The following is a 115,343-nucleotide window of genomic DNA, read 5'->3' as shown; positions in this document are numbered from 1 at the left end:
ATGTTGCCGAAGAAAAAACCGAGCAGCACCAGCAACAGCACCCAGACGAGCGCGCCCAGAATATTGAACAACTGAAAGCGCGCGTGACTCATCGACGATACCCCCGCGACGAACGGCGCGAAGGTCCGTACCACCGGCACGAAACGCGCGATCACGATCGTCTTGCCGCCGTGCCTCTCATAGAAGTTATGCGTCTTCTGCAACGCGGCCCGGTCGAGAAAGCGCTCCAGCACGGGAATGTTCGTGTCGAAGACTTTCGGTCCGATGGCGCGGCCGATCCAGTAATTCACCGTGTTGCCGGTCACCGCCGCGATGAGCAGCAACGCGATCAGCGCGAGGAGATCCATCTCGTGCGACGCGGCGAAGGCTCCGCCGATGAACAGCAGCGAATCGCCCGGCAAGAACGGGAACACGACGAGTCCGGTTTCGCAGAACACGATCAGGAACAGCACCGCGTAGACCCAGGCGCCGTAATTCTGGATGAAGACACCGAGCGACTTGTCGATGTGAAGAATGAGTCCCAGGAATTGCAGCAACGTGTCCAAAAATCTTTCCTCGAAAAGTTGCGCCGGCGCCGGAAAAGCGGCGCATCGGCATCGAAAGCGGGAGTCGCGCCATGATACCGAAGTGGTACATCGAGCCGGTTAAAAAAACCGTATCCAGGCGTCATTGTGCGGCGCGTTGGCGGGCATGGACGGATGCGCCCGGTCGAGCCAGAGGCGAAACGGGCGAAACGTTGCGAATCGTTATAATTTCGGCATGTCCGACCTCAACGAACCCTCCGCTGGCGATTTGACCGCCGACAGCGTGCGCCGTTCGCGCGCGATCGCCCCGCTGCCCGACCAGCTCATCAGCCAGATCGCCGCGGGCGAGGTGGTGGAACGGCCGGCGTCGGTCGTCAAGGAACTGCTGGAAAACGCGCTCGACGCGGGCGCGACGACCTTGCGCATCACGCTCGACGAAGGCGGCGTGAAACGCATCGTGGTCGCCGACGACGGCTGCGGCATTCCGCCGAACGAACTTCCCCTCGCGCTGATGCGCCACGCCACGAGCAAGATCCGCTCGCTCGCCGAGCTCGAAGCCGTCGCAACACTGGGGTTCCGCGGAGAGGCGATCGCGTCGATCGCATCAGTGGCCGAGCTGTTCATCACGAGCCGCACGGAAAGCTGCCCGCACGCCACGCGCATCGACGCGCAGACCGGCGCGATCTCGCCGGCGGCCGGCACCGTCGGCACGACGATGGAAGTGCGCGAGCTGTACTTCAACACGCCCGCGCGCCGCAAGTTCCTGAAGAGCGAGCAGACCGAGCTCGGACATTGCCTCGACGTGATCCGCCGCACCGCGCTCGCGCGGCCCGACGTCGCGATTTCGGTGATGCATAACGGCAAGGCCGTGGAGCACTGGAACGCGAGCGATCCGCAAACGCGCGTCGCGAAGATTCTCGGCGAGGTGTTCGAAACCGCGCATCTGCCGCTCGACGAACGCGCCGGGCCGCTCGCCGTCTACGGCTGCGCGGGCCTGCCCACCGCGAGCCGCGGCCGCGCCGACCAGCAGTATTTCTTCGTGAACGGCCGCTTCGTGCGCGACAAGCTGCTCACGCACGCGGTGCGCGCCGCGTATGAAGACGTGTTGCACGGCAATCGCTATCCGGCGTACGTGCTGTTTCTCGATCTGCCGCCCGAATCCGTCGATGTGAACGTGCATCCGTCGAAGATCGAGGTACGCTTTCGCGATTCGCGCTCGATCCACCAATATGTCTTCCATGCCGTGCAGCGCGCGCTCGCCCGGCATGCGGGCGCTTCGCCGGAGACGACATCGGGCGGCCACGCGGCGCAGTTGCAGCCGACCGGCCCGGCGTCGTTCAGTGCGAAGCCATTTGCCGGTGCGCCGGACACACTGCATCTCAAAAGCGAGAACGGCACGAACTGGATGCGCCAGTCGCGCATGACGCAGGGCACGCTGCCGGTGGCGCAGCCGCTCGCGCTGTATGACGCGCTGTTCGGGCGCAAGGACACCGGCGCGGGCACGCCGAACGCGACGACTTCCATCGACACGCCTTACCCGAGCGCGGACGAGCGGCCCGCGGCGCCGGTCATGGCAAACGACAGCGCACTCGATCACGCCGGCGAACAGCCGCTCGGATTCGCCGTCGGCCAGATTCACGGCATCTACGTGCTGGCGCAAAACGCGCGCGGCCTCGTGATCGTCGACATGCACGCCGCGCACGAGCGCATTCTCTATGAGCAGTTCAAGCACGCGCTCGCCGACCGGGCGATCGCGGTGCAGCCGCTTTTGATTCCCGTGTCGATGACGGCCGAGCCGGTCGAGATCGGCATCGTCGAGGAAGAGCGCGACACGCTCGATGCGCTCGGTTTCGATCTCGCGGTGCTGTCGCCGACATCGATCGCGATCCGCGCCGTGCCCGCGCTGCTGAAGGACGCCGATCTGCAATCGCTCGCACGCGCCGTCCTTGCCGACCTGCACGCCTACGGCGGATCGCGCGTGCTCACCGAGCGTCAACACGAATTGCTGGGCACGCTCGCGTGTCACAACGCGGTGCGCGCGAATCGCCGGCTCACGCTCGACGAGATGAACGCGCTCCTGCGCCAGATGGAAGCGACCGAGCGCGCCGATCAATGCAATCACGGCCGGCCGACGTGGTATCAGCTCACGCTCGCCGATCTCGACCGCCTTTTCATGCGCGGACAATGAGCGATACCGCTTTGCGTGTGGCGTGTCTGCTCGGGCCGACGGCCTCGGGGAAAACGGCGGCGGCGCTCGCGTTCGCGGCGCGGCATCCGGTCGAGATCGTCAGTGTGGATTCGGCGCTCGTCTATCGCGAGATGGACATCGGCACGGCCAAGCCGAGCGCTGAGGAGCGCGCGGCGGCGCCGCATCATCTGATCGACATCATCGATCCTGCCGAGAGCTATTCCGCCGCGCAGTTTCGCGCGGATGCGCTGCGGCTGGTCGGCGAGATCATCGCGCGGGGCAATGTGCCGTTGCTGGTCGGCGGCACGATGCTGTACTACAAGGCGCTGACGCAAGGCCTGAACGATCTCCCCACCGCCGACGCCGACGTACGCGCGACGCTCGACGCCGACGCCGCACGCGACGGCTGGCCCGCACTGCACGCGCGGCTCGCGGCGGTCGATCCGAAAACGGCCGCGCGGCTCGCACCGAACGACTCGCAGCGTATCCAGCGCGCGCTCGAAATCTTCATGCTGACGGGACAACCGATGTCCACGCTCCTCGCCGCACCGCGTACCCAGCACGTGGATGCGCCGTATCGCTTCGTGCCGGTCGCGCTGGAGCCGTCGGATCGCGCGGTGCTGCATGCACGCATCGCCGCGCGCTTCGATGCGATGCTCGCGCACGGTTTCATCGACGAAGTGAAGCGGCTGCGCGAGCGCGGCGATCTCGATCTGTCGATGCCGTCGATGCGCTGCGTCGGTTATCGGCAAGCGTGGGAATACCTCGACGGCGCAACGCGCTACGACGAGATGCGCGACAAGGGCATCTTTGCGACGCGGCAGTTATGCAAGCGGCAGTTGACGTGGTTGAGAGCGATGCCGGAGCGCGTCGTGGTGGATTGCTGCGCGGGGGATGCGACCGAGCGGGCAATGGAGGCACTCGTTCGCGTTCCGAAAGTCTGAAAAAGCAGACTGAAATATTGCGTGTAATCGTTTCAAAAGGCTAGCATTTTCCAATCCGCCTGATAGTGCAAAAAATGCACTATCAGGCGGAAACGCTACACGGCTCAAACCGAAGTCCTTCGCGTCGATCTTTCGAAAGTTCTATTCGACGGAACCATGCAAGACTTAAGAAAAAAGAGCGCCGGCCGTCCCATATATGACGTCAAAACGCTCGGCGGGTACCAAATCTCGAGACCAGCAGGCGGGGGCGCTGACAGCGGCCGATTCCTGACTGCCGATGACATGTATGTCGAGTATCAAGGTAAAGTTTATCCAGGCGACCTGATCTCTTCCGGAACGCGTTTGACCGCACCCGTTTCCGAATCCTCGACAACATTCCACTATCATCTGACGGCTCCGCGCCCGGCCTTCAACAAAATCGCCGCCGCGTTCCTCACAAGACAACTTGGATCTACTCCCGAGCAGACCATGACGTTATGTACATTCCTGGTAGTTGTTATCAGACGATGTATTTAGATGGGGATTCGGCATACCAAAGTCGCTGCGGCTATTGAACCAATTGATAGGCCAAGGCAACCGTAACCGCCCCGCCCAAAAAACAAAAACCCTCGCGCAAAGCGAGGGTTTTTGCCTTCAAATCAGCCCAATCGCGCGGCGCTCATACCACCACCGTCTGCGCCTCCCCTTCCTTGCTCTCGCGCACGACGCCGATCTTCCACACCTGCTCGCCCGCAGCCGACAGCAAACCGGTAGCCGCATCGGCATCTTCCGCCGCGACGATCACCGCCATCCCGATGCCGCAATTGAACACGCGATGCATCTCCGCATCCGCGACGCCGCCGTGCTTCCGCAGCCAAGCGAAGAGCGGCGGCAGCGGCCACGCGCGATGATCCAGCTCGGCCGTGAGCCCTTCGCGCAGCACGCGCGGAATGTTTTCGACGAGACCGCCGCCCGTGATATGCGCCATGCCCTTCACGGTCACGCTTTGCATCGTCGAAAGCAGCGGCTTCACGTAGATGCGCGTCGGCGCCATCAGCGCGTCGGCAAGCGAGCGGCCGTCGAAGTCGGCGTTCAGATCGGGATTCGCGCGCTCGATGATCTTGCGCACCAGCGAATAACCGTTCGAATGAATCCCGCTCGAAGCCAGCCCGAGCACCACGTCGCCCGGCTTGATCGTGCTGCCGTCGATGATCTTGCTCTTTTCCACCGCGCCGACCGCGAAGCCCGCGAGGTCGTATTCGCCATCGGGATACATGCCCGGCATTTCCGCCGTCTCGCCGCCGATCAGCGCGCAGCCCGCCAGTTCGCAACCCGTCGCGATGCCCTTCACGACGTCGGCGGCGGTGTCCACGTCGAGCTTGCCGCACGCGAAGTAATCGAGGAAGAAGAGCGGCTCGGCGCCCTGCACGAGGATGTCGTTCACGCTCATCGCGACGAGATCCTGGCCGACGGTGTCATGACGGTTCAGCGTGAACGCGAGGCGCAGCTTCGTGCCTACGCCGTCCGTGCCCGACACGAGCACCGGCTCCTTGTACTTCTTCGGCACTTCGAAGAGCGCGCCGAATCCGCCGATGCCGCCCAGCACGCCGTCGCGCAAGGTTTTCTTGGCAAACGGCTTGATCCGGTCGACGAGCGCGTCGCCCGCGTCGATGTCCACGCCCGCGTCGCGATACGACAAACCTTGGGCGTCTGGAGCGGATTTCGGTTGATTCATGGGGAGGGAAGCAAGAAGGTCGGTAAAATGCGATTTTACCCGATGATGACCCGACGACGGTCGGCAGGCCGGATTTTCCCGCGTTCGCCGGAAATCGCGAAGGCGCTCTTTTCGAGATCGAAGCCGGTCTGAAAAGCGCCCGAGCCACGGCCGCACAGGGCGCTCCGCTGCGGCTTTGCGCGTATACCCGTGGCTCATCCGGCAGTTTTCAAGATATGCCCGACTCAAGGCCCGACGACACCGATCTCCCGTGCAACGCCAACTGACGCTCGATCTGGGCACGCCGCCGCCCGCCACCTTCGACAATTTTTTCGCCGCCGGCAATCACGAACTGATCGCGCGGTTGCGCGAGCTCGAAGGCGCACTCGCGGCCGGGCCGGTCGCCGACCGCACGTTCTACGTGTGGGGCGAGCCGGGCAGCGGCCGCAGCCATCTGCTGCAGGCGCTCACGCACGAGGCGAACGGCCATGCGCGCTACCTGAGCCCGCAAAGCGCGCTCAACGCGTTCGGCTTCGATCCGCGCGTGACGCTTTACGCCGTCGACGATTGCGACCGCCTGTCCGCCGCGCAGCAGATCGCCCTCTTCAATCTCTTCAACGAAGTGCGCGCGTATCCGTCGAGCGCGCTCGTCGCCACCGGCAACGACGCGCCGCTCGCGCTCACCGTGCGCGAAGATCTGCGCACACGGCTCGGCTGGGGCCTCGTGTTCCATCTGCAGCCGCTTTCCGACGAAGCGAAGGCGTCGGTGCTGAAGCACGCTGCGCGCGAACGCGGCATCGTGCTCGCCGAGGACGTGCCCGGCTATCTGCTCACGCACTTCAGGCGCGACATGCCGAGCCTCATGGCCCTGCTCGACGAGCTCGACCGCTTCTCGCTGGAGCAAAAGCGCGCGGTGACGCGCCCGCTCCTGCGCACGATGCTCCAGCAAACGGGCCGCGCCGCGCCGCTCGTTCCCGTGTCGGCGCAAGAACGGCCGTCCGGCGCGCCGTCCGATCTCCCCGGCGATCCGCTCGACCCCGATCCCCGCGCGGCCGCGCCGGACAACGCCCCGACCCGCTTCAAGTAAAATGCGCACCCATGAACCTCGCCCTCTTTGATCTCGACCACACGCTCATTCCCACCGACAGCGACCATGAATGGGGCCGCTTCATGGTGAAGCTCGGCATCGTCGACGGGGAATCCTTCGCGCGTCAGAACGACGCCTTCTACGCCGATTACAAGGCGGGCGTGCTCGACATCAACGCGTATCTGCACGCGATGCTCGCGCCGCTCGCGAAATACTCGCGCGAGCAGCTCACCGACTGGCACGCGCAGTTCATGCGCGAGGTGATCAATCCGCGCATCGTGCCGGCCGCCGTCACGCTGGTGCGCGAGCATCAGGACAACGGCGACCTTTGCTGTCTCGTCACGGCGACCAACGCGTTCATCACCGCGCCGATCGCGGAAGCCTTCGGCATCGAAACGTTGATCGCATGCGAAGTGGAAACCGTGGACGACCATCCGCACGGCGCGCTCACCGGCCGGCCGACCGGCACGCCGAGCTATCGCGAAGGCAAGATCGTGCGGGTCGAGCAATGGCTCGCATCGATCGGCAAGACGCTGTCCGACTTCAGGCACAGCTATTTCTACAGCGACTCGCACAATGACATCCCGCTGCTGGAGCGCGTCACCGATCCAGTCGCGACCAACCCCGACGACACCCTGCGCGCGCATGCGCAAGCCAAAGGCTGGCGCATCCTGAACCTGTTCGACACACGTGATTAAAAAACTCATCCGCAAGCTGTTCGGGCAAGAAAGCGCCGACTCCAACGAAAGCGCAGCGAACGACACGACGGCGGCTTCGCCCGACGCCAAGCCCGCTCGCAAGAGCACGCGCAAGAAAGCCGCCGCGCCCGTGAAGCGCGACCCGAATGTGCCGGTGATCCTGTCGTCGGACATTCACGGCATCGATCCGTCGCTGATCTCGAAGAACGCGGTCCGCGTGACCGACGGCTTGCAGCACGCGGGGCACCGCGCGTTCATCGTCGGCGGCGCGGTGCGCGATCTGCTGCTCGGCGTCGCGCCGAAAGACTTCGACGTCGCGACCGACGCCACACCCGATCAGGTGCAGAAGCTCTTTCGCCGCGCGCGCATCATCGGGCGGCGCTTTCAGATCGTGCACGTGCAGTTCGGGCAGGAGATCATCGAGACTTCGACGTTTCGCGCGTTGATGGACGCCCCGCCCGAGCCGGTGTCGGAGCCGCCGCGCCGCCTTAAACGCGGCGAGCTCGATGGCCGCACGCATGCCGTCGATGCGAGCGGCCGCGTGTTGCGCGACAACGTCTGGGGCGAGCAGCACGAAGACGCCACGCGCCGCGACTTCACTATCAACGCGATGTACTACGATCCGGCCACGCAAACCGTGCTGGACTATCACGACGGCATGGCCGATATCCGCGCGCGCCTGTTGCGCATGATCGGCGATCCGGCCACGCGTTATCGCGAAGATCCGGTGCGCATGCTGCGCGTCGTGCGCTTCGCGGCGAAGCTCGGCTTCGAAATCGACGAGGCCACGCGCGCGCCGATCAAGGATCTCGCCGACCTGATGAACAACGTGCCCGCCGCGCGTCTCTTCGATGAAATGCTGAAGCTGCTGCTCTCGGGTCATGCGCTCGCGTGTCTCACACGGCTGCGTCAGGAAGGCTTGCATCATGGCGTGCTGCCGCTGCTCGACGTCGTGCTCGAACAGCCGCACGGCGAGAAGTTCGTCACGCTCGCGCTCACGAGCACCGACGAGCGCGTGCGCGCCGGCAAGCCGGTTTCGCCGGGCTTTCTCTTCGCCACGCTCTTGTGGCACGACGTGCAGACGCGCTGGCAGCAATACACCGCGAACGGCGAGTATCCGGTGCCTGCCTTGCATCGCGCGATGGACGATGTCCTCGACATGCAGACCGAGAAGCTCGCGATCCACAAGCGCTACTCGTCGGATATGCGCGAGATCTGGAGTCTTCAGCATCGGCTGGAAAAGCGCGGCCGCAGCGCGCTGAAGCTGCTGGAACACCAAAGATTCAGAGCGGGGTATGATTTCCTGCTACTGCGTTGCGAATCGGGCGAACTCGATGCGGCCATCGGCCAGTGGTGGAGCGACTTCATCGACGGCGATCATGCCGAGCGCGAAGCACTGTTGTCGCAAGGCGGCAAGGAGCGCAACGGCCCGAAGAAGCGCAGGCGCCGCAGCAACGCGAAACGCCGCTCGGGCGAGCCGGGTGCGCCGGTCGAGCAGGCTGAACAAGGAAACGATGGCGACACGATCTCGAGTGCGGCGAACAAGCGCGAAGACGCCGACAACGAGTAACGCCGGTTTTGGTTACAGTAGCGAAGAGCGACGTTGCTTTCCTCGCTTTTCGCTGTGACCCACGCGTAGGACTTCTGCCATGACGATTGCTTATCTGGGCCTGGGGGCGAATCTCGGCGATGCGCGCCAGACCCTGAAAGACGCAGTCGTGTGTCTCGCTCAGCAACACACGATCACCGTGCTCGCGAAATCGAGCCTCTATCGCACCGCCCCGATCGATGCATCGGGCGACGACTATTTCAATTGCGTCGTCAAGCTCGAAACGAGCCTGCCGGCGCGATCGCTTCTGCGCCTGTGTCATCACATCGAAGAGCAGTTCGGGCGCGAGCGGCCGTATCGCAATGCGCCGCGCACGCTCGATCTCGACATCCTGCTGTACGGTGCATCGAGCATCGACGAAGCGGATCTCGTCGTGCCGCACCCGCGCATGACCGAGCGCGCCTTCGTGCTCGTGCCGCTCATCGAACTCGAGCCGGATCTCATTCTTCCCCAACGCGGCCGCGCGGATGCGTTCATCGCGGGCGTCGCCGATCAGCGCATCGAAAAAGTCGCGACATGCCAGTGCATGGTCGGAACGAACCCGCGCGACGCCGACGCAACCGCCGTCTCATCCAACCACAAGACAGACTGCCGATGAGCGCTCCACCACTCACCGTGACCGCGCCGCAACTGCGGCCGCCGCATCGTTACATCGCGATCGAAGGGCCGATCGGCGTCGGCAAGACGACGCTCGCGACGCTGCTCGCCGAACGCTGGTCGATGCGCACGCTCTTCGAGCGTCCGCAGGACAATCCGTTTCTCGAACGCTTCTATCGCGACACCACGCGACACGCGCTCGCCACGCAATTGAGTTTCGCGTTACAGCGCGCATCGCAGACGCAGGAAGCCGCCGATATCGTGACGAGCGGCGCCGCGTTGATGACCGACTTCCTCACGCAGAAGAGCGATCTCTTCGCGCGCCTCACGCTCCCCGACGACGAGTTCCAGCTCTACAAGGAGGTCGCCTCGCGCATACGCTCGAGCGGCCCCGCGCCCGATCTCGTCGTCTATCTGCAGGCGAGCCCTGAAGTGCTCTTCTCGCGCATCCAGAAACGCGCGCTGCCGATGGAGCTGCAAATCTCCGATTCGTATCTGCGCGCGCTCTGCGATGCTTATAACGACTTCTTCTATCACTATGACGCGACGCCGTTGCTCACCGTGAATGCGGAGCACCTGAACCCGCTCGAATCGGACGACGATCTCGCGCTCCTGATCGAACGCATCGAATCAATGCGCGGACGCAAGGAATTCTTTGTCAAAGGCGTATCGGTTTGAGCGCGTCGCGCGGCCCCGCCCTCTTTAGCGACTCTTTAGTGAAACGATCATGACGTATCTGCAGGAAACGAATCGCTCGACGATCACCGTACCCAAGCTTCAATCCATGCGCGAGGCCGGCGAGCGCATCGCGATGCTCACGTGCTACGACGCGAGCTTCGGCGCGCTGCTCGACCGCGCGGGCGTCGATGTCATGTTGATCGGCGATTCGCTCGGCAATGTGCTGCAAGGGCACAGCACGACGCTGCCCGTCACGCTCGCCGACATTGCCTATCACACGGCATCCGTCGCGCGCGGCAACCGGAGCGCGCTCATCGTCGCGGACATGCCGTTCGGCACGATCGGCTCGAAGGAAGATGCCTATGCGAACGCCGTGCAACTGATGCGCGCGGGCGCCCAGATGGTGAAGATCGAAGGCGGCGAATGGCTCGCGGACACCGTGCGCTTCCTCGTCGAGCGGTCGATTCCGGTATGCGGGCACGTCGGGCTCACGCCGCAATCGGTGCACGCGTTCGGCGGCTTCAAGGTGCAGGGCAAGTCCGAAGCGGCGGCCGAACAGATGAAGCGCGACGCCATCGCGCTGCAGGAGGCGGGCGCCCAGCTGCTCGTGATCGAAGCGGTGCCGACGCTGCTCGCGCGCGATGTCACGCAGGCGCTTGCGATTCCGACTATCGGCATCGGCGCGGGCATCGACTGCTCGGGACAAGTGCTCGTGCTGCACGACATGCTCGGCATCTTTCACGGCAAGCGGCCTCGCTTCGTCAAGGACTTCATGCAAGGCCAGCCGAGCATTTTCGCGGCCGTCGAAGCGTATGTGCGCGCCGTGAAGGACGGCAGCTTCCCGGGTCCCGAGCACACGTTCTGAGCGATGCCGTGAACGCGGGCCACGCCTTTCGATGTCTGCGCCCACGAACTGAGTTTTTTCGTACATACTGCCGAGCTTCCTGCGCGTACCCTTGCCCATAGTCACTAAAAAGAGCGAGAACGATCATGTGGCACGTCCTTCCCGATGAATATGTCCGAGCCCAACTGGCCGTGGGCTCGCTCGTCGCGCTGGGCGTGGCGCGTGTGGTGGCGGCGGGAATCGGTGCGCAGCATCACTGGCGCATTGCGGCGGTGACGCGCTGGTTCATCGGCGCGGCGTTCGTATTCTGCCTGCCGCAGTTGCTCGAAGTGCTGTTCATCGTGGATTCACATACCGCGTTCGTCGAACTGCAGGGCAAGATCATCGGCTGCGCAGTGGCGCTCTTTTGCGCGCCGATCGTCTCTCACAAACTCGGCTACGAATAAGCGCGCGCTCAGCCCGCCAGCGCCGATCCCGGCACGCTGTGCGACAGCACGGCCGCTGCCACGAACACGCCGGCCATCATCACTGCTTCCATGCGCAGGACGTTGATGACCGTGTGAGCGTCCATCGTCGATGCAGAGCGTTGCAGACGCGGCAACGCCGACCATCGATTCAGCGCGCCGAACGCGAGCGCCGCCGCGACCAGCGCGATCTTCACGATCAACGCGTGGCCCCAGGTGCTCGCAGTGAGCGTCGCGAGAGAGCCGGCGGCGCCGCGCCACGCATTGAACACGCCCGTCAGGACGACGAGCACGACCGCCAGCGACGCCGCTCGCGACATGCGCGCAACCGTGCGGATCAAAGCCGCGCGCGCCACCGAGGTATCGAGCGCCGGCAACACGAACGCGCCCGCGATGACGATGCCGCCCCACGCCGCGGTCGCGAGCAGATGCAGCGTTTGCACACCTTCGGCGAAGGAGAACGCGCCCGCGTCGGCTGCGTGGCCGATCGCCGACTTTCCCGCAGCGACGATCAGCGCGGCGAGCACCGTCGATACAATCCGCGAAATCGATAGCGGCGCGCCGCTCGCCGCGAGCAACAAAAGCACGCTGCCCGCGAGCGCGACCGACCAGCCGATGCCCACGTGCGTGCCCGTCGCGACGAGCCACAACGACGCGCCCGCTTGCAGGATGGGCACGCCGCTCATCGCCGCCGACTGCAGCCACAAAGAAACGAAGTTGAACGAAACCAGCGCGATTGCAGCGATCAGCCCCCCGCGCGCGGCACGCCGACATCCCTGCGGCGCGGGCAAAACGGGCGAAGGTGGCGCGAACGCCTGTTCGCGCGACAGCCAGCCGGCCAAGAGCAACGCGCCGAGCGTGCAGGCAAAGGCGAGATCGGCGAGCGCCGCGAATGCCGTCTGCGCAAGCCAGAGAGGATCGTCGTTCATCATGCGGGACCGGTCGCGGCGCGAACGTGCATGGCAGAAGGGAAGCTCATCGAAGGAAATCTGCGGAGTCTAAACGAACGTCCAGGTTGCAGCACAGCATCGAACGTCGACGAAACGCCTTGAATTTTTGTCGGCCGCTTCCGAAACTGCATGAAGCGCATCGATCGGGCGTCTTTGCGTCGAGTCGATTATTTGTCGAAAGGCAATGGACGACTCGTGCCTATTAAGTTCGTCGCGGGTGGTCAATAGCCACGCGGCAAATTGTCGCGAATGCGCTGCAGCGGGACTTAGAGCGAGATTGTGTCAAATAGTCATCATCATGCATCGATGATAGAATGCCGCGTCGCATCAGAGGCTCGTCGAGCCGCTGTGGCCGTGGTCCGCCACCCACCGCCCCCTGCGTGGCCGTGGTTCGCCACCTTCGCACCGAGCCGCACGAAGCTCGGCAGGTCCCCGAATTTCATGGAGTGTCGCGTGTTTTCAAGACGCATTTTTCGTCCGCTGCTCGCTATGGCTTTTGCCTCGGCTCTGGTAGGCAGCGCGGGCGTTTTCAGCTCCGCCGCGCAGGCGCAAAACCAGCCGATCGCACCGGACACGATGGCCGCGCGCGTGCAAGGCTGTACGGCGTGCCACGGCGTTCATGGTGAAGGCACGGACAACGACTACTTCCCGCGTCTTGCCGGCAAGCCGGCCGACTATCTGTACAACCAGCTCCAGAATTTCCGCGAAGGCCGGCGCAAGTACCCGCCGATGAACTACCTCGTCACGTATCTCTCGGACGATTATCTTCATCAAATCGCGACGTACTTCTCGAATCAGCGGCCGCCGTATCCGCCGCCTGCCAAGTCGAACGTCTCCGCAACGACGCTCGCGCGCGGCCAGCAGATCGTCCTGAACGGCGATGCATCGAAGAACATTCCCGCGTGCGCGGCCTGCCACGGCAAGGGTCTGACCGGCATGCAACCGGCCATTCCGGGCCTCGTCGGTCTGCATTCCGACTACATCAGCGCGCAAGTCGGCGCATGGAAGTCGGGCACGCGTCACGCGAAGGCGCCCGATTGCATGCAGCAGATCGCCTCGCGCCTGACGGATGACGACGTGACCGCCGTCGCCGCCTGGCTGTCCACGCAACAAGCACCCGCCAACCCGGTGCCCGCGCCCGCTGGCTCGTTGAAGATGCCGCTCAAGTGCGGCAGCGAACCGCAATAAGGCGTCTGGAGCGACAACAAAATGAAACGCAAGTCCCTGTTCGCACTTTCCTCGGCTGTCGTGGTGGCAGCCGTCGCAGCCGGCGCCGTTCTCTGGTCGGGCGGCGACAACCTGCATTCGGGCGGCGCCATCGCGGCGACGCCGGCCGACAAGGCCGCGCTCATCAAGCAAGGTGAATATCTCGCGCGCGCCGGCGACTGTATCGCGTGCCACACGGTGCGCGGCGGCAAGCAATTCGCGGGCGGCCTGCCGATGGCCACGCCTTTCGGCACGATGTTCACGCCGAATATCACGCCTGACGATCAATACGGCATCGGCAAGTGGACCTCCGACGACTTCTATCGCGCCATGCACACGGGCCGTTCGAAGGACGGCAGCCTGCTCTACCCCGGCTTCCCGTTCACGAGCTACACGAAGGTCACGCGCGCCGACTCCGACGCGATCTACGCGTACCTGCGTTCCGTGCCGCCCGTTTCCGAGCCCAGCCGTCCGCATGAACTGCGCTTCCCGTTCAACAACCGCAACCTGCTGATCGGCTGGCGCACCCTCTTCTTCAGCGAAGGCGAATACAAGCCGGATCCGACCAAATCGGTCGAGTGGAATCGCGGCGCGTATCTGGTCGAAGGCCTCGGCCATTGCGCCATGTGCCACACGTCGATCAACGCGATGGGCGGCCCTGTCAGCTCTGCAGCCTTCGCCGGCGGCCTGATTCCGTTGCAGAACTGGTACGCGCCGTCGCTCACGTCGAACAAGGAAGCGGGCCTCGGTGACTGGGACCTGAAGGACATCAACGATCTGTTGAAGACCGGTGTGTCGCAGCGCGGCGCGGTGTTCGGCCCGATGGCCGAAGTGGTTCACAACAGCCTGCAGTACATGACCGACGCGGACGTCAACGCGATTTCGACGTATCTCAAGTCGATCCCGCAGAAGAAGGAAGCGCCGGAAGTCATGCAGCTCGAGACGTCCGAGAAATTCGGCGGCGAACTGCTCACGCTCGGCAAGAAGGTCTACACCGAGAACTGCGCGAAGTGCCACCAGGAAAACGGTCTTGGCAAGCCGCCGGCTTATCCGCCGCTCGCCAACAACCAGTCGATCCAGATGCCGTCGGCCGTCAACCCGATCCGCATGACCTTGAACGGCGGCTATCCGCCGAGCACGGAAGGTAATCCGATGCCGCACGGCATGCCGCCTTTCGCGCAGTCGCTGTCGGACACGGAAGTTGCTGCAGTCGTGACATACATCCGTATGTCGTGGGGCAACCACGGCACGCCGGTGTCGCCGCAACAGGTGAGTAATCTGCGTTCGGCGCCGCTCGACTGAGGTCCGCGGCGGCCTTCCGCCAATAGAGCGTACAATACGCATTTGGGGCGCAGCCTTCGTAGTTGGGGCCGCGCCCCTTGTTTTTTGGCGGATCGATCATGCACACAGGCGAGCGTTTCAACAGCATCAGCCATCTGATCGGCGCGCTGCTGTCGGTGGCAGGCCTGGCCGCGCTCGTCACGATGGGCGCGCTCGACGGAGACGCGTACAAGGTCGTCAGTTTCGCGGTGTATGGCGCGATGCTGTGCGCGCTCTACATCATCTCGACGCTGTATCACTGCGTGCGCACGCCGCGCATCAAGGCGATACTGCAGAAGTGCGATCACTCGGCCATCTACTTGTTGATAGCCGGCAGCTATACGCCGTATACACTGGTGACCTTGCGTGGTCCCTGGGGCTGGTCCCTCTTCGGCGTGAGTTGGGGGCTTGCGGTGCTCGGCATTACGCAGGAACTGACGCTCGGGCGCCGAACCCGCAGCGTATCGATGGTGCTGTACGTGTTGATGGGATGGCTCGCGCTCGTAGCCATTCATCCGCTCGTGACGGCGCTACCACCCGCGGGAACCGCGTGGCTGGTGGCGGGCGGCGTCGTGTACACCGCGGGCATCTGGTTTTTCATCAACGACGAGCGTATTCGGCACGGACACGGAATCTGGCATCTGTTCGTGCTCGCAGGCAGCCTGTGTCAGTTTGTGAGCGTCGCGCGCTACGTCGCGTGAGCGTCGGCTGAAACGGGCGCCGCCGCGTCGAAGTGTCCTTCGATGCAACTTGGCGCCAGATGACGTGTCTTGATAGCACGTCGACCCTCGCGGCAACGTCCGGCAATCGCTGATCGCCGAATGACCCGCCGCCCGATTTTTCTTCGAGCGATGCACATGCGCTCTGCCGGCCGAACCATGATTCGCCGCAGCCTGATTCGCATGCGCGCCGTTCGACACAACGAACAAGTATCCAATCTATGTCTTTTGATTCACTCGGTCTGTCGGAACCTCTGCTTCGCGCCGTCAACGAACTCGGCTATTCCAGTCCCACTCCCATCCAGCTTCAGGCGATTCCCGCCGTTCTGAAAGGCGGCGACCTGCTCGCGGGCGCGCAGACCGGCACGGGCAAGACCGCCGGCTTCACGCTGCCGATCCTGCAACGCCTGTCGCAACTGGCACCCGCCACGGGCGGCGCGAAACGCCCGGTGCGCGCACTGATCCTCACGCCGACGCGCGAACTCGCCGCGCAGGTCGAGGAAAGCGTCCGCGCGTACGGCAAGTACCTCAAGCTCAAGTCGACGGTGATGTTCGGCGGCGTTGGCATCAATCCGCAGATCGACGCGCTGCGCCGTGGCGTCGATATCGTCGTCGCGACGCCGGGACGTCTGCTCGACCACATGCAGCAAAAGACGATCGACGTTTCGCAGCTCGAAATTCTCGTGCTCGACGAAGCCGATCGCATGCTCGACATGGGCTTCATCCACGATATCAAGCGCGTGCTCGCGCGCCTGCCGGCGAAGCGCCAGAATCTGCTGTTCTCGGCCACGTTCTCCGACGAGATCAAGGCGCTCGCCGACAACCTGCTCGATTCGCCCGCGCTGATCGAAGTCGCGCGTCGCAATACGACGGCCGAGAAGGTCGAGCAGAAGATTTACCCCGTCGATCGCGATCGCAAGCGCGAACTGCTCACGCATCTCATCCGCGGCAACAACTGGTTCCAGGTACTCGTCTTTACGCGCACGAAGCACGGCGCGAATCGTCTCGCCGAGCAATTGACGCGCGACGGCATCAGCGCGCTCGCGATTCACGGCAACAAAAGCCAGTCGGCGCGCACGCGCGCGCTCGCCGAATTCAAGGATCAGACGCTGCAAGTGCTGGTCGCGACGGATATCGCGGCGCGCGGCATCGACATCGATCAACTGCCGCATGTCGTGAACTTCGACTTGCCGAACGTGCCGGAAGATTACGTCCATCGCATCGGCCGCACGGGGCGCGCGGGCGCGGAAGGCGAAGCGGTATCGCTGGTATGCGTGGACGAGCATCAACTGCTGAAGGACATCGAGCGCCTCATCAAGCGGCCGATTCCGTGCGAGGTGATTCCGGGCTTCGAACCGGATCCGAATGCCAAGCCGGAGCCGATCCAGCGCCGCAGTCAAGGGCGCGGCCAGGGACAAGGTCAGGGGCGCCAGAATCCGCGCAACGGCGAAGGACGTCCGAATGGCGAATCGCGTCCGAAGGGCGATGCACGCCCGAGCGGTGAAGCGCGCCGCAACGGCGAGCCGCGCCGCGAAGGCAGCCGTCCGAGCGGTGAGGCCCGCGGCGCGCGGCCGGCGAAAGCAAACAATGGCGGCGCTCAGCCTTCGCGTGAAACTCGCAATCACAGCAAGCCGAACGTCAACACGACTTCGGCGCCGCGACGTCAGGAGCCGGCGCAGACGGGTCACGCCGCGAACGCGCGCAAACCGGGACCGGGGGGCAACCCTGGCGCGCTGCTTAGTGGCCGGCGTGATGCGTTGCGATCGGGCGATCGCAGTCGCTAATACGTTCGATGCAAGCTGGCGCGACGCTCGAATGCGTCGCGTCGAGGTTTCAGGCGGCGGCGCTCGCCGCCCGCTTCAGCCATTCGAGTTGCTCGCGCCAGCGTGCGAGCGCCGGTTGCGCGTCAGTCAATTCGAAGACGATTCCATTCGTGAGTCGCGCATATCCCACCCGCTGTATTTCACCGCTCTCAATAGTCCCGACGAAGCACGCCAGCGGCACATCGTCGAGCGGCACGCGGCGCGCGTCCAGATGCACCTGATAGAACGCGTCGTCGAATACGAAGGCGAGAGTCGCGCGTCCGGTCGCGGTGACCGCCTGCGCAGTCCGTGACGACGGCCATAGTGCGAAGGCGAGTGTGCGCGCATCGGGCGCAAGCAGTTCGCCGGCGCCGAGCAGCGCCGTTCGCACGCGATGGGCGCGATCGGCAGCGCATAGCGATGCGGTAAAACCAGCATCGGCGTCGGCGAGCGTGCCGTCGAAAAGCGCGCGCAACTCGGGCGGCCACTCGTCGAAAACGGTGTGCGATGACAGCGATGGCTGCGGCGTGTCGTGATCGGACATAGAAAAATGCCGGCTTTGAACCGGCATCGTCGAGAAAGATTAACGGAAGAACAACTGCGTCATCTTCGAGAGCGGATAGTGCACGCCCGGCTGAATGCGCGCGGGCAAGTCGAGCGGCTTGAGCAGCATCTTGATGGCCTGATCCGCGGACAGATTGCGCCGCACGAGCGCATTCACGCGCGCGGACAGTTCGCGGTTGTACTCGGCATCCTGCGCACGCTCCGGGTAACGAATGGCGAACACGTGCCGCAACGCGATTTCCGAATCTTCGCTCTTCAATTCGATCACGCGCCGCACAAGAGCGCCGAGCACGGCGATGCGGCCATTGCCTTCGATCTTGTTCCACTTCTTGAAGAAGTGAAAGAAGTGCTTATAGTGCCGCACTTCGTCCGTACGGATATTGTCGGTGATCTCCTTCAGCACCGGTTCATCCGAACAATCGTTGATCGCGCGGTAGAGCGTGGCCGTCCCCGTCTCGACGACACAGCGCGCCACCATTTCGAGCGCGCGCTTCTTCTCGAACTCCTCGTAAGAGCACGTCAGCGAATATTCATCGAAGAAATTCCTGAACGCGGTGTCCCAGTCGAACTCGGGCCACACATGATTGATGTATCTCTTGAGCGCCCGGCCGTGCTGCATCTCTTCGGGCTCCCACTCGTTATTCAGCCACGCCGATATCTCGGGGTCGTCATGAAAATACTTGCTGAGGTTGCTCGTATAAAGATCGGTGCCGCTCTCGATGAACGAGCAGGCACACAACAACAAAAGAAGATGCTCGTTGGATGCCGCCTTCTGGCGATCGATCCGCGTGAGATCGATATCTTCGATGCGCCAAGGCATCACGTGTGTACTGTCTGTATGCATATATCGCGCTCCCAGGCTGGACCGAACGCGCCATCGGCCAACGAGAGACGGCCGACGTTCAGGCGACGCCGTGAACGGTTCGATCCTGGCGTCCTTAAATTCAAGTGTTAGCGGCTGCTTTTTCATCTTAGCCGCCCTGCAACGAGTTTGCAGACATGGGGACAGACTCACGTGCGGCGCGCCGGTTCCGTGCGTGCCGATCTCTTACAACGTCAGGCGAGCGGCAGCCGGTGCGCGAGCATGAAACGCGCCGATATTTGAGTGCTGTGTGCTGGAAATGAAAAAAGGCGGCCGAGGCCGCCGATTCTTACGCGTTCGAGGTATTAGTGTGCGGTTCTTACGCAGCAAGACGTGCCACACGCATGCGCCAGGCGACGATAGCCAGCGAAACCCCGGACAGCGCGGCGGCCAGCAACACGTAGTAACTCGGCGCGAGTTTGTCGCCGGTGACGTGAATGAACGCTTCGACGATCGTCGGCGCGAAACCGCCGAACAGCGTGACACCGAGCGCATAGCCGATCGACAGGCCTGTTGAGCGCACCCGCGTCGGAAAGATCTCGGACATAAGCGCCGGCATCGGACCGGAGTATGCCGCCTTCAGAATGCCCGCCGCCGATTGCAGCACGACGAGCGACGCGACCGTCGGATGCGCCTGAAGCCACGCAAACATCGGATAAATCGTTACGCCCATGAAGATCGAGGTGCCGAGCATGATGCGGATGCGCCCGAGCCGATCGGAGAGCGCGCCCATCAACGGGGAAAAAATGAACTGAAGTCCGCCATTGAGCACCACGACGGCGAACGATGCCGTCGCCGGAAGATGCAACTGCTTGACCGCGTACATCGGCATATAGAGTTGCAAGACATAGACGCCGACAGTCGATTGCGCCACGATGCCCACGGCAAGCAGCAGGTTCAGCCATTGATTCGCGAACGAGATGCCGGGGTCGCTTGCCTTCGCGCTGGCACGCGTCGCGAGAAACTCCGGCGTTTCGTCCAGGTGCGAACGGATGTAATAGCCGACCGGCCCGACAAGTAGACCGAAGACGAACGGGATGCGCCAGCCCCAGCTTTCGAGTTGCGCTGGCGGCAGCCAGGCGCTCAGAACCGAGCCGAACGCCGCAGCCATGATCGCGGCGAGCCCTTGGCTCGCGAACTGCCAGCTCGCGTAATAGCCACGCCGCGCTTCGCTGTGCTCGACCATGAACGCGGTCGCGCTGCCGAACTCGCCGCCGACCGCGAAACCTTGAACAAGGCGCGCGAGCAGGATCAGCAGCGGCGCCGCGATGCCGATGTGCTGATACGAAGGCATCACGGCCATGGTGAGCGTGCCGATCATCATCAGCAGAATGGCGAGCGTGAGCGCGGCTTTGCGCCCTTTGCGGTCGCCGTAGATACCGAGCACGATCGCGCCCAGTGGCCGCATCAGGAACGAAATGCCGAACGTGCCGATGGCCAGCATCGTCGAGAGCCATTCGTCGTTCGACGGAAAGAACGCCTTCGCGATGACCGTTGCGAAATAGCCGTAGACGAGAAAGTCGAACCACTCGAGTGCGTTGCCGATCGACGACGAGAACACGATGCGGCGGATCATCGCCTTCGATGGCGCTGCTTTCGGGGCCAGCGTTTCGGCGTTCGTGGCCGCCGCACTCGGAGCATCGGGCGCTCCATATATTCGTTCGTTCATGAATTCTCCTCCCCTTCCCTGATCCTGGTTTCGTGCCGGATGCGGCTGGAACAAGCGTGCACATCCCGCTCGCTACCGAAACTCAGCGATCGTTGCGCATTTTTTGGAAACGGAGACCGCCGCGTGGCCGGTCTCCGAAAGTGGCTTTAGAAGCCTGCTGCGAGCCCGTCGCGCCGGCTGTCACTCGCCGCGACATATCCACGCTCGGGATCGTTGGGGTCGAGCTTCCAGATGTATTGGCCCGAGCCGAAGTCCATATACGGATCGTCGACGGACTTGATCGTATGGCCGAGGCCTTCGAGCGCACGCGCGGTTTCGAGATCGAGCGTGGCTTCGATATCGATGGTGAAATCGCGATTCACCTTCCAGCGGGGCGCGTCGCACGCCGCTTGCGGCTGCTGGCCGTAGTCGAGCATCCGCACGATCGATTGCAGATGACCTTGTGGCTGCATGTCACCGCCCATCACGCCGAAGCTCATGACGGCTTGGCGGTTGCCATCGATTTCCTGCGTGAGGAACGCCGGAATGATCGTGTGGAACGGGCGTTTGCCGCCTTCGACCACGTTTGCGGACTTCGGATCCATCGAGAAGCCACAGCCACGATTCTGCAGCGCGATGCCCGTGTCAGGCACGACCACGCCCGAGCCGAAGCCCATGTAGTTCGACTGGATGAAGCTCACCATCATGCCGCGCTCGTCGGCGACCGACATGTAGATGGTCCCGCCCGCCTTCGGCATGCCGAAGTCGAACTGCGTCGCCTTCGACGGATCGATGAGCTTCGCGCGTTCCGCCAGGTACGCGTCGTCGAGCATCTGCTCGGGCGTCACCTCCATCGAGCGAGGATCGGCGACGTAGCGATAAACGTCGGCGAAGGCGAGCTTCATCGCCTCGATTTGCAGATGTTGCGACTCGATGCGATCGACGCTCAGGGCGCTCACATCGAATTTGTCCAGAATACCGAGCGCAATCAGCGCCGCAATGCCTTGACCGTTCGGCGGGATCTCGTGCACCGTGTAGCCGCGATAGTCCTTGCTGATCGGCTCGACCCAGTCGGCGCGATAGCCGCGCAAGTCGTTCATGGTCAGCGCTGCGCCGCCCTCGCGCGCGAACGCGGCAATGCGCTCGGCGATCTCGCCTTCGTAAAACGCGCGCGGACCATGCTGCGCGAGCATGCGCAGCGTTTTAGCGTGGCCGGGAAAGCGCACGAGCTCGCTCACATCAGGCGCGCGGCCGTGCGGCATGAACACATTCGCGAAGCCCGGCTGATCCTTGAGCTCGGGCACCGCCGCCGCCCACTTGTAAGCGACGATGCTCGCCACCGCATGACCGCGTTCGGCGATCTCGATGGCGGGTTCCATCAGGTCCGCGAAGGGCAGCGAGCCGAACTTCGTATGCAGCGCCTCCCATCCGGCAATGACGCCCGGCACGGTGACCGCGTCCCAGCCGCGCTTGGGCTGCCGTGCGAGTCCGTTCTCCTCGCCGTACTTGCGGCGGAAATAGTCGACGTTCCAAGCCGCCGGCGACACGCCCGACGCGTTGAGGCCGTGCAACTTCTCGCCGTCCCATACGAGTGCGAAAGCGTCGCCGCCCAGGCCGCACGACACCGGTTCGACCACGGTGATGGCGGCCGCCGCTGCGATCGCTGCGTCGACGGCATTGCCGCCCTTCCACAGCATGCGCAGGCCAGCTTGCGCGGCCAACGGATGGGACGTCGAAACGATGTTACGGGCGAACACCGGCAGGCGCGGCGTGGGATAGGGGTTTTGCCAGTTGAAGCGAGTCATTGAATGAAGTCCGAAATACGAGGAGGCAGCATGCCGGGCAATTCTGTAGGCCAGCGGGAAAAGGGGGATATTGCATTGTCCACTTAATCCAAAACAAATTCATTTATCGTATAAATTAATGATTAATCTGCATGAATACGTCGTGCACGTCCGCCCGTTTGCGCGTACTTGGGCGCCCTCGTGTTTGTGTGCGCCGCCGCACGCACTTCAAGTCGAATCTCCGAATTCCCGTAAGCGATGGACCGCTTCCTCGAGTAAAAAAAGTCAAAGCCAAAATTTTCAACGCGAATTTGGCACTTGTCAGACGCTTGCCTACAATCCCAATTCCCGGCATCCGCAATACAAAACTCCACGCGTTTGCCCGGCGGTTTTTCAGTTTCCCCGTACAACGTTTCGAAGCAAAAAGATCCGGCTTACAAAGCCGGCTGCTTATGCCGTTCGGTCGTCATGGAGAACACACAATGCTGAGTCCGCACGAATTTGCCACGCTGCTACTGGTACAGGAAGCGCCCAATCAGGTCGACATGGAACGCCAGGAACTCGACGCTCTGCTCGAACGTCAGTTGGTCCAACTCGAAAATCTCGCATCAGGACGCCAGCAATGGCGCCTCACCGCCACCGGCGATTCCACCGTCAAAGCTTTCAAGCGTTACTCGTAGCACGCGTAGCAGGACTCGGGGCGCGGCCCGCGGCCGCGTCCCTCTCCGCCTCTCCCTCGTATCAAATCATTCAGCCGGCACGCAGTGTCGGGTCGACTGCGGCGCGCCAGCTCAGTGCCTGTGCTCGCTGATCCAGGAAGAAGCTCGCCCATGCGCTCTGCGCCTCAGGGCTGGGATTCGACCGGTACATGCGATAACGCTCCGCGATCGCCGTCTGGAAAGCGCAAAAACGCTCCCTCGTCAGCCCGCCTCGCCGCTCGGCCACATAGGCGTCGTAGAAGGCCGAATAAACCGATTGCGCGTCCGCCCCGTAATCGACCGGAGACGACGTCCCGCACATGCCCTGCAGCGCATTGAACGAGGGCGCGCCCATCGTTCCGTCCAGATTGGGTGTTCCCACGCAGCCCGCCAGCAACGCCGCACTCAAAACGCCTGAAACACACAGCACTCGCATCGCGCTCACCTTCGATCGATTTCGTGACGCCAGTATCGGACGAACGGAACTGCCGCGCCACTCGGCCGAATGGCATAGGCCGATCGACGTTCGAGCGCGACATGTCACGCGGCTTATGCCGTTTGGCCAGGTTGTCCGCGGCGCCTCGCTCCGATAGATTGCGCAGAAGGACATCGCGTCACGGCTCGACGCGTCGATGTCAGCTCTAATCGGAGAAGACCATGCAGGATCAGTACATTCTCGCGCTCGACCAGGGCACGACCAGTTCGCGCGCCATGCTGTTCGACAGAAACGGCAACGTCGTGTCCGTGGCGCAGAAGGAATTCCAGCAGATTTATCCGGAAGCGGGCTGGGTGGAGCACGATCCGCAGGAGATCTGGTCGACGCAGGCCAGCGTCGCCGCAGAAGCCGTCACGCGCGCCGGCGCAAGCGCCTCATCGATTGCGGCGGTCGGCATTACGAATCAGCGCGAGACCACGATCGTCTGGGACCGCGAGACGGGCAAGCCGATCTACAACGCAATCGTCTGGCAAGACCGTCGCACGGCCGGCTTCTGCGACGAGCTCAAGGCGCGCGGCCTCGAAGCCATGGTGCGCAGTAAGACCGGCCTGCCCATCGACGCGTATTTCTCCGCGACGAAAATCCGGTGGATTCTCGACAATGTCGAGGGCGCCCGCGACAAGGCGAAACAAGGACGGCTCGCCTTCGGCACGGTCGATAGCTGGCTCGTCTGGAATTTCACGCGGCACGGCCTGCATGTCACGGACATCACGAACGCATCGCGCACCATGCTCTTCGACATCCACGAGCGACGCTGGGACGACGAGTTGCTCGACGCGCTCGGCATACCGCGCAACATGCTGCCCGAAGTGCGCACATCGTCCGAGGTGTATGCCACCACGCAAGGCACGGTGTTCGCCGCGGACGTCCCGCTCGCCTCGCTTGCCGGCGACCAGCACGCCGCGCTCTTCGGACAGATGTGCACGGATCCCGGCATGGTGAAGAATACGTACGGCACCGGCTGCTTTCTCGTCATGAACACAGGCGACAAGCCGATCGAGTCGCGCAATAACCTCGTCACGACAATCGCCTGGCAGATCGGCGATCAGGTCAATTACGCGCTTGAAGGCAGCATCTTCATCGCGGGCGCGGTGGTGCAATGGCTGCGCGACGGGCTCGGCCTCATTCGCCAGGCAAGCGAAGTCGAGACGCTCGCGCGCGGCGTGCCGCATAGCGATGGCGTCTATCTCGTCCCCGCGTTCGCCGGGCTCGGCGCGCCGCACTGGGACGCGCGCGCACGCGGCACGCTCTTCGGCGTCACACGCGGCACGACATCGAGTCATATCGCGCGCGCGGCGCTCGATTCGATCGCGTATCAATCCCTCGACGTGCTCAAAGCAATGGAAGCGGACTCGGGCATGCGCATCGGCGAATTGCGCGTCGATGGCGGCGCCTGCGCGAACAATCTGCTGATGCAGTTTCAGGCCGACATCCTCGGCGTCGATGTCGCGCGGCCGCGCATCGCTGAAACCACGGCGCTCGGCGCGGCTTATCTCGCGGGGCTCGCGGTCGGCTATTGGAAGGATGTCGATGAACTCAAGGCGCAATGGCAACTGGAGCGCCGGTTCAGTCCGTCGATGCCGCAACCGGAGATCGCGTCCTGTCTCGCCGGATGGCAACGCGCGGTCAATGCGGCGAAGGCATGGGCCGACAGCTAGCTGTACCGATCCGCCGATGTCATTTTCCGGAACGCGGCGCCATGCGGCGGTGCAAAAACCGGCGGCGTGCTGTATCCTAAAAAACCTGTCGAGCTTTTGGCTCGGCGGTATTCAGTACGTCTTCAGGGCGGGGTGCAATTCCCCACCGGCGGTAAGTGGCGAGGCCTCGTGGCCAGACCACGAGCCCGCGAGCGCCCGCGCCGGCAACGTGCGCGGGGTCAGCAGATCTGGTGAAACGCCAGAGCCGACGGTCACAGTCCGGATGAGAGAAGATGTGCAGATGGTCATGTCCGTTCCCCTTGGCGATCCTTGCGTCGCGCCGAATCGGACGACGCCGCGCCTTCGGGCGTGTCGCCGCGGGGTGTCGTTCTGTCTGTTTGCAATGCCCTGAAACGTTTTTCGCTTAATTTTCTCGCGAGAGCGTTTCACATGTCCCAGACCCAAGCTACCAGCCTTTCGTTCGCCGCACCCGCCGTCATCGCCGACGACGCCTTTGCCGACCTTCCCCAACTCGCTTCCTTCGACGTTCCGCCGCGCATTGCCGCTGCGCTCGACGCCATGCGCGAAGGCCGCCCGGTCGTCCTGCAGGACGATGACGATCGCGAGAACGAGGCCGATCTGATCGTCGCCGCCGAGAAACTCACCGACGCCACCATGGCCCTTCTGATCCGTGAGTGCAGCGGCATCGTGTGCCTTTGCCTGCCCGACGATAAAGTGCGCGCGCTCGAGCTTGCGCCGATGGCCCCAGCCAATGGCAGCCGCTACGGCACCGCGTTCACGGTGTCGATCGAAGCGCGCGAAGGCGTGACCACGGGCGTATCGGCGGCGGATCGCGTGACGACGATCCGCGCGGCCATCGCCGATCATGCGAAGCCGGGCGATATCGTCCGGCCGGGCCACGTCTTCCCGCTGCGCGCGATGCCGGGCGGTGTGCTCGCGCGGCGCGGCCACACGGAGGGCACCGTCGATCTGGCGATTCTCGCGGGACTCAAGCCCGCAGGCGTGCTGTGTGAACTGATGAACCCGGACGGCACGATGACGCGCGGCGAACAAGTGGCGCGCTTCGCACAGGAACACCGTCTGCCGATGCTGACCATCGCGGAACTCGTCGAATTCCGCACGGCGCTCGCAGCGGCGCGTGAGACCGTCGAAGAAACGGCCTGAGTCGCAAGACGCTCAGGACAGCACGTCGCCGAAATCCCCTCGCACGCCCGCGGCAACCAGCGCGGGGAGTTCGTCCATGTGCTCCATGATCCGTGTGATGCCGGTTTCGCGCAGCACCTGCGCGTAGCCCGACGGAATATGGCTCGCGCCGACGAACGCGATGGTCTTCATGCCCGCCGCGCGCGCCGCCGTGAGTCCGGCGACGCTGTCTTCCACGACGAGGCAGCGCTCGGGCGCGACATCGAGCGTGCGCGCCGCGAGCAGGTAGACATCGGGATAAGGCTTCGGCCGCTCGACCTGCTGCGCACTGAATACGCGCGCGCCCACGACTTCGTCCAGACCCGCGCGTCGCACCGAGGCACGCACGCGCTCGAGACGGCTGTTCGACACAACCGCGACCGGCAAGCCGCAACCTTCCAGCGCGGCGCGCACGCCGGCAATCGGTCCGACCGAGCGCGCGAGTTCCACCGCGACGCGCGCCTCGATCGTGTTGACGAAATCCGGCGGCATCACGATGCCGAAGTTCGTCTCCAGATGCGTCAGGAAGCGCGAGGTCTGCTGCCCGAAAGCCGTCTTGACGGCCGGTTTGAAGTCGATGCCGGGAAACGTCTCGGTCAGGACGTCCAGCATCACGCGATCCGCGATGACTTCGCTATCGACGAGCACGCCGTCGCAATCGCAGATGAGATGATCGATCATGTTGGCTCGAATTACGTTGAGCCAACATCATAAGCGTTCAGCAAGCGTCGGCTGCTTTTACTTCGGATGTAACGCGCGGCGCGTCCAGCCGCGCCGCGAACCATGTCACCGCGAGGGCTGCGAGCGCGACCGCCGCGGCGGCCCACGGCAGCGCATCGGGTCCGTGACCGTGCGTCAGCACCGCGCCGCCGAGCCACGCGCCGCCCGCATTGCCGACGTTGAACGCGCCGATATTGAGCGTCGATGCAAGATTCGGCGCATCCTTCGCCTTCTCGACAACGCGCGCCTGCAGCGGCGGCACCGTCGCGAACGCCGCGATACCCCACACGAAAATCGTGACGATCGCGCCGATCTGACTGTGGCTCGTCTTTGCAAACACGGCCATGACGATCGCGAGCGCGAACAGAATGCCCATCAGCGAGGGCATCAGCGCGCGGTCGGCGAGCTTGCCGCCGATCGTATTGCCGATGGTGAGACCGAGGCCTAACAACACCAGGATCAGTGTGACGGCGCGCGGCGAGAAACCGCCGACCTGTTCGAGAATCGGCGCGATATAGGTGAACACGACGAACACGCCGCCGAAACCGAGCACGGTCATCGTGAGCGCGAGCCAGACCTGGCCGTCGCGCAGCACGCGCACTTCGCGTGCGAGTCCGCTCGGCGCGGCATCGTGGCGATTCGGCACGAGCGCGGTCACGCCGAGTGCGGAGAGCACGCCAAGCCCCGCGACGATCCAGAACGTCGCGCGCCAGCCCAGTTCCTGGCCGATGAACGTCCCAAACGGCACGCCCAGCACGTTCGCGAGCGTGAGGCCAGTGAACATCAGCGCGATGGCGCTCGCGCGCTTGTCCGCCGGCACGAGCGACGCGGCCACGACCGCGCCGATGCCGAAGAACGAGCCGTGTGCGAACGACGTGACGACGCGCGCGGCCATCAAGAGTCCATAGCCCGGCGCGACCGCGCACAGCACGTTGCCGACGATAAACACGAGCATCAGCCCTTGCAGCGCAAGCTTGCGCGGCAGCTTGCTCGTCAGCACGGCGAGCAGTGGCGCACCGACCGCGACGCCGAGCGCGTAGCCGGTGACGAGCAGGCCCGCTGATGGAATCGACACGGAAAGATCGTGCGCGACGTTGGGCAGCAGGCCCATGATGACGAACTCCGTCGTGCCGATGGCGAAAGCGCTGATCGCCAGCGCGAGAAGCGGGAGAGGCATGGTGGCTCCGAATCAGAATTGAGCGGTCACGAATTCGACGACGACACCTGGCGCCAGCCGCACGAAGAGCTGAAGCTCGCGGGCGAGCGGCACTTCGGCGAGCTGGTGGGCATAGCCGTGGCAATCGAGACGTTCGAGCAAAGCACGCCACTCGGCCTTGTCGTCGATGCGCAGCGCCAGATGGTCGATGCGCGTCGCGCCTGGCCGCTCGGCGGGACGCGAATCCGCGGCACCCGAGGCAATCAGATGCACCGCCGGCCGCGCGCCGAGATAGAGCCAGTAACCGCCGACGCCGAACGGCGGCCGCGGCCCGACGCGCATACCGGCGATATCGACGAAAAAGCGCATGAACGCATCGCAGTCGGGTGCGACGAGGGTGACGTGGTCGAGTTGCATGACGTGGATGCTCCTCAAGGGTTAACGCTAGCCGGCATTGTGCGAGGTATGCATTGCTTTGAGAATGGGTCTACGCTTTGAATCATTATCAAACCGGATTTGAAAATGACGATGGATCGACTCGGGGACATGCGCCTTTTCGTTGAAGCGGCGGCGGCCGGCAGCCTGTCGGCGGCGGGGCGCAAGATCGGACTATCACCGGCCGCAGCGAGCGCGCGGCTCATCAAGCTGGAAAAAGCGCTGCACACGCGGCTTTTCGAGCGCACGACGCGCCAGCTGCGTGTCACCGACGAAGGCCGCATGTATCTGCAGCACTGCCGGATCGCGCTGCACGCAATCGACGACGCCGAAGCCGCGCTGCAAGCCGGCCAGAACGTCGTGCGCGGCAAGGTGCGCATTTCAGCGACGTCGAATTTCGGCCGCTCGATGCTGCGGGGCTGGATCGACGAATTCAGCGCGCTGCATCCGGACGTGAGATTCGCGCTGACGCTGTCGGACTCCGTGTCGAATCTGCTGCAGGAGGAGATCGATCTCGCGATTCGCTTCGGCGCGCCGCCGGACAGCGGACTGGCCGCCCGCGCGCTCGCGCCGAATCGACGCGTGCTGTGCGCATCGCCCGACTATCTCGCGCGCAAGGGCGAGCCCACAACGCCCGCGGAGTTGGTGGGTCACGATTTCGTCGTCGTGGTCACGGCAGGCGGGCCGCTCAACGAACTCGCTTTCGTGCGCGGCGACGAGCGCTACGCGTACACGATTCCGCTCGCGGACGCGTGGGAAACCAACGACGGCGCGATGACCCGCGCGTGGGCGCTCGCGGGCCACGGCATCGCGCATAAATCGATCTGGGATATCGCCGCCGACGTGCGCGCCGGCACGCTGAAGATGGTGTTGCCCGACTGGTGCACGCACGAGGCGGCCGTTCACGCCCTCTTCCACGCGAACCGCTACATGGCGCCGCGCGTGCGCGTGCTGCTGGATTTTCTGGTCGAGCGTTTCGAGAAAACGACGCACGAACTGCTCGGCGATCTGGCGTATCCGCCCAACAGGCGCCCGTCGCGTCAGGAATGGTCGTCGGCGCTATAATATCGGGCTAAATTACAGCAGAAAGCGGGCAGATCGCTGTAGAAGTCCGCGAAAACTCCCTCAATCCTCTTACCTGCGCCCCCAGATCAACCACTGCGACCGGCGACGATTCATGACCAAGAAAGTTTATGTAAAGACCTTCGGCTGCCAGATGAACGAGTACGACTCCGACAAGATGGTGGACGTGCTCGGCGCGGCGGAAGGACTCGTCAAGACGGACACGCCCGAAGACGCGGACGTCATCCTGTTCAACACGTGCTCGGTGCGCGAAAAGGCCCAGGAGAAAGTGTTCTCCGATCTCGGCCGCGTGCGCGAGCTGAAGGAGGCGAATCCGAATCTGCTGATCGGCGTCGGCGGTTGCGTCGCGAGCCAGGAAGGCGCGTCGATCGTCGCGCGGGCGCCGTATGTCGATCTCGTGTTCGGCCCGCAGACGCTGCATCGCCTGCCCGCGATGATCGATCAGCGCCGCGCCACCGGCCGCGCGCAGGTCGACATCACGTTCCCCGAAATCGAGAAGTTCGATCATCTGCCGCCCGCACGCGTCGACGGCCCGAGCGCGTTCGTGTCGATCATGGAAGGTTGCAGCAAGTACTGCAGCTACTGCGTCGTGCCCTACACGCGCGGCGAGGAAGTCTCCCGCCCACTCGACGACGTGCTCACCGAAATCGCCGGCCTCGCCGATCAGGGCGTGCGCGAAGTCACGCTGCTCGGCCAGAACGTGAACGCCTATCGCGGCGCGCTCACGCTCGGCTCGCACGACATCGCGGATTTCGCGACGCTCATCGAGTACGTCGCGGATGTGCCCGGCATCGAACGCATTCGCTATACCACATCGCATCCGAAGGAATTCACGCAGCGCCTCATCGACACTTACGCGAAAGTGCCGAAGCTCGTCTCGCATCTGCATTTGCCGGTGCAGCACGGCTCGGATCGCATTCTGATGGCGATGAAGCGCGGCTACTCCGTGCTCGAGTACAAGTCGGTCATCCGCAAACTCCGCGCGATTCGCCCGGATCTGTCGCTATCGACGGACTTCATCGTGGGTTTCCCCGGAGAGACCGAGGACGATTTCAACAAGATGATGGCCCTCGTCGACGAGATGAGCTATGACACGAGCTTTTCGTTCATCTACAGTCCGCGCCCCGGCACGCCGGCCGCGAACCTGCATGACGACACGCCGCGCGAAGTGAAGCTAAAGCGTCTGCAACATCTGCAGGCGACCATCGAGGAAAACGTGCAGTGCATCAGCGCGTCGATGGTCGGCAAGGTCGAGCGTATTCTGGTCGAGCGGCCCGCGCGCAAGGACCCGAACGAGCTCGCCGGGCGCACGCAGAACAACCGCGTCGTCAATTTCCCCGCGCCGGCCGAGTCGCACGCGCGTTTGATCGGCCAGATGATCGACGTGAAGATCGTGCATGCGTATCCGCATTCGCTGCGCGGCGAACTGGTCATGGCGCCCGAGTTGACGCACTAAGGAAAGGAACCCAGGTTCATCTTGAAGAACGCTCCTACGCAGCATCTGGAATTCACCGCGCCGCGCGACGACAACGCGCGGCTCGCCAACCTCTGCGGCCCGCTCGACGAAAACCTGCGGCAGATCGAGCAGGCGCTCGATGTGACGCTTTCGCGTCGCGGCCACAAGATCGCGATTCGCGGCCGTGGCGCGAAAGTCGCGCTCGCGGCGCTCGAGAACTTCTACAACCGCGCGCGCGATCCGATTTCCGTCGACGACATTCAACTCGCGCTCGTCGAGGCGAGCCATGCGACGCGCCGCGCGAAGGATGCGCGCGAAGCCAACGGTGAAGAAGGCGAGATCGATCCGCGTTTTCGTGGCGATCCGGATCATCCGTTCGATGAACCGAGCGCGACGATCGACCTCGGCGAAGACGAAGACCACGGTCCGAAGCTCTACACGCGCCGGGCCGATCTGCGCGGCCGCACGCCGGCGCAGCGCGAGTATCTGAAGCAGATCATCGCGCACGACGTGACGTTCGGCATCGGGCCGGCGGGCACGGGCAAGACTTATCTCGCGGTCGCGTGCGCGGTCGATGCACTCGAACGCGATCAGGTGAAGCGCATCGTGCTGACGCGTCCGGCCGTCGAGGCGGGCGAGCGGCTCGGCTTCCTGCCGGGTGATCTCGCGCAGAAGGTCGATCCGTATCTGCGTCCGCTCTATGACGCGCTTTACGATCTGCTCGGCTTCGACAAGACGGCGAAGATGTTCGAACGTCAGATGATCGAGATCGCGCCGCTCGCGTACATGCGCGGGCGCACGCTGAATCACGCGTTCATCATTCTCGACGAGGCGCAGAACACTACGCCCGAGCAGATGAAGATGTTCCTCACGCGTATCGGCTTCGGCTCGAAGGCGGTCGTCACCGGCGATACCACGCAGGTCGACCTGCCGCGCGGCCACAAGAGCGGGCTGATCGAGGCGCAGCACGTGCTCTCGGAAGTGCGCGGCATCGCGATCACGCACTTCACGTCGGCGGATGTGGTGCGGCATCCGCTCGTCGCGCGCATCGTCGAGGCTTACGACGCGCAATCGCAGAAAGATGCGGCGCTCGCCGAGGCCGCGCGCGTCGCTCAGCAGTCGCAGCAAAAGCCCGAATGAAGCCGCGCCTCGCATTGACGATGCAGTTCCCCGCCGCAAAAGCGTACCCGTCGCACAAGGCGATCTTGCCGCGCGCGACGGTCGCGCGCTGGATCAGGGCCTCGCTTTTCGCCGACGCCGAGCTGACCGTGCGCTTCGTCGACGAGGAAGAAGGCCGGATGCTCAATCGCACGTATCGCCAGAAGGATTACGCGACGAACGTGCTCACGTTCGCCTATGCGGAATCCGAGGACGATCCCGTCGCGGGCGATCTGATTCTGTGCTGCCCCGTCGTCGAGCGCGAAGCCGACGAACAGGGCAAGCCGCTCGCCGCGCACTACGCGCATCTGATCGTCCACGGCACGCTCCATGCGCAGGGCTACGACCATGAAGTCGAAAGCGAAGCGCAAGAGATGGAATCCATTGAGACGGATATCATGCAGTCTCTGGGATTTTCCGATCCTTACGTGCCTTTGACCTGAAGCCGGTCCGATGTCCTCGATGTGTTGAAAGCGCCGTGAACGACAAGACGCCCGAACCCGCGCAAGCCGCACCTTCCGAAGCCGATCCGCCGCCCGCGCCCTGCCCGGACTATCCGCCCGCGCTCGGCGAATCCGCGCTGCTGACGGACGAGGAACTGGCCGCGTCGCGCGACGCGGCGCTCGCTCACTGGGACCGGAAGTCGGATTTGTGGCTGTTCGGGTACGGCTCGCTGATCTGGAACCCCGGCTTGCCGACGCTCGAAGCCGTGCGCGGCAAGGTGCATGGCTACCATCGCGGGCTTTATTTGTGGTCGCGCGTGAATCGCGGCACGCCGGAACAGCCTGGCCTCGTGCTGGCGCTGGATCGCGGCGGCTCGTGCACCGGCATGGCGTTCAGGCTCGCGGGCGCCGATGCGATCGAGCATCTCCAGGTATTGTGGCGGCGCGAAATGGCGATGGCGTCGTATAGGCCCGCGTGGCTGCCCTGCACGCTCGCGGACGGACGGCGCGTGGAGGCGCTGGCATTCGTGATGCGCCGGGATGCGACTTCCTATACCGGCAAACTCTCCGATCCGATCGTGCGCACCGTGCTCGGCTGTGCGAGCGGCCGCTATGGCACGACGCTGGATTACGTAAGCCGGACCGTCGAGGCGCTGCGCGAGAGCGGCATGCCGGATCGCGCCCTCGAAGCGCTCCTGAAACGCTGTCAGGAACAAGGAAATAAATGACGCGCGTGCTTTTCGCATCCGTACGATTTTTTACCGCGCGTCGTCCGTTCGGACAACGCTCATCGCCGGACATACTCCTCGCATATTTATCGGCTAGCATGGCTCATGACATGCGCACTGCGCCACGCAGTCCCCGTTTTTCCTTGGTGTATGCTTGAACTTCCGCTAACCCGCGCCCGGGAACTCCCGGGCGCTCCGCTATGAACGAACCTTATCCCAGTCGACGCCACACCGACAAACCGCCGGAAAAGCGCTCTTTGCTCGAACGGCTGACCGATTTCATCTCGCACGAGCCCGAATCGCGCGACGAACTTCTCGAAGTGCTCCAGGATGCGCACGAGCGCAACCTGCTCGATGCCGATTCGCTCTCGATGATCGAAGGCGTCTTTCAGGTGTCCGATCTCTGCGCGCGCGACATCATGGTTCCGCGCGCCCAGATGGACGCCATCAACATCGCGGAAACGCCCGCCGAATTCATCCCGTTCGTGCTCGACAAGGCGCATTCGCGCTATCCCGTGTACGAGGGCAATCGGGACAACATCATCGGCGTGCTGCTCGCGAAAGACTTGCTGCGCTACTACGCGGAAGAGGAATTCGACGTGCGCGGCATGCTGCGCCCCGCCGTCTTCATCCCCGAATCGAAGCGCCTGAACGTGCTGCTGCACGACTTTCGCGTGAACCGCAATCACATCGCGATCGTCGTCGACGAATACGGCGGCGTGGCGGGTCTCATCACGATCGAAGACGTGCTCGAGCAGATCGTCGGCGACATCGAGGACGAATACGACTTCGACGAAGAAGCCGGCAATATCATCGCGACGCCTGACGGCAAGTATCGCGTGCGCGCGCTGACCGGCATCGAACAGTTCAACGAGGAGTTCGGCACCGATTACTCCGACGACGAGGTCGATACCATCGGCGGTCTCGTCACGCATCGCTTCGGGCGCGTGCCGCATCGCGGCGAGAAAGTGCGCATCGACGATTTCGCGTTCGAGATCCTGCGCGGCGACGCCCGGCAGATTCACGTTCTTCTCGTGCGGCGCGTGCCGAATCTCGCGCAGCAACATCACCACGCAGGCGACGACGAAGACGAATTGCGCGACTAAGCGCGCCGCGGGCGCCGGAGCGAATCCGGCGCCCGCCATCACCCCTTCGCCCGCCTACGTTTCATCTCGACCGTCATTAATGGCCGATTCATCGTTTCGTTTCCTCTCCCGTCAACGCGACGCATCCCTCATCTCCGAGTCGCCGCGCGCATTGCCCTTCTGGCATTACCTCGTGGCCGCCGTGCTCGGCGCCATCAATACGCTCTCCTTCGCCCCGACGCCGCACGGCGGCTGGATCGAGCTCGTCATCTTCGCGCTCTTTTTCGCGTGGCTCACGCGCACCGGCAACTGGCGCAGCGCCGCCGCGACCGGCTGGGCGTTCGGCTTCGGCAACTTCGTCACGGGCGTGTGGTGGCTCTACGTGAGCATGCATGTCTACGGCGGGATGGCCGCGCCGCTCGCCGCAGCGGCCGTCGCGCTGTTTTCGCTTTACCTCGCGATTTATCCGGCGCTGGCGAGCGCGGTCTGGTCGTTCGTCGCGGGCCGCGCGCGCTTCGGCGATGAAGACACGGCCACCGCACGCGACATCGACGCCTCGCCGCGCTTTGCGCCGACATGGCACGGCGCGTTTGCGTTCGCGAGCGCGTGGGCGCTCGGCGAATGGCTGCGTGGACTCGTGTTCACGGGCTTTCCGTGGCTCGCGAGCGGTTATGCGCAAGTCGACGGACCGCTCAAGGGCTTCGGCGCGCTCGTCGGCGTGTACGGTGTCGGCTGGGTGCTCGCGCTCGTCGCGGCGCTGATCGTGCAGACGCTGTATCACTGGCGACATGCGGGCCGTGGCGCGCGTGCGCTGATCCCCGCGGCTGTTGCCATTGCGCTGATCGTCGGGGGCATGCTGCTATCGTTCGTCGAATGGACGACGCCCGCCAACGCCCCTCTCGATGTGCGTCTCCTGCAAGGCAATGTGAAACAGGAAATGAAGTTCGAACAAGCCGGTGTCGATGAATCGCTCGCGCTCTACCAGCGGCTCATCACCGAGAAGCCCGCCGATCTGATCGTCACGCCGGAAACTGCGCTGCCCGTCTTGTCCGTGCAGATTCCTCGAGACTTCGCCGTCACGATCCGGAACTTCGCGGACGACACGAACTCGTCGATTCTCTTCGGCGCGATCGGCGTCACGATTCTCCCCGATGGCCGCGCGACCGATTACACCAACAGCCTCTTCGGCGTCACGCCGCACGTGAACGGCGTGTACCGCTACGACAAGCATCATCTCGTGCCCTTCGGAGAATTCGTGCCGCTCGGCTTTCACTGGTTCGTGCGCATGATGGGCATTCCGCTCGGCGATCTTGCGCGCGGGCCGATCGCGCAGAAGGCGTTCATCGTGCACAACCAGCCGGTCGCCGTGGATATCTGCTACGAGGACATCTTCGGCGAAGAGATCGCGCGCACGATCCGCGAGCAGGAAACGCCTGCGGGCATTCTGGTCAACTCGACAAACCTCGCGTGGTTCGGCAATACGATTGCGCTCGATCAGCATCTTCAGATCGCGCGCATGCGATCGATCGAAACCGGCCGGCCGATGCTGCGCGCTACCAACACCGGCATGACGGCGGTGATCGCGGCGAACGGCGATGTCGTCTCGAAGCTGCCGACCTTCACGACCGGCGTGCTCGAAGCGCGCGTGCAAGGGACGTCGGGCAGCACGCCGTATGTGACGAGCGGGAATATGACGGTGATCGCGATGTCGCTCTTGTTGCTCGCGTTCGGGTTTGCGTTTGCACCTGACCGGAAACGTTCGGACGCGCGCTGAACATCGACTGAAACGATGCCGCGTTGCGCCATGCGACGCGGCCCGCGCGTCTGTTTCCGCAGGCGCGTCGATTCCCAAAAAGCCGCAGCCGCCCTGCCGTTCGGCTAAAATTCCCGGTTTCAGCACTTTGGCCGAGCCTCCGAGTCGCGTCGTCCCGACGATGGCCGCGCCGCGTCCGCCCCGCAAAAGGCAATCATGCTCACATTCCAGCAAATCATTCTGACGCTGCAGTCCTACTGGAACGAGAAGGGCTGCGCGCTCCTCCAGCCGATCGACATGGAAGTCGGCGCGGGCACCTCGCACGTCCACACGTTCCTGCGCGCGATCGGCCCCGAGCCGTGGCGCGCGGCCTACGTTCAACCGTCGCGCCGCCCGAAGGACGGCCGCTATGGCGAGAATCCGAACCGCCTGCAGCACTACTATCAGTATCAGGTTGTGCTGAAACCCGCGCCTGAAAACATTCTCGATCTGTACCTCGGCTCGCTCGAAGCGCTCGGCTTCGATCTGAAGCAGAACGACGTGCGCTTCGTCGAGGATGACTGGGAGAACCCCACGCTCGGCGCGTGGGGCCTCGGCTGGGAAGTGTGGCTCAACGGCATGGAAGTGACGCAGTTCACGTATTTCCAGCAGGCGGGCGGCATCGATTGCAAGCCGGTGCTCGGCGAAATCACCTACGGCCTCGAACGTCTCGCGATGTATCTGCAAAAGGTCGAGAACGTGTACGACCTCGTCTGGACCGAATGGGAAGAAGACGGTCCGAACGGCCGCGTGCTGCGCCGGCTGACCTACGGTGACGTGTATCACCAGAACGAAGTCGAACAGTCCACCTATAACTTCGAGCATGCGAACGTCGACCTGCTCTTCACCTTCTTCAAGAGCTACGAAGAAGAAGCGAAGAAGATGATCGACGCAAAGCTCGCGCTGCCCGCATATGAACTCGTGCTGAAGGCGGGCCACACGTTCAATCTGCTCGATGCGCGCGGCGCCATTTCCGTCACGGAGCGCGCGGCGTACATCGGCCGCATCCGTGCGCTGTCGCGTCTCGTCGCGCAGGCTTACTACGATTCGCGCGAAGCGCTCGGCTTCCCGATGCTCGGCAACCCGGTGCGAGGCGATCGCGACCTCGTCACCGACGAGCAGGAAGCGCAGCGCCCCGCGTGGGCGCCGCCGCTCAAGCCGGAAAGCACGCCGCCGGGCGAACGCAGCAACAACGAACAGGTTTGACGAGGCTCGACAGAACAATGACGCAATCCAAACACGCTTCTCTGCTCGTCGAGCTGCTCACCGAGGAACTGCCGCCGAAGGCGCTCGCGCGTCTCGGCACCGCTTTCGCCGACGGCATCGTCGAACGTCTCGCCGCACGCGATCTGATCGACGGCGCGCCCTCGTTCGAAAAGTACGCGACGCCGCGCCGCCTCGCCGTGCTCATCCGGAACGTGCGCGATGTCGCGCCGCAAAGGCAGGTGCGCGAGAAAGTGCTGCCGGTGACGGTCGCGCTCGACAAGGAAGGCAACCCTACAGCGCCGCTCGCGAAGAAGCTCGCGGCGCTCGGCTTCCCCGACTTCCCGCTCGCCGAACTCGAACGCGCACAGGACGGCAAGGCGGAAGCGTTCTTCCTGCGCTATGCCGCGCCCGGCGCGACGCTCGCCGACGGGCTGCAAGCCGCGCTCGATGAAACACTCGGCAAGTTGCCGATTCCGAAGGTCATGACTTACCAGCGTCCGGACGGCACCAGCGTGCAGTTCGTGCGTCCGGTGCAGCGCCTGACCGCCATGCACGGGCGCAATATCGTGCCGGTCAGCGCGCTTGGCGTCGATTCGGGCGATACGACCATCGGCCATCGATTCATGTCGGAAGGCTTCGTCGCGATTCCGCACGCAGACGATTACGCCGACACGCTGCGCAGCAAGGGGCATGTGGTCGCCAACTTCGAGGATCGCCGCGAGTCGATTCGCACGCAACTTCTCGCGTTCGCAGGAGTTGACCGCGTCGTGATGCCCGAAGCGCTGCTCGACGAAGTGAACGCGCTCGTCGAATGGCCGGTCGTCTACGAATGCCGCTTCGACGAGGAGTTCCTGCAGGTGCCGCAGGAATGTCTGATCCTCACGATGCAGACCAACCAGAAGTACTTCGCGCTCACCGACCAGCACGGCAAGCTGCGCTCGCGCTTCCTGATCGTGTCGAACATCGATACGAAGACGCCCGGCGAGATCGTCGAAGGCAACGAGCGCGTCGTGCGCCCGCGCCTGGCCGATGCGAAGTTCTTCTTCACGCAGGACAAGAAGAAGCGTCTCGAAGATCGCGTGCCGCTGCTCGCGAACGTCGTCTATCACAACAAGCTCGGTTCGACGTTGCAACGCGTCGAGCGTCTCGAGGCGCTGGCAGGTGAAATCGCGCCGATGGTCGGCGTCGATGCCGCGCTCACCCGCCGCGCCGCGCGCCTCGCGAAGGCCGACTTGCTGACCGACATGGTCGGCGAGTTCCCGGAGCTGCAAGGGACGATGGGCACGTATTACGCACGTCACGACGGCGAGCCGGAAGAAGTCGCGCTCGCGTGCTCGGAGCACTATCAGCCGCGCTTTTCGGGCGATGAAACGCCATCGACCGGCGTCGGCGCCGCGGTCGCGCTCGCGGACAAGCTGGAAACGATCGTCGGTATCTGGGGTATCGGTCTCGCGCCGACCGGCGAGAAAGATCCGTTTGCGCTACGCCGTCACGCGCTCGGCGTGCTGCGCATCCTGCTGGAAAAGAAGCTGCCGATCGATCTGCGCGATCTCGTCGGCGTGGCGCAACGCCAGTTCGCAGGCATGCCGCAAGTCGCCGATTCGACCGACGCCATCTACGCGTTCTTCCTCGATCGCCTGCGCGGTCTGTTGCGCGAACGCGGCTTCGAAGCGAACGATATCGAAGCGGTGCTGAGCCTGAACCCGACGCGTCTCGACGACATCGTCGCGCGCCTCGATGCCGTGCGCGAGTTCGCCGCGCTGCCCGAAGCGGCGGCGCTCGCGGCGGCCAACAAGCGCATCTCGAACATCCTGAAGAAGTCGGAGCAAGGCGCGCCTTCGTCGGTGAACAAGGCGTTGCTCGTCGAAGCGGCGGAAAAGAATCTCTACGCGCAGATCGAGCAGGTGACGCCGCGCGTGCAGAGCCAACTCGCCGCGCGCAACTATACGGAAGCGTTGAGCGCGCTCGCCGCATTGCGCGAGAGCGTCGACACGTTCTTCAACGATGTGATGGTGAACGCGGAAGATCCCGCGCTGCGCAACAATCGGCTCGCATTGCTCAACGCATTGCATCAGCAGATGAACTGCGTCGCCGATATTTCGAAGCTCGCTGCCTGAAGCGCCGCCATGGTCATGAACCGAAAACTGGTCATCCTCGATCGAGACGGCGTCATCAACGTCGATTCCGATGCGTTCATCAAGTCGCCGGACGAATGGGTCGCCATTCCCGGCAGCCTCGAAGCCATTGCGCGCCTGAATCAGTCGGGCTATCGCGTCGCGATCGCATCGAATCAGTCGGGCATCGGGCGCGGTCTCTTCGACATGGCCGCGCTGAACGCGATGCATCAAAAGATGAATCGCGCGGTCGCGGCCGTCGGCGGGCGCATCGACGCGGTGTTCTTCTGCCCGCACACGGCGGAAGATCAATGCGATTGCAGGAAGCCGAGGCCCGGCATGTTGCAGCAGATCATCGACCGCTTCGAGATCGATCCTGAAATTACGCCCGTCGTCGGCGATTCGCTGCGCGATCTGCAGGCGGGCGCGGCGCTCGGCTTCCCCGTGCATCTCGTGCTCACCGGCAAGGGCGAAAAGACGCTCAAGGAAGGTCAGTTGCCCGAAGGCACCGTCGTTCACAAGGACTTGCGCGCGTTCGCGCTCGACTTCCTCGCACGGCATCAGGACCGCTCCGCGGCCCAGTAACACCGAGACGCCATGCGCTTCATCCGTTCTTTGCTGTTGATGCTCTACTTCATCGCGTACACGACGCCGTACGCGATCGCCTGCTTCATTGCGTTTCCGTTCATGCGCGCCGACAAGCGCTACTGGATGGCGGCCGGCTGGTGCAAATCGACCATCGTAGTGTTGCGACATCTGATCGGGATACGCTACACGATCGAAGGCATGGAGAACCTGCCGAATGGGCCGGCCGTGCTGCTGTCCAAGCACCAGTCCGCGTGGGAGACGCTCGCGTTTCCCGCGCTGATGCCGCGGCCGCTCTGCTACGTGTTCAAGCGCGAGCTGCTCTACGTACCGTTCTTCGGCTGGGCGCTCGGGCTGCTCAAGATGGTGCACATCGATCGCAAGCAGGGCCGCGACGCGTTCGCATCGGTCACGCGCCAGGGCCGCGCACGCATGGAAGAAGGCGCGTGGGTCATCATGTTTCCCGAAGGTACGCGCACGCGAGTCGGCAGCCAGGGCAAGTACAAGACCGGCGGCGCGCGCTTCGCCGTCGTGACCGGCGCACCGGTCGTGCCCATCGCGCACAACGCGGGGCACGTCTGGCCACGCAATTCCTTTATCAAATATCCGGGTATAGTCACGGTGTCGATCGGCAAGCCGATCGATACAGCCGGCCTCACGCCCGAGGAAGTGAACACGCGCGTCGAAAGCTGGATCGAGGCGGAAATGCGCCGCATCGATCCGCATGCTTATGCCGCGCCGAACGCGCAGCCGGGTGAAGCCGGCGCCGCGGGCGCGGGCCGCTGAAGCGGCGGCGTTCGGATCGAGCCGCGGCGTGCCTTACTCATTCTTCTCGTCATTCCTGCGCCGTGAGCGCAAAGCCGAGCCGATGCAGAAAGCCCCATCGCGACAGCGTCCCGCCGTCGCGCTCGATACCCTGCAGCTCGATCTGCCGTTCGAGCATGCGCCGGCATACTCCGGCGCGCCGCCCGCGAGCGCACCCGCTCCGCTGCGTGGCGACGTCCCTGCCGCCGATCCCCTCCCCGTCCTGACACCAGCAACTCCGGCGGCGCCGCTGCCCGATGGCGTGCGCCTGCGCCGCATCGCGCTCAAGGCGGGCGCGCTCGAGTATCGGCTGAGGCGTTCGTCGCGGCGCACGATCGGCTTTTGCATCGACGGCACCGGGCTCGCGATCACCGCGCCGCGCTGGGTGACGATCGCGGACATCGAAAGCGCGATCCTCGACAAGCAGAACTGGATCGTCAAGAAGCTCACCGAATGGCAGACGCGCGTCGAGCAGCGCGCACTGCCGCGCATCGACTGGAAGGACGGCGCTCAGTTTCCGTATCTCGGCAAGACGATCAGCGTGTCGCTCGGATCGGCGGCGAGCGCGCTGTCCTTCGACGACGCCACCAACGTGCTCTCGCTCGCCATGCCCGCCTTCGCCGACGCGCAGCAGATCAAGGATCGCGTGCAAGGCTGGCTGCAATCGGAAGCAAAGCGCATCTTCGGCGAGCGGCTCGCGGTGTATGCGGCGAAGCTCGGCGTCGAGTATCGCGCGTACGCGTTGTCATCGGCGGCGACGCGCTGGGGCAGTTGTTCCAGCGACGGCAAGATCCGCCTGAACTGGCGGCTCATTCATTTCCCGATGTCGATCATCGATTACGTCGTCGCGCACGAGCTCGCGCATCTGCGCGAGATGAACCACAGCCCGCGCTTCTGGCAGACGGTCGAATCGATCTTCCCGGAGTTCCGCGAGGCGCGGCATACATTGAAGCATCATCCGCCGGATCTGCTTCCGGCGCTCTGACGCATCGTCAGCGGGCGTCCGGCGCCGACGGTACAATTTCTTTCCTGTCCCCCGCAAACCACACACAACAGGAACCCCACCATGCGACTCCTCCATACGATGCTGCGCGTCGGCGACCTGCAGCGTTCCATCGATTTCTATACGCGCATTCTCGGCATGAAAGTGCTGCGTCAAAGCGAAAACACGGAGTACAAGTACACGCTCGCTTTCGTCGGCTACGGCCCGGAAAGCGAGAACAGCGTGCTCGAACTCACCTACAACTGGGGCACCGACAAGTACGACCTCGGCACGGCATATGGCCATATCGCGCTCGAAGTCGACGACGCCGCCGACGCATGCGAGCGCATTCGCCAGGCGGGCGGCAAGGTCACCCGCGAAGCCGGTCCCGTGAAGGGCGGCACGACCGTGATTGCGTTCGTCGAAGATCCGGACGGCTACAAGGTCGAACTGATCGAAAAGCATTCCTGATTCACGCATGAACTCGCGCCGCGCATTCGTCGCGGCGCGCAATCTCCACGGGCTCATCGCGACCTTTCGCTCATCAGGGCCCGTTCGCTGGCACAATCGACGCTCCAAATCAGTGCATGGCCTCTGCGGCCACGTTCAAGAGCCAGCCAATGAACACGCCGTCCCTCGCCCTGCGCCGCGCCCCCGACACCACCGCCATCGTCGTGATGATCGCGCTGTGCGGCGCATGGGGATTCCAGCAAGTCGCGATCAAGGAAGCGAACGCGTCGATTCCGCCAATGCTGCAAGCCGGCATCCGCTCGCTCATCGCAACACTGCTTGTATGGATCTGGACGCGCACGCGCGGCGTGCCGCTCTTCCAGCGCGACGACACGTTGCCCGCCGGCTTGCTCGCGGGCCTGCTCTTCGGCGGCGAGTTCGTCTGCATATTCTTCGGCCTGAGTCTCACCACCGCAACGCGCATGGCCGTGTTTCTCTACACCGCGCCCTGCTTCACGGCGCTCGGCCTGCACGCATTCGTGGCCGGCGAGCGGCTCTCTCGCACGCAGTGGTGCGGCATCGTGCTCGCGTTCTGCGGCATCGCACTCGCGTTCGCCGACGGTTTTCTGCACGGCAATCCGAATAGCGCATCGACGTTGCAGGGTATCGCGGGCGATGCGCTCGGCATCATGGCCGGCATCTTCTGGGCCGCGACGACCGTGGTCGTGCGTGCGTCGTCGCTGGCGCGGGCAAGCGCGAGCAAGACGCTGTTCTATCAACTGGCGGTGTCGGCGGTGCTGCTGCTCGCGCTCGCGGCAGGCATCGGGCAGACGCACGTCGAAGCCGTCTCGACGCTCGCGATCGCGAGTCTCGCGTATCAGGCGATCGTCGTCGCGTTCATCAGCTATCTGACCTGGTTCTGGCTGCTCACGCGCTATATGGCGTCGCGGCTTTCGGTGTTCTCGTTTCTCACGCCGATCTTCGGCGTCACCTTCGGCGTGCTTCTGCTCGGCGAGCATTTCACCGCGCGTTTCATGGTCGCCGCGGCGATGGTCCTCGCGGGCATCGCGCTGGTGAACCGGCCGGCGCGCCGGACGTAGATCATTCGGGCGCGGTCGCGCGAATCGTGACCATGTCGTGATCGATGTCGTCTTGGTCGGCGGCGGCGTGAAGGTGCTCCGCCGGCATCGGTTCGACCGGATAGCCGTGCTTCTCCCACGCATCCAGCCCGCCCTTCAGCGGCCGCACGTGCCTGAACCCCTTCGCGCGCAACTGCCGTGCGATGGTCTTCGCGGTCGCCTCGTTCGGGCACACGCAATACACGACCACCTCGTGCTCCGAATACAACTGATCGACGCGATCGGGCGAATCGAGATCCAGCGCGATCGCGCCCGCGATGCGATACGGCTCGCGGCGGCGGATCTCCGCCGGGCGCGCGTCGTAGATCACGGGCGGCGTGTCGGAACGCATCATCGCGTCGAGTTGATCCGGCGTGATGTGATACTTCGCGAGCCACTGGCGAAATTGCTCGCGGCGGATCCATCGATACAGCATGAAGCCGAGCGCGACCATCACGAGAATGTCGATCACCGTCGTGCCGTTGGCGCGCACCAGGATGACGAGCCGTCCGATCTGTTCCTGCAGCGCCGCGCCGCCGAGCATCCAGAAACTCGCCCACGCCGTCGCGCCGATCAGATCCCACAGCAGAAAGACGCGCACTTCGATCTGCGTGGTGCCGAGCAGCGGCGCCGACACGAGCCCGAGCCCGGGCACAAACTTCGACAGCGCGAGCAGCGGCACGCCGAAGCGCTCGAACCAGCGGCGCGCGGTGCGCAACGTCGTATCGATCGACAGCGAGAAGCGCACGAGCGAATTGAGAAAGCGCCGGCCGTAGAGTCGGCCGGCGGCGAACCAGAGCGAATCGGCGATGAGCACGGCGAGCACTGCCGCCGCGAGCATCTGCCAGAACGGCGCGTTGCCGGCGGCGACGAGCGTGCCGGCGAGAATCAGCATCGGCGCGGCGGGGACGGGCACGCCGAGCTGCGTCGCGAGGACGCTGACGAAGACGGCCCACGCGCCCCACGACGACGCGAGCGAAGTCGGGACGTGCGGCATTCGAACCTCTTGATGGAGCTTCCGTGGAGATGACCGCCGGCGCGTTCGGGTCCGGCGCAAAGGGTTACACTGTATCGCGATCCTGACAAACACGCCCGATCGATCAGGGCGACGAGAGCACGACGCGAGTCGACGCGCCGCACGGCAGCCGGGGGAATCAGCGTGCAACCCATCATTCAGCCTTTCTTCGATATCAACACCGGCACGATGACGTATGTCGTCTACGCAAAGGCCGGTTCGGCGGCCGCGATCATCGATCCCGTGCTCGACTACGACCCCAAAGCCGCGCGCACGTCGACGCAATCAGCCGATGCGGTCATCGAGTTCGTGCGCGAAGAGCGGCTTGCCGTCGAATGGATTCTGGAGACACACGCGCATGCCGACCATCTTTCGGCGGCGCCGTATCTGAAGCGCATGCTCGGCGGGAAGATCGGCATCGGCGAATCGATACGCGCCGTGCAGGGCGTGTTCAAGAAGATCTTCGATCTCGAGCCGGAGTTTCGGCTCGACGGCTCGCAATTCGATCATCTCTTTGCGGACGGCGAGCGCTTCATGATCGGCGAGCTCGAAGCCACCGCGCTCTTCGTGCCGGGCCACACGCCCGCCGACATGGCGTATCGGATCGGCGATGCGGTGTTCGTCGGCGACACGCTCTTCATGCCGGACGTCGGGACCGCGCGCTGCGATTTTCCCGGCGGCAGCGCGCGCCGGCTGTATCGATCGATCCAGCGCCTGCTCGCGCTCGATCCGGACACGCGGCTCTTCGTGTGCCACGACTATCCGCCCGACACGCGCGCCCCGCGCTGGCAATCCACGGTGCGCGAGCAGCGTGAGCAGAACATTCACGTCGGGGGCGGCAAGACCGAGGACGAATTCGTCGCGATGCGCGAGGCACGCGACGCGACCCTCGGCATGCCGACGCTCATTCTGCCGGCGATCCAGGTGAACATCCGCGCCGGCCACTTTCCTGAAGCGGCCGGCAACGGCACGACGTATCTGAAGATTCCGCTGAACGCTTTTTAGCCTTCAATCCTGCTGCGCGTCATGCCGAGCAGATCGGCCATCGCGCGGCGCGCACCGGTCGAATCGCGCGCGATGATCGCCTCGAACACGGCCGTATGCTCCGCGAGCGACGCGTTGTAGACATCGGCGCGTTTGGCGTTCAGGCGCAACTGGCCTTCCAGCGTGCGCTCGATGAGCGCGCCGAGCGGTATCAGCAATTCGTTGCTGCAGGCGGCGAGCACGCACAGATGGAAATCGAGGTCCGCGCGCACCCATTCTTCGACATTCTGTGCGCCGGCCATCGCCTGATGCGCGCGCGTGAGGCGCTCGCGCGTGCGGTCCTCGTGGTTGCCGGCGGCAAGCGCGGCGGCGTACGGCTCGATCATCTCGCGCATTTCCTGGAGCTTGAGCGCGAATTGCAGCGGCGGCGCGACGCGCGAGTACCAGTCGAGCATATCGACGTCGAGCAGATTCCAGGCATCCTTCGCGCGCACGCGCGTGCCGACCTTCGGGCGCGACTCGATCAGCCCTTTCGATGTGAGCGTGCGTAACGCCTCGCGGAGCACCGTGCGGCTCACGCCGAAGCGCTCCATCAATTCCGCTTCGCGCGGCAGAGGCGAACCGGGCGCGAAGTCCCCGCGCAGAATGGCCATGCCCAGTTCATGCGCGACGCGGCCATGTAGATCCCGGTGAATGATCGTCTCCTTTAGTGTGGGCACGATTATGGGCTATTCGACTGATGTTTCGTAGAACCCGACTTAAATACAATAATACTATTAATATGCCTTGATCGCGGCTTTTTGCTAACATGGATGACCCTTCAGGAGACGCTCAATGAAAATCACGAAGCTCGAAACTTTTATCGTTCCGCCGCGCTGGTGCTTCCTCAAGATCGAAACGGACGAAGGCATCACCGGCTGGGGCGAGCCGGTTGTCGAAGGCCGCGCACATACGGTGGCCGCCGCAGTGGACGAACTCGCCGACTATCTGGTCGGCAAGGACCCGCGTCATATCGAAGACCTGTGGCAGGTGATGTACCGCTCCGGGTTTTATCGCGGCGGTCCTATCGGCATGAGCGCGATCGCGGGCGTCGATCAGGCGTTGTGGGACATTCTCGGCAAGCATCACGGCGTGCCGGTGCACGCGCTGCTCGGCGGCCAGGTGCGCGACAAGATCAAGGTGTATTCGTGGATCGGCGGCGACCGTCCGAGCGATGTCGCGAATAACGCGCGCGCGGTGGTCGAACGCGGCTTCAAGGCCGTGAAGATGAACGGCTCGGAAGAGTTGCAGATCATCGATACCTTCGACAAGGTGCAAGGCGTGATCGACAACGTGCACGCGGTGCGCGAGGCCGTCGGTCCGAATGTGGGGATCGGCGTCGACTTTCACGGACGCGTGCACAAGCCGATGGCGAAGGTGCTCGCGAAGGAACTCGATCCGTTCAAGCTGATGTTCATCGAAGAGCCGGTGCTGTCGGAGAACGTCGAGGCGCTGCGCGATATCGTCAGCCAGACGAGCACGCCGATCGCGCTCGGCGAGCGACTCTACTCGCGCTGGGACTTCAAGCACATTCTGGCGGGCGGTTACGTCGACATCATTCAGCCGGATGCGTCACATGCGGGCGGCCTGACCGAATGCCGCAAGATCGCGACGATGGCTGAAGCCTACGACGTCGCGCTCGCGCTGCATTGCCCGCTCGGGCCGATCGCGCTCGCGACCTGCCTGCAGATCGACGCGGTGAGCTACAACGCGTTCATTCAGGAGCAGAGCCTCGGCATTCACTACAACAAGGGCAACGACCTGCTCGATTACATCAAGAATCCGGAAGTCTTCAAGTATGACGACGGGATGGTTTCGATCCCGCAGGGACCGGGGCTCGGCATCGAGGTGGACGAGGAGAAGGTGCGAGAGATGGCGAAGGTCGGGCATCGCTGGCGCAATCCGGTTTGGCGTCATGCGGACGGCAGCGTCGCGGAGTGGTGATGCTTAGCGCCGAAGCCTTGCCTTCAGGCCACCGCGTAATGCGTTGCTGATGAGCAGGGCTTCGGCTTTCTGCAAGTCATCCATCGTCAGCGTGCGTTCGGCGGCACCGAGTTCTTCGATGAGCACCGCGCGCATCACGCCTGGCAACACGCCGGCGTCGACGGGCGGCGTCCACCACTTTCCGTCGAGCTGCACGAAGACGCTCGAACGGCCGCCTTCGGTCAGCTCGCCGCGTTCGTTGACGAAGAGCATGTCGAACGCGCCTTCGGCTTCGGCGGCTTTCCATGCGCGATCGTAGTCAGCGCGGCGTGTCGTCTTGTGACGCAGCAGCGGATCGCCGGACGATTGTGGTGCGAAGCCGCGATCGGACGCGAGCAACACTTCCACCGTATCCGATGGCAACGGCGCCAGCGGCGCGCTCGTGATCGTGATGCGTCCGCGCTTGTCCAGCGCGATACGCATACGATACGGCGTGCCGGCGTCGAATTGCGCGCACTGCTTCTCGACTTGAGCCGCGAGCGCGCGCTCGTCGAAAGCAAAGCCGAGATAGGCGGCGCTTGCCTTCAGTCGCGCGGCGTGGCGCGCGTAGTAGCGAATGCCTTCGTCGCGCGTCGCATAGGTCGTCTCGAAGAGTTCGAAGCCAGGGTCCGCGCCGGTCAGGAAGCGTGCTTTCAACAGACACTCCTCGTATTCGTCTGCCGCGACGCTATCGAGCACGATGCCCGCGCCGATGCCGAGCACGCCGCGTTTTCCCGCGGCATCGACGACGAGTGTGCGAATCGCCACCGACAGACAAACATCGCCGCTCGCATCCAGCCAGCCGATTGCGCCCGTATAGAGGCCGCGCGGCGAGCTCTCGATTTCGTCGATCAGTTGCATCGTCCCATACTTCGGCGCGCCGGTGATCGAACCGCATGGAAAAAGCGCGCGCACGATGCCGGCGAACGACGTGCCGGGAATCACGCGCGCTTCGATCGTCGAGGTCATCTGCCACACCGACGCATAAGGCTCGACCGCGAACAGCACGGGCACATGCACCGAACCCGTGACCGCCACGCGCGACATGTCGTTGCGCAGCAGATCGACGATCATCACGTTCTCGGCGCGATTCTTCGGATCACGGCGCAGCGCTTCGGGATCGGTGTCGCGCGGCGCGGTGCCTTTCATCGGCCGGGCGCGCAGCAGATCGCCCTGCTTCTCGACGAATAATTCCGGGGAGCACGACACCACCGACCTGCCATCGGGCAACGCAATCAGCGCGCCGTAATGCACGGCCTGCCGCTTGCGCAAACGCCGGTACAGCGCGAGCGGCGTGCCGAACACGTCGAAGTGCAGACGGAAGGTGTAGTTGATCTGATATGACTCGCCCGCGCGCAACGCATCCTGCACAGCGGCGATCGACGCATCGAACTCATCGCGCGTGACGCTCGATTCGATGCCCGCGATGCCTGCCGTCAGGTCATCGCCTTCCGAGGCGAGCCAGGCGTCGACCTCATCGCGCGAAAGACGCGCGCACTCGCGGAACATGAGCACGCGCAGCGCATGATCGTCGCCGCGTCCGGTGCTGCCGAACTGGAGATTGCGTCCGAACTCGTAATCCGCGACGACGACCGCATGGAGACCGCATTGCAAGTCGCGTTCGATGTCGCCGCAGACCGCGTCGAGCTCACGCGCATCCGCGCACGCGCGTTCGTGCGCGAAGTCCGTGTACAAACGACTCGACCGCCTTTCGGCGGTCGCATCGCAATCGTCGAGCAGCGCGAACACCGCGCTGCGCTCTTCGGTTTTCATCGTCATGCTCGCACGACGTTTAACGCGTTCAACCGCATCAATCGAAGAAGCTCTTCACACGGTCGAACCAGCTTTTGCTTTGCGGACTATGCCGCGCGCCGCCCTGCTCCAGCGACTTTTCGAACTGCTTCAGCAGATCACGCTGCTGTTCCGTGAGCTTGACCGGCGTTTCCACCTGCACATGCACGTAGAGATCGCCGGCGATGCTCGAACGCAAGCCCTTGATACCCTTGCCGCGCAGACGGAACGTCTTGCCGGACTGCGTGCCTTCCGGCACCGTGAAGCTCGCGCGACCCGCCAGCGTGGGCACTTCGATCTCGCCGCCCAATGCCGCCGTCGTGAACGGAATCGGCATCTGGCAATGGAGGTCGTCGCCGTCGCGTTCGAACACCGTGTGCTGCTTGATGTGGATTTCCACGTACAAGTCGCCGGCCGGTCCGCCGTTGATACCCGGCTCGCCGTTGCCCGCTGAGCGGATGCGCATGCCGTCGTCGATGCCCGCCGGAATCTTCACTTCCAGCGTCTTCGTTTCCTTCACCTTGCCCGCGCCGTGGCAATTGGCGCACGGATCGGGAATGTAGCTGCCGCTGCCGTGGCACTTCGGGCATGTCTGCTGGATGCTGAAGAATCCCTGCGACATGCGCACCTGGCCCTGGCCATGACAGGTCGGGCAGGTTTCCGGCTTGGTGCCCGGTTTCGCGCCCGAGCCGTGACATACGTTGCAGTTCACCCAGCTCGGTACGCGGATCTGCGTGTCGTAGCCGTGCGCCGCCTGCTCCAGCGTGATCTCCATGCTGTAGCGCAAGTCCGCGCCGCGATACACCTGCGGGCCGCCTCGGCCGCCGCGAGCAGCACCGCCGGCCGCCTGTCCGAAGATGTCGCCGAAGATATCGCCAAAGGCATCGGCGAAACCGCCGAATCCCTGTGCGCCCGCACCCGCCATGTTCGGATCGACGCCCGCGTGGCCGTACTGATCGTACGCGGCCCGCTTCTGCTGGTCGGAGAGCATTTCGTAGGCTTCCTTCGCCTCCTTGAAATTCTCTTCCGCCTTCTTGTTGTCCGGATTGCGGTCAGGGTGATACTTCATCGCGAGCTTGCGATACGCCTTCTTGATCTCGTCGTCGCTCGCGTTTTTCGCGACGCCCAGAACGTCGTAGTAATCCCGTTTCGCCATGTCGGTTCGATGCCGCCGCGCTTACCCGCGACGGTTCCTGTCAGATGCTGCGAGTCCGTTGCTTCGACTCGCGCGTAAAACTTCGCGCGCCTCGCCTAAATCAAGACGCCTCTGAAAAAACAACGTGCCCGGAGAGCCGTGAGGCTCGCCAGGCGCGTTACACGTAAGACGCGTCACGCGTCCCGGTGATGCCACCGAAAAGCGCGTGAGCGTTGCCACTCGCGCGCCCTCACGGCTTAGTCCTTCTTCACTTCCTTGAAGTCGGCATCGACGACATCGTCGTGATGCTGGCTCGCGCCCGCATCCGCCGAAGCGCCCGCGCCCGCGGCACCCGCCGCCGCGCTCGCCGCGCCCTGCTGCGCCTGCATGTCGGCGTACATCTTTTCGCCGAGCTTCTGCGACGCTTGCGCCAGCGCCTCGACCTTCGCTTCGATCGTGGCCTTGTCGCTCGAACTGCTCTTCAGCGCGTCTTCGAGGTCCTTCAGCGCCGCTTCGATCTTTTCCTTTTCCGAAGCGTCGACCTTGTCGCCATACTCGGCAACGGCCTTCTTCGTGCTGTGGACCAGCGCGTCACCCTGGTTGCGGGCATCGGCCAGCTCGCGCAGCTTGTGATCTTCCTCGGCGTTGGCTTCGGCGTCCTTCACCATCTTGTCGATTTCCGCGTCCGTCAGACCCGAGTTCGCCTTGATGGTGATCTTGTTTTCCTTGCCCGTCGCCTTGTCCTTCGCGCCCACGTGCAGAATGCCGTTCGCGTCGATGTCGAAGGTCACTTCGATCTGCGGCACGCCGCGCGGTGCGGGCGGAATGCCCTCGAGGTTGAACTCGCCGAGCAGCTTGTTGCCCACGGCCATTTCGCGCTCGCCCTGGAACACCTTGATGGTCACGGCGCCCTGGTTGTCGTCGGCCGTCGAATACACTTGTGAGTGCTTCGTCGGGATCGTCGTATTCTTGTTGATCATCTTCGTCATCACGCCGCCGAGCGTCTCGATGCCAAGCGACAGAGGCGTCACGTCGAGCAGCAGAACGTCCTTGCGGTCGCCCGACAGAACCTGACCCTGGATCGCGGCGCCCACGGCCACGGCTTCGTCCGGGTTCACGTCACGGCGCGGGTCCTTGCCGAAGAACTCCTTGACCTTTTCCTGCACCTTCGGCATGCGCGTCATGCCGCCGACGAGAATCACGTCGTCGATGTCGCCAACCTTCACGCCCGCATCCTTGATCGCGATGCGGCACGGTTCGATCGTGCGCTCGATCAGCTCTTCGACGAGCGCTTCGAGCTTCGCGCGGGTGAACTTGAGGTTCAAGTGCTTCGGACCCGACGCGTCGGCCGTGATGTAAGGCAGGTTGATGTCGGTCTGCGCCGTCGACGACAGTTCGATCTTCGCCTTTTCAGCGGCTTCTTTCAGGCGCTGCAGCGCGAGCACGTCCTTCGACAGATCGACGCCCTGCTCTTTCTTGAACTCGCCGATGATGTAATCGATGATGCGCTGGTCGAAGTCTTCACCGCCGAGGAACGTGTCGCCGTTCGTCGACAGCACTTCGAACTGCATTTCGCCGTCCACGTCCGCAATTTCGATGATCGAGATATCGAACGTGCCGCCGCCGAGGTCGAACACCGCGATCTTGCGGTCACCCTTTTCAGCCTTGTCGAGACCGAACGCGAGCGCGGCTGCCGTCGGCTCGTTGATGATGCGCTTCACTTCCAGACCGGCGATGCGGCCCGCATCCTTCGTTGCCTGACGCTGGCTGTCGTTGAAGTACGCCGGCACCGTGATGACAGCTTCCGTGACCGGCTCGCCGAGGTAATCCTCAGCGGTCTTCTTCATCTTGCGCAGGACTTCGGCGGAAACCTGCGACGGCGCGAGGTTTTTCCCGTGCGCTTCGACCCATGCGTCGCCGTTGTCGTGCTTGACGATCTTGTAGGGCATCAGGTTGATGTCCTTCTGCACTTCCTTCTCGTCGAAGCGGCGGCCGATCAGGCGCTTGACCGCATACAGCGTGTTCTTCGGATTGGTGACCGACTGGCGCTTGGCAGGCGCGCCGACGAGAATCTCGTTGTCATCCATGTAAGCGATGATCGACGGCGTGGTGCGCGCGCCTTCCGAGTTCTCGATGACCTTGACCTGGTTCCCTTCCATCAGCGCCACGCACGAGTTCGTGGTGCCGAGGTCGATGCCGATGATTTTGCCCATTTTTTATACTCTCCTAGCTTTGATCGCAGTGGCGTTGCGGCGGCGGTGTGTCGTGCCTGACGCCGGCTTTTGCCGATTTACCGGGCCGAACGCCCAAAATTCATACCTGTACGCAAGATAAGAGCGTCAGTTTCGATTTCAAGACCCTGAACGCGATGCGGTCTATAACTTTTTTTGCGCGGCGCCGATCTTCTCACGGGCCGCCTTGACTGCCGTTTCGAACTGAGCGAGTCCATGCCAGCCGGTCACCCGGCCGAGCCGTTTGCCCCGATGAAACAAGAACCAGGTCGGCACGCCGTGCAGCATGAACCGCCGGCTGAGTTCGCGATGCGCGTACACGTTGCTATGGAACCATTTCAGGCCGAGCGCGCGGATCGCATCGGGCTTCGCGAGCATCGCTTTTTCGGCGATCTCGCAATTGAAGCAGTCGCGGCCCCAGAAGAACACCACGGCCAGCTCGTCGCCCGCCGATGCAAGACCGGCGTCGAGAAACCGGCTTCATCGAGCGCCTGCATGTCGAGGACCACCGCAAAAGCGGCCGAATCGACGAGCACGCTGGCCATGATCGCTCCGGATGCGTTATTTCGGCGCGGCGACGGTCACGAGCGCCGGACGCAGCACGCGATCGGCGATCACATAGCCCTTCTGAAGCACCGTCACGACGGTGTTCGGATCCTGCTCGGCCGGAACCATCGAAATGGCCTGATGACGATGCGGATCGAATTTCTCGCCGACAGGATTCAACGCGATGACGCGGCCTTTCTCCAAGGCGCCCGTCAGCTGACGCAGCGTCAGTTCGACACCTTCGCGAACCTTGGCGAGGTCCGAGGATTGATCCGAAAGCGCCGCTTCGAGACTGTCAAGCACGGGCAACAAGTTTTCCGCGAAATTTTCGATGGCAAATTTATGCGCCTTCGCGACATCTTCCTGGCTGCGGCGGCGCACGTTTTCCGTCTCGGCCTTGGCGCGCAGGAAATCTTCCTTCAGCGCCGCGATGGTCGCCTGCGCCTCGGCCAACGCCGCCTCGGCCTCGTTCGGCGCCGTTTGCGGCGCGGCGGCCGCGTCTGCCGGCGCGGCCTGAGCCGTGCTGGTCGTGTCTGCGGCCTGGCGCGCGTTATCGTCGGCGGGCGTGGGGTTCTGGCTCGCTGAATTTTCTTGCGTGTTTTCCATGTCGCTCAATATGAATTGCTGTTGAGTAGAATCGGCTGCGAAAGCGGCGAACAGAGTTGAGATCGCGTCTTTCGCACTAGCGCCGGAAATTGGGGCGTCGAACGCATTTTCAAGCTTTAAAGGCGAATTTTTGCGACTAGTTTCCGGCCCTCGATGGCACGAAATGGCCTGTAACCCACGCTTCGCCGCACCGCGCAATTTAGAGATTGAGGGAAAGCCCTGACTGGCCTACACTTCAACGAAGCACTGCAGACGCACGTTTACCCTAATCCTACGTATTGCTTCAACCCGCTTTCAGCCCTTGCCCGTTTCCTGAACCGGCCGCTTTCTGACCGGGCAACCCGTTCTCCGGGGGTACCATGAAACTGACCTTTGCTATTGCGGTGGTCGCCCTGGTACTCGTCGCGGGAACGACCACCATCTGCATGTCCGGCGTCGTGACCGACCGTAACACCGAGTACGGCGGCGTTCACGCGACCATCGAAAGCTACTTCAATCCGAACGAGAAAATTTGTCGATGATCCGCCGGTCTCGTTTGGTTGGCCTGCCCTGCATGCCGGCGGCGGGTTCGCGGAACGTCTTGCGACGCTCGGCCTCGGCCATGCGCTTCGCCCGGCCGTCCTCGGTCTCGGCGTAGAGCATTCGCGCGACCGTGGCCGGGCCGCGCACGTCGCACAACCCGAGTACTTCGACCTGCCAGACGAGCCCCTCGATGTCGATCTCGACGATATCGCCGACGCGCACATCCTTCGACGGCTTTACATTCGCCCCGCCGACCTTCACGCGGCCCTTCTCCACCGCATCGCTCGCAAGCGAACGCGTTTTGTAGAAACGCGCTGCCCAAAGCCACTTATCGATGCGCAAACGCGCGCCAGGTTCCGTCGAAATTTTGTGATTCATCGGTGAATGCTTGAAAAGCCTTGTTCAGGCCACCGCGGTGAGCGGCTGCACGGACTGTACGGGCCATCCCTGCAGATGCTGCGCGGCAATCTCGCCGAGCGCCTTGATCCACGCGGAAGCCGAGTTCAGACAGGGAATCCGGTGGAAATGCCTGCCGCCAGCCTTCAGGAATTCGTCACGCACCTCGATGCCGATTTCCTCGATCGTTTCGAGGCAATCCGCCGTGAAGCCGGGACAGAACACGTCCACGCGCGCGACGCCGCCTGCGCCGAGCTCCATGACCGTCGGCGCAGTGTACGGCTGAAGCCACTCCGCGCGGCCGAAGCGCGACTGGAACGTCACGCGACACTCCACCGGCGTGAGCCCAAGTGCGGACGCGAGCAGCGAGCCGGTCAACTGGCATTGGTCGTGATACGGATCGCCGAGATCCATCGTGCGCTTCGGCACGCCGTGGAAGCTCAGGACGAGCTTGTCGCCCGCGGCGAAATCCGGCTGGCCGTGATGCCGCCAGTAGTCGCGCACCTGCTCCGCAAGCGCGGCGATGTATGCCGGATGATCCGCGTAGTGGCGGATCGTGCGGATTTCCGGCTGATTGCGCACGCGCTTGAGCGCGGTAAAGGCATCGTCGAACGCGGTGGCTGTCGTGGACGATGAGTATTGCGGATACATCGGCAAGAGAAGGATGCGATCGGCGCCTTCGAGCTTCAGCTGATTCAGCATTGCGCCGATGCCGGGCGAACCGTAGCGCATCGCATAGTCGACGATCACGTGATAGTCGTTCGCCGCGAACAGCCGCCGCAGGCCCTCGACCTGCTTTTCCGTATGCACGCGCAGCGGCGAGCCTTCGGGCATCCATACTTGAGCGTATTTCTTCGCCGACGCGCGTCCGCGAAACGGCAGGATCAGCCCGCGCAGAATGACCTGCCACACGATCGAAGGTATTTCGACGACGCGCGGATCGGAAAGGAATTGCGCCAGATACTTGCGCACCGCCCGCGGCGTGGGCGCGTCCGGGGTGCCGAGATTGATCAGCAGCACCGCGACGCGATGGGAAGCGCTGGGCTGCGAGGGCAACTCGAGGTCGAAACGCATAGGGCAAGCGGGCCGGAAGGGACGTCGAAAAGGTGAAGACCATTATAGCGGCGGGTCCACGAGCGCATCATTGGCCGAATGGCCTAGTGGCGCAGCCTTGCGTGCCGCGCCAAGATGGCGTTACTGGTGGCTGAGCGACATCGAGAGCAGGCGCGCGGTGATGTCCACGATCGGAATCACGCGGTTGTAGGCCATGCGTGTCGGGCCGATCACGCCGAGCGTGCCGACGATCTTCCCGTTGACCTCGTACGGCGCCGTCACGACGCTCATTTCCTCGATCGGCACGAGATTCGACTCGCCGCCGATGAAAATCTGCACGCCTTGCGCGTGGCTCGAAACATCCAGCAATTGCAGGAGGCTCGTCTTTTGGTCGAACAAATCGAAAAGCTTGCGCAGCCGCGCCATGTCGGACGAAAGGTCCGCCACTTCGAGCAGGTTGCGCTCGCCGGAAATGAGTACGGTGTCCGTGGGATCCGTCTCGGCGGTGCTCGCGACCACGGCCGCCTGCATGAGCGCGGTCATGTCGCCGCGCAACTGATCGATTTCCTCGCGCAGGCGCCGGCGCACTTCGTCGAAGGACAGGCCCGCGAAATGCGCGTTGATGTAATTGGAGGCTTCGACGAGCTGCGACGGCGAGTAGTCGCGCTGCGTCGCCATCATGCGGTTCTGGACATCGCCCTCGGGCGTCACGATGATGAGCAGAATACGCTTGTCGGACAGCCGCATGAACTCGATCTGCTTGAACATGTGGCTGCGGCGCGGCGTGAGCACGACGCCCGCGAACGACGACAGATTGGACAGCACGCTCGCCGCCGCGGCGACGATTTTCTGCGGCTCCTCGCCCTGCAGCCGGGTCTTGACCGCAGTGGTCATGGCTTCGTCTTGCGGCGCTTCTACAGTCAGCATCGTATCGACGAAGAGCCGGTAGCCGCGCGGCGTGGGAATACGTCCCGCCGACGTATGCGGGCTCGCGACGAGGCCGAGCTCCTCGAGATCCGACATCACGTTGCGGATCGTCGCGGGACTCAGTTCGAGACCGGAATGGCGTGATAGCGTGCGCGAACCGACCGGCTGACCTTCGGCGATATAGCGCTCGATCAACGTCTTGAGGAGGGTTTGTGCACGTGGGTCTAGCATGGGGAAATTTTAGCTCAACGAGTCGGGGGGCGGCGAGCCGCGCCGCGTGCGCTGCGTTCAACGTCCGCTCCATTCTAGCGAGAATCGACGGGCGTGCCGCGCAACGTCGCGCGGTCCCGTCGCAGCACGACCGTCCAACCTCGCCCACGGTTCTTTTCGATCTCTGACTATGGTGTAATGCCGGCATGGAAATTGGCCAATTCAAGACCGTCGCCCTCGTGGGGCGCACCAACACGCCAGGCATCGAGGCGCCGCTGAGATCGCTCGCCGGTCTTCTTGCGCAGCAAGGCTTCGAGGTCGTGTTCGAGGCGGGCACCGCGAAAGACGTCGGTGTGACGGAGTTTCCCGCGCTGTCCATCGCGGAGATGGGTGCGCGCGCGGACGTCGCAATCGTGCTCGGCGGCGACGGCACCATGCTCGGCATCGGCCGACAGCTCGCACCCTACAAGACGCCGCTCATCGGCGTGAATCACGGGCGGCTCGGCTTCATCACGGACATTCCGCTCAAGGCGATGCAGGAAATCGTCCCGCAACTGCTCGCCGGCCAGTTCGAGCGCGAGGAGCGCAGCCTGCTCGAAGCGCGCATCGTGCGCGACGACAAGCCGATCTATCACGCACTCGCGTTCAACGACGTCGTGGTGAATCGCAGCGGCTTTTCCGGCATGGCGGAGCTGCGCGTGTCGGTGGACGGCCACTTCATGTACAACCAGCGCTCGGACGGCCTGATCGTCGCGACGCCGACGGGCTCGACCGCTTACGCGCTGTCGTCGGCTGGGCCGATTCTTCATCCTCAGTTGCAAGGCTTTGTGCTCGTGCCGATCGCGCCGCATTCGCTGTCGAACCGTCCGATCGTGCTGCCTGACGATTCGAAGGTGACCATCCAGATCATCGGCGGACGGGACGTCAACGTGAATTTCGACATGCAGTCCTTCACCGCCGTCGAATTGAACGACGCGATCGAAGTGCGGCGCTCGAAGCACACGGTGCCGGTGCTGCATCCGGTCGGCTACAGCACTTACGCGACGCTGCGCAAGAAGCTGCACTGGAACGAGCATCCGTCGCAGGACGCCTCTTCGCTCTGAACTAACTTCTCGTCTTCCCCTTTCCCGAAGCGTCCATGCTCCGTCATCTTTCCATTCGAGATTTCGTCATCGTCGCCACGCTGGATATCGATTTCGATCCAGGTTTCACGGTCTTTTCGGGAGAAACCGGCGCGGGCAAGTCGATCCTGATCGACGCCCTCGCGCTCACGCTCGGCGCCCGCGGCGACGCGAGTGTCGTGCGCACGGGCCAGGCGCGCGCCGATATCACCGCGGAGTTCGGCACCCATCCTTTGGTGACGCGCTGGCTGGACGAGCACGCGTTGGCGCAAGACAGCGACTCGGTCATGCTGCGCCGGGTGATCGATTCGGGCGGCCGCTCCCGCGCGTTCATTAACGGCACGCCCGCGACGCTCGCGCAGCTTCGCGAAGTGGGTGAAATGCTCGTCGACATCCACGGGCAGCACGCGCATCAGTTGCTGATGCGTCCCGACGCGCAGCGCGAACTCTTCGACACGCACGCGCAGTTGCTCGACACCGCCGGCGCGGTGAGTCGCGCGTGGCGGGCCATGCGCGACGCGCAGCAGGCCGTCGAGGCCGCGCAAAGCCGCGACCGCGAGCTGCAACTGGAGCGCGAACGCCTCGCGTGGCAACTGAGCGAATTCGACAAACTCGCGCCGCAACCGGGCGAATGGGAAGAAGTGAGCGCGGAGCATCATCGGCTGTCGCATTCGGCGAGTCTCATCGACGGCGTGCAGGGCGCGCTCGGCGCGCTTTCGGAGTCCGACGAGGCCATGATTTCGCAGCTCGGCACGATCATCTCGAAGGTGCGCGGCCTCGCCGATATCGATCCCGCGCTTAATGACGTGCTCGCGTCGCTCGAACCGGCGGAGATCCAGTTGCAGGAGGCGTCGTATTCGCTGTCGCATTACGCGCAGCGGCTCGAACTCGATCCCGACCGGCTCGCGCAAGTCGAAAGGCGCATGGATCAGCTTCACTCGACGGCACGCAAGTTCCGCCTTCAGCCCGAAACGCTGCCCGAGGAACACGAAGCGCGCCGCCGCCAGCTCGCCGAACTCGACGCCGCCGCCGATCTCGACGCGCTCAACGCCGCAGCGGACAAAGCGAAAGGCGAATATCTCGCGCACGCCAACGTGCTGTCGAAGGCGCGCGCGAAGGCCGCGAAGCATCTCTCGAAAGCAGTCACCGCCGGCATGCAGGAGTTGTCGATGGCGGGCGGCAGCTTCGAAGTCGCGCTCGTGCCCCTCGCCGAAGGCGGCGCCAACGGGCTGGAGCAGGTCGAGTTCCGCGTTGCCGGTCATGCGGGCGTCGCGTTGAGACCGCTCGCGAAAGTCGCGTCAGGCGGCGAACTGGCGCGTATCAGCCTCGCGCTCGCCGTGATCGCGAGCACCGCGAGCCCGACGCCCACGCTCATCTTCGACGAGGTGGACACGGGCATCGGCGGCGGTGTCGCGGAGGTGGTCGGGCGTCTGCTACATCAACTCGGGCGTGACCGTCAGGTCCTATGCGTGACGCACCTGCCGCAGGTGGCCGCGCGCGGCGATCAGCACTTCCAGGTCGCGAAGTCTCCGGACGACGCCGGCGGCACCGTGAGCACGGTGACCCCGCTCGACAAGAGCAGGCGCATCGAGGAAGTCGCGCGCATGCTGGGCGGGCTGGAGATCACCGCGACCACGCGCAAGCACGCGAAGGAAATGCTGGCCGCCTGAAGCCGGCTCAGCCCGCCACGCTGAACACCCGCTCCCACAACGCTGTCACCGCGTCGCGCTCGGTCTGAACCTCGGCCGGATCGACGCGCGCCTTCTCCATGCCGTCGAGCCGCAGCGTGTGCTGGAGCTTGCGGTAATGCCGGTAAGCCGCGCCGATGACTTCCGCTTGCGCTTCGGCGATCAGTCCGCTTTGCGCAGCGATCTTGAGCAGCGTGATATTGCCCGCGTTGCGCAGAAACGCGCGATGCTCGCGCGCATGCAGCAGCACCCAGTACTGCACGATGAACTCGATATCGACCATGCCGCCGCGATCGTGCTTCAGGTCGAACAGTTCGCTGCGATTCGGATGGCCGTCGGCGACGCGCTGACGCATCGTCGCGATCTCGCGCGCCAGAGCGGCGGCATCGCGCTCCATGATGAGCACGTCGGCGCGAATCTTCTCGAACTCCGCGCCGATTTCGGCATCGCCCGCGCTATAGCGTGCGCGCGAAAGCGCCTGATGCTCCCAGACCCACGCGGTGTTCGCCGCGTCGCCCTCGCGGATCTGATAGCGGCGAAACGTTGCGAGATCGGTCACGAGCAGGCCGGATTCACCGTTCGGCCGCAGGCGCAAATCGACGTCGAACAGCGTGCCCGCGCCGGTCGCCGCCGTGAGCCACGTGATGAGGCGGCGCGTGAACATCGCGTAGATGTCGGAGGCCGCGTCGTCGTCATCGTCGTAGAGAAAGATGAGATCGAGATCCGACGCGTAGCCCAGTTCCTTGCCGCCGAGCTTCCCGTACGCGATGACCGAGAAACGCGGCGTCTCGCGATGCCGCTTCGGGAACTGCTTCCACACGGTTCGTACAGTTACGTCGAGCACGGCATCGGCGAGTTCGGAAAGACGGTCGCTCACATGCTCGACGCTCAAATGGCCGGCGAGATCGATCAGCAAAATGCGGAACACTTCGGCCTGGTGCGCGTGACGCAACAGATCCATCTGATGCTCGACGTCCTCGGCAGCGTCGAGCCGCGCGATCAGCGAGCGCTTGAACTCGGACCAGTCGAACGGGCTGGCGATCGCTTCGTCGTCGAGTAATTCGTCGAGCAATTGGGGATGGCGGATCAGATAGCCCGCTGCCCAGCGCGAGCCCGACAGCACCGACAGCACGCGCTCGAGCGCCGCCGGATATTCCGTCAGCAACGCGAGATACGCGCCGCGTTTGCCGATCGCTTCGAGCAGATCGAACAGCCGCACGATGATGTCGCCGCGCTTGCCCGCATCGTTCGACTGCACGGCTTCGAGCGCCCGCTGCGCAACGATGTCGAAGCGCTCGCGGCTCTGCGACGGCAAGCCGGCATAGCGCGCCGAATTCCACACGCCCGTCAGACGCGATAGCACTGGCGCGGGGTCCGCGAAGCCGAGTTCCGCCAGGCGCGCGGCGAGTTCTTCCTGCGCGGAGTCGTCGGCGAGCGCGCTGCTCCAGATCCACGACGCCGCCGAATCCTCCGCGACGCCGCAGCCGCCCTGCCCGCTCACCTTGTCGGCGAAGATCGCGTCGAACTGCTGCTCGACGAGCTCGCGATGCGCATCGAGCTTTTCCATCAGCGCGGCATAGTCCGCGAAGCCGAGCGACTTCGCGAGCCGCGCGCGCTCGTCGTCCGCGACGGGCATCGCGTGCGTCTGCGCGTCGTTGCGATATTGCAGCCGATGCTCGACCGTGCGCAGGAACAAATACGCGTCGGACAGCGCCGCGCACACGTCGGGCGCGAGCAAGCCGTGCGCGGCGGCGCGTTCGAGCACGGCGAGCGTCGGACGAATGCGGAAATCCGCCGCCTGACCGCCGCGAATCAACTGAAACACTTGCGCGCTGAACTCGATCTCCCGGATGCCGCCGCGTCCGAGCTTGATGTCGTCGGCTTTGTCGGGGCGCATCGATGCGCGCCGCCGCGCTTCCTGCCGAATCTGCTGATGCAGCGAGCGGATCGCCGCGATCACGCCGTAATCGAGATAGCGCCGGTAGATGAACGGCGTCGCGATCGCTTCGAGCTGTTTCATGAGGCGCCTGGCGGATTCGCTTTGTGTCTCCGAAACGAGCCGCCCCTTGATCCATGCGTAGCGCTCCCACTCGCGGCCCTGCACGTAGAAATACTCTTCGAGCATTCCGAGGCTGCACACGAGCGGGCCGGAATCGCCGTTGGGCCGCAGCCGCATGTCGACGCGGAACACATAGCCGTCCTGCGTGATCTCCGCGAGCGCGCCGATCAGGCGTTTGCCGAGCCGTGTGAAGAATTCCTGCGTCGCGAGCGCGGAGCGCGTGCCGCCCGAGGTTTCGCCGTCCTCTTCATAAACGAAGATCAGGTCGATGTCCGACGATGCGTTCAGCTCGCGCCCGCCGAGCTTGCCCATGCCGACGACGCCCAGCGTGAGCCGCTCGCCGTCCGGTCCGCGCGGTTCGCCGAAGAGCGCTTCGAGATCCGCGGACAACACCGCGAGCGCGCGCTGGACGGTGACTTCGGCGAGATCGGTCATCGCGCCGGTGACTTCGGCGACATCCGCCGCGCCCGCGAGATCGCGCTCCATCACCGTGCAAAACACATCCGTTCGCAGTCGACGCAGCGCGGTCTTGAGCGCGGCCTCGTCGAGCACGCCGCTTTCGGTGCACGGCTTGCAGTGCGCATCGAGACGCGCCTCGATCCATGCGCGCGTGATGCGCGAGCGCGCCCACTGCGCGACATTTGACGCCAGTTCGGGCCGCGCTGCATACGCGCGCGCCGCATAGTTGGAATAGTCGGAACTGAGGAGAGTGTCGGCGGTCATGAATGGTTGGGTTCGCTCATTGCTTCCGGTAAGACATAACGCTTCACGCATTGCGCCGCGAGTCTTGCCGGGCGCGACTTTGCGAGCATCCACGCGTACACGGGCAGCGGCCTTCCCCGCTTTGCCCGTGTTACATTTCAGCGTCAAACACGCAAAACTACCATATCGCCCGACAGCAGCAGCATGTCCGACAGCAGACGATCCGTCGACCCGACCGAAGTTGGACAAGCCAAGCCCAGCGGCAACGCCGAGCGCGTGCTTTCACGCGTCTTCAAAATCGTTCTGGTCATCGCGGCCATCGCGTATTTCGCGGTGGCGGGCGTGTATGTCGGCCTGCGCTATATCGTCATGCCGCAGGTCGATTCGTTCCGGCCGCGCATCGAGGAACTCGTCTCATCGAAGATCCAGGCGCAGTTGCATATCGGCAGGATTTCCGCGCGATGGTCGGGGCTTTCGCCGACACTCGATATCGACAATCTGAGCATCGACGCCGCCGATGGCTCGCCGGGTCTCGCCGTGCCGCACGCGAGCGCGAGCATCGCGTGGGCCTCGCTGCTGCATCTGCGGCCCAAGCTCGCGGACCTGACCGTCGACGGCCCCGACGTGATCATCGCGCGCAATGCGGACGGCGCGCTGACCGTCGCGGGCGTGCCGATTCCCACGCATCGGACCGGCTCGAACGCGTTCACGACCTGGCTGCTCGGCCAGGACCGCATCCTTCTGCGCGACGGCACGCTGCGCTGGCGCGACGCTCAACGCGCCGCGCCCGAGATCGCGTTCAAGCGCCTGCATCTGGCGATCATCAACGACGGCACGCGGCATCGGCTCGCGCTCAAGGCGCCCGCCGACGGCGACGTGCTGCACGGCCCGCTCGACCTGCGCGCGGACTTCCGTCATCAGCCTTTTTCCGCGATGGGCGCGCCCGCCAACTGGGCCGGCCGTCTCTACATGTCGACCGGGCCGGTCGATCTGCCGATGCTCGCGCGCTACGTGAAGCTGCCTTTCCAGATGTACGGCGGGCGCATCAACAACCAGATCTGGCTGAACTTCGCCGGCGGCCAGTTGCAGAACGCGACCGGCGAGCTGACCGGCGCGAACGTCGCGCTGCGCGTGCGCGCGACGCAGCCGCGTCTCGATCTGCCGATCGCGCGCTTCGGCTGGAGCATCGACAGGAACGACACCGAGTACACGTTGAATCTGCGCGACCTGCATGCGGAGCTTGGCCAGCCGCCGCTCGAGGACGGCACGCCGGTCACGCGCCTGCTCGTGTCGCGCTCGCTGACGGGCACATATCGGCCGCCGGGCGTGGGCAAGGGACAACTGGTGCGGCTGACGGGCGATTCCGTCGATATCGGCATCCTTGCGGAATTCACGCGCGCGCTGCCGGTGCCGGCAAAAGTGCTCAACGAACTCGTGCGCTTCAATCCGCGCGGCCAGGTGTCGAACTACACGATCTTCACCGAGCGCGCCGCGCCGAAGACCGAAGAAGAAGCGCAGGAGCAGCGCAAGAAGGGCGACGCGCCGCTTTTGCACTACGCGTTGAAGGGCGATCTCCAGGGTCTTAGCATCCAGGCGCAGGAGCCGCCACCCGGACTCACGATCAACAATCATCCACGCGCGGGCATTCCGGGCGTCGAGAACATGTGGGGCACGGTCGACGCGAACGAGAAGGAAGGCCGGATCACGATCGACACGAAGAACGTGGCCGTCATCATCCCCGGCGCGTTCGACGATCCCCGCCTCACCTTCGACTCGCTGCAAGGCAATGCGCGCTGGACTGTGGCCGACGCGATCGCGCCGGGCGAACTGCGCCGCGCCTTCACGATCCACCTCGAAAGACTGCGCGTCAAAAACGCCGACGCCGAAGGCGAAGCCACCGCCGATTACTGGAACCAGGGCCACGGACGCGGCAATCTCGACCTGAAGGCGAAGGTCGCGCATCTGAAGGTGACGAGCCTCGTGCGCTATCTGCCGACGAGCCTGAACGAGCGCGTGCGCGTCTATCTCGGCCATGCGCTGCAGGCGGGCGTCGCGAAGAACGGGACGATCGAAGTGCACGGCGATCTCACGCGCTTCCCTTACGCGAAGTTTCCCGACGCGGGCATCTTCCGCATCGAGGCGCCGTTCAGCGGCGGCAAGTTCGACCCGACGCCGTTTCCGCCGCGCAAGATGGCCAACGGCCTGCCGAACTTCTGGCCGGCGTTCGAGGGCATCGACGGCACATTCACGCTCGCGCAGAACAAGCTCGGGTTCGACATCGACAAGGGGCATTACCGCGGCGTGAAGGTTTCGAAGGTCATCGGACGCATCGACGATACGGGCAATCGTGAGACGAAGTTGTGGATCGACGGCAAGGCACGCGGCCCGCTCGCCGACATGCTGCAATACGTCGACGACAGTTCGCTCGGCCTGATGGCGAAGCACGCGACGCGCAAGATCAACGCCAAAGGCGACGCCGCACTCGCGCTCACGCTCGGCATTCCGCGCTATCGTCCGCCCGCGCCGCAACCGCCGCTCAAGCCCGAGTACAAAGGCTCGCTCACCTTCGCGGACAACGAAGTCACCTACGGCAATCTGCCGCCGCTCACGCATCTGCGCGGCCGCGCCGACTTCGCCGCGAAGACCGTGACGCTCGACGGCCTGACCGCGCAGTTGCTCGGCGGCGACGTGCGTGCAAAAGGCGGCGTGCAGCCCGACGGCAGCTATGCGATCGACGTGAACGGGCGCATCGGCGCGGACGCCGCCACGCGGCTCAACAAGCGGATCACGCCGCAGGTCGCGGAATTCATGAAGCGGATCAACGGCACCGCGCCTTACGAGCTGCACGTGCACGGCGCGAGGAACGCGTTGCCGATCATGCAGGCTCGCTCGGATCTGACGGGACTCGGCATCGATCTGCCCGCGCCGTTCAGCAAGCCGCAAGGCACGCCGATGCCCTTCTCTTTCACGTTCCAGCCCGCGCCGGGCGGTGCGTCGGACCTCCACGACGCGCGGCTCAGCTTCGGGCCGGTGGCAGCGCATTACGTACTGCAGCAGATAGGCCGCGCGCAGGTCAGGATCGATCCGCAAAACGCGGCCGAGCCGATGAACATGCGCGCGCGTCTGAAAGTCGTGCGCGGCGCGATCGGCTTGAACAAGGCCGCCGACTTGCCGGCCGAAGGCGTCATCGCGAACGCGGATCTGAACGAGCTCGATGCCGACGCATGGCGCAAGGTGTTCGCCGATATCGCCGCCGCCGGCGCCGCGACGCCGCAAGCCGCCGACGCGAACGCGCCTGCCCCCCCGATGAGCGAGAGCGTCAGTCAGTTCGTCCCGACGCGCGCTGCCATCCACATCACGACGCTCAAGCTGCTCGACCGGCGGTGGGAGAACATCGCGATCGACGCGAGCGGTGCCGATCGCAAGTGGCAGGCGAACATCGCGTCGGATCGGGTGTCGGGCGATGTTGCGTGGACGCCGGGCGCGACCCGGGACAGTCCCGGCGCGTTGCATGCGCGCTTCGCGAAAGTCGTGATTCCGGAAAAGACGGGAAGCGAATCCACCGGGCAGGTCATGAAAAAGCCGCCGCGCAACGTGCCGACGATCGATCTCATCGTGAACGAGCTCGTGTATCGCGGTCACAGCCTCGGGCGGCTCGAAGTCGACGCGCACAACGAAGTCATCGCCGACGAACCGATCTGGACACTCGACAAGCTCGAGCTCGCGAACCCCGACGCGACGCTCACCGCGAACGCCACGTGGCGCACGCTGCCGGGCGGCGTCGTAAAGGCAAACACCGGCGACGGCGCGCCGCGCCGCACGTCGCTCGCTTTCAAGCTCGATGTGAAGAACGGCGGACAGTTGATCGACCGTTTCGGCGCGCCGCGCGTCGTCAACTCGGGCAGCGGCACGGTCGCGGGCCATGCGGGCTGGAACGGCGGTCCGACTGCCGTCGATGTGAACACGCTCGATGGCGACGTCGCCGTCGATCTGCGTCACGGCCAGATCCTGCGTGCGCCGGGCGCGGCGAAGTGGCTCGGCATCTTCAGCCTGCGCAGCCTCGCCAACCTGCTGACGCTGCACTTCGAGGATGTCGTCGGAAAGGGTCTGCCGTTCGAGAAGATCACGGGCAATGCGAAGATCGTCGATGGCATCAGCCGCACGGACGACTTTCTCATGGTCACATCGCCCGCGCGCGTGCAGATGCAGGGCCTCGTCGATATGCCGAAGCAGACGCAGGACCTTCACGTGAAGGTGATTCCGACAGTCGGCGCGGGCGCGGCTGCGATCGGCGCCGCGGTGATCAATCCCTTGCTCGGCCTCGGCGTGCTTGCGGCGGACATCGCGCTGTCGGCATCGATTCAAAAAGCATTTGCGCTCGACTATTCGATCACCGGCTCATGGAGCAAACCCGTCGTTAAGCGGCTCACTGGCGATCAGGGTAAGATCGAAACACCCGCCGCCACCGCGGTTCCGTCCGCTGCCCGCTGAAAACGGGCGGTCGCACCCGCCCCGGCGACGCCGTTTTTTCGTCCCCTTTTTTATCAGCGCACAAAAGACATGAGCGAAAGATCGAGCGAAAGCGCGGCCCCGTTTCAGGTCGCCGCGCTGCAGATGGTCAGCACGCCCGAGCGCGACCGCAATCTGGCCGACGCCGGACGCCTCGTCGCCGAAGCTGCGCGCGGCGGCGCTCAGCTCGTGCTCCTGCCCGAATATTTCTGCTACATGGGCTTCAAGGACACCGACAAGCTCGCGATCCGCGAAACGCCCGGCGCGGGTCCGATCCAGCAATTTCTGTCCGATGCGGCGCGCGAGCATCGCGTGTGGATCATCGGCGGGACACTTCCGCTGCAATCGCCCGAACCGAACCGCGTCCTGAACACGACGCTCGTCTTCGATCCGACGGGCAAGCAGGTCGCGCGCTACGACAAGATTCATCTGTTCAATTTCGAAAAGGGCGAAGAATCCTTCGACGAATCGCGCACCATCTGTCCTGGCAGCGAAGTGCGGACGTTCGAGGCGCCGTTCGGGCGCGTGGGATTGTCGGTGTGCTACGACCTGCGCTTTCCCGAGCTGTACCGCAAGCTCGGCGATTGCGCGCTGATGGTCGTGCCTTCCGCGTTCACTTACACGACCGGCAATGCGCACTGGGAAACGCTGCTCAAGGCGCGCGCCGTCGAGAATCAATGCTACGTGCTGGCCGCGGCGCAGGGCGGCAGGCACGAGAACGGCCGCAGGACGTGGGGCCACAGCATGCTGATCGATCCGTGGGGCGAGATCGTCGCCGTCAAGGACGAGGGCATGGGCGTGGTCGCGGGCGGTATCGATCTGCAACGCATCGCAGCCGTGCGGCAGAGCTTGCCGGCTTATCGACATCGCGTGATCGGGTGATCGCGCGGCTCACTCAACTGACGACTCGAAGACGCGGTTTGCCCGCGCACATGACCTGACTGGATCAGACCGTAGAATAGGCTGCAATTCGTCTGAAATATCATCGAACTCGTCACAGAACACGTAATAGGCACCGCATGAATATCATCGAACCCGGCATTCGTAACCTGGTCACGGCGAAGGACGTTTTGCTCACGCCCTACGGCCTCGACGAAGGGCTGATCACTCGCACGCTCGCGGAAATCTTCACGCATCGTGTCGATTACGCGGACCTCTATTTCCAGTCCACGCGCAGCGAAGCGTGGAGTCTCGAAGAAGGCATCGTCAAATCAGGCAGCTTCAGCATCGATCAGGGCGTCGGCGTGCGCGCCGTGTCCGGCGAGCGCACGGCGTTCGCCTATTCGGACGACCTGTCGCCCGAATCCATCCGCCAGGCCGCGATCGCGACGCGCGCCATCGCCAAGGCGGGCGGCGGCAAGCACAAGATCAAACCGGCGAGCACGCTCACGGGCGTATCGGGGCGCGATCTGTATCTGCCTGCCGATCCGCTGCATTCGCTCGATGCGAACGCCAAGGTGAAGTTGCTGGAGCGCGTCGAGCAGATGGCCCGCGGCAAGGATCCGCGCATCACGCAGGTGATGGCCGGTCTCGCCGGCGAGTATGACGTCGTGCTCGTCGCGCGCAGCGACGGCGCGCTCGCGGCGGACGTGCGCCCGCTCGTGCGCGTGTCGGTGACGGTGATCGCCGAGCAGAACGGGCGACGTGAAATCGGCACGGGCGGCGGCGGCGGACGCTTCGACTACGGCTATTTCACCGACGACATCCTGAACAAGTACGTCGACGATGCCGTGCACGCGGCGCTCGTCAATCTCGAAGCGCGCCCGGCTCCCGCTGGCGCGATGACGGTGGTGCTCGGGCCGGGCTGGCCGGGCGTGCTGCTGCACGAGGCGGTCGGACACGGGCTCGAGGGCGATTTCAACCGCAAGGGATCGTCGGCGTTCGCGGGGATGATCGGCGAGCAGGTGGCGGCGAAGGGCGTCACCGTGGTGGATGACGGCACGCTTCCGAATCGGCGCGGCTCGCTCAATATCGACGACGAAGGCAACCCGACGCAGTGCACGACGCTGATCGAGGACGGCATTCTGAAGGGCTACATCCAGGATTCGCTCAACGCGCGCCTGATGAAAATGCCGGTGACGGGCAACGCGCGCCGCGAATCGTACGCCGCGCTGCCGATGCCGCGCATGACGAACACGTACATGCTCAACGGCGACAAGGACCCGAAGGAAATTCTCGCCTCGGTCAAGAACGGCTTGTATGCGGTGAATTTCGGCGGCGGTCAGGTCGACATCACCAACGGCAAGTTCGTCTTCTCGGCGTCCGAGGCGTACATGATCGAGAACGGCAAGATCACGTATCCGGTGAAAGGCGCGACGCTGATCGGAAGCGGCCCGGAATCGCTCAAGTACGTGACGATGATCGGCAACGACATGTCGCTCGATAGCGGCGTCGGCGTGTGCGGCAAGGAAGGCCAGAGCGTGCCGGTGGGCGTCGGTCAGCCGACATTGCGCATCGAGAAGATGACGGTCGGCGGGACGGTGTAATTTGTATGCGGCATTTCCGCATCGGATGGGTGGGTATGCGGCGTGGCCGCGCCGTCCGATGCGGATTGTCCGCGTTTTCTTAGTTGCAGGGTTGTCAGCGCCGCACGTTTGAGGTTATAAGAGCAGTCACAACTTTTTGCGACACCCCTTCGACCCATCATGTCCGCCAAGTTTTATTTTTATTTCTTTTGGCATCTCAAGCCGCTGGCGGATCGAGAGGGGTGAGTCGTACACAGGTTGAACAAACCGAAATTCCCGAAAAACCGCCAGCGAGTCTGGCGGTTTTTTTTCGTCTCATATTTTGATTAGAACGTTGCCGTTGGAGAACGACATGCCCCCGCACAATACCGATGATGTTCGCATCCGCGAGTTGAAAGAGCTGACCCCGCCCGCGCATCTGATCCGCGAATTTCCCTGCGCCGAGCCGGTTTCGGAACTCATCTACAACGCGCGGCAGTCGATGCATCGCATTCTTCATGGGATGGATGATCGCCTGATCGTCATCGTCGGGCCTTGCTCGATTCATGATCCGAAGGCTGCATTGGAGTACGCGGGGCGATTGATCGAGCAGCGTAAGCGGTTCGCGGGGGAACTGGAGATCGTGATGCGGGTGTATTTCGAGAAGCCGCGGACAACGGTCGGCTGGAAGGGGCTGATCAACGATCCGTACATGGATAACAGCTTCAAGATCAATGATGGGTTGCGGGCCGCGCGGGAGTTGCTCATGCATATCAATGAGCTTGGCTTGCCTGCGGGGACCGAGTATCTCGACATGATCAGTCCGCAGTACATCGCCGATCTGATTTCGTGGGGCGCGATTGGGGCGCGGACCACGGAGTCTCAAGTACACCGCGAGCTTGCCTCCGGGTTGTCTTGCCCGGTGGGATTCAAGAACGGTACTGACGGTAACGTCAAGATTGCTGTGGATGCGATCAAGGCGGCGTCGCAGCCGCATCATTTTCTCTCCGTGACCAAGGGCGGCCATTCGGCGATTGTTTCTACCGCTGGTAATGAGGATTGCCACATCATTTTGCGCGGTGGCAAGACGCCTAATTTCGATGCGGCGAGTGTGGATGCTGCGTGTAGCGATATTGGGAAGGCTGGCTTGGCTGCGCGATTAATGATCGACGCGAGCCATGCCAATAGCTCGAAGAAGCATGAGAATCAGATTCCGGTTTGTGAGGATATTGGCAAGCAACTGGCTGCTGGGGATGAGCGGATTGTCGGAGTGATGGTGGAGTCGCATCTGGTTGCTGGGCGGCAGGATCTCAAAGAAGGATGCGAGCTTACCTACGGGCAAAGTGTTACCGATGCCTGTATCGGATGGGATGAGAGTGTGAAGGTGCTTGAGGGATTGGCGGAAGCGGTTAAGCAGCGGCGCGTAGTACGTGGCGGCGGAAACTGAGTTTCCTGACATCGTTGTAGACGGCGATCCGAGTAAGCCGTCTACAACGTAGGCTATGAGAACAGAGCAGTCGTCGCTAGAACCGAATTTTCTGACATCGGGCGTGAAGGACAATCGTTTCCAGAGTTTGACTTAATCTCTTTGGATTATTTCGAACTCTGCGCTTATCGCGTGCATTCCAATCTAAAAAGAACCCAGAGTGCGAGATGGAAGACGAAGTTGAATCAAACCAATGGTGTTTTGGCGTGCTGCTATCGCTCAGTTGCACGAGACCATAAGATATCGCTTCCTCCGTCCGCCCGATTTAGCACCCGAGCCCAAATAAACATCAAATCCGACAACCGGTTCACATACCTCCTCGGCGCCTCATTCACTCCCGCGGTCTCTGCACGTCCCAACGCCACAATCCCCCTCTCCGCCCTCCGACAAACCGTCCGCGCAACATGAGCAAGCGCCGCCGCCCTCGACCCACCCGGCAAAATAAACTCCTTCAACGGAGGCAAAGTCGCGTTGTACTCTTCCAGCCACGCATCGAGTTGAGCAAGATGAGAAGTCTGAATCATCGAATGCCCGGGAATCGACAACTCGCCACCGAGATCGAATAAATCGTTTTGAATCTGCGTCAGCGCGGCGCGAATATCGGACGGCATCGGCTCGCATAAAAGCACGCCAATACAGGAATTCAATTCGTCGACATCCCCGATCGCGGCGATGCGCGTATCGTCTTTCGAAACCCGGCTCCCATCGCCCAGTCCTGTGGTTCCATCGTCGCCAGTACGCGTGGTGATCTTGCTCAAGCGGTTACCCATCGCTGTCTCCCTGATAAGCAGACAAAAAACCGACCCATTATAGGCACGCCGACGCACTCGAAACCGCCATAAACCCGCCCCGCCGGCCTCTCTCCGACGGCGTAAAATGGAATGAACACCGTACGGCTTTCGCGCGAACCGCAAAACGAGCCAGTCACGAGGCATCACGCGAAAACCGCAACGCCCATACCAAGCGCAAGCAAAGAACACAAAGCCGCACCGCCCGGAGACACGCAAGTGAACCACCCCACAGAACATCAAGCACTTCAGAAGCGTCCCTTTCCCGCGTCGCTTTTCGAAGCGCTGAAAGCAAGATTCGGCGAGCGCGCGACGGCATCGCAAGCCGTCCGCGAACACCACGGCCGCGACGAATCGCCGTTCGATCCGCAACTCCCCGACGCCGTCGTCTACGCGCGCAGCACCGACGAAGTGCAGGCCATCGTGAAGCTCTGCGCAGAGCACGACGTCCCGATCATTCCCTACGGCAACGGCTCCTCGCTCGAAGGTCACTTGCTCGCGGTCCAGGGCGGCGTCTCCATCGACCTCTCCGAGATGAACCAGATCGTCTCGATCAACGCCGAAGACCTCACGGTCACGGTGCAACCCGGCATCTCCCGCAAGCAACTGAACGAAGCGCTGAAGGACACGGGTCTCTTCTTCCCGATCGATCCCGGCGCCGACGCGAGCATCGGCGGCATGTCCGCGACGCGCGCCTCGGGCACCAACGCCGTGCGCTACGGCACGATGCGCGAAAACGTCCTCGGCCTCACCGTCGTGCTCGCCGATGGCCGCGTCATCAAAACCGGCACGCGCGCGCGCAAATCGTCCGCGGGCTACGACCTCACGCGTCTTTTCGTCGGCTCGGAAGGCACGCTCGGCGTCATCACCGAAATCACGGTGCGTCTTTATCCGCAGCCCGAAGCGATTTCGGCGGCCGTGTGCGCATTCCCTTCCATGGGAGATGCCGTGCGCGCCGTCATCGAAACCATTCAGATGGGCGTGCCGATCGCGCGCGTCGAATTCGTCGACAAACTCGCCGTGCGCGCCATCAACCGTCACTCGAATCTGACGCTGCGCGAATCGCCGATGCTGTTCTTCGAATTCCACGGTACCGAATCCGGCGTGCAGGAACAGGCGCAGACCGTGCAGGACATCGTCGCGGAGAACAACGGCGAGGACTTCGAATGGGCGACGCGTCCCGAAGACCGCAGCCGTCTCTGGAACGCGCGCCACTCGGCCTACTTCGCGATGCTGCAACTGAAGCCGGGCTGCCGCGCCGTCACCACCGATGTCTGCGTGCCGATCTCGCGTCTCGCCGAATGTGTCGAGGAAACGGAAAAGGATCTGCAAGGCTCGTACTTGCCGAGCCCGATCGTCGGTCACGTCGGCGACGGCAATTTTCACGTCGCGATGCTGCTCGATCCCAACAAGCCCGAAGAGCTGGAAGAAGCCGAGCGCATCAACCGGCGCATCGTCGGACGGGCGCTCGAGATGGGCGGCACCTGCACCGGCGAACACGGCGTCGGGCTGCACAAGATGAGCTTCATGATCGAGGAGCACGGCGAGGACGCCATCGCGACGATGCGCGCCATCAAACAGGCACTCGATCCGAGAAACCTTATGAACCCCGGGAAAATCTTCACTTTCGAAGGCTGAAGAAGCGCAAGATGCACGCATGAAATAAGCGCCACTGACCGCGCAGGCATCAAAAGGAGGAGACATGAACGCACCCGACGAGCTCAAGGCCGAGCAGATGTCGCCCAATCTGCCGCACGAAGACGCGCCCGAGCTGACCGAAGATCAGCTCGCCGCGCGTCAGCGTGAAGTCGTGCAGGCGCTGATGGCCGTGCTGCCGACGCACTGTCTGCTCTTTCGCGACGAAGACACCGCCCCGTATGAATGCGATGGCCTCGCCGCGTACCGGCGCCTGCCGCTCGCGGTGGCGCTGCCGGAAACCGAGGCGCAGGTGCAGCGTGTCGTGCAAATCTGCGCGCGTCTTTCCATTCCGATCGTCCCGCGTGGCGCGGGCACCGGCCTCTCCGGCGGCGCGATGCCGATTCGCCACGGCATCGTGCTGTCGCTTGCGCGCTTTCGCAAGATCGTCGAAGTCGATCCATACGCGCGCACCGCGACCGTGCAGCCGGGCGTGCGCAACCTCGCCATTTCGGAAGCTGCCGCGCCCTATGGGCTGTATTACGCGCCCGATCCGTCATCGCAGATCGCGTGCACGATCGGCGGAAATGTGTCCGAGAACTCCGGCGGCGTGCACTGCCTGAAATACGGCCTCACGGTGCACAACGTCCTGCGCGTGCGCGCGGTGACGATGGAAGGCGACGTCGTCGAGTTCGGCTCGCTCGGCCCTGACGCGCCGGGCCTCGATCTGCTCGCGGTGCTGATCGGCAGCGAAGGCATGTTTGCGATCGTCACCGAGATCACCGTCAAGCTGATCCCGAAGCCGCAAACGGCGCAGGTCATCATGGCGAGTTTCGACGATGTCGTGAAAGGCGGCGACGCCGTCGCGGCGATCATCGCCGCGGGCATCATCCCGGCCGGCCTGGAAATGATGGACAAACCCGCGACGCGCGCGGTCGAAGAGTTCGTCAACGCGGGCTACGACCTCGACGCCGCCGCGATCCTGCTGTGCGAATCCGACGGCACGCACGACGAAGTCGCCGAGGAAATCGTCCGCATGACGGCGGTTTTGCGCGAGCACGGCGCGTCGCGCATCCAGATCTCGCGTTCCGAAGCCGAGCGCCTCAAGTTCTGGTCGGGCCGCAAGAACGCGTTCCCGGCGGCGGGCCGCATATCGCCGGACTATTACTGCATGGACGGTACCGTACCGCGCCGCGCGATCGGGCCGCTGCTCAAGCGCATCGAAGAGATGGAGAAGAAGTACGCGCTGCGCTGCATCAACGTGTTCCACGCCGGCGATGGCAACATGCATCCGCTGATTCTGTTCAACGGCAACGATCTCGATGAATGGCATCGCGCCGAGGCGTTCGGCTGCGACATCCTGGAGTGTTGCGTCGAACTGGGCGGCACGGTGACGGGCGAGCACGGCGTCGGCATCGAAAAGATCAATTCGATGTGCGTGCAGTTTTCGCCGGAAGAGCGCGACGCGTTCTTCGCGGTCAAGCGCGCGTTCGATCCGCCGGGCCTGCTCAATCCCGACAAGGGTATCCCGACGCGCGCGCGCTGCGCCGAGTACGGCAAGATGCATGTCCGGGGCGGGCTGTTGCCGCATCCCGAATTGCCGCGCTTCTGAAGTCTCACGACGCGCGGCGCGCGTTGCGCTATCCACGTTTCTCCGAGTGTGGCGGGGTTAAGCGGCCGGTACAATCGATCGGACAGCCATTAGAAAGCTGAACACGGAAGTCGGATCGAAATCGACGAATGAGCGGAACATCCATGGAACAGGACGACATCGTCGCCGGCTGGTCGGAGAGGATCGCCCGGGCCACCGAAACCGGCACGCTGCTGCGCGTGCGCGGGGGTGGCACGAAAGACTGGTACGGGCAGACGCTCCAGGGAGAGATCCTCGACACGCGCGTGTATCGCGGCATCATCGCTTACGATCCGGCGGAACTCGTCATCACTGCGCGAAGCGGCACGCCGCTCGCCGAAATCGAAGCGGCACTCAGAGAGCACAACCAGATGCTGCCGTTCGAGCCGCCGCACTTCGGGCGCAACGCGACGCTGGGCGGCTGCATCGCCGCGGGGCTCGCGGGCCCGCGCCGCGCATGGACCGGCGCGCCGCGCGATTTCGTGCTCGGCGCGGTCGTCATGAACGGTCACGGGCAAGTGCTGCATTTCGGCGGACAAGTGGTGAAGAACGTCGCCGGGTATGACGTGTCGCGCCTGCTAGCGGGTTCGCTCGGTACGCTCGGGCTGATTCTCGAACTCTCGATCAAGGTGCTGCCGCGCCCCGTCGCCGAAGCCACGCTCAAGTTCGACATGCACGCCACCGACGGCGTGCGCAAGCTCAACGAATGGGGCGGCCATCCATTGCCGATCTGCGGCAGCGCGTGGCGCGACGGCACGCTTGCGCTGCGTCTCGCAGGCGCGGAAGCTGCTGTAAAGACAGCGCGCAATACGCTCGGCGGCGAGGTCGTCGATGCGGTCGAAGCCGACCGTTTCTGGATCGGCATGCGCGAGCAGACGGACCCGTTCTTCGCGGTGATCGAACCGCGCTCGGCGCTGTGGCGGCTCGCGTTGCCGTCGATCGCGGAGCCGCTGCATCTGCCGGGCGCGCAGTTGATGGAATGGGGCGGCGCGCAGCGCTGGTGGATCACCGACACCGATCCGCAAACCGTGCGCATCAGCGCGAAGCAGGCGGGCGGGCACGCGACGATATTCCGCGCAGGCTCCGCCTACGATCGCAACGCGGGCGTGTTCACGCCGCTGCCCGCGCCGCTGATGAAGATTCATCGTGGATTGAAAGCCGCATTCGATCCGGCGCGCATCTTCAACCGCGCGCGTTTGTACCCCGACTTTTAGGCGCTTCGATGCAAACCAATCTCGCCGAATTCATCCGCGGCACGGCCGATGGCGACGAAGCCGACGCCATCCTGCGCAAGTGCGTGCACTGCGGCTTCTGCACGGCGACCTGCCCGACATATCAGATACTCGGCGACGAGCTCGACGGGCCGCGCGGGCGCATCTATCTGATGAAGCAGATGTTCGAAGGCGCGCCGGTCTCGCGCAGCACGCAACTGCATCTGGACCGCTGTCTCACGTGCCGCAATTGCGAAAGCACGTGTCCATCGGGCGTGCAGTACGGACGGCTCGTCGAGATCGGGCGCAAGATCGTCGAAGAAAAGGTCGAGCGGCCGATGCGCCAGCGCCTGCAACGGCGCCTCCTCGCGAGCTTCCTGCCGAACAGCACGCTCTTCACGCCCGCGATGAAGCTCGGGCAGCAGTTCCGCGGCATCCTGCCGCGCAAGCTGCGCGCGAAGATTCCCGTGCCCGAGCGGCCGCTCGCGGCGCCCACGAACAAGCATGAACGCAAGATGCTGATGCTCGCCGGCTGTGTGCAACCGGCGATGATGCCTAACGTCAACACCGCAACGGCCCGCGTGTTCGACGCGCTCGGCATCGAGATCGTCACGGCGCCGTCCGCGGGCTGCTGCGGCGCGATCCGCCTGCATCTCGGCTACAACGAAGACGCGCTCGACGACGTGCGCAACAACATCGACGCATGGTGGCCGTATGTGGAAAGCGGCGTCGAGGCGATCGTGATGAACGCGTCGGGCTGCGGCGCGACGGTGAAGGAGTACGCGCATCTGTTGCGCAACGATCCGGCGTACGCGGAAAAGGCGCAGAAGATCGTCGACCTGACGCGCGATCTCGCCGAAATCCTGCCGATGTACGAGGAGGAGCTCGTCGCGCTTTCGCGTCGGCGCGGCGTGCATACCGTGGCGTTCCATCCGCCGTGCACGTTGCAGCACGGACAGCAGATTCGCGGACGCGTCGAGCAATTGCTGACCGCGCTCGGGCTCGAAGTGCGCCTGCCCGCCGACAGCCACTTGTGCTGCGGATCGGCGGGGACGTATTCGGTCCTGCAGCCGAAGCTCTCGTACACGCTGCGCAATCAGAAGCTCGACCGGCTGGAGAAGCTGGAGCCGCAGATGATCGTATCGGCCAATGTCGGCTGCATCGCGCATCTGCAAAGCGGCACGTCGACGCCCGTCACGCACTGGATTCAACTGCTGGAGCATCTGCTGTACGGTTGAGCGATTCGTATAATGGCCGGATGGTTCTCATGGCTGTCTCAGGTATGTCCATCGCTCAACACCTCGAAGAAGTCCGTCGACGCATCGCGAAGGCCGCGCAAAGCGCGTCGCGCGATGCGGCGTCCATCAAGCTGCTCGCCGTGTCCAAGACCTTTCCCGCCGACGACGTGCGCGCCGCCTTCGACGCCGGCCAGCGCGCGTTCGGCGAGAACTACGTGCAGGAAGGCATCGCGAAGATCGCCGCGCTCGGTGATCTGCGCGGCGACATCGAATGGCATTTCATCGGGCCGCTGCAATCGAACAAGACGAAGCTCGTCGCCGAGCAGTTCGACTGGGTGCATTCCATCGACCGGCTCAAGATCGCGGAGCGGCTCTCCGCGCAACGTCCCGAAGGCACGCCCGCGCTCAACGTGTGCATTCAGGTCAACGTGAGCGGCGAGGCGTCGAAGAGCGGCGTCGAGCCGGATGAAGCCACCGCGCTCGCGCACGCGGTCGCCGCCCTGCCCGGCCTGCGTTTGCGCGGCCTGATGGCGATACCCGAGCCCGCCGATACCCTCGATGCGCAACGCGCGCCGCATGTCCGCCTGCGCGAGTTGATGAACACGCTACGCGCCGATGGCCTCGAACTCGACACGCTCTCGATGGGCATGTCCGCCGATCTCGAAGCCGCCGTGATCGAAGGCGCGACGATCGTACGTATCGGCACCGCCATTTTTGGCGCGCGCACTTACACCACCTGACCTCACCTTCAACCATGAAAATTGCATTCATCGGCGGCGGCAACATGGCCGCGGCGCTCATCGGCGGTCTGATCAAGCGCGGCGTCCAGCCGTCCGACATCTACGCCGTCGACATCAACGACGAAGCGCGCGAGCGCACGGCGAAACAGTTCGGCATCGCGACCGGCGCGGCCGTCGATGCAACGCTCGCCGGTTACGACGCGATCGTGCTCGCCGTGAAGCCGCAAGTGCTCAAGAGTGTGGCCGAAGCGCTCGCGCCGCATCTGTCGAAGCAGACGATCATCAGCATCGCGGCGGGCATCCGCGCGACGGATCTTTCGCGCTGGCTGAACGGCTATACGCAGATCGTGCGCACGATGCCGAACACGCCGGCGCTGATCGGCATGGGCGTGACGGGTCTGGCCGCGCTGCCCGGCGTGAGCGACGCGGCGAAGGCGCTCAGCAGCCAGGTCCTGGAAGCGGTCGGCACGGCCGTCTGGTTCGACGACGAAGCCAAGCTCGACGCGGTCACGGCGATCTCCGGCAGCGGCCCGGCCTACGTGTTCTATTTCATCGAAGCGATGCAGGAAGCGGCCCGCCAGCTCGGCATGGACGAGGAGCAAGGCCGCGCGCTCGCGGTCGCCACGTTCACGGGTGCGGCGCAACTGGCGGCGCAATCGGGCGAGCCGGCGAGCGTGCTGCGCGAGCGCGTGACGTCGAAGGGCGGCACCACGGCGGCCGCGCTCGCCTCGTTCGATGCTCAGGGCGTGAAGGACGCGATCGTGCGCGGCGCACTGGCGGCGCAAGCGCGGGCGAAAGAGATGGGGGATGAACTGGGCGGCGCCTGATCGAGCGACGCCACCCTGAACGAGCGGCGCGCGCAAGCACGCGCGCCGCGCTCGCTCAAAGCTTCTGCACGACGAACTCGATGCCGCACTCCGCGAAGGCAGTCCGCGTCTGGTCGAAGCGCTCCATGCCGTGCATGAAGCTGTGATCCAGCAGTTCGGCCTTCTTCACGCTGACTTCGCGTTCGAAATCGCGCAGCAAATCGAGCACGTTGATCGACACAGGCGACCAGCTTTTGCGCTTGAAGAGGGTGAACGTGTGCTTGTGGTCGGTGTTGAATGTCGACGGCCATACACCTTGCTCGTACATGTCCTCGTCCGGCACGGTGATGACTAGATGGCCGCCCGGCTTGAGCACGCGCAACCAGTGGCGCAACGCGACGCGCGGGTCCATCACGTGTTCGAGGCAGTGCCCCGAATAGACGAAGTCGAAGCTGTTGTCCCGAACGTTCTCGAGGTATTGCGCGTCCCCCTGCGCCCACTCATAGACCGTCACGCTCTCGATGCGCGGAAACAACGTGCTATACAGCGCGATGCTGTCGTTGCCGCCGCCGATATCGAGCCCCTTGCCCACGAGCCAGCGATTGCCGAAGCGAGCGTCGAGCAGACGGCGATTGACCGATATGCACGTCGTACCCGGAACACCCAGCGTCAGCACAAACGGCTGCGTCTGATCGCCGGGAACGACCCATTTCTTCAGCCCGTACTCGCCCCACGCACGCGGCCATAGCACCGCGTAGCCCGTATCCTCTCCATGCCAGTGCACCGTATGCGTGGACTCGAACGACGCGAGCAATTCGAGGAACGCCGCTTCCTGATCGAAGCCGTTCTCGACCCAATCCGGAAGGGTCCCTGCGTTCGTCCGGAAGTCGCGCCGGTAGATGCGCACATCGTCCAGCACGATGAGTGCGTTAGCCGTCCGGCCGCGCAGGAGTTCGAGTTCAGCGAGCAGCGGCAGGCGCTCGGTCGGAGCATGCTCCTGGCTGATATAGCTGTTGCCGCCATAGTCCGCGCCGGGATAATGCGCGTCCAGAAAAACGAGGCAGCGTCGCCCGGCCAGTGTGTCTTCCACCGGGGCCGAGCGCAAAAAGGCAAGACTGTCAGCATTCGCCACATGGAGACGTTCGCTTTGTTCCGCCTCTGCGAAAAGCGGCTTGAAGATTTCGCAGGACAGCGCTTTGGTGAACCCGGCGGACAATGCGGCTCGGCAAGAATCGCCCTTTCCATAACCGGTTTCAATGAGATGTGTGACCCGATTCCGGGAAACGAGTGCAGCCAGATCGAAGCGAGCAAGAGAACCCATGATTCACACGCTGAAAATGAAGCAAGCGAACGATTGCCACCGCGCGGAAAACCCCGCAGTGTTCAACCGGCTTGCCGAGGGAAGGGACGGTGCGTTCGTGAGAATCACCGGGCGCCACGGGAGGCTTTGCTTTGAGCGTTCCCGGGCAACCAATCGTTTGACTGGCGCACGACGTTATCAAAACATAAGGCCGCGACGCCGCGATGTGATCAAATTTTTCGTTCTCAAACCATTTCGCAGATTGACATAAAGCAGCGAGCTATGGTTTTACGCAACGTGCGTTGCGCACGTTGCGGGCACTCGATCCACGCAAAAGGGCTCAACTCGAAAACGCGTAGTGAAGGGCGATTCCCGCGAACAGCATCCCTCCGAGCCAGTTGTTATGCTTGAACGCCGCGAAGCACGCCATCCGCTCGCGATTGCGGATCAGCCCGTAGTGATACACCGCGCAACCCGCCGCCGCGAGCCAGCCTAGCCAGTAGAGCCAGCCATATCCCAGTGCGATGCCGATGCCCACGTAGATCGCGAGCGTCACCGCGTAACACAGCATGACGGCCAGCACGTCGTATCGGCCGAACGTGAGCGCGGACGTGCGAATGCCGATCTTGATGTCGTCGTCGCGGTCGACCATCGCGTATTGGGTGTCGTACGCGACCGACCAGAACACGTTCGCCGCGAGCATGATCCACGCGAGCATCGGCACGTGGTTCTGCACGGCGGCGAAGGCCATCGGGATGCCGAAGCCGAACGCGATGCCGAGATACGCCTGCGGAATCGCGAAGAAGCGCTTGGTGAACGGATACGTGCCCGCGACGAACAGCGCGAACACCGACAACTCCTTGGTTAGCGTGTTGAGCGGCAGGATCAGCAGGAACGCGACGAGCGCGAGCGCCGCCGCGAGCGCCACCGCTTCCCATGCCTTGATCTTGCCCGACGTGATCGGCCGCTCGGCGGTGCGCTTCACGTGGCGGTCGAAATCGCGGTCGGCGTAGTCGTTGATCGCGCAGCCCGCCGAGCGCATCAGGATCGTGCCGATCGTGAAGATGACGAGCAGCATCGGCGACGGACGGCCATCGGACGCGATCCACAATGCGTTGAGCGTCGGCCATAGCAGCAACAGGCTGCCGATGGGCTTGTCGAGGCGCACGAGGCGCATGTAAAGCGGAAGACGGGCGAGCATGGCGAATGTCGAGGCAGAGAAACGCGATCCGGCTATTTTAGATCAGCGTGCCGGGACATCCTCAAAAGCAAAAACCCCGCTTGAGAGCGGGGTTTCATCGCTTCGAAACGGAAGAAGCATCAGGCCAGCATCGCGCGCAGCATCCACGCGGTCTTCTCGTGCGTCTGCATGCGTTGCGTGAGCAGGTCGGCCGTCGGCTCGTCGTTCGCGGCTTCGGTCGCCGGGAAAATCTCGCGCGCCGTGCGCACCACCGCTTCCTGACCTTCCACCAGCTGACGGATCATGTCTTCGGCAGCCGGCACGCCGTCCGCTTCCGGGATTGACGACAGCTTCGCGAATTCCTTGTAGCTGCCCGGCGCATGCACGCCCAGCGCGCGGATGCGTTCCGCGATCGAATCGACGGCGAGCGCGAGTTCGTTGTACTGCGTCTCGAACATCAGATGCAGCGTGTTGAACATCGGACCCGTGACGTTCCAGTGAAAGTTGTGCGTCTTCAGATAGAGCGTGTACGTATCGGCCAGCAGCCGGGACAGCCCGTCGGCGATCTTCTTGCGGTCTTTGTCGCTGATGCCGATGTTGACGGCAGGTGCAGTGCCTTTCTTCGCCATGATGACTCCGTGAGAGAGTGATTCGAACGTTGCGAACGCCGCGCGCATCGCCTTGCCGCGCGGCGTTTCGAGCGCTCGACAGTTTATCGTAGAGAAACAGGAAGCGCCGTATTGCTTCGCAAGTCTGTCGAACGCTTCGACGACACTCAGGCGCCGACGACACCGCTCGCCACGACGAGTCCATAGCCCGCCGCGACGATGCCGAATGCAATCGCGACGCGCACGCCGCGCGACGCCTGACGGCTGGATGCTTCGATGTGGTCGACCGCCTGTGAGATGTGCTTCAACGCTTGCGACATGATGTTTTCTCCCGGTGTATCCCAGCGCCGCCGTCACGCAGCGGCGGTATCTTTCTCGTCGACGTACTGGCCGAGCTTCGCGAGCGCGTCGATCACGCCCTGCGCGTAAGCTGCATCGATGCGGCGGAAATGCCCGAGTTGCCGCGCGACGATTTCGTTCGGCACGCCATGAATGTGCCGCGCGATGTTGCCGAAGAAGCGCTCGCGCTGCGCGTCGTCGAAGAGCCTGAACAGCGCCGCCGGCTGGCTGTAGTAGTCGTCGTCCTCGCGATGGTCGTAGCGATGCACCGTGCCGCCCGCGAGCGGCGGCTCGTTCGCGTTGGCGTCCTGCGCGAATTCGCCGTAGCGGTTCGGCTCGTAATTCACGCGCCCGCCGAGATTGCCATCGGTGCGCATTGCGCCATCGCGATGAAACGGATTGGCGATCGGCGCGCGCGGCGCATTCACCGGAATCTGGTGATGATTGATGCCGAGACGATAACGCTGCGTGTCGCCATACGAGAACAGGCGGCCCTGCAACAGGCGATCCGGCGAGAAGCCGATGCCCGGCACCACGTTCGCCGGCGAGAACGCGGCCTGCTCGACATCCGCGAAGTAATTCTGCGCGTTGCGATTCAACTCGATCACACCGACGTCGATCAGCGGATAGTCCTTGTGCGACCACACTTTGGTGATGTCGAACGGATTCACCTTCGACTTCGCCGCCTCTTCTTCCGTCATCACCTGAATGCGGAAATTCCAGCGCGGGAAGTTGCCGTTGTCGATGTTCTCCACGAGGTCACGCTGCGCGCTTTCGCGATCGTTCGCGATCACCGCCGCGGCTTCGGCATCCGTGTAATGGTCGAGCGGTTGCTGCGACTTGAAGTGGAACTTCACATAGAAGCGCTCGCCGTCCTTGTTGACGAACGAAAACGTGTGCGATCCGAAGCCGTGCATCTGCCGGTAGTTTTTCGGAATGCCACGGTCGCTCATGAGAATCGTCACCTGATGCAGCGATTCCGGGTGACGCGACCAGAAATCCCACGCCGCGACATTGCTGCGCATGTTCGTGTACGGATCGCGTTTTTGCGTGTGAATGAAGTCGGGAAACTTGAGCGGATCGCGGATGAAGAACACCGGCGTGTTGTTGCCGACGACGTCCCAGTTTCCCTCTTCCGTATAGAACTTGAGCGAGAAGCCGCGCACGTCGCGCTCGGCGTCGGCGGCGCCGCGCTCGCCCGCGACCGTCGAGAAGCGCATGAAGATCGGCGTTTCCTTGCCGATGTCGGCGAACAACTTCGCCTTCGTATAGCGCGAGATATCGTGCGTCACGCGAAACGTGCCGAACGCGCCCGAGCCCTTCGCGTGCACGCGGCGCTCCGGAATCACTTCGCGGTCGAAGTGGGCGAGTTTCTCGACGAGCCAGAAATCCTGCAGCGTGACCGGGCCGCGCGGGCCAGCGGTCTGAGAGTTCTGGTTGTCGCCGACGGGTGCGCCTGCTGCGGTCGTGAGTCGTTGAGTCGTCATCGTGATGCTCCTGCTTTTTTGGGTTGCGTGGGATGATGCGAGCCGCGCGCTTCAGGCGACGCGAGCGAAATCGGCGAGGATCGAAACCGTCATGTCGCGCAGGCTGTTCCAGCGGTCGAAGAAGGTCGTGGCGGTCATGGAATCCTCTCTCTGTCGTGATGTCGGCCGAGAACCGGCAGTGAGAGAATCCTAACTTAGACTATCGACATTTTTAATTCGATTAAATTTATCTATTCGATAGGCCGAACTTCGCGCCAGCTTTGCCTTCAGGCGTGCGCCAAACGAAAACGCCGCGCTCCGTTGCCAGAGCGCGGCGTTTCAGGGAAAAGGTCGATCAGTTCACGGCGACAGGCATGTCGAGCTTTCTCACGCCCGGCAAATCGCAATTGGCGATCGCTTCGCAGATGGCGTCGATGGCAGGCATGCGCGTGAAACTCTTGCGCCATGCCAGCACGACGCGCCGGTCCGGCACCGGTTCATCGAACGGCACGTAGCTGAGCAGACCCGAATCGATGCCCCCCGCGTGCGGCTTCACCTCGCTCACCGACATGCGCGGCAGCACCGTAATTCCGACGCCGCTCGCGACCATATGACGGATCGTCTCCAGCGAGGAGCCTTCGAACGTCTTCTGGATGCCGTCCGCGTTCTGCGAGAAGCGCATCAATTCGGGGCATACGCCGAGCACGTGATCGCGGAAGCAGTGACCGCTGCCGAGCAGCAGCATGGTTTCCTGCTTGAGATCGTCCGGATCGATCTTCGCGCGGTTCTCCCACGCGTGTCCGGAAGGCATCGCGACGACGAACGGCTCGTCATAGAGCGCGCGCACCATCAGCCCGGTTTCGGGGAACGGCAGCGCCATGATCGCGACATCGATTTCGCCCTGCTTCAGCAGCTCGATCAGCTTGAGCGTGTAGTTCTCCTGGAGCATCAGCGGCATCTGCGGGACCGACTTGATCATCTGCTTGACGAGCGTGGGCAGCAGATACGGTCCGATGGTGTAGATCACGCCGAGGCGCAACGGACCGACGAGCGGATCCTTGCCCTGCTTGGCGATTTCCTTGATGGCGAGCGTCTGTTCGAGCACGCGCTGCGCTTGCGTCACGATCTGCTCGCCGATCGGCGTCACGCTGACTTCGCTCGTGCCGCGCTCGAAGATCTGCACGTTGAGTTCGTCTTCGAGCTTCTTGATTGCCACCGACAGCGTCGGCTGGCTGACGAAGCACGCCTCGGCCGCGCGGCCGAAATGCCGCTCGCGCGCGACCGCGACGATGTACTTCAGTTCAGTGAGGGTCATTGGCGGCCAATGAAATACATTGATTCAATAGGTTTGAGTTATACACCTGCGTGCCGTCGTTCGACAACTTCTGCCGAATCGCCGGTCCGCGCCGGCTAAATAGGGACCGACATGACCCGCGCGAGTTCAGTCAGGCCTTCAAATAGTGCTCCCTCGCGCCGAGCCAGCGCGCGAGGTGCCGCGTGACGGCCTCGGGGAACTGCGCGAGCATCTGATCGGCGGCGGCGCGCGCCGGTTCGATCAGCCAGCCATCGTTTTCGAGACTCGCGAAGCGCAACATCGCTTCACCCGATTGCCGCGCGCCGAGAAATTCGCCGGGGCCGCGAATCTCGAGATCGCGGCGAGCGATCTCGAAGCCATCGGTCGTCTCACGCATGGTTTTCAGGCGCGCGCGGGCGGTCTGCGACAGCGGGTTCGAATACATCAGCACGCACACGGACGCCGCGCTGCCCCGACCCACGCGCCCGCGCAACTGATGCAGTTGCGCGAGACCGAAACGCTCCGCATGCTCGATCACCATCAGCGACGCATTCGGCACGTCGACGCCGACTTCGATCACCGTCGTCGCGACGAGCAGTTGCACTTCGTTGCGCGAGAACGCGTCCATCACCGCCGCTTTTTCGGCGGGTGCGAGCCGGCCGTGAACCAGCCCGACGCGCAGTTCGGGCAGCGCGGCAACCAGCGTCTCGTAGGTCTCGACGGCCGTCTGCAACTGCAGCGTCTCGCTTTCCTCGATCAGCGGACAGACCCAGTACACCTGCCGTCCGGTCAGCGCCGCTTCACGCACGCGGCCGATAATTTCGTCGCGCCTGCCGTCGGACACCACCTTGGTGAGGATCGGCGTGCGGCCGGGCGGAAGTTCGTCGATGGTCGAGACGTCGAGATCCGCGTAGTAGGTCATCGCGAGCGTGCGCGGGATCGGCGTCGCGGACATCATCAGTTGATGCGGCTGGAAGTCGCGCGCGCCGTCCGCCGCATTCAGGGCTTTCGCCCGCAGGGCAAGCCGTTGCGCGACGCCGAAGCGATGCTGCTCGTCGACGATCACGAGTCCGAGGCGCGCGAACTCCACCGCATCCTGAATGATCGCGTGCGTGCCGATGACGAGCTTGGCCGTGCCGAGCGCCGCCGCCTCGATCGCGGCGCGCTTTTCCTTCGCCTTAAGGCTGCCCGCGAGCCACGCGACAGTGACGCCCAGCGGCTCCAGCCAGCCGCGGAGTTTGCGCGCGTGCTGCTCCGCGAGGATTTCGGTCGGCGCCATGAGCGCGGCCTGATATCCGGCGTCGATGGCCTGTGCCGCCGCCAGCGCCGCGACGATCGTCTTGCCGCTGCCGACATCGCCTTGAAGCAGACGCTGCATCGGATGCGCGAGCGTCAGTTCGCCCGCGATTTCCGCGACCACGCGCTGCTGCGCGCCGGTCAGCGCGAAAGGCAGCGTGCGCAACAGCCTCACGACGAGCGACGCGTCATCGTCGGGCAGGCGGCGCGGCATCGCGGGCGCGGCGCGCGTGCGTCGCTCCTCGTGTGCGCGCTTGAGCGACAGTTGCTGCGCGAGCAATTCCTCGAATTTGATGCGCGTCCACGCCGGATGCGTGCCGTCGATGAGCGCGGTTTCATCCGAATCCGCGCGCGGATGATGCAGCGTCTTAACGGCGTCGAGCAGGCCGGGCAGGTTCAGCGGCGCGAGATGCGCGCGCGCGATCGGCTCGGGCAGCAGTTCCGGCAGCGACACGCGGGAAATGGCCGAGTCGATGGCCTTGCGCAAGTACGCCTGCGAAATGCCCGCTGTGGACGGATAAACCGGTGTGAGCGCTTGCGGCAGCGGCGTGTCGTCATCGACGGGACGCACCGCCGGATGCACCATCTCCATCCCGAAGAAGCCGCCGCGCACATCGCCACGCACGCGCAGGCGCACGCCGATGGCCATCTGCTTGACCTGCGAGCCGTAGAAGTTGAGGAAGCGCAGCGTAAGCTCGTCGCCTGCGTCGTCGTGAATCTTCACGAGCAACTGGCGACGCGGCCGATACGCGATCTCGTTGTCGAACACGACGCCTTCGGTCTGGGCAATATCGCCGGGAATCAGTTCGCCGATGGGCGTGAGCGAGGTCTCGTCCTCGTAGCGCATCGGCAGATGCAATACGAGATCGATGTCCGATTTCAGGCCCAGCTTCGCGAGCTTGTCCGCCGTCCTCACGACCGGTTTGGTTTTTTTCCCGGCGCTTTCCGCCGTCTTCGCCCGCTTGCGCGCGACAGGCGCGTCGGCTTCGTCCGCGGTCGGGAGTGCGTCGGTCGGGGAAGCCAGGCGGCGGTCGGACAAGGGCATTGACTCTCTTCGCAAGTACAATATGAGGTTTGTTCGGCGCGATTGCGGTTTTTTCGCGTCCTGTTCGCGCCTAAGTTGCGTCACCCAGTCACGCCATGTTCACGCTTTCCGATTTCGATTTTAATCTGCCGCCCGAGCTGATCGCGCAGAGTGCGCTCGCCGAGCGCAGCGCGAGCCGCCTGCTCGAGGTCGACAACCGCATCACGCCCGCCACGCTCGTCGATCGGCGCTTCTCCGAACTTCCCGATCTGATCGCGCCGGGCGATTTGTTGGTGTTCAACGATACCAAAGTCCTGAAGGCGCGCTTCTTCGGCCAGAAGGCCAGTGGCGGGCGCGTCGAGGTGCTGGTCGAGCGGCTGACCGGCGCGACCACGGCGCTCGCGCAGATCCGCGCGAGCAAGAGCCCGGTCGAAGGCACCACGATCCGCCTTGCGGATGCATTCGACGTGACCGTCGGCGAGCGCGTCGAGCCGTTCTACACGCTGCACTTTCCGGCCGAATGCCTGACGCTCATCGAGCAATACGGGCGCTTGCCGCTGCCGCCCTATATCGAGCACGACGCCGACGCCTACGACGAAACGCGCTATCAGACCGTTTATGCGGCCAATCCCGGCGCGGTGGCCGCGCCGACTGCGGGCCTGCATTTCGACGACGCCCTTTTCGCCGAACTCGATGCCGGCGGCGTCGAGCGCGCGACGTTGACGCTGCACGTCGGCGCGGGCACGTTCCAGCCGGTGCGCGTGGAGAACATCGCGGAGCACAAGATGCACACCGAGTGGTACGACCTGCCGCAATCGCTCGTCGATCGCATCGCGGCGGTGAAGGCGCGCGGCAACAAGGTGATCGCGGTCGGCACGACGTCGATGCGCGCGCTCGAAGCCGCCGCGCGCGATGCGGCAAGCGCCGGCCGGCCGCTCGCCGCGACGCAGGCCGAAACCGATATCTTCATCACGCCTGGCTACGAATTTCGCGTCGTCGACCGGCTGGTGACGAACTTCCATCTGCCGAAATCGACGCTGCTGATGCTCGTGTCGGCGTTCGCCGGCATGGAAACGATTCGCGATGCATATCGTCACGCGATCGAGGAGAAGTACCGTTTCTTCAGTTACGGCGACGCCATGCTGCTGACGCGCCGCGACTAGTTTTTTCAACCAATGCGCTGGACTGTTTTCCAGTGGCAGGAATTCTGATGACCGCCAACCACACCCCGCCCGAGAACGGGCTCAAGTTCGAATTGCTGACGACCGACGGCCAGGCGCGCCGCGGGCGCCTCACGCTCAATCACGGCGTCGTCGAAACGCCGATCTTCATGCCGGTCGGAACCTACGGCACCGTCAAGGCGATCCAGCCGCGCGAGCTCGAGGAGCTGCGCGCGCAGATCATCCTCGGCAACACGTTCCACCTGTGGCTGCGTCCGGGGCTGGAAGTCATCGGCGCGCACGGCGGCTTGCACAAATTCATGGGCTGGAACCGGCCGATCCTCACCGATTCGGGCGGCTTTCAGGTGTTTTCGCTCGGCGAACTGCGCAAGATCACCGAAGAAGGCGTGACGTTCGCGTCGCCGATCAACGGTGACCGGCTCTTCCTTTCGCCCGAAGTGTCGATGCAGATACAGAAGGTGCTGAACTCCGACATCGTCATGCAGTTCGACGAATGCACGCCCTACTCGACCAACGGCATTCCGACCTCGCACAAGGACGCTGCGGATTCCATGCGCATGTCGATGCGCTGGGCGAAGCGGTCCATCGACGAATTCAACCGGCTCGGCAACCCGAACGCGCTCTTCGGCATCGTGCAGGGCGGAATGTTCGAGGATCTGCGCGACGAATCGCTCGCGGGTCTTTCCGAGATCGGCTTTCACGGTCTCGCGATCGGCGGGCTTTCCGTCGGCGAGCCGAAGGAAGACATGATGCGCGTGCTGAACCACATCGGTCCGAAGCTGCCCGCCGACAAGCCGCATTACCTGATGGGCGTCGGCACGCCGGAGGATCTCGTCGCGGGCGTCGCGGCGGGCGTCGACATGTTCGACTGCGTGATGCCTACCCGCAACGCACGCAACGGCTGGCTCTTCACGCGTTTCGGCGATCTCAAGATCAAGAACGCGACGCACAAGAATTCGATGAAGCCGCTCGACGAAAGCTGCGGCTGCTACACATGCCAGAACTTCACGCGCGGGTATCTGCACCATCTGCATCGCGTCGGTGAAATTCTCGGCGCGCAACTGAACACGATTCACAACCTGCACTACTACCTGCAATTGATCGGCGAAGTGCGGGCATCGATCGAAAATCACTCGTTCGAAGCATTCCGCAAGACGTTCGCGGAAAATCGTGCGCGCGGAGTCGATTGAGCCGCGTCTTGAAATGGCGCGGCAGTATTACAATTGCCTTTCTACTGTTTGCCGAGCATGCAGCGAAAGTCCGGAAATGCGAGTCGTAACGGCTTGATGACAAAGCGCATTCCCGGAGTGTCGCGTCGTGGGCGAGTGGTAGAATACCGGGCTAATTTCCATTCGAGTTTTTCGAACGTATTTGTGACGTTTTAACGGAGAGACCAACGTGTCGTTCATTTCCAATGCCTTTGCACAAGGCGTAACCGCGGGTGGCGCGGAATCGAGCCTGATGAGCTTCCTGCCGCTGATCCTGATGTTCGCGGTGCTGTACTTCATCATGATCCGTCCGCAGATGAAGCGTCAGAAGGAGCATCGCAACATGCTCGCCGCCATGGCCAAGGGCGATGAAGTGGTGACCAACGGCGGTATCGTCGGCAAGATCACGAAGGTCACGGATGCTTACGTGGGCGTGGAAATCGCCGAAGGCACGGAAATCACGATCCAGAAAGCGGCTGTGACCACCATTCTCCCGAAGGGCACGATCAAGTCGCTGTAAGGCCACTCGTTCCACCGCGTCCGGCGCGGCCTCGCTCACCGAGCCGTCCGATCCTTCATCACCGGCTCATCGCGCATAACGCCGGACGCCCTCTCCTCCGAAGCCAACTTTCCGGTCGGCCATTCCCATGAATCGTTATCCCCTCTGGAAGTATGTCGTGATGCTGGTGGCGCTCGTCATCGGCCTCGTGTACACGCTCCCCAACTTCTTCGGCGAGGCGCCCGCAGTTCAGGTGTCGAGCGGCAAGGCGACGGTCAAGCTCGATTCTTCGACGCTTGCGAACGTCGAAGCCGCGCTCGCCGCGAACAATATCAAGGCCGACGAAGTCACCTTCGATAATTCGCAACTGAACGCGAACATCCGCGTGCGCCTGAAGGACACCGACACGCAGTTGCACGTGAAGGACCTTCTCTCGAAGACGCTCAACACGGATCCGGCCGATCCGCAGTACATCGTCGCGCTGAACCTGCAGAGCGCTTCGCCGCGCTGGCTGACGGCCCTGCACGCACTGCCGATGTACCTCGGTCTCGACTTGCGCGGCGGTGTGCACTTCCTGCTGCAGGTCGACATGGCCGGCGCGCTCAACAAGAAGCTCGACTCCGACGCCGCCGACGCGCGCACGTATCTGCGCGACCGCAATATCCGCGATGGCGGCGTGAACCGCATCGGGCAGTCGGTCGTCGTGAACTTCTCGGATCAGGACAGCGCCGACAGCGCGCGCACGCAGCTCCAGACTGGCGTGTCGGAACTGCAATGGGTGACGCGCCAGGGCGGCGACGGCTTCCAGGTGGTCGGCACGTTCTCGGCGGCTGCGCAGAAGACCGTCGAGGACAGCGCGCTCAAGCAGAACATCACGACGCTGCATAACCGCGTGAACGAACTCGGCGTCGCGGAGCCGGTGATCCAGCAGCAGGGCTCGGACCGCATCGTGGTCGAGCTGCCGGGCGTGCAGGACACCGCGAAGGCGAAGGACATCATCGGCCGCACGGCGACGCTCGAAGCGCGCCTCGCCGATCCGGTCAACACCTACATCGGTCCGAACGACGCTGTGCCGCCCGGCGACGAAGCGTTCAAGCAGGGCGATCGCCTCGTGCTCTTGCGCAAGCAGGTGATTTTCACGGGCGACCGCATCATCGATGCGTCGGCGGGCTTCGACGATCATCAGCGCCCGTCCGTCAACATCCGGCTGGACTCCGCCGGCGGCCGAGCGGTGTCGGCCGTGTCGCGCGACAACATCGGCAAGCCGATGGCCATGGTCCTGTTCGAAAAGGGCAAAGGCGAAGTGCTGACGGTCGCGACGATCCAGTCCGAGCTCGGCGACCGCTTCTCGATCACCGGCCAGCCGACCCCGCAGGCCGCCACCGACCTCGCGCTGCTCCTGCGCGCCGGTTCGCTCGCGGCGCCGATGGACATCATCGAGGAACGCACGGTCGGCCCGAGCCTCGGCGCGGACAACATCAAGAAGGGCTTCGATTCGGTGACCTACGGTTTCGCCGCGATCGCCGTCTTCATGGTCGCGTACTACCTGCTGTTCGGCGTGTTCTCGATGCTGGCGCTCTCGGTCAACCTTCTGTTGCTGGTCGCGGTGCTCTCGCTCCTGCAGGCGACGCTGACCTTGCCGGGTATCGCGGCTATCGCGCTCGCGCTCGGTATGGCGATCGACGCGAACGTGCTGATCAACGAACGTATCCGCGAGGAACTGCGTAACGGCGCGCCGCCGCAGACCGCGATCCAGGAAGGCTTCAAGCACGCCTGGGCGACGATTCTCGACTCGAACGTGACCACGCTGATCGCCGGTCTGGCGCTGCTCGCATTCGGTTCGGGCCCGGTGCGCGGCTTTGCGGTCGTGCACTGTATCGGCATTCTCACGTCGATGTTCTCGGCGGTGTTCTTCTCGCGCGGGCTCGTGAACCTGTGGTACGGCGGCAAGAAGAAGCTGAAGTCGCTCGCAATCGGTCAGGTGTGGCGTCCGGAAGGCTCGAATGCCGAAGCGGCCGCGGCGGCGTATCTCGCGGCGCAACGCGGCGACGAATCGCCTGTCGACGAAATCGTGAAGACCGCGAAGGGCAAGACGAAGACGGCGGCGGCTGCGCCGCGCCCGGCAGCTCAAGCGCAAGCGCGCACGGGCAAGCCGACGGTGCGCCGTCGTTCGGGCCCCGGCATCGATCAACAGAAACCGGGCGAGTCCCGCTGATTCCGCAGAGTCCGGAGAGATAGACAATGGAATTCTTCCGCATCCGCCGCGACTTGCCGTTCATGGAACGCGCGTTGATCTTCAACGTGATTTCGTTCGTGACGTTTCTCGTGGCCGTATTTTTTCTCGTGCATCGCGGCCTGCATCTGTCGGTGGAGTTCACCGGCGGCACGGTCGTCGAGGTGCAGTATCCGCAAGCCGCGCAGCTCGAACCGGTGCGCGGTTCGATGGCAAGGCTCGGCTACCCCGACGCGCAGGTGCAGAACTTCGGTACGTCGCAGGACGTGCTGATTCGTCTGCCGCTCAAGCAGGGTCTCACGTCCGCGCAGCAGAGCGATCAGGTGATGACCGCGCTCAAGGCCGACAACGCCGAAGTGAAGCTGCAACGCGTCGAGTTCGTCGGTCCGCAGGTCGGCAAGGAACTCGTGACGAACGGCCTGCTCGCGCTTGCGTGCGTGGTCATCGGCATCGTGATCTATCTGTCGTTCCGCTTCGAATGGAAATACGCGGTGGCGGGCATCATCGCGAACCTGCACGATGTGGTGATCATTCTCGGCTTCTTTGCGTTCTTCCAGTGGGAGTTCTCGCTGTCCGTGCTGGCGGCGATTCTCGCGGTGCTCGGCTACTCGGTGAACGAGTCGGTGGTCATCTTCGACCGGATTCGCGAAACCTTCCGCAAGCAGCGCAAGATGACGGTGAAGGAAGTGATCGATCACGCGATCACGAGCACGATGTCGCGAACCATCATCACCCACGGCTGTACGGAAATGATGGTGCTGTCGATGTTCTTCTTCGGCGGCCCGACGCTGCATTATTTCGCGCTGGCGCTCACCGTCGGTATTCTGTTCGGTATCTATTCGTCGGTGTTCGTCGCGGCGGCGCTCGCGATGTGGTTCGGCGTGAAGCGCGAAGATCTCGTGAAGGACAAGAAAGACAAGTTCGATCCGAACGATCCGAACGCGGGGGCGCAGGTTTGAGCGTGAACCTGGCGTCTGCCTGGAAAAGCAAAAGGGCCGGTCTGTGAAAGACGGCCCTTTTTGTTTCCGGCTCACCGCCTTCAGCCCGACAGAATTCGCTCAACCCGGAACCGTTCAGGGCGCAGGCTCGCGGATCAGCGCTTCGCAAAGCGACACGCAATATGCGGCCAGATCCGCGCTCACGCCTACTTTGAGGAGCGTCTTTCGCACATGATCGGCGTCGACCGTTTTCATCATGCCGGAGTACAAGATCCTGAGCGGAACGAGCCGATTGCGAACGAGGTAGTTTGCCAGCAGGCAGATCATGCTGTCCGTGGCGACCGTGCCCGGATGCGCCATATCGACCAGTTCCTTTAGTTCCAGGTCAGTCAGGTGTTGGAAAAAGTTATGCGGAGAATGAAATCCGAACGTCGGCGCTGTTGGCTCGGCATTTTCATATGAGAACCGGTCCGCAACTTCATTGGGCGAGAACTTGATGCCATGTTGCGCCTCCAGAACCGGTCGATAAATCCGGCCGATCAGCTCGTCTTCGTTGATTCCGTCACGCAGCGGAAATTCATCGCTCGCAAGCAGATGCATGAGTTTCGCCGAGCGCAGCGAGAATCCGCCATTTCCGACGGCCATGCCATCGTTATGCGCCGGCCAGCGCGCGCCGATATAGTCGTAGTCCAGAAAGTCCGCGCTCCACGCCGACGGATCGACAACGTAACCGTCCCATTGGATGAGCAAGACCCACGGCGTGTGGATATGGCGAATGACGTTCTTGAGGATGAAATCGTTATATTGCTCGCGCGACGCGATGTGAGGCGTAGTGACGATTCGCGCTTCGGTATCGATTTCTTCGTGCGTGAAGAGCACGACATCGCCGAACTTGCAATGTCTGCTCGAAATCCCCAACGCACGCGACGCCAGCCGGGGATTGAGCGAGTCCACGGCACATACCGTCACGTTGCTCAGATCGGTTCTGGAGTCGCTATTCATTGCACCAGCTTGCTTTTCAGATGGTTGTTTATCTTACTTTCATGCAGCCATGCACGCTGCTGACGTGCGCAGAATAGCAGTCCGCCTTGCCGAATCAGCAAAAGTCTGTAGCTTGTCTGGAAAGGAGAAGACGCGGGGGAAAATGGAAGAACTTCAGGCAAGGCGCCGGAGCGCCTGACGTCATGCGGCGCCGCTTCGCGTCGGCGCGCGAAGCGGCTTGCCGGTAAAACCGAAGACACTTACTGCTTCACGCCTTCGGCCTGAATATGCAGCACCGTCTTCAGGCTGAAACCATACGCCTTGCCGTAATCCATCCCGAAGTCGCCGCGATCGAAGGTCGTCGTCGCTTCCACGCCGCACACTTCCTTCTTCATCATCGGGTTCACGAAGCACTTGAAGCTCTCGACCTTCAGGTTGATCGGCTTCGTCACGCCGTGCATCGTGAGCGTGCCGATGACTTCCGAAGGCTTGTCGCCGTCGAACTTGATCGACGTGCCCTTGTACTCGGCCGTCGGATACTTCGCGACATCGAAGAATTCGGCCTTCTGCAGATGCTCGTCCAGCTTCACATTGCCCGTGTTGACCGAAGAAAGGTCGATGGTCACGTTCACCGTGCCCGTCTTCGCCGCGCGATCGAGCGTGACTTCACCGCTGCTCTTGTTGAACTTGCCGCGCCACGTCGACACGCCACCGAAGTGATCGGCCTCGAAGCTCGGATAGGTGTGGTTCGGGTCGAGCTTGTACGTATCGGCGGCGAGTGCGCTCACCGAGGCGCCGAACGACAGACCCAATGCAACCGCGCCCGCGGCGATGATCGAAAGCTTTTTCAAGTTCTTCTCCTGACTAACTAAGTACGCTGAATATGCGTCGTGTGTAACAAAAGCGCCGCTCACTTCTTCGCGGCAACGATGTGAAACTTGATGACGACGTCGTCCGCGACGATCGACGTATCTTTCCATTCACCCGTTCCGACATCGAACTGGGTGCGCTTGATCGGCAGCGCGCCGTCGAAGGTTTCCGTCGCGCCCTGCTGCGTGACCGTCACAGGAACCGTGACCGTCTGCGACTTGCCCTTGATCGTGATCTTGCCGGTCACGTTGTACTTGTTGCCGCCGGCCGGCGCGATCGCGCTGGAGACGAAAGTCGCGGTCGGATACTTGGCGGCATCGAACCATTCCGCGCCGCGTACCTGCTTGTTGTAGTCGTCGTCGCCAAGGTCGTAGCTGCCCGTGTCGATCGTGATGTTCGCCGTGCCCGCGGTCGGCTTCGCCGGATCGAAGGCGATTTGCGCGCTGAACTTGTTGAACTTGCCGTCGGTGGGGACGTTCATCTGCTTCGAGGTGGCAATCACCGTGCTCTTGCTCACGTCCACCTGCGCCTGCGCGCCCGCGACCAGCGCAAGCGAAGCCGCCGTAGCCATCAACCAACGATTGAGTTTCACTTTCATGTGTGCCCTATTCAAACGGTTCGATCGAACAGACCGGTATTGGAAATCATAAGAACGCGATAACAATCAGCCGCCGGGAAACGCCCTGCCAACGGCCAGGAAACAATGCGGCGCGCTTATCTGTGGAACGGCAGCATGCGCCCGAGCAAGCCGTCGCGATCGACGAAATGATGCTTGAGCGCAGCGAGAACGTGCATCGCGACGAAGAACAGCAACGTGTAGTTCAGCACGATATGGACGATGCGCAGCGTCGCCTTCAGCGCCTTGTCCGGGCCGATGATCGTCGGCAGCGGCAGCACGCCGAGATAGACCACCTGAATGCCCGCCGCCGAGCTGTAGAGATAACCTGACGCGGGAATGACGAGCATCAGCAGATAGAGCAGAAAATGCGTGAGATGCGCGGCGCCCTGCTGCCAGCGCGGCATGCCATCGGGCATCGACGGCGCCTGGTGCGTCGCGCGCCAGATAAGGCGCAGCAGCGCGAGCGCGAACACCGTCACGCCGATCCACTTGTGCCATGAGAAGTACTTGAGCTTCGTCGGCGTGATGCCCGGAATGTCGGTCATGATCCAGCCGAGCCAGAAGCCGCACACGATCAACAACGCGATCAGCCAGTGCAGGCCGATCGCCGTGGCGCTGTAGCGTTGCGCCGGCGGCGTCGCCGCGATGCGAGCGGTGCTTTCCATTTTGCTTTCACCTCAAGTGTTCAATGTTGGCCGGCGCAGTCGCCGGCTGACGACAAGTATTCAAGGCCGCCATGCTACCTCAACGATAACGAATTGCCAGCGCACGCAAAATGGCCCGCACTGAGCCGGCAAAGCCAGTCCCGGCGCGGGTTTGGCGGCTTTCCACAATGTTTCCGGGTCTTTGCGTGCCGCGCGTGCAACGAACTATTCCACGCGTGCAACGGTCGATGGAGGCACGACGAAGCGGCGCGACCCGCGCCGGATTCCGGCATCAAAGTATTAACGAGCGGACCAGCGATTTAATTCCGTGTGGCGCGAAGCACTCTGCGCAATCAGATAACGACTCGCCATTTGATACCATGCTGATACTTTTTGTGCTGGCCCGCTGCTTGCTAAGTCCGCTCGGAGCCGGTCCTCGCGGCGCCCGACCAACACGCTCGACCCGTCTCGGGCCTCGACCATGAACGCGAACGAACCGGATGATCTGATCGCGTGTCACGAATGCGACGCGCTCTTCCATAAACGTGCGCTGCCTCAACGCACTTCGGCGAAATGTCCGCGTTGCGGCTCGCTGCTCTATCGCAGCATCTCGTCGAACCTCGACAAAATCTGCGCGATGACGCTCGCGGCGCTCGTCACGTTCTTGATCGCGCAGGGCTTTCCCATCGTCGAACTGGAGGCGAACGGCCTCACGTCGCAGACCACGCTCATCGGCGCGATCGTCGCGCTGTGGAACGAGCAGATGGAGATCATGGCGGTTCTCGTCTTCTGTTCGACCATCCTGTTTCCGTTGTGCGAATTGCTCGCGCTGCTCTACGTGCTGCTTCCGCTGCGCTCGGGCTACGTCCCGCCGGGCTTCAACGGGCTTCTGCGCGGCATCCAGTTCGTGCGTCCGTGGGGCATGATCGAAGTCTTCATGCTCGGCGTGCTCGTCACGCTCGTGAAGATGGTCAGCATCGCGCGCGTGATTCCCGAAGCGGCGCTCTTCGCGTTCGGCGCGCTGACGCTCATGTTCGCGGTCGTCGTGAGCTTCGATCCGCGCGCGCTGTGGGACATCGCGAACACGCTCCGCCCGCGCGGCGGTACACACCCAGCCAACGGCCGCAAGCGCATTCCCTCTGAAGCGAGTCAGAAATCGTGAACGATCCGATCGATCCGGCCGATCCGGCAACCGGCGGAGAAGCCAGCGAGCCTTACTACACCACGGCGTCGCGCGCGAATGTCGTGGCGTGTCACGCTTGCGGGCTCGTGCAGCCGCTCGCGTACACCGTCGAGAAGCAACGCTGCACGCGCTGCGGCGCGGCCGTGCACCGGCGCCACCCGGACAGCATCGCGCGCACCTGGGCGCTGCTCATCAGCGCGGCGATCCTATATATCCCGGCGAATCTCTTTCCGATCATGCACACGTCGTCGATTCTCGGCTCCGAGGACGACACCATCATGAGCGGCGTCGCGCTCTTCTGGAACGACGGCGACTATCCGCTCGCCGCGGTGATTTTCGTCGCCAGCATTCTCGTGCCGATGTTGAAGCTCTTCACGCTCGCCTTTCTCACCATCAGCGTGCAGCGGCGCTCGACCTGGCGGCCGCGGCAGCGCACGACGCTCTTTCGCATCGTCGAAGGTATCGGCCGCTGGTCGATGCTCGATGTCTTCGTGATCACGCTCACCGTCGCGCTCGTGCGCTTCAAGTCGCTCGCGGTCATCACGCCGGGTCCGGGCGCGCTCGCGTTCGCATCGGTCGTCGTGCTGACGATGATCGCTTCCATGCAATTCGACCCTCGCCTCATGTGGGACAACATCGAACCGTCAGGAAAGAAATATGACTAGCGCCCAAGGTCCGAACGACCCGAAGCAGCCGGTGGCGCCCGCCGGCAATGGCGACACAGGCAAAGGCAAAGGCGGCGGCCTCCCGCCGAATCTGCCCGAGCCCGTGATCGAGCCGCGCAGCCGCTGGCTACCCTCGCTCGTGTGGCTCATTCCGCTCGTTGCGGCGCTGATCGGCGTGATTCTCGTCGTGAAGACGGTGTCGAGCCGCGGGCCGACCGTGACCATCAGCTTCGTCAGCGCGGAAGGACTCGAGCCGGGCAAGACGAAGGTGAAATTCAAGGACGTCGATATCGGCACGGTCAAGACCATCACGCTGTCGAAAGATCATTCACGCGTGCTCGTCGATGTTCAGCTCACCAAGGAAGCCACCGATTTCGCCGTGAAGGACACGCGCTTCTGGGTCGTGCGCCCGCGCGTCGCGGCAAGCGGCGTGACCGGTCTGTCGACGCTATTGTCGGGCGCGTATATCGGCGTCGATGCGGGCAGGTCGACCGAAGACCAGACGTACTTCGTCGGCCTGGAGACGCCGCCCGCCGTCACGGGCGACCAGAAGGGCCACACCTTCACGCTGCACGGCGAGTCGCTCGGCTCCCTCGACATCGGCTCGCCGGTCTATTACCGGCGCGTGCAGGTCGGTCAGGTCGTGGCGTTCTCGCTCGACAAGGACGGCACCGGCGTCACGCTGCAGGTGTTCGTCACCGCGCCCTACGATCAGTATGTCGGCACCAATTCGCGCTGGTGGCATGCGAGCGGCGTCGATCTGCGGCTCGATTCGAGCGGCTTCACGCTCAACACGCAATCGCTCGCGACGGTCGTGCTGGGCGGCATTGCGTTCCAGACGCCGCCGAACCAGCCGCCCGGGCCGCAGGCGCAAACCAATGCGACCTTCCGACTCGCCGGCGATGAGGCCGACGCGATGCGCGATCCCGATGGCCAGGCCGTTCATGTCGTGATGAACTTCAATCAGTCGCTGCGCGGGCTGTCGGTCGGCGCGCCGGTCGATTTCCGCGGCATCGTGCTCGGACAGGTCACGGGCATCGGCGTGCAATACGATCCGAAGTCGCATGCTTTCATGATGCCGGTCACGATCGATCTCTATCCCGATCGTCTCGGCAGGCGTGCGAAGCAGGCGCTGCCGGAGCAAGGTTCGACAGCGAGCCAGGACATGCTGCAACTGCTCGTGAATCGCGGCCTGCGCGGACAGTTGCGCACCGGCAACCTGCTGACGAGCCAGTTGTATGTCGCGCTCGACTTCTTCCCGAAGGCGGCGCCCGCGAAGGTCAATGCCAACAATGATCCGCTCGAACTGCCGACCGTGCCGAACACGCTCGACGAACTGCAACTGCAGATCGCGGACATCGCGCGCAAGATCGACAAGATTCCGTTCGACGAAATCGGCACCAATCTGAATGGCTCGCTCAAGAACGCGAACGCGCTCTTCGACCGGGTCGGCAAGGAAGTCCTGCCGGAAATGCAGGACACGCTCGCGCAAGCGAAGAAGACGTTCGGCCAGGCGCAGTCGACGCTGCAGTCGGACTCGCCGCTTCAGTCGGACGTCCATCAGGCGCTGCAGGAACTCACGCGCACGCTGCAGTCGCTCAACTCGCTCGCGGATTACCTTGAACGCCATCCGGAATCGCTCGTGCGCGGAAAATCGGGAGACAAACCATGAAGTTCGGCTCGTTGATATTGACCTTGAGCGCGGCGGCGATGCTCGCCGCCTGCGCTTCGCCGACGAGCCGTTTCTATACGCTCGGCGGCGGCGACGCGCGTCCAATGCCGACCGCGCAGGCGTCGTTCTATTTCGAGCTCGCGCCCGTCGACGTGCCGCAGCAGGTCGCCAAGAATCAATTGGTCGTGCAGACGAGTCCCGCGCAGGTGCGCGTGCTCGAGGAAGAGCGCTGGGCGTCGCTGCCCGGCGACGAAGTCCGGCGCGCGCTGTCCGCCGATCTCACGCAGCAGCTCGGCGCGATCGACGTGTACGGCACGCCGCATCCGGAGTCGGTGCCGGTGTATCGCGTGAAGGTGAACGTGCGGCGCTTCGAGTCGTGGCCAGGCTCGCAGGCGGTGATCGACGCGGTGTGGAGCGTGCGCGCCGCCGGATCGGATACGGTGCTGACGTGCCGGACCGTCGCGCAGGAACGCGTGGACGCAGGCTACGACGCGCTCGTCGACGGTCATCGCAAGGCGGTCGATGCGCTGGCCTCCGCGATCTCCGCGGGCGTGCGCAGCCTGAGTTCGCTCCCCTCGGCGACGAGCGCGCCTGCCGCGTCCGCGAAGAGCAAGAGCGGTGCGAACGTGAAGCCCGCGTCCGCGCCGGTTCTGCCGTGTCCGTCCACGAACCCCGCGACGACGGCCAGCGCGCAATGATCCATGCCGCGTCCGGCATCGTGCCGGGCGCGGCTCATGTTGTCGGCAGACGACATCGACGCTGGAAGCTATCTCTAAATATCCGATGGTGCGTGCGCGCCCGGTTAAGATCGTCGTCGCCCGCATTTCGAATCAACCGTGAAAACTAGATGATGAAACTGATCGGTTCGCATCCCAGCCCATTCGTCCGCAAAGTGCGGATCGTCATGGCGGAGAAGAAGATCGATTGCGAACTGGTGCTCGAGGACGTCTGGGCATCCGATTCGAAAATCCACGACTACAACCCGCTCGGCAAGGTGCCGTGCCTCATCCTGGACGACGGCGAAGCGGTGTTCGATTCGCGCGTCATCTGCGAGTACGTGGACACGCTTACGCCTGTCGGCAAACTGCTGCCGCAAGAGCGCCGCGAGCGCACCGAAGTGCGTTGCTGGGAAGCGCTCGCTGACGGCATGCTCGATGCCGCCGTGCTGATCCGTCTCGAAGGGGTCTTGCGCGAAGAAGCGCATCGCAGTGAAAAGTGGACGACACGCCAGCGTCACAAGATCGAGGACGGCCTGAGCGCGATGGCGCGCGGTATCGGCTCGAAGCAGTGGTGCTCGGCGAACCGCTTCACGCTTGCGGATATCGCGTGCGGCTGTGCGCTCGGCTATCTCGACTTTCGTATGCCCGATCTGAACTGGCGCGACGCGCATCCCAATCTCGACAAGTACTACGCGCGAATCTCGCAGCGCCAGTCATTTGTGGATACCGCGCCGGTCTGATCCGGACCCGGAAGCACTTCTGCGTGCGGCGGGAGCGTCGCGGCTCTAGTTCGTCACTTCGATATCGTGTTTGCCTGGGCGGTCGGCGTGCGCGTCCAGTCATGCGCATGGGCGTCCGCCTCAGTCGCTCAGCACATCGCGGTCGCGGGAGAAGCGAAACGCGATGCCAAAACCTGCCGTCATATCTACTGCTAGATAGATTTTGAATGGCAGTAAGCCCGAATGCACGCTGGCACAGGCGCTTTCTACTCGAGATAGTCCACCTTTCGCCATATCGACAGACTAAAAATCGGCGGCATCCACGAAATAGCCTTCCCGAATCAAAATCTATCTACTCAACGGTAGAAAGCCCCCCGTTAATTCAGGTGTTTCTCACAAGGTTATCCACAGCCTTGTCTACCGCCGAAATGCGTCCGCGACTTCTTCCAGTCGCGCTCGTGTCTGAAAGAGACGGCACCCAAGCAGGCTGCCCTGAAATGCGGCATACAAGGTGCGCGCCGCGGCTTCGGGTTTTCCACCGGCGTCGAGCGTATCCTGCGCTTCGCCTTCGGCGAGCACCTTCGCCAGCCAGTTCTCGTTCGCTTTATAGAATGACTGCACGGCGTGACGGACCTTCTCCGGCAGCGATTCGATGTCCGCCGCCAGCATGCCGCACAGGCAAATCCGATTACCACCGCCGATGATTCGCCCGAACAGCTTCGTGTAGCGGTCGAGTTTCTTGTCGGCGGGGGCGGAACTGTCGATCGCGTAGATCGACGACATCAGATCCGCGCTGTATGCATTCACCGCTTCGAGCGCGAGATCTTCCTTCGTTGGAAAGTAGTAGTGGATGCTGGAGGTCTTTACGCCGACCAGTTCGGACAAGTCACGGTAGCTGAATCCGTTGTAGCCGTGCGTCATCAACAACGTCTGAGCGTGGTCCAGCAGCGCTTCCCGTACCGTGTTCTTGTCCATTTGCGGCATTCCCCTGCGTTCGATGTGCGTAATTTATCTATCGCTAGATAGACGGTCAAGCGCTTGTATCGAAAAAGGTTTTATCGGACCGATAGGCAAGAAAAAGCCCTGACCGAAGCCAGGGCTTTCGTTCGTTGCTGCCGGCGACTCTAACGCGCGGCTGCAAGCACCGCCGTTTGCGTCGCCCCTTGCCCCGCCGCCGCGTGCTCGATGATGCCGCCGCCCAGACACACGTCGCCCTGATAGAGCACGGCGGATTGCCCCGGCGTGACGGCCCATTGCGCGTCGTCGAAATGCAGCGCGAAGCGGCCGTCGTCTGCGTTCGCAAAGCGGCACGCCGCGTCCTGCTGCCGATAGCGCGTCTTCGCCCCGCACGCCACACCCTCGTCAGGCGCGAAACCCGCGACCCAGCTTGTATTGCCCGCGACGAGCGTCGGCGACAGAAGCCACGGATGGTCGTGACCCTGCACCACATAGAGCGTGTTCGTCGCCATGTACTTGCCGGCGACGAACCACGGCTCGCCGCTGCCCTCCTTCGCGCCGCCGATGCCGATGCCCTTGCGCTGCCCGAACGTATAGAACGCGAGCCCGATATGTTCGCCGACGATCTTCCCGTCGGCCGTCTTCATCGGACCGGGCTTCGTCGGCAGGTAGCGGTTCAGGAATTCGCGGAACGGCCGTTCGCCGATGAAGCAGATGCCGGTCGAATCCTTTTTCTTCGCGTTCGGCAGGCCGATTTGCGCAGCGATCTCGCGCACTTTCGTCTTCGGGATTTCGCCGAGCGGGAACAGCGTCTTCGACAGTTGCGCCTGATTCAGCCGATGCAGGAAATACGACTGATCCTTGGTCGAATCCGTGGCCTTGAGCAACTGGAAGAGGCCGTTGTGCTCGCGCACTCGCGCGTAATGGCCCGTCGCGATGGTCTGCGCGCCGAGCGACATCGCGTGATCGAGGAACGCCTTGAACTTGATTTCCGCATTGCAGAGCACGTCCGGATTCGGCGTGCGGCCCGCCGAATATTCGCGCAGAAACTCCGCGAACACACGGTCCTTGTACTCGGCGGCGAAGTTGACCGCCTCGACATCGATGCCGATCAGATCCGCGACCGACACCACGTCGATCCAGTCCTGGCGGGTCGAGCAATATTCGCCGTCGTCATCGTCTTCCCAGTTCTTCATGAAGAGGCCGACGACGTCGTAGCCTTGTTCCTTCAGAAGCCATGCCGTCACGGACGAATCCACGCCGCCCGACATGCCCACTACCACTTTTCGCTTGCTCATAGGGATATCACGCCCGCACCACCGGCGCGACCGAATGCGTATGAATGAAATCGAGCGGCACGCGCCGCCCGGATAAATAGTCGTCGACACACTTCATCACGAGCGGCGTCCGGTGCCGGTCGGCGGACGCGCGCAGCTCCTCGGCGGTGAGCCACATCGCGCGCACGATGCCTTGATCGAGAGAACGATCGGCCTCTTCACCCAACGACTTGCCGCAGAACGTGAAACGCAGATACGTGACATCGCGCCCCGGTCGCGCGAAGTGCGTCATATAGGCGCCGACGAGCGCCTCGGGCTCGAATCGATGCGCCGTTTCTTCGAGCGTCTCGCGGATTACCGCTTCGACGAGCGTTTCGCCCGCTTCGAGGTGACCGGCCGGTTGGTTGATCCGCAAACCTGCGGACGTGTGCTCTTCGATGACGAGAAAGCGCCCGTCTCGCTCGACGATCGCCGCCACCGTAACGTGGGGGGCCCAAGTATCTGATTTCATGGTGAGATATTTTACCGTCCCGGCGACGTTCCCGCGCGCCCTCTCCTAAGGGTAAGCGCTGACGCTCGACGGGTGGAACGAGTGCCGGATCGGATTCTTGCGCGTGCCATCTTCGGTTACAGTTGCGATAGCCGTCCGTTCCAGCATTTGAATAACAACTCAGCCTTAAGCCTTCCTAACCCTTCCCCGGGGTGACGATGGCAACAAAGACAGGAGGATTTGAAGATGCACATCGGAGTGCCTGCTGAAACGCGGGCGAACGAGGCGCGCGTCGCCGCTACGCCCGAAACGGTCAAAAAGCTCGTCACGCAAGGACATCGCGTTTCTGTCCAGAGCGGCGCGGGCTTGCCGGCAAGCTATATCGACGATGCCTTCGCGCAAGCGGGCGCGGATCTCGTCGATGCGGCCACGGCCTTTTCCGCCGAAATCGTCCTCAAGGTGCAGTCACCGAGCGAAAGCGAACTGGCGATGCTCAAGCCGGGCGCCGTGCTCGTCGGCATGCTCGATCCCTTCAATACGGAAAACACCGCGCGGCTCGCGTCGTCGGGCGTCACCGCGTTCGCGCTCGAAGCCGCGCCGCGAACGACGCGCGCGCAGAGTCTCGACGTGCTGTCGTCGCAGGCGAACATCGCCGGGTACAAGGCGGTGCTGATGGCTTGCCAGTATTACCAGCGCTTCATGCCGATGCTCATGACCGCTGCCGGCACCGTCAAAGCCGCGCGCGTGCTCGTGCTCGGCGCGGGCGTCGCGGGCCTGCAGGCGATCGCCACGGCCAAGCGTCTCGGCGCGGTCGTCGAAGCCTCCGATGTGCGTCCGGCCGTGAAGGAGCAGATCGAATCGCTCGGCGCGAAGTTCGTCGACGTGCCCTTCGAAACCGACGAGGAGCGCGAAGCGGCGGTCGGCGTCGGCGGCTACGCGCGTCCGATGCCGCCGAGCTGGCTCGCGCGGCAATCGGCGCAGGTGCATGAGCGTGCGAAAGCGGCGGATATCGTCATCTCGACGGCGCTGATTCCCGGCCGTCCGGCGCCGACGCTGATCTCGGTGGAAACGGTCAAGCACATGAAGCCAGGCTCCGTGATCATCGATCTCGCCGCGGGTCGCGGACCCGAGTTCGAAGGCAAGAAAGGCGGCAACTGTCCGCTCACCGAAGTGGATCAGGTGGTGATGAAGCACGGCGTGCATATCGTCGGCCACACGAACCTCGCTTCGATGGTCGCCGCCGATGCCTCCGCGCTCTATGCCCGCAATCTTCTGGACTTCCTGAAACTGATCCTCACCAAGGAAGGCACGCTCAACATCGACCTCGCGGACGACATCGTCGCGGCCACGCTCCAGTGCCGCGACGGACAAGTCACGCGTCCGGCCGCTTAACGCCGATACGGAGACGCACATGGATGTCATCAATCACACGGTGATCAATCTCATCATCTTCGTGCTGGCCATTTACGTCGGCTATCACGTCGTGTGGAACGTCACGCCTGCGCTGCATACGCCGCTCATGGCCGTGACCAATGCGATTTCGGCGATCGTCATCGTCGGCGCGATGCTCGCGGTCGGCCTTACGGTCGGCGTGGCGGGCAAGTTCTTCGGCACGCTCGCCGTGCTGCTCGCGGCGGTGAACGTGTTCGGCGGCTTTCTCGTCACACGGCGAATGCTGGAGATGTTCAAGAAGAAGGAACCGAAGAAGATCGTCAGCAAGGAGGGCGCGTAAATGAGCCTGAACGTCGTCACTCTCCTGTATCTCGTCGCCTCGGTGTGTTTCATCCAGGCGCTGAAAGGCTTGTCCAATCCGAAGACCGCGCGCATCGGCAATACGTTCGGCATGGCGGGCATGGCGATCGCCATTCTCACCACGCTCGCGCTGATCGTGAAACAGGCGGCTTATCTCGAAGCCAATCTGGCGCTCGGACTGTCGCTGTTGTTCGTCGCGCTGATCGTCGGCGGCGGTGCGGGCGCGTACATCGCGGCGAAAGTCGAGATGACGAAGATGCCCGAGCTCGTCGCGGCGATGCACTCGCTGATCGGTCTCGCGGCGGTGTGTATCGCGTATGGCGTGGTGGCCGAACCTGCCGCGTTCGGACTGGCCCCGCTCGGCGAGCCGATTCCCTATGGCAATCGCGTCGAGTTGTTCATCGGCACGTTCGTCGGGGCGATCACGTTCTCGGGCTCGGTCATCGCGTTCGGGAAACTGTCGGGCAAGTACAAGTTCCGGCTGTTTCAGGGCGCGCCGGTCACCTATTCGGGACAGCATCTGATCAACCTGCTGCTCGCCATCGCGATGGTCGGCTTCGGCGTGATCTTCATGCTCACCGAGTCGTGGCTGCCGTTCGTCGTCATGACGCTGATCGCGTTCGCACTCGGCGTGCTGATCATCATTCCGATCGGCGGCGCGGACATGCCGGTGGTCGTGTCGATGCTGAACTCGTACTCGGGCTGGGCGGCGGCGGGCATCGGCTTCTCGCTGAACAATCCGATGCTGATCATCGCGGGGTCGCTGGTGGGTTCGTCGGGTGCGATTCTGTCGTACATCATGTGCCGCGCGATGAACCGGTCGTTCTTCAACGTGATTCTCGGCGGGTTCGGCGGCGAAGCGGGCGGCGCGGCCGCGGGCGGCTCGACGGAGCAACGTCCGGTGAAGTCCGGTTCCGCCGACGATGCCGCGTTCATGCTCGGTAACGCGGAAAGCGTGGTGATTGTGCCGGGTTATGGTCTTGCCGTCGCGCGCGCCCAGCACGCGTTGAAGGAGCTGACCGACAAGCTGGTCGAAAAAGGCATCGATGTGCGCTACGCGATTCACCCGGTCGCCGGGCGCATGCCGGGGCACATGAACGTGCTGCTGGCGGAAGCCGAAGTGCCGTACGAAATGGTGCAGGAGATGGAGGACATCAACAGCGAGTTCGGTCAGACGGACGTGGTTCTCGTGCTCGGGGCGAACGACGTGGTGAATCCCGCCGCGAAGAACGATCCGAAGTCGCCGATCGCAGGGATGCCCATTCTCGAAGCGTACAAGGCACGGACGATCATCGTGAACAAGCGCTCGATGGCGGCGGGTTATGCCGGACTCGACAACGAACTGTTCTATATGGACAAGACGATGATGGTGTTCGGGGATGCGAAGAAGGTGGTTGAGGACATGATGAAGGCGGTCGAATAACGACGAGTGCAGCCTGGCAGCCGCAGCGCGGCTGCCAGGACAAGAAGGCGCGTAATCAATCTGCTGCGCGCCAGTGATCGGGATTGCCCTTGTCGGTTTGTCTCACGCGCGCGACCAGCGGTTTGTAGCCGTTGGCGCGCGCAGCTTTTATCGCATCAGCCTGGGTTCGGTAGTCGACGGTGGTCAGCCGTTGCGTGGCTGAGAGCTCGAGTGCGTAGCCTTCGATTGCCCCGTCGCGATGTTTCGGAAGTGGTTCAACGTACACGTTCGGCATGGAATCTCCTTTGATTGGCAGGTTCGCCAAATCAGACTCTGGAGATCCGGCTGACGTAGCAACAGGCGAATAGTCCCAATTCGGACGAGCGGAAACGACCGGCCAACGGTTCGTACCCGACGCCATCGCGAAAGGCGCGGGTTTGTTTGCAAAGAGCGACGACGTCCTGGGCCGGTGAAGCACGCGCGTACAATACCGCCTTTCAACGTCCCTCAAAGCAGCTCATGTCCTCCCCACTCTTCGACTGGTTTGTCCCCTGCCCGCGCGGTCTCGAAGCGCCGCTCGCCGCCGAGCTTTCGGAGATCGGCGAGCGTCATGTGGCGAGCGCGCCGCTGTCGGGCGGCGGATCGCTGGTCGTCGGCGCACAAGTGCCCGGCGGCGTGCATTTCCGGGGCGGCTGGGTCGCGGGCATGGCGGCAAACCTGCATTCGCGCATCGCGAGCCGGGTGCTTCTGAAGGTCGCGCAAGGCCCGTATCGCAGCGAGCAAGACATCTACGAACTCACGCATCGGCAACGCTGGGAGCAATGGTTCACGCCCAGCCAGACGATGCGCGTCGACCTCACCGCGATCAAATCGCCGGTGAAGAGCCTCGAATTCACGACGCTGCGCGTCAAGGACGCCGTCTGCGACCGCCTGCGCGATGTCGCCGGCGCGCGTCCGAGCATCGACACCGCGCAGCCCGACGTTCGCGTGTTCGCGTTCCTCACGGTGAACGAGTGCACGCTCTATCTCGACACCTCCGGCGAACCGCTCTTCAAGCGCGGCTGGCGCCTGGACAAGGGCGCCGCGCCGCTGCGCGAAAATCTCGCGGCTGGCATCCTGCGCCTCACCGGCTGGACGCCCGGCACGCCGCTCTTCGATCCGATGTGCGGCAGCGGCACCTTCCTCGCCGAAGCGGCGCAGACCGCGCTCAACATCGCGCCGGGCAACGATCGGCGTTTCGGCTTCGAAAAGCTCAAGCCGTTTCATCCGGGCATGTGGCAGAAGCTCAAGACGGCCGCCCTCGAACAGCGCCGCGCCGCGCGCGCCACGCAAGCCGAGCTGAACATCTTCGGCAGTGACATCTCCGGCGACATGCTCGAAAAGGCGCGCGCGAACCTGAGCCGCGCGGGCATTACCGATTTGTCGCTCAAGCAGGTCGACGCCCGCAACATGGTCCCGCCCACCGACGCCCCGGGCATCCTCATCGCCAATCCGCCCTATGGCGAGCGGATAGAAGTGCGCGGGCGCGGACCGCGCGGCGAGATCCGCGATACGGCGCGCTCGCGCCGCGAGGACGACGACGCGTTTGCACGCGCACAGCCCGATCCGGCCGACACGGAATTCTTCGTCTCGTTCGGCAACGCGCTCAAGCAGCGCTTTCCCGGCTGGCGGGCGTACGTGCTCACATCCGACCGCAAATTGCCGGGCCTCTTGCGGCTGCGCGAATCGACCAAGACGCCGCTTTTCAATGGCGCGCTCGAATGCCGCCTGTTCCGCTTCGATCTGATCGCGGGCAGCGTGCGCAATCGTCCTGCTGGCGAATGAGCCGCGCCGCCGTATGCGCTGCCTTCGAAACAAGTATGCAGCGGCGGCACACGTGAAGCCATTCGGCCGAATGGCATAGGCAGATTGCACGAATCGCACGCCTCCCGCCGACGATCGCGAGAAGGCATGCGCTGCCACGTCCGGGCGATACTGCATCGTCCCGGATGCGTTTCGGCCTATGCCGAATGGCCAGGTGCCGTGATCGCGAAGCCGGCGCTACAATCGGCGCATGAACTCACCGACCGAACTCGCCAGTCCCATCGCCGTCGATATTTACCGCGCGCGTCGCGAGCGCGTGCTCGCCGCGCTGCGTGCGCGAGGCGGCGGCGTGGCCATCGTCCCCACCGCGCCGGAAGTCATGCGCAACCGGGACACGGACTACCCTTTCCGGCACGACAGCTACTTCTACTATCTGACGGGCTTCAACGAACCCGAGGCGACGCTCGTGCTGAACGCGAGCGCGAAGGACGGCGAGCCCGCGTCGATTCTCTTCTGCCGCGAGAAAAACGCGGAACGCGAAATGTGGGAAGGCTTTCGTTTCGGCCCAGAAGCCGCGCGCGACGCCTTCGGCTTCGATGCCGCATTCCCCGTCAGCGCGCTCGACGAGGAAATGCCCCGGCTGATCGCCGACAAGCCCGCGCTGCACTACGCGCTCGGCACGTCGGCGGACCTCGATGCGCAAGTGCGCGACTGGCTCGCCGCTGTGCGCGCGCAAGGTCGTACCGGCGTGCGCGCACCCGCCCGCGCGGAAAATGTGCTGCCCATCCTCGACGAGATGCGCCTCGTAAAAGACGTGCACGAAATCGCCATCATGCGCCGCGCGGCGTCGATTTCGGCCGAAGCTCACCGCCGCGCGATGCGCGCATGCCGCCCCGGCATGCGCGAGTACGAGATCGAAGCCGAGTTGCTTTACACGTTCCGCCGGCACGGCGCGCAGGCGCCTGCATACGGATCGATCGTCGCGGCGGGCGCGAACGCCTGCGTGCTGCACTATCCGGCGGGCAACGCAATCGCCCGCGACGGTGACCTGATCCTCATCGACGCCGCGTGCGAACTCGACGGCTACGCCTCCGACATCACGCGCACATTCCCCGCAAGCGGCCGCTTCACGCCCGGGCAGCGCGAGCTCTACGACATCGTGCTCGCGGCCCAGGCGGCAGCCGTCGATGCGACGCGCCCCGGCGTGAGCTTCGACGCGCCGCATCAGGCGGCGTTGAAAGTGCTGTCGCAAGGCTTGCTCGATACCGGCATCCTCGACAAGACAAAGTTCGCAAGCCTCGACGATGTCCTCGCGCAACGCGCCTACGCGCGCTTTTACATGCATCGCACGGGACACTGGATCGGCATGGACGTACACGACGCGGGCGAATACCGCGAGACCGACGGTCCGCTCGACGAGCAAGGCGCGCGGCCCTGGCGCACGCTGGCGCCCGGCATGGCGCTCACGATCGAACCGGGTCTCTACGTGCGCGCCGCCGAAGACGTGCCGGAACAGTACTGGAACATTGGCATCCGCATTGAGGACGACGCGGTCATCACGGAAAGCGGCTGCGAGTTGATCACGCGCGAGGTGCCCGTCGCGGCCGACGAGATCGAAGCGCTGATGCGCGATTCAAACGCAAACTGACCATGAGCGACGTGCAAGGCATCGAACCGCATTTCGACTACGACATCGCCATCGTCGGCGCGGGGCCGGTCGGGCTCGCGCTCGCCGGCTGGCTCGCGCGGCGCAGCGCCACGTCGCGCCTGTCCATCGCGCTGATCGACGCGCGCACGCCCGAAGCAGCCGCCAACGATCCGCGCTCACTCGCGCTGTCGCACGGCAGCCGCGTGATGCTCCAGCCGCTCGGCTTTCCCGGTGACGCCACGCCGATCCGCCGCATTCACGTGTCGCAGCGCGGGCACTTCGGCCGCACGCTGATCGAGCACGACGAGCATGAGCTGCCCGAACTGGGCTACGTGGTGCGTTACGGCTCGCTCGTCGGCGCGCTTGCCGATGCGGTGCGCGCGACCAAGGTCCACTGGCTCACCGATACCTCGGCACTCGCGCCGCTGCAGGATCACGACGGCGTCACACTGCCGCTGCAGTCGTCCAGCGGCGAGCGCACGATCCGTGTGAAGGTGCTCGTGAATGCCGAAGGCGGTCTTTATCAGAAGAGCGACGTGACCGCGCCCGGCGAGCGCCGCGCGCGGGATTACGGGCAAACGGCCATCGTCGGCACGGTAAGCGTCTCGGATCCGCGCGCGAACGTCGCGTGGGAACGCTTCACCGGCGAAGGACCGATCGCGCTTTTGCCCTGTGGCGGTCAGCGTCACGCGGACTACTCGCTCGTCTGGTGCTGCACGCCCGACGAAGCCGCGCGCCGCATGCAGCTCGACGACGACACTTTCCTCGCCGAACTGGGCGCCGCTTTCGGCTCGCGCATGGGCCGCTTCACGCGCATCGCGTCGCGTGCGGCGTTCCCGCTCGGCCTGACCGCGCTCGATGGGCTCGTCGACCGGCGCACCGTCGCCATTGGCAATGCCGCGCAGACGCTGCATCCGGTCGCGGGTCAGGGCCTGAATCTCGGCTTGCGCGACGCGCTCGCGCTTACCGACGCCCTGTCCGCCGACGGCCCGCGCCCGCTCGCGCTCGCCCGCTTCGCGCAGCGCCGCACGCTCGACCGGCGCCTGACGATCGGCGCGACCGACACCCTCGCGCGCATTTTCACGGTCGATTTCCCGCCGTTCGCCGCGGTGCGCGGTCTCGCCCTCACCGCGCTCGAGTTCCTCCCGCCGGTGAAATCCGCGCTCGCCCGGCAGATGATGTTCGGCCAACGGCGCTGACCCGGCACGGAATATGGCAACCGTCTGCGCTAAGCCGTGGGAGTTATCCTCTATGAGCGCCCGTTCTTTCATAGAAGATTTAAAGACTTGCAGACGATTGCTCTTAATTTCAGCACGCTCTTCGCGTTAAAATAGCCGTTTCCCCTTCAGCAACGTTGCATCCGCCTGACGCGGCTCTTGCCGAGATCATCAGCGCGGATCGTTCAGCCTTCATGCTCACCATCGGTTCACACGTTCTGCGCAATAACCTGTTCGTCGCTCCGATGGCAGGCGTCACCGACCGCCCGTTCCGGCAGCTCTGCAAACGCATGGGCGCTGGCTACGCGGTGTCGGAGATGGTCGCCTCGAACGCGCAGTTGTGGAAAAGCGAAAAGACCATGCGCCGCGCGAACCACGCCGGCGAGGTCGAGCCGATCTCGGTGCAGATTGCCGGCGCCGATCCGCAGATGCTGGCCGAGGCCGCGCGCCACAACGTCGCGAACGGCGCGCAGATCATCGACATCAACATGGGCTGTCCGGCGAAGAAGGTGTGCAACGTCGCGGCGGGGTCGGCGCTGCTGCAGAACGAGCCGCTCGTCGCGCGCATCGTGGAAGCCGTGGTGCAGGCGGTCGGCGTGGGTCCGGGCGCCGTGCCCGTGACGCTCAAGATTCGCACGGGGTGGAATCGCGAAAACAAGAATGCGCTGACCATTGCGCGGATCGCGCAGGACGCGGGCATTTCGATGCTCACCGTCCACGGCCGCACGCGCGCCGATCTGTACAAGGGCGACGCGGAGTATGAAACCATCGCGGCCGTGAAGGCATCGGTGACGATTCCCGTCGTCGCGAACGGCGACATCACGACGCCCGAAAAAGCGCGCGACGTGCTCGCCGCGACCGGCGCCGACGCCATCATGATCGGCCGCGCGGCGCAGGGGCGTCCGTGGCTGTTTCGCGAGATCGAACATTTCCTGACGACCGGCGAGCGCCTGCCGCCGCCGCGCATCGACGAGATCCAGCAGGTGATGAACGAACACCTCGAAGATCACTACGCCTTTTATGGGGAATTCACCGGCGTACGGACTGCGCGCAAGCATATCGGCTGGTACACTCGCGGCCTTTCCGGCGCCAACACCTTCCGGCACCGGATGAATACGCTGGACACGACCAAAGAACAATTGCTCGCTGTCAACGAATTCTTTGACGCGCAAAAGGCGTTGTCGGACCGCCTCGTCTATGTGGACGAGTCCGGTGACGCCGAAGACGCGGAAGGGGAAGAATCGTGCGGCGGGCTCAACAACACGACAGACCGACTGATTGCCGCATGAGCAGACATAACATCGAACAATGCGTCCGCCAGAGCCTCGACAACTACTTCCAGGATCTGGACGGCTCCAACCCGCACGACGTCTACGACATGGTGATTTCGTGCGTGGAAAAACCGATGCTCGAAGTGGTGCTCGAGCAGGCGGGCGGGAACCAATCGCTCGCGGCCGAGTATCTCGGCATCAACCGCAACACGTTACGCAAGAAGCTTCAGCAGCACGGATTGATTTGATTCATCGGACTGAGGCGCGCGCCTTGGTCCGGCCTGGTTTCCCTTTTCGGTTTCAGTGTTCATCATGATCAAGCAAGCGCTCCTTTCCGTTTCCGACAAATCCGGCATCGTCGATTTCGCCAAATCGCTGTCGGCGCTCGGCGTCAAGCTCCTCTCGACCGGCGGCACCGCGAAACTGCTCGCCGACGCGGGCCTGCCCGTGACCGAGGTCGCCGACTACACCGGCTTTCCGGAGATGCTCGACGGGCGGGTGAAGACGCTGCATCCGAAAGTGCATGGCGGGATTCTCGCGCGCCGCGACCTGCCCGAGCACATGGCCGCGCTCGAGAAACACGATATCCCGACCATCGACCTTCTCGTCGTCAATCTGTATCCGTTCGTGCAGACGGTGTCGAAGGAAGAATGCTCGCTGGAAGACGCGATCGAGAACATCGATATCGGCGGCCCGACCATGCTGCGCTCCGCGGCGAAGAATCATCGCGACGTGACGGTCGTCGTCGATCCGGCCGATTACGCCGCCGTGCTCGACGAAATGCGCGCGAACAATAACGCCGTCGGCTACAAGACGAACTTCCGTCTCGCGACGAAGGTGTTTGCGCACACCGCGCAATACGATGGCGCGATCACGAACTATCTGACGAGCCTCACGGAAGAGCTGCAGCATGCGAGCCGCAACACGTATCCGGCCACCTTCAACATGGCGTTCGAGAAGGTTCAGGACCTGCGCTACGGCGAGAATCCGCATCAGAGCGCGGCGTTCTATCGCGACCTTTCGGTGCCCGCAGGCGCGCTCGCGAATTATGAGCAGTTGCAGGGCAAGGAACTGTCGTACAACAACATCGCCGATTCGGACGCCGCGTGGGAATGCGTGAAGACGTTCGATGCGCCCGCCTGCGTCATCATCAAGCACGCGAATCCTTGCGGCGTGGCGGTGGGCGCGAACGCCGCCGACGCGTATTCGAAGGCGTTCCAGACGGATCCGACCTCCGCATTCGGCGGCATCATCGCGTTCAATCGCGAAGTCGATGAAGCCGCGGCGCAAGCGGTCGCGAAGCAGTTCGTCGAAGTGCTGATCGCACCGTCGTTCAGCGAGGCGGCGCGCGCCGTGTTCGCGGCGAAGCAGAACGTGCGCCTGTTGCAGATCGCACTCGGGGACGGTCACAACACGTTCGACCTGAAGCGCGTCGGCGGCGGCCTGCTCGTGCAATCGCTCGATGCGAAGAACGTGCAGCCGCACGAACTGCGCGTCGTGACGAAGCGCCACCCGACGCCGAAGGAAATGGACGACCTGATGTTCGCGTGGCGCGTCGCGAAGTACGTCAAGTCGAATGCCATCGTGTTCTGCGGCGGCGGCATGACGCTCGGCGTCGGCGCGGGCCAGATGAGCCGCGTGGATTCGGCGCGCATCGCGGGCATCAAGGCGCAGAACGCCGGTCTGACGCTGAACGGCTCGGCAGTGGCCTCCGATGCATTCTTCCCGTTCCGTGACGGCCTCGACGTCGTCGTGAACGCGGGCGCGACCTGCGTGATCCAGCCGGGCGGCTCCATGCGCGACGACGAAGTGATCGCCGCCGCCGATGAGCACAATGTCGCGATGATCGTCACCGGCACGCGTCATTTCCGCCATTAATCTCGC

General features: G+C 63.7%; 101 protein-coding genes, 1 pseudogene and 1 riboswitch (1 of these 103 cut by a window edge). Of the genes and pseudogenes, 64 read left to right on the top strand and 38 right to left on the bottom strand.

The window, feature by feature from the left end; all coding sequences use genetic code 11:
- Window positions 1–545, bottom strand: the 5' portion of a protein-coding gene (locus NCR38_RS02335) for a VTT domain-containing protein (RefSeq protein WP_061117726.1). Its footprint begins 115 nt before the window's first position; 545 of the gene's 660 nt are visible here — the first part of the coding sequence; it begins with the start codon at window positions 543–545; its stop codon lies beyond the left edge, outside the window.
- 214 nt (window positions 546–759) lie between these two features.
- Here NCR38_RS02335 and mutL point away from each other — a divergent pair, with 214 nt between their 5' ends.
- Together mutL and miaA are read left to right on the top strand one after the other, a co-directional pair.
- Complete coding sequence (gene mutL, locus NCR38_RS02330; protein ID WP_250476326.1) at window positions 760–2,712, top strand: DNA mismatch repair endonuclease MutL; 1,953 nt, start codon at window positions 760–762, stop codon at window positions 2,710–2,712.
- Window positions 2,709–3,656: a tRNA (adenosine(37)-N6)-dimethylallyltransferase MiaA gene (gene miaA, locus NCR38_RS02325; protein ID WP_061117728.1), complete on the top strand. Its 948-nt coding sequence runs from the start codon at window positions 2,709–2,711 to the stop codon at window positions 3,654–3,656. Before mutL ends, miaA begins: the two co-directional genes overlap by 4 nt.
- A gap of 658 nt (window positions 3,657–4,314) precedes the next feature.
- Here the strand turns inward: miaA and purM are convergent.
- Window positions 4,315–5,370, bottom strand: coding sequence for a phosphoribosylformylglycinamidine cyclo-ligase (purM, locus tag NCR38_RS02320; RefSeq protein WP_061117729.1), 1,056 nt, complete (start codon window positions 5,368–5,370; stop codon window positions 4,315–4,317).
- Between the two features lie 250 nt (window positions 5,371–5,620).
- Here purM and hda point away from each other — a divergent pair, with 250 nt between their 5' ends.
- From hda to NCR38_RS02285, 7 genes are all read left to right on the top strand, one after another.
- Window positions 5,621–6,436 (top strand): DnaA regulatory inactivator Hda, encoded by an 816-nt coding sequence (gene hda / locus NCR38_RS02315; protein ID WP_061117730.1) that lies wholly within the window; start codon window positions 5,621–5,623, stop codon window positions 6,434–6,436.
- 11 nt (window positions 6,437–6,447) lie between these two features.
- Window positions 6,448–7,134 (top strand): HAD family phosphatase, encoded by a 687-nt coding sequence (locus tag NCR38_RS02310; protein WP_061117731.1) that lies wholly within the window; start codon window positions 6,448–6,450, stop codon window positions 7,132–7,134.
- The gene (pcnB, locus tag NCR38_RS02305; RefSeq protein WP_061117732.1) at window positions 7,127–8,704 is read left to right on the top strand and encodes a polynucleotide adenylyltransferase PcnB; all 1,578 of its coding nucleotides are present in this window, start codon (window positions 7,127–7,129) and stop codon (window positions 8,702–8,704) included. The genes NCR38_RS02310 and pcnB overlap by 8 nt, the downstream gene beginning before the upstream one ends.
- A gap of 79 nt (window positions 8,705–8,783) precedes the next feature.
- Window positions 8,784–9,341 (top strand): 2-amino-4-hydroxy-6-hydroxymethyldihydropteridine diphosphokinase, encoded by a 558-nt coding sequence (folK, locus tag NCR38_RS02300; protein ID WP_061117733.1) that lies wholly within the window; start codon window positions 8,784–8,786, stop codon window positions 9,339–9,341.
- The gene (locus NCR38_RS02295) at window positions 9,338–10,018 is read left to right on the top strand and encodes a deoxynucleoside kinase (RefSeq protein WP_061117734.1); all 681 of its coding nucleotides are present in this window, start codon (window positions 9,338–9,340) and stop codon (window positions 10,016–10,018) included. Before folK ends, NCR38_RS02295 begins: the two co-directional genes overlap by 4 nt.
- A gap of 49 nt (window positions 10,019–10,067) precedes the next feature.
- Window positions 10,068–10,883, top strand: coding sequence for a 3-methyl-2-oxobutanoate hydroxymethyltransferase (panB, locus tag NCR38_RS02290; protein WP_061117735.1), 816 nt, complete (start codon window positions 10,068–10,070; stop codon window positions 10,881–10,883).
- Window positions 10,884–11,008: 125 nt separating this feature from the next.
- Window positions 11,009–11,308: a hypothetical protein gene (locus NCR38_RS02285; protein WP_250476325.1), complete on the top strand. Its 300-nt coding sequence runs from the start codon at window positions 11,009–11,011 to the stop codon at window positions 11,306–11,308.
- 8 nt (window positions 11,309–11,316) lie between these two features.
- Here the strand turns inward: NCR38_RS02285 and NCR38_RS02280 are convergent, their stop codons facing one another.
- On the bottom strand, window positions 11,317–12,255 hold the full coding sequence (locus NCR38_RS02280; RefSeq protein WP_250476355.1) for a CopD family protein: 939 nt from the start codon (window positions 12,253–12,255) through the stop codon (window positions 11,317–11,319).
- 462 nt (window positions 12,256–12,717) lie between these two features.
- Between NCR38_RS02280 and NCR38_RS02275 the strand changes: the two genes are divergently transcribed.
- The 4 genes from NCR38_RS02275 (at window position 12,718) to NCR38_RS02260 (ending at window position 17,305) form a co-directional block, all read left to right on the top strand.
- Window positions 12,718–13,464 (top strand): cytochrome c, encoded by a 747-nt coding sequence (locus tag NCR38_RS02275; RefSeq protein WP_061117737.1) that lies wholly within the window; start codon window positions 12,718–12,720, stop codon window positions 13,462–13,464.
- A 21-nt stretch (window positions 13,465–13,485) separates the two neighbouring features.
- Window positions 13,486–14,784, top strand: coding sequence for a cytochrome c (locus NCR38_RS02270; protein ID WP_061117738.1), 1,299 nt, complete (start codon window positions 13,486–13,488; stop codon window positions 14,782–14,784).
- A gap of 98 nt (window positions 14,785–14,882) precedes the next feature.
- The gene (gene trhA, locus NCR38_RS02265) at window positions 14,883–15,503 is read left to right on the top strand and encodes a PAQR family membrane homeostasis protein TrhA (RefSeq protein WP_061117880.1); all 621 of its coding nucleotides are present in this window, start codon (window positions 14,883–14,885) and stop codon (window positions 15,501–15,503) included.
- 239 nt (window positions 15,504–15,742) lie between these two features.
- Entirely contained in the window at window positions 15,743–17,305 is a 1,563-nt protein-coding gene (locus tag NCR38_RS02260; protein WP_061117739.1) for a DEAD/DEAH box helicase, read from the top strand.
- A gap of 49 nt (window positions 17,306–17,354) precedes the next feature.
- Here the strand turns inward: NCR38_RS02260 and NCR38_RS02255 are convergent, their stop codons facing one another.
- The 4 genes from NCR38_RS02255 to ggt all read right to left on the bottom strand — a co-directional run bounded on the left by NCR38_RS02255 (window position 17,355) and on the right by ggt (window position 22,202).
- Window positions 17,355–17,867 (bottom strand): hypothetical protein, encoded by a 513-nt coding sequence (locus tag NCR38_RS02255; protein ID WP_061117740.1) that lies wholly within the window; start codon window positions 17,865–17,867, stop codon window positions 17,355–17,357.
- A gap of 39 nt (window positions 17,868–17,906) precedes the next feature.
- On the bottom strand, window positions 17,907–18,731 hold the full coding sequence (locus tag NCR38_RS02250; protein WP_061117741.1) for a ferritin-like domain-containing protein: 825 nt from the start codon (window positions 18,729–18,731) through the stop codon (window positions 17,907–17,909).
- A 337-nt stretch (window positions 18,732–19,068) separates the two neighbouring features.
- Window positions 19,069–20,418, bottom strand: coding sequence for an MFS transporter (locus tag NCR38_RS02245; RefSeq protein ID WP_061117742.1), 1,350 nt, complete (start codon window positions 20,416–20,418; stop codon window positions 19,069–19,071).
- 146 nt (window positions 20,419–20,564) lie between these two features.
- On the bottom strand, window positions 20,565–22,202 hold the full coding sequence (gene ggt / locus NCR38_RS02240) for a gamma-glutamyltransferase (protein WP_061117743.1): 1,638 nt from the start codon (window positions 22,200–22,202) through the stop codon (window positions 20,565–20,567).
- Window positions 22,203–22,663: 461 nt separating this feature from the next.
- Here ggt and NCR38_RS02235 point away from each other — a divergent pair, with 461 nt between their 5' ends.
- Window positions 22,664–22,861, top strand: coding sequence for a hypothetical protein (locus NCR38_RS02235; protein WP_035497782.1), 198 nt, complete (start codon window positions 22,664–22,666; stop codon window positions 22,859–22,861).
- Between the two features lie 70 nt (window positions 22,862–22,931).
- Here NCR38_RS02235 and NCR38_RS02230 read toward each other — a convergent pair whose 3' ends face one another.
- A complete protein-coding gene (locus NCR38_RS02230; RefSeq protein WP_250476354.1) occupies window positions 22,932–23,315 on the bottom strand; it encodes a hypothetical protein in 384 nt (127 codons plus the stop codon).
- A gap of 221 nt (window positions 23,316–23,536) precedes the next feature.
- Here NCR38_RS02230 and glpK point away from each other — a divergent pair, with 221 nt between their 5' ends.
- Window positions 23,537–25,033, top strand: coding sequence for a glycerol kinase GlpK (gene glpK, locus NCR38_RS02225; protein WP_250476324.1), 1,497 nt, complete (start codon window positions 23,537–23,539; stop codon window positions 25,031–25,033).
- Window positions 25,034–25,147: 114 nt separating this feature from the next.
- A riboswitch (FMN riboswitch) is annotated at window positions 25,148–25,311 on the top strand.
- 151 nt (window positions 25,312–25,462) lie between these two features.
- Window positions 25,463–26,197, top strand: a complete 735-nt coding sequence (gene ribB, locus NCR38_RS02220; protein WP_061117746.1) for a 3,4-dihydroxy-2-butanone-4-phosphate synthase — start codon at window positions 25,463–25,465, stop codon at window positions 26,195–26,197.
- A gap of 12 nt (window positions 26,198–26,209) precedes the next feature.
- On the opposite strand, the gene NCR38_RS02215 is transcribed toward ribB, so the two are convergent.
- Genes NCR38_RS02215 through NCR38_RS02205 form a run of 3 tightly spaced genes read right to left on the bottom strand, consistent with a single transcriptional unit; the run spans window position 26,210 to window position 28,508 of the window.
- Complete coding sequence (locus NCR38_RS02215; RefSeq protein ID WP_061117747.1) at window positions 26,210–26,896, bottom strand: HAD family phosphatase; 687 nt, start codon at window positions 26,894–26,896, stop codon at window positions 26,210–26,212.
- Between the two features lie 37 nt (window positions 26,897–26,933).
- The gene (locus tag NCR38_RS02210) at window positions 26,934–28,112 is read right to left on the bottom strand and encodes an MFS transporter (protein ID WP_250476323.1); all 1,179 of its coding nucleotides are present in this window, start codon (window positions 28,110–28,112) and stop codon (window positions 26,934–26,936) included.
- Window positions 28,113–28,124: 12 nt separating this feature from the next.
- On the bottom strand, window positions 28,125–28,508 hold the full coding sequence (locus NCR38_RS02205; RefSeq protein ID WP_061117749.1) for a VOC family protein: 384 nt from the start codon (window positions 28,506–28,508) through the stop codon (window positions 28,125–28,127).
- Window positions 28,509–28,619: 111 nt separating this feature from the next.
- Here NCR38_RS02205 and NCR38_RS02200 point away from each other — a divergent pair, with 111 nt between their 5' ends.
- The 14 genes from NCR38_RS02200 to NCR38_RS02135 all read left to right on the top strand — a co-directional run bounded on the left by NCR38_RS02200 (window position 28,620) and on the right by NCR38_RS02135 (window position 43,512).
- Window positions 28,620–29,591 (top strand): LysR family transcriptional regulator, encoded by a 972-nt coding sequence (locus tag NCR38_RS02200; protein ID WP_250476353.1) that lies wholly within the window; start codon window positions 28,620–28,622, stop codon window positions 29,589–29,591.
- 112 nt (window positions 29,592–29,703) lie between these two features.
- Window positions 29,704–31,065 (top strand): tRNA (N6-isopentenyl adenosine(37)-C2)-methylthiotransferase MiaB, encoded by a 1,362-nt coding sequence (miaB, locus tag NCR38_RS02195; protein WP_250476322.1) that lies wholly within the window; start codon window positions 29,704–29,706, stop codon window positions 31,063–31,065.
- Between the two features lie 21 nt (window positions 31,066–31,086).
- Window positions 31,087–32,205 (top strand): PhoH family protein, encoded by a 1,119-nt coding sequence (locus NCR38_RS02190; RefSeq protein ID WP_061117751.1) that lies wholly within the window; start codon window positions 31,087–31,089, stop codon window positions 32,203–32,205.
- Window positions 32,202–32,666: an rRNA maturation RNase YbeY gene (gene ybeY, locus NCR38_RS02185; RefSeq protein WP_250476321.1), complete on the top strand. Its 465-nt coding sequence runs from the start codon at window positions 32,202–32,204 to the stop codon at window positions 32,664–32,666. The genes NCR38_RS02190 and ybeY overlap by 4 nt, the downstream gene beginning before the upstream one ends.
- Before the next feature lie 35 nt (window positions 32,667–32,701).
- A complete protein-coding gene (locus NCR38_RS02180; protein ID WP_061117753.1) occupies window positions 32,702–33,394 on the top strand; it encodes a gamma-glutamylcyclotransferase in 693 nt (230 codons plus the stop codon).
- A gap of 200 nt (window positions 33,395–33,594) precedes the next feature.
- The gene (locus NCR38_RS02175) at window positions 33,595–34,500 is read left to right on the top strand and encodes an HlyC/CorC family transporter (protein WP_061117754.1); all 906 of its coding nucleotides are present in this window, start codon (window positions 33,595–33,597) and stop codon (window positions 34,498–34,500) included.
- A gap of 79 nt (window positions 34,501–34,579) precedes the next feature.
- Window positions 34,580–36,253 carry an apolipoprotein N-acyltransferase gene (gene lnt, locus NCR38_RS02170; protein ID WP_250476320.1) on the top strand — a complete coding sequence of 558 codons (1,674 nt, stop codon included), beginning with the start codon at window positions 34,580–34,582 and terminating at the stop codon, window positions 36,251–36,253.
- A 195-nt stretch (window positions 36,254–36,448) separates the two neighbouring features.
- A complete protein-coding gene (glyQ, locus tag NCR38_RS02165) occupies window positions 36,449–37,477 on the top strand; it encodes a glycine--tRNA ligase subunit alpha (RefSeq protein ID WP_086960944.1) in 1,029 nt (342 codons plus the stop codon).
- Window positions 37,478–37,494: 17 nt separating this feature from the next.
- Entirely contained in the window at window positions 37,495–39,594 is a 2,100-nt protein-coding gene (gene glyS / locus NCR38_RS02160; protein WP_250476319.1) for a glycine--tRNA ligase subunit beta, read from the top strand.
- Between the two features lie 9 nt (window positions 39,595–39,603).
- A complete protein-coding gene (gene gmhB, locus NCR38_RS02155; RefSeq protein WP_061117757.1) occupies window positions 39,604–40,176 on the top strand; it encodes a D-glycero-beta-D-manno-heptose 1,7-bisphosphate 7-phosphatase in 573 nt (190 codons plus the stop codon).
- Window positions 40,177–40,188: 12 nt separating this feature from the next.
- On the top strand, window positions 40,189–40,962 hold the full coding sequence (locus NCR38_RS02150) for a 1-acyl-sn-glycerol-3-phosphate acyltransferase (protein ID WP_061117758.1): 774 nt from the start codon (window positions 40,189–40,191) through the stop codon (window positions 40,960–40,962).
- 82 nt (window positions 40,963–41,044) lie between these two features.
- Entirely contained in the window at window positions 41,045–41,965 is a 921-nt protein-coding gene (locus NCR38_RS02145; protein ID WP_061117882.1) for a M48 family metallopeptidase, read from the top strand.
- 81 nt (window positions 41,966–42,046) lie between these two features.
- Window positions 42,047–42,433 carry a lactoylglutathione lyase gene (gene gloA / locus NCR38_RS02140; RefSeq protein ID WP_061117759.1) on the top strand — a complete coding sequence of 129 codons (387 nt, stop codon included), beginning with the start codon at window positions 42,047–42,049 and terminating at the stop codon, window positions 42,431–42,433.
- Window positions 42,434–42,582: 149 nt separating this feature from the next.
- Window positions 42,583–43,512 carry a DMT family transporter gene (locus NCR38_RS02135; protein ID WP_061117760.1) on the top strand — a complete coding sequence of 310 codons (930 nt, stop codon included), beginning with the start codon at window positions 42,583–42,585 and terminating at the stop codon, window positions 43,510–43,512.
- A gap of 1 nt (window position 43,513) precedes the next feature.
- Here NCR38_RS02135 and NCR38_RS02130 read toward each other — a convergent pair whose 3' ends face one another.
- A complete protein-coding gene (locus NCR38_RS02130; protein ID WP_061117761.1) occupies window positions 43,514–44,527 on the bottom strand; it encodes a DedA family protein/thiosulfate sulfurtransferase GlpE in 1,014 nt (337 codons plus the stop codon).
- 162 nt (window positions 44,528–44,689) lie between these two features.
- Here NCR38_RS02130 and NCR38_RS02125 point away from each other — a divergent pair, with 162 nt between their 5' ends.
- Window positions 44,690–45,550: an MBL fold metallo-hydrolase gene (locus NCR38_RS02125; RefSeq protein WP_250476318.1), complete on the top strand. Its 861-nt coding sequence runs from the start codon at window positions 44,690–44,692 to the stop codon at window positions 45,548–45,550.
- Here the strand turns inward: NCR38_RS02125 and NCR38_RS02120 are convergent.
- Window positions 45,547–46,182, bottom strand: a complete 636-nt coding sequence (locus NCR38_RS02120; RefSeq protein ID WP_409219251.1) for a FadR/GntR family transcriptional regulator — start codon at window positions 46,180–46,182, stop codon at window positions 45,547–45,549. The genes NCR38_RS02125 and NCR38_RS02120 overlap by 4 nt on opposite strands.
- 181 nt (window positions 46,183–46,363) lie before the next feature.
- Here NCR38_RS02120 and dgoD point away from each other — a divergent pair, with 181 nt between their 5' ends.
- Window positions 46,364–47,512 carry a galactonate dehydratase gene (dgoD, locus tag NCR38_RS02115; protein WP_250476316.1) on the top strand — a complete coding sequence of 383 codons (1,149 nt, stop codon included), beginning with the start codon at window positions 46,364–46,366 and terminating at the stop codon, window positions 47,510–47,512.
- Between the two features lie 3 nt (window positions 47,513–47,515).
- Here the strand turns inward: dgoD and pabB are convergent, their stop codons facing one another.
- From pabB to grpE, 5 genes and pseudogenes are all read right to left on the bottom strand, one after another.
- Entirely contained in the window at window positions 47,516–49,303 is a 1,788-nt protein-coding gene (gene pabB, locus NCR38_RS02110) for an aminodeoxychorismate synthase component I (protein ID WP_250476352.1), read from the bottom strand.
- Window positions 49,304–49,340: 37 nt separating this feature from the next.
- Entirely contained in the window at window positions 49,341–50,477 is a 1,137-nt protein-coding gene (gene dnaJ / locus NCR38_RS02105; RefSeq protein ID WP_061117765.1) for a molecular chaperone DnaJ, read from the bottom strand.
- A 236-nt stretch (window positions 50,478–50,713) separates the two neighbouring features.
- Window positions 50,714–52,669: a molecular chaperone DnaK gene (gene dnaK, locus NCR38_RS02100; RefSeq protein WP_061117766.1), complete on the bottom strand. Its 1,956-nt coding sequence runs from the start codon at window positions 52,667–52,669 to the stop codon at window positions 50,714–50,716.
- 162 nt (window positions 52,670–52,831) lie between these two features.
- Window positions 52,832–53,232, bottom strand: a pseudogene (locus NCR38_RS02095) (thioredoxin family protein).
- A 16-nt stretch (window positions 53,233–53,248) separates the two neighbouring features.
- Window positions 53,249–53,839, bottom strand: a complete 591-nt coding sequence (grpE, locus tag NCR38_RS02090; protein WP_061117768.1) for a nucleotide exchange factor GrpE — start codon at window positions 53,837–53,839, stop codon at window positions 53,249–53,251.
- A 359-nt stretch (window positions 53,840–54,198) separates the two neighbouring features.
- Here grpE and NCR38_RS02085 point away from each other — a divergent pair, with 359 nt between their 5' ends.
- Complete coding sequence (locus NCR38_RS02085) at window positions 54,199–54,360, top strand: hypothetical protein (RefSeq protein WP_181291003.1); 162 nt, start codon at window positions 54,199–54,201, stop codon at window positions 54,358–54,360.
- Here the strand turns inward: NCR38_RS02085 and NCR38_RS02080 are convergent.
- The 3 genes from NCR38_RS02080 to hrcA form a co-directional block, all read right to left on the bottom strand.
- Window positions 54,332–54,739 carry an RNA-binding S4 domain-containing protein gene (locus NCR38_RS02080; RefSeq protein ID WP_061117769.1) on the bottom strand — a complete coding sequence of 136 codons (408 nt, stop codon included), beginning with the start codon at window positions 54,737–54,739 and terminating at the stop codon, window positions 54,332–54,334. The genes NCR38_RS02085 and NCR38_RS02080 overlap by 29 nt on opposite strands.
- 24 nt (window positions 54,740–54,763) lie before the next feature.
- Entirely contained in the window at window positions 54,764–55,831 is a 1,068-nt protein-coding gene (gene hemH, locus NCR38_RS02075; protein ID WP_250476315.1) for a ferrochelatase, read from the bottom strand.
- A 120-nt stretch (window positions 55,832–55,951) separates the two neighbouring features.
- Window positions 55,952–56,968: a heat-inducible transcriptional repressor HrcA gene (gene hrcA / locus NCR38_RS02070; protein WP_061117771.1), complete on the bottom strand. Its 1,017-nt coding sequence runs from the start codon at window positions 56,966–56,968 to the stop codon at window positions 55,952–55,954.
- 185 nt (window positions 56,969–57,153) lie between these two features.
- Between hrcA and NCR38_RS02065 the strand changes: the two genes are divergently transcribed.
- Both NCR38_RS02065 and recN read left to right on the top strand, forming a co-directional pair.
- Window positions 57,154–58,050, top strand: a complete 897-nt coding sequence (locus NCR38_RS02065) for an NAD kinase (RefSeq protein ID WP_061117772.1) — start codon at window positions 57,154–57,156, stop codon at window positions 58,048–58,050.
- Between the two features lie 35 nt (window positions 58,051–58,085).
- The gene (gene recN / locus NCR38_RS02060; protein ID WP_250476314.1) at window positions 58,086–59,738 is read left to right on the top strand and encodes a DNA repair protein RecN; all 1,653 of its coding nucleotides are present in this window, start codon (window positions 58,086–58,088) and stop codon (window positions 59,736–59,738) included.
- Between the two features lie 7 nt (window positions 59,739–59,745).
- Here recN and glnE read toward each other — a convergent pair whose 3' ends face one another.
- Window positions 59,746–62,538: a bifunctional [glutamate--ammonia ligase]-adenylyl-L-tyrosine phosphorylase/[glutamate--ammonia-ligase] adenylyltransferase gene (gene glnE, locus NCR38_RS02055; RefSeq protein WP_250476313.1), complete on the bottom strand. Its 2,793-nt coding sequence runs from the start codon at window positions 62,536–62,538 to the stop codon at window positions 59,746–59,748.
- 183 nt (window positions 62,539–62,721) lie between these two features.
- Between glnE and NCR38_RS02050 the strand changes: the two genes are divergently transcribed.
- The 4 genes from NCR38_RS02050 (at window position 62,722) to aroG (ending at window position 70,917) form a co-directional block, all read left to right on the top strand.
- A complete protein-coding gene (locus NCR38_RS02050; protein ID WP_250476312.1) occupies window positions 62,722–67,008 on the top strand; it encodes a YhdP family protein in 4,287 nt (1,428 codons plus the stop codon).
- 69 nt (window positions 67,009–67,077) lie between these two features.
- Window positions 67,078–67,908: a carbon-nitrogen hydrolase family protein gene (locus NCR38_RS02045; protein ID WP_250476311.1), complete on the top strand. Its 831-nt coding sequence runs from the start codon at window positions 67,078–67,080 to the stop codon at window positions 67,906–67,908.
- A 137-nt stretch (window positions 67,909–68,045) separates the two neighbouring features.
- Window positions 68,046–69,512, top strand: coding sequence for a metalloprotease TldD (gene tldD, locus NCR38_RS02040; protein WP_061117777.1), 1,467 nt, complete (start codon window positions 68,046–68,048; stop codon window positions 69,510–69,512).
- Window positions 69,513–69,843: 331 nt separating this feature from the next.
- Window positions 69,844–70,917 carry a 3-deoxy-7-phosphoheptulonate synthase AroG gene (gene aroG / locus NCR38_RS02035; protein WP_061117884.1) on the top strand — a complete coding sequence of 358 codons (1,074 nt, stop codon included), beginning with the start codon at window positions 69,844–69,846 and terminating at the stop codon, window positions 70,915–70,917.
- A 251-nt stretch (window positions 70,918–71,168) separates the two neighbouring features.
- Here the strand turns inward: aroG and NCR38_RS02030 are convergent, their stop codons facing one another.
- Window positions 71,169–71,726: a cob(I)yrinic acid a,c-diamide adenosyltransferase gene (locus NCR38_RS02030; RefSeq protein ID WP_250476310.1), complete on the bottom strand. Its 558-nt coding sequence runs from the start codon at window positions 71,724–71,726 to the stop codon at window positions 71,169–71,171.
- A 237-nt stretch (window positions 71,727–71,963) separates the two neighbouring features.
- Here NCR38_RS02030 and NCR38_RS02025 point away from each other — a divergent pair, with 237 nt between their 5' ends.
- The 6 genes from NCR38_RS02025 (at window position 71,964) to proC (ending at window position 79,025) form a co-directional block, all read left to right on the top strand.
- Window positions 71,964–73,382 (top strand): FAD-binding oxidoreductase, encoded by a 1,419-nt coding sequence (locus tag NCR38_RS02025; RefSeq protein ID WP_250476309.1) that lies wholly within the window; start codon window positions 71,964–71,966, stop codon window positions 73,380–73,382.
- A 64-nt stretch (window positions 73,383–73,446) separates the two neighbouring features.
- On the top strand, window positions 73,447–74,991 hold the full coding sequence (locus NCR38_RS02020) for an FAD-linked oxidase C-terminal domain-containing protein (protein WP_061117780.1): 1,545 nt from the start codon (window positions 73,447–73,449) through the stop codon (window positions 74,989–74,991).
- A gap of 143 nt (window positions 74,992–75,134) precedes the next feature.
- Entirely contained in the window at window positions 75,135–76,223 is a 1,089-nt protein-coding gene (glcE, locus tag NCR38_RS02015) for a glycolate oxidase subunit GlcE (RefSeq protein ID WP_061117781.1), read from the top strand.
- An 8-nt stretch (window positions 76,224–76,231) separates the two neighbouring features.
- Window positions 76,232–77,458 (top strand): glycolate oxidase subunit GlcF, encoded by a 1,227-nt coding sequence (glcF, locus tag NCR38_RS02010; RefSeq protein ID WP_061117782.1) that lies wholly within the window; start codon window positions 76,232–76,234, stop codon window positions 77,456–77,458.
- Window positions 77,459–77,502: 44 nt separating this feature from the next.
- Complete coding sequence (locus NCR38_RS02005) at window positions 77,503–78,198, top strand: YggS family pyridoxal phosphate-dependent enzyme (protein ID WP_250476350.1); 696 nt, start codon at window positions 77,503–77,505, stop codon at window positions 78,196–78,198.
- Between the two features lie 14 nt (window positions 78,199–78,212).
- Window positions 78,213–79,025 (top strand): pyrroline-5-carboxylate reductase, encoded by an 813-nt coding sequence (proC, locus tag NCR38_RS02000; RefSeq protein ID WP_061117784.1) that lies wholly within the window; start codon window positions 78,213–78,215, stop codon window positions 79,023–79,025.
- Window positions 79,026–79,080: 55 nt separating this feature from the next.
- Here the strand turns inward: proC and NCR38_RS01995 are convergent, their stop codons facing one another.
- The 7 genes from NCR38_RS01995 to recG all read right to left on the bottom strand — a co-directional run bounded on the left by NCR38_RS01995 (window position 79,081) and on the right by recG (window position 87,532).
- The gene (locus tag NCR38_RS01995) at window positions 79,081–80,094 is read right to left on the bottom strand and encodes a class I SAM-dependent methyltransferase (RefSeq protein WP_250476308.1); all 1,014 of its coding nucleotides are present in this window, start codon (window positions 80,092–80,094) and stop codon (window positions 79,081–79,083) included.
- Between the two features lie 550 nt (window positions 80,095–80,644).
- Window positions 80,645–81,505, bottom strand: a complete 861-nt coding sequence (ubiA, locus tag NCR38_RS01990; protein ID WP_250476307.1) for a 4-hydroxybenzoate octaprenyltransferase — start codon at window positions 81,503–81,505, stop codon at window positions 80,645–80,647.
- 119 nt (window positions 81,506–81,624) lie between these two features.
- Window positions 81,625–82,113, bottom strand: a complete 489-nt coding sequence (locus NCR38_RS01985; protein WP_061117886.1) for a Dps family protein — start codon at window positions 82,111–82,113, stop codon at window positions 81,625–81,627.
- A 146-nt stretch (window positions 82,114–82,259) separates the two neighbouring features.
- Window positions 82,260–82,412 (bottom strand): hypothetical protein, encoded by a 153-nt coding sequence (locus NCR38_RS01980; RefSeq protein ID WP_250476306.1) that lies wholly within the window; start codon window positions 82,410–82,412, stop codon window positions 82,260–82,262.
- 33 nt (window positions 82,413–82,445) lie between these two features.
- Window positions 82,446–83,918, bottom strand: coding sequence for a catalase (locus tag NCR38_RS01975; protein ID WP_250476305.1), 1,473 nt, complete (start codon window positions 83,916–83,918; stop codon window positions 82,446–82,448).
- Between the two features lie 334 nt (window positions 83,919–84,252).
- On the bottom strand, window positions 84,253–85,212 hold the full coding sequence (locus NCR38_RS01970; RefSeq protein ID WP_061117787.1) for a hydrogen peroxide-inducible genes activator: 960 nt from the start codon (window positions 85,210–85,212) through the stop codon (window positions 84,253–84,255).
- 130 nt (window positions 85,213–85,342) lie between these two features.
- Window positions 85,343–87,532, bottom strand: a complete 2,190-nt coding sequence (gene recG, locus NCR38_RS01965) for an ATP-dependent DNA helicase RecG (protein ID WP_250476304.1) — start codon at window positions 87,530–87,532, stop codon at window positions 85,343–85,345.
- 95 nt (window positions 87,533–87,627) lie between these two features.
- Between recG and queA the strand changes: the two genes are divergently transcribed.
- The 5 genes from queA to secF all read left to right on the top strand — a co-directional run bounded on the left by queA (window position 87,628) and on the right by secF (window position 93,591).
- On the top strand, window positions 87,628–88,674 hold the full coding sequence (gene queA, locus NCR38_RS01960; RefSeq protein ID WP_250476303.1) for a tRNA preQ1(34) S-adenosylmethionine ribosyltransferase-isomerase QueA: 1,047 nt from the start codon (window positions 87,628–87,630) through the stop codon (window positions 88,672–88,674).
- A 47-nt stretch (window positions 88,675–88,721) separates the two neighbouring features.
- Complete coding sequence (gene tgt, locus NCR38_RS01955) at window positions 88,722–89,882, top strand: tRNA guanosine(34) transglycosylase Tgt (RefSeq protein WP_061117790.1); 1,161 nt, start codon at window positions 88,722–88,724, stop codon at window positions 89,880–89,882.
- A gap of 208 nt (window positions 89,883–90,090) precedes the next feature.
- Window positions 90,091–90,420 carry a preprotein translocase subunit YajC gene (gene yajC, locus NCR38_RS01950; RefSeq protein ID WP_061117791.1) on the top strand — a complete coding sequence of 110 codons (330 nt, stop codon included), beginning with the start codon at window positions 90,091–90,093 and terminating at the stop codon, window positions 90,418–90,420.
- A 127-nt stretch (window positions 90,421–90,547) separates the two neighbouring features.
- Window positions 90,548–92,614 carry a protein translocase subunit SecD gene (secD, locus tag NCR38_RS01945; RefSeq protein WP_061117792.1) on the top strand — a complete coding sequence of 689 codons (2,067 nt, stop codon included), beginning with the start codon at window positions 90,548–90,550 and terminating at the stop codon, window positions 92,612–92,614.
- 26 nt (window positions 92,615–92,640) lie between these two features.
- Window positions 92,641–93,591: a protein translocase subunit SecF gene (gene secF, locus NCR38_RS01940; protein ID WP_061117793.1), complete on the top strand. Its 951-nt coding sequence runs from the start codon at window positions 92,641–92,643 to the stop codon at window positions 93,589–93,591.
- Window positions 93,592–93,705: 114 nt separating this feature from the next.
- On the opposite strand, the gene NCR38_RS01935 is transcribed toward secF, so the two are convergent.
- The 4 genes from NCR38_RS01935 to NCR38_RS01920 form a co-directional block, all read right to left on the bottom strand.
- Window positions 93,706–94,572, bottom strand: a complete 867-nt coding sequence (locus tag NCR38_RS01935) for a DUF5672 family protein (protein WP_061117794.1) — start codon at window positions 94,570–94,572, stop codon at window positions 93,706–93,708.
- A 239-nt stretch (window positions 94,573–94,811) separates the two neighbouring features.
- Window positions 94,812–95,402 (bottom strand): YceI family protein, encoded by a 591-nt coding sequence (locus tag NCR38_RS01930; protein ID WP_250476302.1) that lies wholly within the window; start codon window positions 95,400–95,402, stop codon window positions 94,812–94,814.
- Between the two features lie 59 nt (window positions 95,403–95,461).
- Window positions 95,462–96,019: a YceI family protein gene (locus NCR38_RS01925; protein ID WP_250476301.1), complete on the bottom strand. Its 558-nt coding sequence runs from the start codon at window positions 96,017–96,019 to the stop codon at window positions 95,462–95,464.
- Window positions 96,020–96,135: 116 nt separating this feature from the next.
- Window positions 96,136–96,705 carry a cytochrome b gene (locus NCR38_RS01920; protein WP_250476300.1) on the bottom strand — a complete coding sequence of 190 codons (570 nt, stop codon included), beginning with the start codon at window positions 96,703–96,705 and terminating at the stop codon, window positions 96,136–96,138.
- Between the two features lie 460 nt (window positions 96,706–97,165).
- Between NCR38_RS01920 and NCR38_RS01915 the strand changes: the two genes are divergently transcribed.
- From NCR38_RS01915 to NCR38_RS01895, 5 genes are all read left to right on the top strand, one after another.
- Window positions 97,166–97,846, top strand: coding sequence for a paraquat-inducible protein A (locus NCR38_RS01915; RefSeq protein WP_250476299.1), 681 nt, complete (start codon window positions 97,166–97,168; stop codon window positions 97,844–97,846).
- The gene (locus NCR38_RS01910; RefSeq protein ID WP_250476298.1) at window positions 97,843–98,532 is read left to right on the top strand and encodes a paraquat-inducible protein A; all 690 of its coding nucleotides are present in this window, start codon (window positions 97,843–97,845) and stop codon (window positions 98,530–98,532) included. The genes NCR38_RS01915 and NCR38_RS01910 overlap by 4 nt, the downstream gene beginning before the upstream one ends.
- Window positions 98,525–100,204 carry an intermembrane transport protein PqiB gene (locus tag NCR38_RS01905; RefSeq protein ID WP_250476297.1) on the top strand — a complete coding sequence of 560 codons (1,680 nt, stop codon included), beginning with the start codon at window positions 98,525–98,527 and terminating at the stop codon, window positions 100,202–100,204. The genes NCR38_RS01910 and NCR38_RS01905 overlap by 8 nt, the downstream gene beginning before the upstream one ends.
- Window positions 100,201–100,902, top strand: coding sequence for a membrane integrity-associated transporter subunit PqiC (locus NCR38_RS01900; RefSeq protein WP_250476296.1), 702 nt, complete (start codon window positions 100,201–100,203; stop codon window positions 100,900–100,902). The genes NCR38_RS01905 and NCR38_RS01900 overlap by 4 nt, the downstream gene beginning before the upstream one ends.
- A gap of 149 nt (window positions 100,903–101,051) precedes the next feature.
- The gene (locus NCR38_RS01895) at window positions 101,052–101,663 is read left to right on the top strand and encodes a glutathione S-transferase N-terminal domain-containing protein (RefSeq protein WP_250476295.1); all 612 of its coding nucleotides are present in this window, start codon (window positions 101,052–101,054) and stop codon (window positions 101,661–101,663) included.
- 396 nt (window positions 101,664–102,059) lie between these two features.
- On the opposite strand, the gene NCR38_RS01890 is transcribed toward NCR38_RS01895, so the two are convergent.
- From NCR38_RS01890 to NCR38_RS01880, 3 genes are all read right to left on the bottom strand, one after another.
- On the bottom strand, window positions 102,060–102,617 hold the full coding sequence (locus NCR38_RS01890; RefSeq protein WP_250476294.1) for a TetR/AcrR family transcriptional regulator: 558 nt from the start codon (window positions 102,615–102,617) through the stop codon (window positions 102,060–102,062).
- A gap of 149 nt (window positions 102,618–102,766) precedes the next feature.
- Complete coding sequence (gene mnmA, locus NCR38_RS01885; RefSeq protein WP_250476293.1) at window positions 102,767–103,897, bottom strand: tRNA 2-thiouridine(34) synthase MnmA; 1,131 nt, start codon at window positions 103,895–103,897, stop codon at window positions 102,767–102,769.
- Window positions 103,898–103,904: 7 nt separating this feature from the next.
- A complete protein-coding gene (locus NCR38_RS01880) occupies window positions 103,905–104,387 on the bottom strand; it encodes an NUDIX hydrolase (protein WP_250476292.1) in 483 nt (160 codons plus the stop codon).
- A gap of 225 nt (window positions 104,388–104,612) precedes the next feature.
- Here NCR38_RS01880 and NCR38_RS01875 point away from each other — a divergent pair, with 225 nt between their 5' ends.
- Genes NCR38_RS01875 through NCR38_RS01865 form a run of 3 tightly spaced genes read left to right on the top strand, consistent with a single transcriptional unit; the run spans window position 104,613 to window position 107,541 of the window.
- Entirely contained in the window at window positions 104,613–105,758 is a 1,146-nt protein-coding gene (locus NCR38_RS01875) for a Re/Si-specific NAD(P)(+) transhydrogenase subunit alpha (protein ID WP_250476291.1), read from the top strand.
- Window positions 105,759–105,777: 19 nt separating this feature from the next.
- A complete protein-coding gene (locus NCR38_RS01870) occupies window positions 105,778–106,098 on the top strand; it encodes an NAD(P) transhydrogenase subunit alpha (protein WP_061117805.1) in 321 nt (106 codons plus the stop codon).
- Entirely contained in the window at window positions 106,099–107,541 is a 1,443-nt protein-coding gene (locus NCR38_RS01865) for an NAD(P)(+) transhydrogenase (Re/Si-specific) subunit beta (RefSeq protein WP_061117806.1), read from the top strand.
- A 55-nt stretch (window positions 107,542–107,596) separates the two neighbouring features.
- Here NCR38_RS01865 and NCR38_RS01860 read toward each other — a convergent pair whose 3' ends face one another.
- The gene (locus NCR38_RS01860; protein WP_061117807.1) at window positions 107,597–107,815 is read right to left on the bottom strand and encodes a hypothetical protein; all 219 of its coding nucleotides are present in this window, start codon (window positions 107,813–107,815) and stop codon (window positions 107,597–107,599) included.
- Window positions 107,816–108,039: 224 nt separating this feature from the next.
- Here NCR38_RS01860 and NCR38_RS01855 point away from each other — a divergent pair, with 224 nt between their 5' ends.
- The 6 genes from NCR38_RS01855 (at window position 108,040) to purH (ending at window position 115,337) form a co-directional block, all read left to right on the top strand.
- Complete coding sequence (locus NCR38_RS01855; RefSeq protein WP_061117808.1) at window positions 108,040–109,344, top strand: class I SAM-dependent RNA methyltransferase; 1,305 nt, start codon at window positions 108,040–108,042, stop codon at window positions 109,342–109,344.
- A gap of 229 nt (window positions 109,345–109,573) precedes the next feature.
- Window positions 109,574–110,971, top strand: a complete 1,398-nt coding sequence (locus NCR38_RS01850) for an aminopeptidase P N-terminal domain-containing protein (RefSeq protein WP_250476290.1) — start codon at window positions 109,574–109,576, stop codon at window positions 110,969–110,971.
- 2 nt (window positions 110,972–110,973) lie between these two features.
- Window positions 110,974–112,170, top strand: coding sequence for a UbiH/UbiF/VisC/COQ6 family ubiquinone biosynthesis hydroxylase (locus NCR38_RS01845; RefSeq protein ID WP_250476289.1), 1,197 nt, complete (start codon window positions 110,974–110,976; stop codon window positions 112,168–112,170).
- A gap of 212 nt (window positions 112,171–112,382) precedes the next feature.
- Window positions 112,383–113,477 (top strand): tRNA dihydrouridine synthase DusB, encoded by a 1,095-nt coding sequence (gene dusB / locus NCR38_RS01840; protein WP_061117889.1) that lies wholly within the window; start codon window positions 112,383–112,385, stop codon window positions 113,475–113,477.
- Window positions 113,474–113,707 carry a Fis family transcriptional regulator gene (locus tag NCR38_RS01835; RefSeq protein ID WP_008351548.1) on the top strand — a complete coding sequence of 78 codons (234 nt, stop codon included), beginning with the start codon at window positions 113,474–113,476 and terminating at the stop codon, window positions 113,705–113,707. The genes dusB and NCR38_RS01835 overlap by 4 nt, the downstream gene beginning before the upstream one ends.
- Window positions 113,708–113,771: 64 nt before the next feature.
- Window positions 113,772–115,337 carry a bifunctional phosphoribosylaminoimidazolecarboxamide formyltransferase/IMP cyclohydrolase gene (gene purH, locus NCR38_RS01830; protein WP_250476288.1) on the top strand — a complete coding sequence of 522 codons (1,566 nt, stop codon included), beginning with the start codon at window positions 113,772–113,774 and terminating at the stop codon, window positions 115,335–115,337.
- The last annotated feature ends 6 nt before the right edge of the window (window positions 115,338–115,343 follow it).

The organism is Caballeronia sp. INML1 (genome assembly GCF_023631085.1).
Classification (GTDB): Bacteria; Pseudomonadota; Gammaproteobacteria; order Burkholderiales; family Burkholderiaceae; genus Caballeronia; species Caballeronia turbans.
This window is presented reverse-complemented; position numbering and strand designations above follow the sequence as displayed.

Coding starts and splice junctions, on each gene's coding strand:
- ybeY (WP_250476321.1), top strand. CDS start 32,202: ATGAAGCCGCGCCTCGCATTGACGATGCAGTTCCCCGCCGCAAAAGCG.
- glcE (WP_061117781.1), top strand. CDS start 75,135: ATGGAACAGGACGACATCGTCGCCGGCTGGTCGGAGAGGATCGCCCGG.
- NCR38_RS02205 (WP_061117749.1), bottom strand. CDS start 28,508: ATGCAACTCGACCACGTCACCCTCGTCGCACCCGACTGCGATGCGTTC.
- NCR38_RS02080 (WP_061117769.1), bottom strand. CDS start 54,739: ATGAATCACAAAATTTCGACGGAACCTGGCGCGCGTTTGCGCATCGAT.
- pabB (WP_250476352.1), bottom strand. CDS start 49,303: ATGAAAACCGAAGAGCGCAGCGCGGTGTTCGCGCTGCTCGACGATTGC.
- NCR38_RS02280 (WP_250476355.1), bottom strand. CDS start 12,255: ATGAACGACGATCCTCTCTGGCTTGCGCAGACGGCATTCGCGGCGCTC.
- dusB (WP_061117889.1), top strand. CDS start 112,383: ATGCTCACCATCGGTTCACACGTTCTGCGCAATAACCTGTTCGTCGCT.
- NCR38_RS01905 (WP_250476297.1), top strand. CDS start 98,525: ATGACTAGCGCCCAAGGTCCGAACGACCCGAAGCAGCCGGTGGCGCCC.
- panB (WP_061117735.1), top strand. CDS start 10,068: ATGACGTATCTGCAGGAAACGAATCGCTCGACGATCACCGTACCCAAG.
- NCR38_RS02045 (WP_250476311.1), top strand. CDS start 67,078: ATGAGCGAAAGATCGAGCGAAAGCGCGGCCCCGTTTCAGGTCGCCGCG.
- secD (WP_061117792.1), top strand. CDS start 90,548: ATGAATCGTTATCCCCTCTGGAAGTATGTCGTGATGCTGGTGGCGCTC.
- NCR38_RS02260 (WP_061117739.1), top strand. CDS start 15,743: ATGTCTTTTGATTCACTCGGTCTGTCGGAACCTCTGCTTCGCGCCGTC.
- NCR38_RS01975 (WP_250476305.1), bottom strand. CDS start 83,918: ATGACGACTCAACGACTCACGACCGCAGCAGGCGCACCCGTCGGCGAC.
- NCR38_RS01895 (WP_250476295.1), top strand. CDS start 101,052: ATGATGAAACTGATCGGTTCGCATCCCAGCCCATTCGTCCGCAAAGTG.
- grpE (WP_061117768.1), bottom strand. CDS start 53,839: ATGGAAAACACGCAAGAAAATTCAGCGAGCCAGAACCCCACGCCCGCC.
- glyS (WP_250476319.1), top strand. CDS start 37,495: ATGACGCAATCCAAACACGCTTCTCTGCTCGTCGAGCTGCTCACCGAG.
- NCR38_RS02295 (WP_061117734.1), top strand. CDS start 9,338: ATGAGCGCTCCACCACTCACCGTGACCGCGCCGCAACTGCGGCCGCCG.
- purH (WP_250476288.1), top strand. CDS start 113,772: ATGATCAAGCAAGCGCTCCTTTCCGTTTCCGACAAATCCGGCATCGTC.
- NCR38_RS01835 (WP_008351548.1), top strand. CDS start 113,474: ATGAGCAGACATAACATCGAACAATGCGTCCGCCAGAGCCTCGACAAC.
- folK (WP_061117733.1), top strand. CDS start 8,784: ATGACGATTGCTTATCTGGGCCTGGGGGCGAATCTCGGCGATGCGCGC.
- NCR38_RS02310 (WP_061117731.1), top strand. CDS start 6,448: ATGAACCTCGCCCTCTTTGATCTCGACCACACGCTCATTCCCACCGAC.
- aroG (WP_061117884.1), top strand. CDS start 69,844: ATGCCCCCGCACAATACCGATGATGTTCGCATCCGCGAGTTGAAAGAG.
- NCR38_RS02005 (WP_250476350.1), top strand. CDS start 77,503: ATGTCCATCGCTCAACACCTCGAAGAAGTCCGTCGACGCATCGCGAAG.
- ggt (WP_061117743.1), bottom strand. CDS start 22,202: ATGACTCGCTTCAACTGGCAAAACCCCTATCCCACGCCGCGCCTGCCG.
- recN (WP_250476314.1), top strand. CDS start 58,086: ATGCTCCGTCATCTTTCCATTCGAGATTTCGTCATCGTCGCCACGCTG.
- NCR38_RS02135 (WP_061117760.1), top strand. CDS start 42,583: ATGAACACGCCGTCCCTCGCCCTGCGCCGCGCCCCCGACACCACCGCC.
- NCR38_RS02130 (WP_061117761.1), bottom strand. CDS start 44,527: ATGCCGCACGTCCCGACTTCGCTCGCGTCGTCGTGGGGCGCGTGGGCC.
- miaB (WP_250476322.1), top strand. CDS start 29,704: ATGACCAAGAAAGTTTATGTAAAGACCTTCGGCTGCCAGATGAACGAG.
- dnaJ (WP_061117765.1), bottom strand. CDS start 50,477: ATGGCGAAACGGGATTACTACGACGTTCTGGGCGTCGCGAAAAACGCG.
- tgt (WP_061117790.1), top strand. CDS start 88,722: ATGACCGCCAACCACACCCCGCCCGAGAACGGGCTCAAGTTCGAATTG.
- NCR38_RS01920 (WP_250476300.1), bottom strand. CDS start 96,705: ATGGAAAGCACCGCTCGCATCGCGGCGACGCCGCCGGCGCAACGCTAC.
- NCR38_RS01935 (WP_061117794.1), bottom strand. CDS start 94,572: ATGAATAGCGACTCCAGAACCGATCTGAGCAACGTGACGGTATGTGCC.
- NCR38_RS01850 (WP_250476290.1), top strand. CDS start 109,574: ATGAACTCACCGACCGAACTCGCCAGTCCCATCGCCGTCGATATTTAC.
- NCR38_RS01890 (WP_250476294.1), bottom strand. CDS start 102,617: ATGGACAAGAACACGGTACGGGAAGCGCTGCTGGACCACGCTCAGACG.
- trhA (WP_061117880.1), top strand. CDS start 14,883: ATGCACACAGGCGAGCGTTTCAACAGCATCAGCCATCTGATCGGCGCG.
- NCR38_RS02175 (WP_061117754.1), top strand. CDS start 33,595: ATGAACGAACCTTATCCCAGTCGACGCCACACCGACAAACCGCCGGAA.
- NCR38_RS02085 (WP_181291003.1), top strand. CDS start 54,199: ATGAAACTGACCTTTGCTATTGCGGTGGTCGCCCTGGTACTCGTCGCG.
- NCR38_RS01845 (WP_250476289.1), top strand. CDS start 110,974: ATGAGCGACGTGCAAGGCATCGAACCGCATTTCGACTACGACATCGCC.
- ribB (WP_061117746.1), top strand. CDS start 25,463: ATGTCCCAGACCCAAGCTACCAGCCTTTCGTTCGCCGCACCCGCCGTC.
- NCR38_RS02150 (WP_061117758.1), top strand. CDS start 40,189: ATGCGCTTCATCCGTTCTTTGCTGTTGATGCTCTACTTCATCGCGTAC.
- NCR38_RS02245 (WP_061117742.1), bottom strand. CDS start 20,418: ATGAACGAACGAATATATGGAGCGCCCGATGCTCCGAGTGCGGCGGCC.
- NCR38_RS02210 (WP_250476323.1), bottom strand. CDS start 28,112: ATGCCTCTCCCGCTTCTCGCGCTGGCGATCAGCGCTTTCGCCATCGGC.
- lnt (WP_250476320.1), top strand. CDS start 34,580: ATGGCCGATTCATCGTTTCGTTTCCTCTCCCGTCAACGCGACGCATCC.
- miaA (WP_061117728.1), top strand. CDS start 2,709: ATGAGCGATACCGCTTTGCGTGTGGCGTGTCTGCTCGGGCCGACGGCC.
- NCR38_RS02215 (WP_061117747.1), bottom strand. CDS start 26,896: ATGATCGATCATCTCATCTGCGATTGCGACGGCGTGCTCGTCGATAGC.
- NCR38_RS01985 (WP_061117886.1), bottom strand. CDS start 82,113: ATGGCGAAGAAAGGCACTGCACCTGCCGTCAACATCGGCATCAGCGAC.
- NCR38_RS01900 (WP_250476296.1), top strand. CDS start 100,201: ATGAAGTTCGGCTCGTTGATATTGACCTTGAGCGCGGCGGCGATGCTC.
- NCR38_RS02275 (WP_061117737.1), top strand. CDS start 12,718: ATGGAGTGTCGCGTGTTTTCAAGACGCATTTTTCGTCCGCTGCTCGCT.
- NCR38_RS02235 (WP_035497782.1), top strand. CDS start 22,664: ATGCTGAGTCCGCACGAATTTGCCACGCTGCTACTGGTACAGGAAGCG.
- NCR38_RS01980 (WP_250476306.1), bottom strand. CDS start 82,412: ATGTCGCAAGCGTTGAAGCACATCTCACAGGCGGTCGACCACATCGAA.
- hrcA (WP_061117771.1), bottom strand. CDS start 56,968: ATGCTAGACCCACGTGCACAAACCCTCCTCAAGACGTTGATCGAGCGC.
- tldD (WP_061117777.1), top strand. CDS start 68,046: ATGAATATCATCGAACCCGGCATTCGTAACCTGGTCACGGCGAAGGAC.
- NCR38_RS01925 (WP_250476301.1), bottom strand. CDS start 96,019: ATGAAAGTGAAACTCAATCGTTGGTTGATGGCTACGGCGGCTTCGCTT.
- NCR38_RS01970 (WP_061117787.1), bottom strand. CDS start 85,212: ATGACCCTCACTGAACTGAAGTACATCGTCGCGGTCGCGCGCGAGCGG.
- dnaK (WP_061117766.1), bottom strand. CDS start 52,669: ATGGGCAAAATCATCGGCATCGACCTCGGCACCACGAACTCGTGCGTG.
- NCR38_RS02030 (WP_250476310.1), bottom strand. CDS start 71,726: ATGGGTAACCGCTTGAGCAAGATCACCACGCGTACTGGCGACGATGGA.
- NCR38_RS01855 (WP_061117808.1), top strand. CDS start 108,040: ATGTCCTCCCCACTCTTCGACTGGTTTGTCCCCTGCCCGCGCGGTCTC.
- NCR38_RS01880 (WP_250476292.1), bottom strand. CDS start 104,387: ATGAAATCAGATACTTGGGCCCCCCACGTTACGGTGGCGGCGATCGTC.
- NCR38_RS02250 (WP_061117741.1), bottom strand. CDS start 18,731: ATGCATACAGACAGTACACACGTGATGCCTTGGCGCATCGAAGATATC.
- recG (WP_250476304.1), bottom strand. CDS start 87,532: ATGCCCTTGTCCGACCGCCGCCTGGCTTCCCCGACCGACGCACTCCCG.
- NCR38_RS02065 (WP_061117772.1), top strand. CDS start 57,154: ATGGAAATTGGCCAATTCAAGACCGTCGCCCTCGTGGGGCGCACCAAC.
- NCR38_RS02120 (WP_409219251.1), bottom strand. CDS start 46,182: ATGGCCATTCTGCGCGGGGACTTCGCGCCCGGTTCGCCTCTGCCGCGC.
- NCR38_RS01875 (WP_250476291.1), top strand. CDS start 104,613: ATGCACATCGGAGTGCCTGCTGAAACGCGGGCGAACGAGGCGCGCGTC.
- glyQ (WP_086960944.1), top strand. CDS start 36,449: ATGCTCACATTCCAGCAAATCATTCTGACGCTGCAGTCCTACTGGAAC.
- mnmA (WP_250476293.1), bottom strand. CDS start 103,897: ATGAGCAAGCGAAAAGTGGTAGTGGGCATGTCGGGCGGCGTGGATTCG.
- NCR38_RS01915 (WP_250476299.1), top strand. CDS start 97,166: ATGAACGCGAACGAACCGGATGATCTGATCGCGTGTCACGAATGCGAC.
- NCR38_RS01865 (WP_061117806.1), top strand. CDS start 106,099: ATGAGCCTGAACGTCGTCACTCTCCTGTATCTCGTCGCCTCGGTGTGT.
- NCR38_RS02230 (WP_250476354.1), bottom strand. CDS start 23,315: ATGCGAGTGCTGTGTGTTTCAGGCGTTTTGAGTGCGGCGTTGCTGGCG.
- glpK (WP_250476324.1), top strand. CDS start 23,537: ATGCAGGATCAGTACATTCTCGCGCTCGACCAGGGCACGACCAGTTCG.
- gmhB (WP_061117757.1), top strand. CDS start 39,604: ATGGTCATGAACCGAAAACTGGTCATCCTCGATCGAGACGGCGTCATC.
- NCR38_RS02200 (WP_250476353.1), top strand. CDS start 28,620: ATGGATCGACTCGGGGACATGCGCCTTTTCGTTGAAGCGGCGGCGGCC.
- gloA (WP_061117759.1), top strand. CDS start 42,047: ATGCGACTCCTCCATACGATGCTGCGCGTCGGCGACCTGCAGCGTTCC.
- glcF (WP_061117782.1), top strand. CDS start 76,232: ATGCAAACCAATCTCGCCGAATTCATCCGCGGCACGGCCGATGGCGAC.
- purM (WP_061117729.1), bottom strand. CDS start 5,370: ATGAATCAACCGAAATCCGCTCCAGACGCCCAAGGTTTGTCGTATCGC.
- hemH (WP_250476315.1), bottom strand. CDS start 55,831: ATGCGTTTCGACCTCGAGTTGCCCTCGCAGCCCAGCGCTTCCCATCGC.
- NCR38_RS02020 (WP_061117780.1), top strand. CDS start 73,447: ATGAACGCACCCGACGAGCTCAAGGCCGAGCAGATGTCGCCCAATCTG.
- NCR38_RS02255 (WP_061117740.1), bottom strand. CDS start 17,867: ATGTCCGATCACGACACGCCGCAGCCATCGCTGTCATCGCACACCGTT.
- NCR38_RS01860 (WP_061117807.1), bottom strand. CDS start 107,815: ATGCCGAACGTGTACGTTGAACCACTTCCGAAACATCGCGACGGGGCA.
- NCR38_RS02145 (WP_061117882.1), top strand. CDS start 41,045: ATGCAGAAAGCCCCATCGCGACAGCGTCCCGCCGTCGCGCTCGATACC.
- NCR38_RS01870 (WP_061117805.1), top strand. CDS start 105,778: ATGGATGTCATCAATCACACGGTGATCAATCTCATCATCTTCGTGCTG.
- NCR38_RS02270 (WP_061117738.1), top strand. CDS start 13,486: ATGAAACGCAAGTCCCTGTTCGCACTTTCCTCGGCTGTCGTGGTGGCA.
- ubiA (WP_250476307.1), bottom strand. CDS start 81,505: ATGCTCGCCCGTCTTCCGCTTTACATGCGCCTCGTGCGCCTCGACAAG.
- NCR38_RS02285 (WP_250476325.1), top strand. CDS start 11,009: ATGTGGCACGTCCTTCCCGATGAATATGTCCGAGCCCAACTGGCCGTG.
- glnE (WP_250476313.1), bottom strand. CDS start 62,538: ATGACCGCCGACACTCTCCTCAGTTCCGACTATTCCAACTATGCGGCG.
- secF (WP_061117793.1), top strand. CDS start 92,641: ATGGAATTCTTCCGCATCCGCCGCGACTTGCCGTTCATGGAACGCGCG.
- dgoD (WP_250476316.1), top strand. CDS start 46,364: ATGAAAATCACGAAGCTCGAAACTTTTATCGTTCCGCCGCGCTGGTGC.
- proC (WP_061117784.1), top strand. CDS start 78,213: ATGAAAATTGCATTCATCGGCGGCGGCAACATGGCCGCGGCGCTCATC.
- NCR38_RS02050 (WP_250476312.1), top strand. CDS start 62,722: ATGTCCGACAGCAGACGATCCGTCGACCCGACCGAAGTTGGACAAGCC.
- mutL (WP_250476326.1), top strand. CDS start 760: ATGTCCGACCTCAACGAACCCTCCGCTGGCGATTTGACCGCCGACAGC.
- queA (WP_250476303.1), top strand. CDS start 87,628: ATGTTCACGCTTTCCGATTTCGATTTTAATCTGCCGCCCGAGCTGATC.